The 112,584-nt window shown below is 67.1% G+C and carries 105 protein-coding genes and 1 tRNA gene (1 of these 106 cut by a window edge); 58 read left to right on the top strand and 48 right to left on the bottom strand.

The window, feature by feature from the left end:
- The 10 genes from hisC to POR01S_RS12230 form a co-directional block, all read right to left on the bottom strand.
- Positions 1-497: the 5' portion of a histidinol-phosphate transaminase gene (gene hisC, locus POR01S_RS12185; RefSeq protein WP_042136075.1), read on the bottom strand. Its footprint begins 559 nt before the window's first position; only the first 497 of its 1,056 coding nucleotides appear in the window; the start codon lies at positions 495-497; the stop codon falls past the left edge of the window.
- Positions 494-1,813, bottom strand: coding sequence for a histidinol dehydrogenase (gene hisD / locus POR01S_RS12190; protein ID WP_042136077.1), 1,320 nt, complete (start codon positions 1,811-1,813; stop codon positions 494-496). The genes hisC and hisD overlap by 4 nt, the downstream gene beginning before the upstream one ends.
- A 304-nt stretch (positions 1,814-2,117) precedes the next feature.
- The gene (gene hisG / locus POR01S_RS12195) at positions 2,118-2,750 is read right to left on the bottom strand and encodes an ATP phosphoribosyltransferase (RefSeq protein WP_007159506.1); all 633 of its coding nucleotides are present in this window, start codon (positions 2,748-2,750) and stop codon (positions 2,118-2,120) included.
- Positions 2,751-2,759: 9 nt separating this feature from the next.
- Complete coding sequence (gene murA, locus POR01S_RS12200; RefSeq protein WP_007159507.1) at positions 2,760-4,025, bottom strand: UDP-N-acetylglucosamine 1-carboxyvinyltransferase; 1,266 nt, start codon at positions 4,023-4,025, stop codon at positions 2,760-2,762.
- Between the two features lie 22 nt (positions 4,026-4,047).
- Positions 4,048-4,287 carry a BolA family protein gene (locus POR01S_RS12205; protein WP_007159508.1) on the bottom strand — a complete coding sequence of 80 codons (240 nt, stop codon included), beginning with the start codon at positions 4,285-4,287 and terminating at the stop codon, positions 4,048-4,050.
- Positions 4,288-4,360: 73 nt separating this feature from the next.
- Positions 4,361-4,675: an STAS domain-containing protein gene (locus tag POR01S_RS12210; protein ID WP_042136079.1), complete on the bottom strand. Its 315-nt coding sequence runs from the start codon at positions 4,673-4,675 to the stop codon at positions 4,361-4,363.
- A complete protein-coding gene (locus tag POR01S_RS12215; RefSeq protein ID WP_007159510.1) occupies positions 4,672-5,322 on the bottom strand; it encodes an MlaC/ttg2D family ABC transporter substrate-binding protein in 651 nt (216 codons plus the stop codon). The genes POR01S_RS12210 and POR01S_RS12215 overlap by 4 nt, the downstream gene beginning before the upstream one ends.
- Positions 5,323-5,336: 14 nt before the next feature.
- The gene (mlaD, locus tag POR01S_RS12220; RefSeq protein ID WP_007159511.1) at positions 5,337-5,813 is read right to left on the bottom strand and encodes an outer membrane lipid asymmetry maintenance protein MlaD; all 477 of its coding nucleotides are present in this window, start codon (positions 5,811-5,813) and stop codon (positions 5,337-5,339) included.
- The gene (gene mlaE, locus POR01S_RS12225; RefSeq protein ID WP_007159512.1) at positions 5,813-6,607 is read right to left on the bottom strand and encodes a lipid asymmetry maintenance ABC transporter permease subunit MlaE; all 795 of its coding nucleotides are present in this window, start codon (positions 6,605-6,607) and stop codon (positions 5,813-5,815) included. The genes mlaD and mlaE overlap by 1 nt, the downstream gene beginning before the upstream one ends.
- Positions 6,607-7,416: an ATP-binding cassette domain-containing protein gene (locus POR01S_RS12230; protein WP_027597091.1), complete on the bottom strand. Its 810-nt coding sequence runs from the start codon at positions 7,414-7,416 to the stop codon at positions 6,607-6,609. Before POR01S_RS12230 ends, mlaE begins: the two co-directional genes overlap by 1 nt.
- Before the next feature lie 204 nt (positions 7,417-7,620).
- Here POR01S_RS12230 and POR01S_RS12235 point away from each other — a divergent pair, with 204 nt between their 5' ends.
- The 9 genes from POR01S_RS12235 (at position 7,621) to POR01S_RS12275 (ending at position 14,149) form a co-directional block, all read left to right on the top strand.
- A complete protein-coding gene (locus POR01S_RS12235) occupies positions 7,621-8,595 on the top strand; it encodes a KpsF/GutQ family sugar-phosphate isomerase (protein ID WP_007159514.1) in 975 nt (324 codons plus the stop codon).
- Positions 8,596-8,679: 84 nt separating this feature from the next.
- On the top strand, positions 8,680-9,252 hold the full coding sequence (lptC, locus tag POR01S_RS12240; RefSeq protein WP_007159515.1) for an LPS export ABC transporter periplasmic protein LptC: 573 nt from the start codon (positions 8,680-8,682) through the stop codon (positions 9,250-9,252).
- On the top strand, positions 9,239-9,781 hold the full coding sequence (lptA, locus tag POR01S_RS12245) for a lipopolysaccharide transport periplasmic protein LptA (protein WP_007159516.1): 543 nt from the start codon (positions 9,239-9,241) through the stop codon (positions 9,779-9,781). The genes lptC and lptA overlap by 14 nt, the downstream gene beginning before the upstream one ends.
- Entirely contained in the window at positions 9,778-10,506 is a 729-nt protein-coding gene (gene lptB, locus POR01S_RS12250) for an LPS export ABC transporter ATP-binding protein (protein ID WP_027597094.1), read from the top strand. Before lptA ends, lptB begins: the two co-directional genes overlap by 4 nt.
- A gap of 102 nt (positions 10,507-10,608) precedes the next feature.
- Positions 10,609-12,108 (top strand): RNA polymerase factor sigma-54, encoded by a 1,500-nt coding sequence (locus POR01S_RS12255; RefSeq protein WP_007159518.1) that lies wholly within the window; start codon positions 10,609-10,611, stop codon positions 12,106-12,108.
- Positions 12,109-12,197: 89 nt separating this feature from the next.
- On the top strand, positions 12,198-12,506 hold the full coding sequence (gene hpf / locus POR01S_RS12260) for a ribosome hibernation-promoting factor, HPF/YfiA family (RefSeq protein WP_007159519.1): 309 nt from the start codon (positions 12,198-12,200) through the stop codon (positions 12,504-12,506).
- Between the two features lie 18 nt (positions 12,507-12,524).
- Positions 12,525-12,989: a PTS IIA-like nitrogen regulatory protein PtsN gene (gene ptsN / locus POR01S_RS12265; protein ID WP_007159520.1), complete on the top strand. Its 465-nt coding sequence runs from the start codon at positions 12,525-12,527 to the stop codon at positions 12,987-12,989.
- A gap of 1 nt (position 12,990) precedes the next feature.
- Positions 12,991-13,845 carry an RNase adapter RapZ gene (gene rapZ / locus POR01S_RS12270; RefSeq protein ID WP_007159521.1) on the top strand — a complete coding sequence of 285 codons (855 nt, stop codon included), beginning with the start codon at positions 12,991-12,993 and terminating at the stop codon, positions 13,843-13,845.
- Positions 13,846-13,876: 31 nt separating this feature from the next.
- Entirely contained in the window at positions 13,877-14,149 is a 273-nt protein-coding gene (locus tag POR01S_RS12275) for an HPr family phosphocarrier protein (protein WP_007159522.1), read from the top strand.
- A 72-nt stretch (positions 14,150-14,221) separates the two neighbouring features.
- Here POR01S_RS12275 and POR01S_RS12280 read toward each other — a convergent pair whose 3' ends face one another.
- The gene (locus tag POR01S_RS12280) at positions 14,222-14,836 is read right to left on the bottom strand and encodes a superoxide dismutase (protein WP_007159523.1); all 615 of its coding nucleotides are present in this window, start codon (positions 14,834-14,836) and stop codon (positions 14,222-14,224) included.
- Positions 14,837-15,059: 223 nt separating this feature from the next.
- Entirely contained in the window at positions 15,060-16,409 is a 1,350-nt protein-coding gene (gene pmbA / locus POR01S_RS12285) for a metalloprotease PmbA (protein ID WP_027602564.1), read from the bottom strand.
- A 92-nt stretch (positions 16,410-16,501) separates the two neighbouring features.
- Between pmbA and yjgA the strand changes: the two genes are divergently transcribed.
- Positions 16,502-17,026, top strand: coding sequence for a ribosome biogenesis factor YjgA (gene yjgA / locus POR01S_RS12290; protein ID WP_007159525.1), 525 nt, complete (start codon positions 16,502-16,504; stop codon positions 17,024-17,026).
- A gap of 35 nt (positions 17,027-17,061) precedes the next feature.
- Here the strand turns inward: yjgA and tldD are convergent, their stop codons facing one another.
- From tldD to mreB, 8 genes are all read right to left on the bottom strand, one after another.
- Positions 17,062-18,507 (bottom strand): metalloprotease TldD, encoded by a 1,446-nt coding sequence (tldD, locus tag POR01S_RS12295; RefSeq protein ID WP_007159526.1) that lies wholly within the window; start codon positions 18,505-18,507, stop codon positions 17,062-17,064.
- Between the two features lie 111 nt (positions 18,508-18,618).
- The gene (locus tag POR01S_RS12300) at positions 18,619-19,458 is read right to left on the bottom strand and encodes a carbon-nitrogen hydrolase family protein (RefSeq protein ID WP_042136083.1); all 840 of its coding nucleotides are present in this window, start codon (positions 19,456-19,458) and stop codon (positions 18,619-18,621) included.
- 58 nt (positions 19,459-19,516) lie between these two features.
- Positions 19,517-23,353 (bottom strand): YhdP family protein, encoded by a 3,837-nt coding sequence (locus POR01S_RS12305; protein ID WP_042136193.1) that lies wholly within the window; start codon positions 23,351-23,353, stop codon positions 19,517-19,519.
- Between the two features lie 12 nt (positions 23,354-23,365).
- Positions 23,366-24,820, bottom strand: coding sequence for a ribonuclease G (gene rng, locus POR01S_RS12310; protein WP_007159529.1), 1,455 nt, complete (start codon positions 24,818-24,820; stop codon positions 23,366-23,368).
- A gap of 55 nt (positions 24,821-24,875) precedes the next feature.
- Positions 24,876-25,484, bottom strand: coding sequence for a Maf family protein (locus POR01S_RS12315; protein WP_042136086.1), 609 nt, complete (start codon positions 25,482-25,484; stop codon positions 24,876-24,878).
- Between the two features lie 62 nt (positions 25,485-25,546).
- Positions 25,547-26,035, bottom strand: a complete 489-nt coding sequence (gene mreD, locus POR01S_RS12320) for a rod shape-determining protein MreD (RefSeq protein ID WP_007159531.1) — start codon at positions 26,033-26,035, stop codon at positions 25,547-25,549.
- Positions 26,035-27,243 (bottom strand): rod shape-determining protein MreC, encoded by a 1,209-nt coding sequence (mreC, locus tag POR01S_RS12325; protein ID WP_156045023.1) that lies wholly within the window; start codon positions 27,241-27,243, stop codon positions 26,035-26,037. The genes mreD and mreC overlap by 1 nt, the downstream gene beginning before the upstream one ends.
- Before the next feature lie 87 nt (positions 27,244-27,330).
- The gene (mreB, locus tag POR01S_RS12330; RefSeq protein WP_007159533.1) at positions 27,331-28,368 is read right to left on the bottom strand and encodes a rod shape-determining protein MreB; all 1,038 of its coding nucleotides are present in this window, start codon (positions 28,366-28,368) and stop codon (positions 27,331-27,333) included.
- 232 nt (positions 28,369-28,600) lie between these two features.
- Here mreB and gatC point away from each other — a divergent pair, with 232 nt between their 5' ends.
- The 4 genes from gatC to POR01S_RS12350 all read left to right on the top strand — a co-directional run bounded on the left by gatC (position 28,601) and on the right by POR01S_RS12350 (position 32,299).
- A complete protein-coding gene (gatC, locus tag POR01S_RS12335; RefSeq protein WP_027597101.1) occupies positions 28,601-28,888 on the top strand; it encodes an Asp-tRNA(Asn)/Glu-tRNA(Gln) amidotransferase subunit GatC in 288 nt (95 codons plus the stop codon).
- 8 nt (positions 28,889-28,896) lie between these two features.
- Positions 28,897-30,348, top strand: coding sequence for an Asp-tRNA(Asn)/Glu-tRNA(Gln) amidotransferase subunit GatA (gatA, locus tag POR01S_RS12340; protein ID WP_042136090.1), 1,452 nt, complete (start codon positions 28,897-28,899; stop codon positions 30,346-30,348).
- A gap of 14 nt (positions 30,349-30,362) precedes the next feature.
- The gene (gene gatB, locus POR01S_RS12345; protein ID WP_042136092.1) at positions 30,363-31,811 is read left to right on the top strand and encodes an Asp-tRNA(Asn)/Glu-tRNA(Gln) amidotransferase subunit GatB; all 1,449 of its coding nucleotides are present in this window, start codon (positions 30,363-30,365) and stop codon (positions 31,809-31,811) included.
- 89 nt (positions 31,812-31,900) lie between these two features.
- On the top strand, positions 31,901-32,299 hold the full coding sequence (locus POR01S_RS12350; protein ID WP_007159537.1) for a septal ring lytic transglycosylase RlpA family protein: 399 nt from the start codon (positions 31,901-31,903) through the stop codon (positions 32,297-32,299).
- A gap of 8 nt (positions 32,300-32,307) precedes the next feature.
- Here the strand turns inward: POR01S_RS12350 and POR01S_RS12355 are convergent, their stop codons facing one another.
- From POR01S_RS12355 to POR01S_RS12380, 6 genes are all read right to left on the bottom strand, one after another.
- The gene (locus tag POR01S_RS12355) at positions 32,308-33,327 is read right to left on the bottom strand and encodes an alginate lyase family protein (protein ID WP_042136094.1); all 1,020 of its coding nucleotides are present in this window, start codon (positions 33,325-33,327) and stop codon (positions 32,308-32,310) included.
- A gap of 224 nt (positions 33,328-33,551) precedes the next feature.
- A complete protein-coding gene (gene kdgD / locus POR01S_RS12360; protein WP_007159539.1) occupies positions 33,552-34,463 on the bottom strand; it encodes a 5-dehydro-4-deoxyglucarate dehydratase in 912 nt (303 codons plus the stop codon).
- A 133-nt stretch (positions 34,464-34,596) separates the two neighbouring features.
- A complete protein-coding gene (locus tag POR01S_RS12365) occupies positions 34,597-35,349 on the bottom strand; it encodes a FadR/GntR family transcriptional regulator (protein WP_027597104.1) in 753 nt (250 codons plus the stop codon).
- An 83-nt stretch (positions 35,350-35,432) separates the two neighbouring features.
- Positions 35,433-37,166, bottom strand: coding sequence for an ABC transporter ATP-binding protein/permease (locus POR01S_RS12370; protein WP_007159541.1), 1,734 nt, complete (start codon positions 37,164-37,166; stop codon positions 35,433-35,435).
- Positions 37,167-37,289: 123 nt separating this feature from the next.
- Entirely contained in the window at positions 37,290-37,850 is a 561-nt protein-coding gene (locus POR01S_RS12375) for a response regulator transcription factor (protein WP_007159542.1), read from the bottom strand.
- A 16-nt stretch (positions 37,851-37,866) separates the two neighbouring features.
- Complete coding sequence (locus tag POR01S_RS12380; protein ID WP_007159543.1) at positions 37,867-39,126, bottom strand: ATP-binding protein; 1,260 nt, start codon at positions 39,124-39,126, stop codon at positions 37,867-37,869.
- Between the two features lie 176 nt (positions 39,127-39,302).
- On the opposite strand from POR01S_RS12380, the gene POR01S_RS12385 reads away from it, so the two are divergent.
- The 10 genes from POR01S_RS12385 to POR01S_RS12430 all read left to right on the top strand — a co-directional run bounded on the left by POR01S_RS12385 (position 39,303) and on the right by POR01S_RS12430 (position 50,846).
- The gene (locus POR01S_RS12385; RefSeq protein WP_042136097.1) at positions 39,303-40,010 is read left to right on the top strand and encodes an SIMPL domain-containing protein; all 708 of its coding nucleotides are present in this window, start codon (positions 39,303-39,305) and stop codon (positions 40,008-40,010) included.
- Between the two features lie 246 nt (positions 40,011-40,256).
- Entirely contained in the window at positions 40,257-41,852 is a 1,596-nt protein-coding gene (locus tag POR01S_RS12390; protein ID WP_042136099.1) for an ABC transporter substrate-binding protein, read from the top strand.
- Positions 41,853-41,894: 42 nt separating this feature from the next.
- The gene (locus POR01S_RS12395) at positions 41,895-43,487 is read left to right on the top strand and encodes an ABC transporter substrate-binding protein (RefSeq protein WP_027597107.1); all 1,593 of its coding nucleotides are present in this window, start codon (positions 41,895-41,897) and stop codon (positions 43,485-43,487) included.
- 144 nt (positions 43,488-43,631) lie between these two features.
- Positions 43,632-45,050: an OprD family outer membrane porin gene (locus POR01S_RS12400; protein ID WP_027602554.1), complete on the top strand. Its 1,419-nt coding sequence runs from the start codon at positions 43,632-43,634 to the stop codon at positions 45,048-45,050.
- 360 nt (positions 45,051-45,410) lie between these two features.
- Positions 45,411-46,421, top strand: coding sequence for an ABC transporter permease subunit (locus POR01S_RS12405; protein ID WP_007159549.1), 1,011 nt, complete (start codon positions 45,411-45,413; stop codon positions 46,419-46,421).
- Between the two features lie 22 nt (positions 46,422-46,443).
- Positions 46,444-47,355 carry an ABC transporter permease subunit gene (locus POR01S_RS12410; RefSeq protein WP_027602553.1) on the top strand — a complete coding sequence of 304 codons (912 nt, stop codon included), beginning with the start codon at positions 46,444-46,446 and terminating at the stop codon, positions 47,353-47,355.
- The gene (locus POR01S_RS12415) at positions 47,352-48,383 is read left to right on the top strand and encodes an ABC transporter ATP-binding protein (RefSeq protein ID WP_007159551.1); all 1,032 of its coding nucleotides are present in this window, start codon (positions 47,352-47,354) and stop codon (positions 48,381-48,383) included. Before POR01S_RS12410 ends, POR01S_RS12415 begins: the two co-directional genes overlap by 4 nt.
- Positions 48,370-49,395 carry a peptide ABC transporter ATP-binding protein gene (locus POR01S_RS12420; protein WP_037007201.1) on the top strand — a complete coding sequence of 342 codons (1,026 nt, stop codon included), beginning with the start codon at positions 48,370-48,372 and terminating at the stop codon, positions 49,393-49,395. Before POR01S_RS12415 ends, POR01S_RS12420 begins: the two co-directional genes overlap by 14 nt.
- A 214-nt stretch (positions 49,396-49,609) precedes the next feature.
- The gene (locus tag POR01S_RS12425) at positions 49,610-50,029 is read left to right on the top strand and encodes a GNAT family acetyltransferase (protein ID WP_042136101.1); all 420 of its coding nucleotides are present in this window, start codon (positions 49,610-49,612) and stop codon (positions 50,027-50,029) included.
- A 346-nt stretch (positions 50,030-50,375) separates the two neighbouring features.
- Positions 50,376-50,846, top strand: coding sequence for a helix-turn-helix domain-containing protein (locus POR01S_RS12430; RefSeq protein ID WP_027597112.1), 471 nt, complete (start codon positions 50,376-50,378; stop codon positions 50,844-50,846).
- A gap of 232 nt (positions 50,847-51,078) precedes the next feature.
- Here POR01S_RS12430 and POR01S_RS12435 read toward each other — a convergent pair whose 3' ends face one another.
- Positions 51,079-52,197, bottom strand: coding sequence for a hypothetical protein (locus tag POR01S_RS12435; protein ID WP_042136104.1), 1,119 nt, complete (start codon positions 52,195-52,197; stop codon positions 51,079-51,081).
- Between the two features lie 142 nt (positions 52,198-52,339).
- On the opposite strand from POR01S_RS12435, the gene POR01S_RS12440 reads away from it, so the two are divergent.
- From POR01S_RS12440 to POR01S_RS12460, 5 genes are all read left to right on the top strand, one after another.
- Positions 52,340-52,645, top strand: a complete 306-nt coding sequence (locus POR01S_RS12440; protein WP_007159555.1) for a nucleotide pyrophosphohydrolase — start codon at positions 52,340-52,342, stop codon at positions 52,643-52,645.
- Complete coding sequence (locus POR01S_RS12445; protein ID WP_042136105.1) at positions 52,642-53,397, top strand: methyltransferase domain-containing protein; 756 nt, start codon at positions 52,642-52,644, stop codon at positions 53,395-53,397. Before POR01S_RS12440 ends, POR01S_RS12445 begins: the two co-directional genes overlap by 4 nt.
- 47 nt (positions 53,398-53,444) lie before the next feature.
- Complete coding sequence (locus POR01S_RS12450; RefSeq protein ID WP_042136107.1) at positions 53,445-54,056, top strand: DUF4136 domain-containing protein; 612 nt, start codon at positions 53,445-53,447, stop codon at positions 54,054-54,056.
- A 61-nt stretch (positions 54,057-54,117) separates the two neighbouring features.
- Positions 54,118-54,702 carry a DUF4136 domain-containing protein gene (locus tag POR01S_RS12455; protein ID WP_027597115.1) on the top strand — a complete coding sequence of 195 codons (585 nt, stop codon included), beginning with the start codon at positions 54,118-54,120 and terminating at the stop codon, positions 54,700-54,702.
- A 160-nt stretch (positions 54,703-54,862) separates the two neighbouring features.
- A complete protein-coding gene (locus POR01S_RS12460; protein WP_042136109.1) occupies positions 54,863-57,403 on the top strand; it encodes a bifunctional diguanylate cyclase/phosphodiesterase in 2,541 nt (846 codons plus the stop codon).
- Between the two features lie 4 nt (positions 57,404-57,407).
- Here the strand turns inward: POR01S_RS12460 and POR01S_RS12465 are convergent, their stop codons facing one another.
- The 3 genes from POR01S_RS12465 to nirB form a co-directional block, all read right to left on the bottom strand.
- Positions 57,408-57,617 carry a hypothetical protein gene (locus POR01S_RS12465; RefSeq protein WP_007159560.1) on the bottom strand — a complete coding sequence of 70 codons (210 nt, stop codon included), beginning with the start codon at positions 57,615-57,617 and terminating at the stop codon, positions 57,408-57,410.
- Positions 57,618-58,117: 500 nt separating this feature from the next.
- A complete protein-coding gene (nirD, locus tag POR01S_RS12470) occupies positions 58,118-58,474 on the bottom strand; it encodes a nitrite reductase small subunit NirD (protein ID WP_027602546.1) in 357 nt (118 codons plus the stop codon).
- A gap of 2 nt (positions 58,475-58,476) precedes the next feature.
- Complete coding sequence (gene nirB, locus POR01S_RS12475; protein WP_027602545.1) at positions 58,477-61,026, bottom strand: nitrite reductase large subunit NirB; 2,550 nt, start codon at positions 61,024-61,026, stop codon at positions 58,477-58,479.
- A gap of 581 nt (positions 61,027-61,607) precedes the next feature.
- Between nirB and POR01S_RS12480 the strand changes: the two genes are divergently transcribed.
- Complete coding sequence (locus POR01S_RS12480) at positions 61,608-65,639, top strand: bifunctional nitrate reductase/sulfite reductase flavoprotein subunit alpha (protein ID WP_042136113.1); 4,032 nt, start codon at positions 61,608-61,610, stop codon at positions 65,637-65,639.
- 9 nt (positions 65,640-65,648) lie between these two features.
- Here POR01S_RS12480 and POR01S_RS12485 read toward each other — a convergent pair whose 3' ends face one another.
- Positions 65,649-66,257: a TetR/AcrR family transcriptional regulator gene (locus POR01S_RS12485; protein ID WP_231501053.1), complete on the bottom strand. Its 609-nt coding sequence runs from the start codon at positions 66,255-66,257 to the stop codon at positions 65,649-65,651.
- 145 nt (positions 66,258-66,402) lie between these two features.
- Here POR01S_RS12485 and POR01S_RS12490 point away from each other — a divergent pair, with 145 nt between their 5' ends.
- Entirely contained in the window at positions 66,403-67,413 is a 1,011-nt protein-coding gene (locus tag POR01S_RS12490; RefSeq protein WP_027602543.1) for a hypothetical protein, read from the top strand.
- Positions 67,414-67,423: 10 nt separating this feature from the next.
- On the opposite strand, the gene POR01S_RS12495 is transcribed toward POR01S_RS12490, so the two are convergent.
- The 3 genes from POR01S_RS12495 to POR01S_RS12505 all read right to left on the bottom strand — a co-directional run bounded on the left by POR01S_RS12495 (position 67,424) and on the right by POR01S_RS12505 (position 70,419).
- Positions 67,424-67,519, bottom strand: a tRNA-Sec gene (locus POR01S_RS12495).
- Between the two features lie 9 nt (positions 67,520-67,528).
- A complete protein-coding gene (gene selB, locus POR01S_RS12500) occupies positions 67,529-69,442 on the bottom strand; it encodes a selenocysteine-specific translation elongation factor (RefSeq protein ID WP_042136115.1) in 1,914 nt (637 codons plus the stop codon).
- Between the two features lie 89 nt (positions 69,443-69,531).
- The gene (locus POR01S_RS12505; RefSeq protein ID WP_042136117.1) at positions 69,532-70,419 is read right to left on the bottom strand and encodes a LysR family transcriptional regulator; all 888 of its coding nucleotides are present in this window, start codon (positions 70,417-70,419) and stop codon (positions 69,532-69,534) included.
- Between the two features lie 110 nt (positions 70,420-70,529).
- On the opposite strand from POR01S_RS12505, the gene POR01S_RS12510 reads away from it, so the two are divergent.
- On the top strand, positions 70,530-71,516 hold the full coding sequence (locus tag POR01S_RS12510; RefSeq protein WP_042136119.1) for an aldo/keto reductase: 987 nt from the start codon (positions 70,530-70,532) through the stop codon (positions 71,514-71,516).
- A gap of 45 nt (positions 71,517-71,561) precedes the next feature.
- On the opposite strand, the gene POR01S_RS12515 is transcribed toward POR01S_RS12510, so the two are convergent.
- Complete coding sequence (locus POR01S_RS12515) at positions 71,562-71,870, bottom strand: DUF2288 domain-containing protein (RefSeq protein ID WP_042136121.1); 309 nt, start codon at positions 71,868-71,870, stop codon at positions 71,562-71,564.
- Between the two features lie 214 nt (positions 71,871-72,084).
- Here POR01S_RS12515 and POR01S_RS12520 point away from each other — a divergent pair, with 214 nt between their 5' ends.
- From POR01S_RS12520 to POR01S_RS12540, 5 genes are all read left to right on the top strand, one after another.
- Positions 72,085-73,206 (top strand): branched-chain amino acid ABC transporter substrate-binding protein, encoded by a 1,122-nt coding sequence (locus POR01S_RS12520; protein WP_007159570.1) that lies wholly within the window; start codon positions 72,085-72,087, stop codon positions 73,204-73,206.
- Positions 73,207-73,321: 115 nt separating this feature from the next.
- Positions 73,322-74,245 (top strand): high-affinity branched-chain amino acid ABC transporter permease LivH, encoded by a 924-nt coding sequence (livH, locus tag POR01S_RS12525; protein WP_007159571.1) that lies wholly within the window; start codon positions 73,322-73,324, stop codon positions 74,243-74,245.
- Positions 74,242-75,498 (top strand): high-affinity branched-chain amino acid ABC transporter permease LivM, encoded by a 1,257-nt coding sequence (locus tag POR01S_RS12530; RefSeq protein WP_007159572.1) that lies wholly within the window; start codon positions 74,242-74,244, stop codon positions 75,496-75,498. The genes livH and POR01S_RS12530 overlap by 4 nt, the downstream gene beginning before the upstream one ends.
- On the top strand, positions 75,495-76,262 hold the full coding sequence (gene livG, locus POR01S_RS12535; RefSeq protein ID WP_042136123.1) for a high-affinity branched-chain amino acid ABC transporter ATP-binding protein LivG: 768 nt from the start codon (positions 75,495-75,497) through the stop codon (positions 76,260-76,262). Before POR01S_RS12530 ends, livG begins: the two co-directional genes overlap by 4 nt.
- A gap of 11 nt (positions 76,263-76,273) precedes the next feature.
- A complete protein-coding gene (locus POR01S_RS12540) occupies positions 76,274-76,975 on the top strand; it encodes an ABC transporter ATP-binding protein (RefSeq protein WP_007159574.1) in 702 nt (233 codons plus the stop codon).
- Positions 76,976-77,298: 323 nt separating this feature from the next.
- Here POR01S_RS12540 and POR01S_RS12545 read toward each other — a convergent pair whose 3' ends face one another.
- The gene (locus POR01S_RS12545; RefSeq protein WP_042136126.1) at positions 77,299-78,210 is read right to left on the bottom strand and encodes a LysR family transcriptional regulator; all 912 of its coding nucleotides are present in this window, start codon (positions 78,208-78,210) and stop codon (positions 77,299-77,301) included.
- A gap of 98 nt (positions 78,211-78,308) precedes the next feature.
- Between POR01S_RS12545 and POR01S_RS12550 the strand changes: the two genes are divergently transcribed.
- The 3 genes from POR01S_RS12550 to POR01S_RS12560 all read left to right on the top strand — a co-directional run bounded on the left by POR01S_RS12550 (position 78,309) and on the right by POR01S_RS12560 (position 82,389).
- Positions 78,309-78,908 (top strand): short chain dehydrogenase, encoded by a 600-nt coding sequence (locus POR01S_RS12550; RefSeq protein ID WP_042136128.1) that lies wholly within the window; start codon positions 78,309-78,311, stop codon positions 78,906-78,908.
- A gap of 59 nt (positions 78,909-78,967) precedes the next feature.
- Complete coding sequence (locus POR01S_RS12555; RefSeq protein WP_027602537.1) at positions 78,968-79,648, top strand: membrane protein; 681 nt, start codon at positions 78,968-78,970, stop codon at positions 79,646-79,648.
- 260 nt (positions 79,649-79,908) lie between these two features.
- Positions 79,909-82,389 carry a bifunctional diguanylate cyclase/phosphodiesterase gene (locus POR01S_RS12560; protein ID WP_081875207.1) on the top strand — a complete coding sequence of 827 codons (2,481 nt, stop codon included), beginning with the start codon at positions 79,909-79,911 and terminating at the stop codon, positions 82,387-82,389.
- A gap of 17 nt (positions 82,390-82,406) precedes the next feature.
- On the opposite strand, the gene POR01S_RS12565 is transcribed toward POR01S_RS12560, so the two are convergent.
- Both POR01S_RS12565 and acs read right to left on the bottom strand, forming a co-directional pair.
- Positions 82,407-83,369 carry a GlxA family transcriptional regulator gene (locus tag POR01S_RS12565; RefSeq protein ID WP_007159579.1) on the bottom strand — a complete coding sequence of 321 codons (963 nt, stop codon included), beginning with the start codon at positions 83,367-83,369 and terminating at the stop codon, positions 82,407-82,409.
- A gap of 283 nt (positions 83,370-83,652) precedes the next feature.
- On the bottom strand, positions 83,653-85,611 hold the full coding sequence (acs, locus tag POR01S_RS12570; RefSeq protein WP_042136132.1) for an acetate--CoA ligase: 1,959 nt from the start codon (positions 85,609-85,611) through the stop codon (positions 83,653-83,655).
- A gap of 162 nt (positions 85,612-85,773) precedes the next feature.
- On the opposite strand from acs, the gene POR01S_RS12575 reads away from it, so the two are divergent.
- Positions 85,774-86,124 (top strand): 4a-hydroxytetrahydrobiopterin dehydratase, encoded by a 351-nt coding sequence (locus POR01S_RS12575; protein ID WP_042136134.1) that lies wholly within the window; start codon positions 85,774-85,776, stop codon positions 86,122-86,124.
- Positions 86,125-86,186: 62 nt separating this feature from the next.
- On the opposite strand, the gene POR01S_RS12580 is transcribed toward POR01S_RS12575, so the two are convergent.
- A complete protein-coding gene (locus tag POR01S_RS12580) occupies positions 86,187-86,600 on the bottom strand; it encodes a VOC family protein (protein WP_027597131.1) in 414 nt (137 codons plus the stop codon).
- A gap of 125 nt (positions 86,601-86,725) precedes the next feature.
- On the opposite strand from POR01S_RS12580, the gene POR01S_RS12585 reads away from it, so the two are divergent.
- Positions 86,726-86,950, top strand: a complete 225-nt coding sequence (locus POR01S_RS12585; protein ID WP_007159583.1) for a hypothetical protein — start codon at positions 86,726-86,728, stop codon at positions 86,948-86,950.
- 2 nt (positions 86,951-86,952) lie between these two features.
- Positions 86,953-87,405, top strand: a complete 453-nt coding sequence (locus tag POR01S_RS12590) for a GNAT family N-acetyltransferase (RefSeq protein WP_027602534.1) — start codon at positions 86,953-86,955, stop codon at positions 87,403-87,405.
- Here POR01S_RS12590 and POR01S_RS12595 read toward each other — a convergent pair.
- Positions 87,402-87,614 (bottom strand): DUF3820 family protein, encoded by a 213-nt coding sequence (locus tag POR01S_RS12595; RefSeq protein ID WP_042136137.1) that lies wholly within the window; start codon positions 87,612-87,614, stop codon positions 87,402-87,404. The genes POR01S_RS12590 and POR01S_RS12595 overlap by 4 nt on opposite strands.
- 122 nt (positions 87,615-87,736) lie before the next feature.
- Here POR01S_RS12595 and POR01S_RS12600 point away from each other — a divergent pair, with 122 nt between their 5' ends.
- Positions 87,737-88,546: an SDR family NAD(P)-dependent oxidoreductase gene (locus POR01S_RS12600; protein ID WP_007159586.1), complete on the top strand. Its 810-nt coding sequence runs from the start codon at positions 87,737-87,739 to the stop codon at positions 88,544-88,546.
- 56 nt (positions 88,547-88,602) lie between these two features.
- Here the strand turns inward: POR01S_RS12600 and POR01S_RS12605 are convergent, their stop codons facing one another.
- Positions 88,603-88,794, bottom strand: coding sequence for a hypothetical protein (locus POR01S_RS12605; RefSeq protein ID WP_007159587.1), 192 nt, complete (start codon positions 88,792-88,794; stop codon positions 88,603-88,605).
- A gap of 252 nt (positions 88,795-89,046) precedes the next feature.
- Between POR01S_RS12605 and POR01S_RS12610 the strand changes: the two genes are divergently transcribed.
- From POR01S_RS12610 to POR01S_RS12620, 3 genes are all read left to right on the top strand, one after another.
- Positions 89,047-89,322 (top strand): BrnT family toxin, encoded by a 276-nt coding sequence (locus POR01S_RS12610; protein WP_042136139.1) that lies wholly within the window; start codon positions 89,047-89,049, stop codon positions 89,320-89,322.
- Entirely contained in the window at positions 89,300-89,572 is a 273-nt protein-coding gene (locus POR01S_RS12615; protein WP_027597134.1) for a BrnA antitoxin family protein, read from the top strand. The genes POR01S_RS12610 and POR01S_RS12615 overlap by 23 nt, the downstream gene beginning before the upstream one ends.
- A gap of 233 nt (positions 89,573-89,805) precedes the next feature.
- Positions 89,806-90,510, top strand: coding sequence for an aspartate/glutamate racemase family protein (locus POR01S_RS12620; protein WP_042136142.1), 705 nt, complete (start codon positions 89,806-89,808; stop codon positions 90,508-90,510).
- Here the strand turns inward: POR01S_RS12620 and POR01S_RS12625 are convergent.
- Together POR01S_RS12625 and POR01S_RS12630 are read right to left on the bottom strand one after the other, a co-directional pair.
- On the bottom strand, positions 90,507-91,811 hold the full coding sequence (locus POR01S_RS12625; RefSeq protein WP_042136145.1) for a leucine-rich repeat-containing protein kinase family protein: 1,305 nt from the start codon (positions 91,809-91,811) through the stop codon (positions 90,507-90,509). The genes POR01S_RS12620 and POR01S_RS12625 overlap by 4 nt on opposite strands.
- A 74-nt stretch (positions 91,812-91,885) precedes the next feature.
- Positions 91,886-92,563, bottom strand: a complete 678-nt coding sequence (locus POR01S_RS12630; RefSeq protein WP_042136147.1) for a haloacid dehalogenase type II — start codon at positions 92,561-92,563, stop codon at positions 91,886-91,888.
- 234 nt (positions 92,564-92,797) lie between these two features.
- Here POR01S_RS12630 and POR01S_RS12635 point away from each other — a divergent pair, with 234 nt between their 5' ends.
- From POR01S_RS12635 to POR01S_RS12650, 4 genes are all read left to right on the top strand, one after another.
- The gene (locus tag POR01S_RS12635) at positions 92,798-94,555 is read left to right on the top strand and encodes a putative bifunctional diguanylate cyclase/phosphodiesterase (RefSeq protein WP_042136149.1); all 1,758 of its coding nucleotides are present in this window, start codon (positions 92,798-92,800) and stop codon (positions 94,553-94,555) included.
- 83 nt (positions 94,556-94,638) lie between these two features.
- Positions 94,639-95,892, top strand: coding sequence for a sensor domain-containing phosphodiesterase (locus tag POR01S_RS12640; RefSeq protein ID WP_042136151.1), 1,254 nt, complete (start codon positions 94,639-94,641; stop codon positions 95,890-95,892).
- Positions 95,893-96,013: 121 nt separating this feature from the next.
- Complete coding sequence (locus tag POR01S_RS12645) at positions 96,014-97,261, top strand: GGDEF domain-containing response regulator (protein WP_027597140.1); 1,248 nt, start codon at positions 96,014-96,016, stop codon at positions 97,259-97,261.
- 117 nt (positions 97,262-97,378) lie between these two features.
- On the top strand, positions 97,379-98,458 hold the full coding sequence (locus POR01S_RS12650) for an SMP-30/gluconolactonase/LRE family protein (RefSeq protein ID WP_042136152.1): 1,080 nt from the start codon (positions 97,379-97,381) through the stop codon (positions 98,456-98,458).
- Positions 98,459-98,461: 3 nt separating this feature from the next.
- Here the strand turns inward: POR01S_RS12650 and POR01S_RS12655 are convergent, their stop codons facing one another.
- Together POR01S_RS12655 and POR01S_RS12660 are read right to left on the bottom strand one after the other, a co-directional pair.
- Positions 98,462-98,815 carry a hypothetical protein gene (locus POR01S_RS12655; protein WP_007159597.1) on the bottom strand — a complete coding sequence of 118 codons (354 nt, stop codon included), beginning with the start codon at positions 98,813-98,815 and terminating at the stop codon, positions 98,462-98,464.
- A gap of 140 nt (positions 98,816-98,955) precedes the next feature.
- Positions 98,956-100,059: a DUF1615 domain-containing protein gene (locus tag POR01S_RS12660; protein ID WP_420893619.1), complete on the bottom strand. Its 1,104-nt coding sequence runs from the start codon at positions 100,057-100,059 to the stop codon at positions 98,956-98,958.
- A gap of 221 nt (positions 100,060-100,280) precedes the next feature.
- On the opposite strand from POR01S_RS12660, the gene POR01S_RS12665 reads away from it, so the two are divergent.
- Positions 100,281-101,492, top strand: coding sequence for a YeeE/YedE family protein (locus tag POR01S_RS12665; RefSeq protein WP_156045024.1), 1,212 nt, complete (start codon positions 100,281-100,283; stop codon positions 101,490-101,492).
- On the opposite strand, the gene POR01S_RS12670 is transcribed toward POR01S_RS12665, so the two are convergent.
- Together POR01S_RS12670 and POR01S_RS12675 are read right to left on the bottom strand one after the other, a co-directional pair.
- Positions 101,489-102,760, bottom strand: a complete 1,272-nt coding sequence (locus POR01S_RS12670) for a hypothetical protein (RefSeq protein WP_042136156.1) — start codon at positions 102,758-102,760, stop codon at positions 101,489-101,491. The genes POR01S_RS12665 and POR01S_RS12670 overlap by 4 nt on opposite strands.
- 37 nt (positions 102,761-102,797) lie before the next feature.
- On the bottom strand, positions 102,798-104,375 hold the full coding sequence (locus POR01S_RS12675; protein ID WP_042136158.1) for a hypothetical protein: 1,578 nt from the start codon (positions 104,373-104,375) through the stop codon (positions 102,798-102,800).
- A 579-nt stretch (positions 104,376-104,954) separates the two neighbouring features.
- Between POR01S_RS12675 and POR01S_RS12680 the strand changes: the two genes are divergently transcribed.
- The 5 genes from POR01S_RS12680 (at position 104,955) to POR01S_RS12700 (ending at position 110,145) form a co-directional block, all read left to right on the top strand.
- Positions 104,955-107,099 carry a polysaccharide biosynthesis tyrosine autokinase gene (locus tag POR01S_RS12680; RefSeq protein ID WP_042136160.1) on the top strand — a complete coding sequence of 715 codons (2,145 nt, stop codon included), beginning with the start codon at positions 104,955-104,957 and terminating at the stop codon, positions 107,097-107,099.
- Positions 107,100-107,210: 111 nt separating this feature from the next.
- On the top strand, positions 107,211-108,437 hold the full coding sequence (locus POR01S_RS12685) for a SpoIIE family protein phosphatase (RefSeq protein ID WP_042136162.1): 1,227 nt from the start codon (positions 107,211-107,213) through the stop codon (positions 108,435-108,437).
- A gap of 5 nt (positions 108,438-108,442) precedes the next feature.
- Positions 108,443-109,006, top strand: coding sequence for a SiaB family protein kinase (locus POR01S_RS12690; protein ID WP_007159604.1), 564 nt, complete (start codon positions 108,443-108,445; stop codon positions 109,004-109,006).
- Between the two features lie 18 nt (positions 109,007-109,024).
- Positions 109,025-109,414: a DUF1987 domain-containing protein gene (locus POR01S_RS12695; RefSeq protein WP_007159605.1), complete on the top strand. Its 390-nt coding sequence runs from the start codon at positions 109,025-109,027 to the stop codon at positions 109,412-109,414.
- The gene (locus tag POR01S_RS12700) at positions 109,411-110,145 is read left to right on the top strand and encodes a GGDEF domain-containing protein (protein ID WP_027602519.1); all 735 of its coding nucleotides are present in this window, start codon (positions 109,411-109,413) and stop codon (positions 110,143-110,145) included. Before POR01S_RS12695 ends, POR01S_RS12700 begins: the two co-directional genes overlap by 4 nt.
- Before the next feature lie 87 nt (positions 110,146-110,232).
- Here the strand turns inward: POR01S_RS12700 and POR01S_RS12705 are convergent, their stop codons facing one another.
- On the bottom strand, positions 110,233-111,867 hold the full coding sequence (locus tag POR01S_RS12705) for a glucan biosynthesis protein D (protein ID WP_027602518.1): 1,635 nt from the start codon (positions 111,865-111,867) through the stop codon (positions 110,233-110,235).
- Positions 111,868-112,098: 231 nt separating this feature from the next.
- Between POR01S_RS12705 and POR01S_RS12710 the strand changes: the two genes are divergently transcribed.
- The gene (locus POR01S_RS12710) at positions 112,099-112,482 is read left to right on the top strand and encodes a glyoxalase superfamily protein (RefSeq protein ID WP_027597151.1); all 384 of its coding nucleotides are present in this window, start codon (positions 112,099-112,101) and stop codon (positions 112,480-112,482) included.
- The last annotated feature ends 102 nt before the right edge of the window (positions 112,483-112,584 follow it).

The raw sequence follows: 112,584 nt of genomic DNA on the forward strand, positions 1-112,584 counted from the left end.
ATGGCGTCCAGCGCCAGGGCGCTGCCGGTCGGCGCATTGGGGTTGGGGAAGATGATCCCGCCATTGGGGCGCAGATAGTCCTCGGGGACGATCTGGAAATCCTCGTCCAGCTCCGGCGTCTCGAAGGCGATGTCGTAGAGGCCGCAATAGACCGGATAGAAGCTGTAGCTGATGTCCGGAAACAGGATCGGGCGGCCATGGCCGAACAGGCCCAGGAAGATGTGCGCCAGCACCTCGTCCGAGCCGTTGCCGACAAACACCTGGTCGCTCTGGAGGCCGTAGTAGCGGGCGACGGCGTCCTTCAGCGCCTGACCGTTGGGGTCGGGATAGAGGCGCAGGTCGTCGGTGGCCGCGGCGCGAATGGCTTCCAGCGCCCGCGGTGACGGACCGTAGGGATTCTCGTTGGTATTGAGCTTGACCAGGTTGGTCAGCTTGGGCTGCTCACCCGGCACATAGGGCACCAGGTTCTTGACGAAGGGACTCCAGAGCTCGCTCATGCCTGCTCCTCCTGAATACGGTATTCGGCGCTGCGGGCGTGGGCGGTCAGGGACTCGCCACGCGCCAGCACCGAGGCGACCCGGCCCAGCGCGGAAGCGCCCGTAGCCGAGCAGTGGATGATCGAGGAACGCTTCTGGAAGTCGTACACGCCCAGCGGCGAGGAGAAGCGCGCGGTGCCCGAGGTCGGCAGCACATGGTTGGGACCGGCGCAGTAGTCGCCCAGGGCCTCGGCGGTGTAGCGACCCATGAAGATGGCGCCGGCGTGGCGGATGCTGGGCAGCCACTGCTCGGGTTCGGCGACCGACAATTCCAGGTGTTCGGGGGCGATGCGGTTGGCCACCTCGATGGCCTGGGCCATGTCGGTGACCTGGATCAGGGCGCCGCGGCCTTCCAGGGAGGCGCGGATGATCTCGGCGCGCTCCATCTCCGGCAGCAGACGGGCGATGCTTTCCGCCACGGCGTCGAGGAAGGCGGCGTCGGGACTGACCAGGATGGCCTGGGCGTCTTCGTCGTGCTCGGCCTGGGAGAACAGGTCCATGGCGATCCAGTCGGGATCGGTCTGGCCGTCGCAGACCACCAGGATCTCCGACGGGCCGGCGATCATGTCGATGCCGACCTTGCCGAATACGTGGCGCTTGGCGGTGGCGACATAGATGTTGCCGGGGCCGACGATCTTGTCCACCGGCGGTACGCTTTCGGTGCCATAGGCCAGGGCGGCAACGGCCTGGGCGCCGCCGATGGTGAAGACGCGATCGACACCGGCCAAGGCTGCGGCGGCCAGCACCAGTTCGTTGACCTCGCCGCGGGGCGTGGGCACCACCATGACCACTTCTTTTACGCCGGCGACCTTGGCGGGGATGGCGTTCATCAGCACCGAGGAGGGATAGGAGGCCTTGCCCCCCGGCACATAGAGCCCGGCACGATCCAGCGGGGTGACCTGCTGGCCGAGCACGGTGCCGTCGGCCTCCTGGTACTGCCAGGAATCCTGGCGCTGCTTTTCGTGATAACGACGGACGCGCTCGGCAGCGGCTTCCAGCGCGGTGCGCTGCTCCGGCGTGATGCGGGTCAGGGCTTCTTCCAGACGCGCCCGCGGCAGGATGAGATCGCTCATGGCGGTCGCTTCGACGGCATCGAAGCGCCGGGTGTATTCCAGCAGCGCGGCGTCGCCCTGGTGGCGCACGTCGGCGATGATCGCCAGGACCCGCTGGTTGATGTCGGCATCCGACACCCCTTCCCAGCTCAGCAGATGATCCAGATGCTCGGCGAAATCCGGAGCGGCGGCGGCGAGTCGGCGGATGGCGAGCGGAGCGGTCATGGCGGATCCTCTTCAGGAGAGCGAAAGGGGCGCCCGAGAGTAACAGCCGGTTCCGTGTGGGCGCCCGACAATTTGGCTATGGCACGGATAGGCGAAGCTGGAGGGATGCAAGCAGTCTGAGCCGGCATTCGGCATGCCGACCAGGACGTAGAGCCTGTTCAAAGTCTCGCGAGCTAGAGACAAACAAGGCCTAGGCGGCCCCGCAAAAATAGCTGAGGAAGCGGAGTTTACGAGTGGTAAATGAGCATTCCGAAGCCATTTTTAACGCAGTTTGGCCGACGCGTAGCAGGCTTTGAACAGGTTCTCAGGCGCCGCGCGCCTCGACGGCGTGTCTCAGGGTCTCGATGAGGGCCTGAATGCGGCCATGCTGCATCTTCATCGAGGCCTTGTTGACGATCAAGCGCGAGCTGATATGGGCGATCAGCTCCTGGGGTTCGAGTCCGTTGGCCTTGAGGGTATTGCCGGTGTCGACCACGTCGATGATCTTGTCGGCCAGGCCTACGAGCGGTGCCAGCTCCATGGAGCCGTACAGCTTGATGATGTCGACCTGCCGACCCTGCTCGGCATAGTAGCGCTTGGCGACATTGACGAACTTGGTCGCCACCCGCAGCCGGCCACGCGGCGCCGGAGCGCCCACGGCGCCCGCGGTCATCAGCTTGCAGCGGGCGATGCGCAGGTCCAGCGGCTCATAGAGACCGTCGCCGCCGTATTCCATCAGCACGTCCTTGCCGGCCACGCCCAGGTCCGCGGCGCCATGTTCCACATAGGTGGGCACATCGGTAGCGCGGACGATGAGCAGCCGTACATCGTCCTGGGTAGTCGGGATGATGAGCTTGCGGCTCTTGTCCGGATTCTCGGTCGGGGCGATCCCCGCCGCCGCCAGCAGCGGCAGGGTGTCGTCGAGGATACGGCCCTTGGACAGGGCGATGGTCAGCATCGGAGGTCCTTACTTGGGCGTGCGACGGATCTTGGCGCCGAGCAGCTGGAATTTCTCCTCGATGCATTCGTAGCCGCGGTCGATGTGGTAGATGCGATCGATCAGGGTATCGCCTTCGGCCACCAGGGCGGCGATGACCAGGCTCGCCGAGGCGCGCAGGTCGGTCGCCATGACCGGGGCGGCCTTGAGGCTGGGCACGCCGGTGACGATGGCGGCATTGCCTTCGATGGCGATGTTGGCGCCCATGCGCACCATCTCGTGAACGTGCATGAAGCGGTTCTCGAAGATGGTCTCGACCACGGTACCGGTGCCTTCGGCGACGGCGTTCATGGAGATGAACTGGGCCTGCATGTCGGTGGGGAACGCCGGGTAGGGCGCCGTGCGGATGTTGACCGCGCGGGGGCGATTGCCCTTCATGTCCAGCTCGATCCAGTTGCTACCGGTGGCGATGTGGGCACCGGCCTCTTCCAGCTTGGCCAGCACGGCCTCGAGGATGGTCGGATCGGTGTCCTTGAGCTTGACGCGGCCGCGGGTGGCGGCGGCAGCGACCAGGTAGCTGCCGGTCTCGATGCGGTCCGGCAGCACCGAATAGGTGGCGCCACCCAGGCGCTCGACGCCTTCCACGGTGATGGTGTCGGTACCGGCGCCCTGGATGTTGGCACCCATGGCGATCAGGCAGTTGGCCAGGTCGACGACCTCGGGCTCGCGGGCGGCGTTCTGGATGACGCTGCGACCCTTGGCCAGGGTGGCGGCCATCAGCACGTTCTCGGTACCGGTCACGCTGACGGTATCGAAATAGTAGTGGGCGCCGCGCAGGCCGCCGGCCGGCGCCTTGGCTTTGATGTAGCCGCCTTCGACGGTGATTTTGGCGCCCATGGCTTCCAGGCCGCGCAGGTGCAGATCGACCGGCCGCGAACCGATGGCGCAACCGCCGGGCAGGGCGACTTCCGCTTCGCCGAAGCGGGCGACCATCGGGCCCAGCACCAGGATCGAGGCGCGCATGGTCTTGACCAGCTCATAGGGCGCGACCAGAGTCTTGATGCTGGAGGCATCGACCTCGACATTGAGCTTTTCACCGATCACCGGCTGGACGCCCATGCGGCCGAACAGCTCGATCATGGTAGTGATGTCGTGCAGGTGCGGCAGGTTGGCGATGGTCACCGGGGTGTCGGCGAGCAGGGTCGCGGCCAGGATCGGCAGGGCGGAGTTCTTGGCCCCGGAAATGCGAATTTCACCGTTCAGGCTGTTGCCGCCGGTAATGATCAGTTTGTCCATAGCGAGTTCTCGGCGCTGCGAATCAGGCGCGTTCGGCCCAGGCAGCACGGGTGAAGAATTTCATGGTGACAGCGTGAATGCTGCCATCGGCGATCTGCGGCTGGAGATGGGAGTAGACCTGCTGCTGACGCTTGACCGGGCTGAGTGCCTGGAGCTCGTCGCTGATCAGGTAGAGCTGGAAGTTGCAGCCCTCGCCTTCCACTTCGACCTGGGTATCGGCCAGTTTTGCCTCCAGGAGGCTTTTGACTTCTTGGGCCTGCATGGCGGCACCTCGGCAATCTAGTACAGCCGGCGATCATACAAAAAAACCGGCTGTACGGCGACTGCGATGACCGTTACCCGTGCGCGTCTTCCGCCAGGGGCAGCAGGGCAAGGGCATCCGAGACGTCGGCGATCTGCCGCAACTCGGAAGGCAGGCTGGCGATGGTCAGCGGTCGCCCCGCGGCCTGGGCATCGCGCAGCCAGGCCAGCAACAGCGCGAGGCCGGCGCTGTTGGAGCGTTCGACACCGGCGCAATCGAGCACCAGCGGACCACTGCCCTGGCCGATCAGCGCCCTGCCCTGCTCGCGCAGGGTGGGCACATTGGCGTGATCGAGCACGCCCGACAGTTGAAGTCGGGCGCCTTCGCCGATGATGGCGGCGCGACTCACGAACCGACCTTGGCCTTCTGGGCCTCGGGAGAATCCTTGGCCTTGGCCACGGTGCCCGCCCAGTTGTTGATGGTCTTGTCCAGGTCGTTGCCGTTTTCCTGCATCGCCTGGGCGAACTGGTCACGGAACAGCTTGCCGAGGTTCAGGCCATTGATGATGACGTTACGCACCTTCCACTCATTGCCCTGCTTGACCATGCTGTACTGCACCGGGTACACGGCGCCGTTGTTGCCCTTGACCTCCATGCCCACACTGGTGCGGTCGGGACCGTCGGACGGCCCTTCGGGCAGCACCCGGATGCCCTGGTTGTTGTACTCCAGCAGCGCATTGCCATAGAACTGCATCAGGCTGCGCTTGAAGTTTTCCTGGAAGCGCGCCATCTGCTCGGGCGAGGCGCTGCGGCTGTAGCGCACGGTCATGATGCTGCGCGAGATGCCTTCGGCATCCACCACCGGGCCGAGGATGTTGTTGAGCGACTCGTAGAAGGCTTCCGGGCTGCTGCGATACTTGTCGCGGTTGGCCTCAAGGTCGCTGAGCAGGGTGGTGGTGGTCTGCTGGATCACGTCGTGGGCCGAGGGCGCCGCCTGGGACACCAGGGGCAGCAGGGCCAGGATCGCGATCACTCCGTGACGAAGTAGCTTGAGCATGGAAAAGCCTCTCATCATTTATTGGCGGAAGAGTCTTTATTGACCGAATTGAGCAGGAATTTGCCGATCAGGTCTTCGAGAACCAGCGAGGATTGTGTATCTCGAATGGTCGAGCCTTCCTTGAGCACCTGCTCGTCACCGCCCACGCTGATGCCGATGTACTTCTCGCCGAGCAAGCCGGCGGTCAGGATCGAGGCGATGGAGTCGGTCGGCAGGTTGTCCACCTGCTTGTCGATCTGCATGGTGACCCGACCACGGTAGCTGTTGCGGTCGAGATCGATGGCGGTGACCTTGCCGATGGTCACGCCCGACATGGTCACTCGCGATCTCACGGTGAGACCGGCGATGTTGTCGAAATAGGCGTAGACCTTGTAGGTATCGTGATGGTCGCTCATCGTCAGACCGCTTACCCGCAGCGCCAGCAGCAGCAGTGCGAGCACGCCGGCCAGCAGGAAGAGTCCGACACCGATTTCCTGGGTGCGGGTTTGCATCAGAGATCTCCAAACATCAGGGCGGTAAGAATGAAGTCGAGGCCGAGCACGGCAAGCGACGCATAGACGACGGTACGGGTAGTGGCGCGGCCGATGCCTTCGGAGGTGGGCTCGCAGTCATACCCCTGGAAGACGGCGACCCAGGTCACCACGAAGGCGAACACCAGGCTCTTGATCACGCCGTTGAGCACGTCGCTGAGCATCACGCTGTTCTGCATGGTGGCCCAGAAGGAACCGTCATAGACGCCGAGCCAGTCGATGGCGACCATGGCCGCGCCCCAGATGCCCACCACGTTGAACATGGCGGCCAGCAGCGGCATGGAAATGAAGCCGGCCCAGAAACGCGGCGCGACGATGTACTTGAGCGGGTCCACGCCGATCATTTCCAGACTGGACAGCTGCTCGGTGGACTTCATGTTGCCGATCTCGGCGGTCAGGGCGGAGCCTGCCCGGCCGGCGAACAGCAGGGCCGTCACCACCGGGCCGAGTTCACGCAGCAAGGTGAGGGCGACCATCTGCCCCACCGCCTGCTCGGAGCCGTACTTGACCAGGATGTTGTAGCCCTGCAGGGCGATCACCATGCCGATGAAGAAGCCCGACACCACGATGATCGGCAGCGACATCACCCCTACCGAATAGAGTTGCTTGCCCAGCAGCTGCAGACCGCTGCCTACGCCACCGCGACCGAACACCGCCAGCAGCAGGACGATGACCGAGCGGCCGATGGCCGCCACGACATCCAGCCCGGCGCGGCCCAGTCGACGAATCCGCTCCACGGCGGAGACCTTACGCATCAGTGTTTCCCCAGCAAGGCATCGCGCAGATCCGGCGCGGCGAAGTGGAAGGGTACCGGGCCATCGGGGATGCCCTGCATGAACTGGCGAACCCGCGGATCCGGCGATTCGCGCAATTCCTTCGGCGTGCCCTGCCCCAGCACCTTGGTATCGCCCACCACATAGAGGTAGTCGGCGATGCTGGCGGTCTCGGCCAGGTCGTGGGAAACCACGATGCTGGTCAGTCCCAGCGCCTGGTTGAGCAGACGGATGAGGCGCACCAGCACGCCCATGGCGATGGGGTCCTGGCCGACGAAGGGCTCGTCGTACATGAGGATCTGCGGATCCAGGGCGATGGCCCGCGCCAGGGCGACCCGGCGCTTCATCCCACCCGACAGTTCATCCGGCATCAGTTCGATGGCGCCGCGCAGTCCCACTGCCTGCAGCTTGAGCAGGACGATGTCACGGATCATCTCCTCGGGCAGCTTGGTGTGCACACGCAAGGGAAAGGCCACGTTCTCGAAGACATCGAGATCGGTGAACAGCGCGCCGCTCTGGAACAGCACGCCCATCTGCCGGCGCATCTCGAACAGCTCGCCGCGGGACAGCTGCGGCAGGTTGGCGCCATTGACCCAGATCTCGCCACTGCTCGGTCGCAACTGGGCGGCGATGAGGCGCAACAGGGTGGTCTTGCCACTGCCGGACGGTCCCATGATCCCGGTGACCTTGCCCCGCGGGATGCGGATATCGACCCGGTCGTAGATCAGACGCGTGCCGCGCTTGAAGGAAACGCCCTTCAGCTCCACGGCGTACGGGCTATCGACGGTCATCAGGACTCCTAAGGTTCAACTCTGTGCAGGGAGACGCCGCTCCGCCGCTTCAGGGCACGCGACACTCGCGTTCGGCGGCCCCGGCAAAAGGGCGGCACTATAGCATTCGTTGCCGATGAGACTCCTGAGCCACGGGCGGCGTTGCTGAGTGTCGCGGCTTTGCGCATATAATTTCCGATTGTCCCGTCACCTGCCTTCTGACCCATGTCCGACTCAATAGATTTCATCGCCTCCGCCAAGCGCACCATAGATGTAGAGCGAGCGGCAGTGGCCGCCCTGGGCGAACGCATCGACGACAGCTTCGCCGCTGCCTGTCGCCGGCTGCTGGCCTGCCGCGGGCGCATCGTGGTCCTGGGCATGGGCAAATCCGGGCATGTCGGCAACAAGATCGCCGCGACCCTGGCCAGCACCGGCAGCCCGGCCTTCTTCGTGCACCCGGCGGAAGCCAGCCATGGCGACATGGGCATGATCACCCGCGATGACGTCATCATCGCCATCTCCCAATCGGGCACCTCCAGCGAGATCCTGACCCTGCTGCCGCTGATCAAGCGCCTGGGCGTCCCGCTGATCAGCTTTGCCGGCAATCCCGCCTCGCCCCTGGCCAAGGCCGCGGACGTCAATCTGGACACCAGCGTCGCCACCGAGGCCTGCCCGCTCAATCTGGCACCCACCTCCTCCACCACCGTCGCCCTGGTACTGGGCGATGCCCTGGCCATCGCGCTGCTCGAGGCGCGCGGCTTCACCGCCGAGGATTTCGCCTTTTCCCACCCGGGTGGCGCCCTCGGCCGGCGCCTGCTGCTCAAGGTGGAGAACGTCATGCATGCCGGCGCCGACCTGCCGCAGGTCGGCGAGGACACCCTGGTCTCCGACGCCCTGCTGGAGATGTCGCGCAAGGGCCTGGGCATGACCAGCGTGCTGGCCGCCGATGGCCGTCTCGCCGGCATCTTCACCGACGGCGACCTGCGTCGCGCCCTGGATCGTGGCATCGACGTGCGCACCACGGCGATCGCAACCGTGATGACCCGCGGCGGTCGAACCGCCAGGGCGCAGATGCTCGCCGCCGAGGCGCTGAAGATCATGGAGGAGCACAAGATCAACGCCCTGGTGGTGATCGATGACGAGCGCCGCCCGATCGGCGCCCTCAACATGGGTGACCTGCTACGCGCCGGGGTGCTGTAGGCCGGGTTATACTGCTCGACTAAATGCGCCGACATCTCGTGTTCAACCCGCCGCCCCCTGGTGCGGCCCACCACAGGTACCCTCATGTTTCGCAGCTTGCGCCGCCCCGTGCTGTTGGTCCTGATCGCCGCCGCGCTCATCGCGATCGGCTACTGGAACATCCTGCCGCAGCGCTTCGTCGATGCCCCGGCCTCGTCGACCCCGCAAGACAGCGCCATCGACGGCTATGCCCTCAATACCCGGACGATTCAGTATCGCCTGGACGGCAAGATCCAGTACGAACTCAAGGCCGAGCGCAGCGAACACGTCAAGGCGACCGACGTCACCCTGGTGACCCGCCCCGACATGCTGGCCTTTCGCGGTACCGACTATCCCTGGCACATTCGCAGTGCCCGCGCCGAGGTCGCCCCCGGTGGCAGTCAGGCGGAGCTGATCGATGACGTGCGCGTCGAGCGTACCGATGAGAAAGGCCGCCCGGTGGTGTTGACCACCACCCGCATGACCGTCTTTCCTGACAAACAATATGCGCAAACCGAGCAAGCCGTTAGAATCGAGGCCGCCAATGGGGTGACCACGGCCAATGGCATGAAAGCGTATCTAGAAGACGGCAGAATGCTCCTGCTGTCCAACGTAAGAGGCCAGCATGAGGTTCGTTAAAACCCTCCCCTTCCTGTTCACCCTCGGCGCCACCTTTGGCAGTGCCGCGGCTTGGGCCCTGCCGACCGATCGCACCCAGCCGATCCGCGTGCAGGCCGATAGCGCCGAGCTCGATGACAAGCAGGGCGTGGCCGTGTACCGCGGAGACGTGGTCATCACCCAGGGCAGCATGAAGATCACCGGCAACACGGTGACCCTGACCCAGGACAACCAGGGCAACATCAAGGTCGCCACCGCAGTGGGCAAACCGGCCTACTACGAGCAGAAGCCCTCGGCGGACAAGGACATCGTCAAGGCCTATGGTCTGACGATCCAGTATTTCGCCCAGGAAAATCGCATCATCCTGATCGATCAGGCCAAGGTGGTCCAACAGGGCAACACCTTCGAAGGCGAGAAGATCGTCTACGACACCCAGCGCCAGATCGTCAACGCCGGGCGTGCCAACGGCAGCAAGGTCACCACGCCGCGGCCGCGGATCGACATGGTCATCCAGCCCAAGGATCAGCAGCAGTCGGGGCAGGGACAATGACGGTTACGCTCAAAGCCCAGCATCTGGCCAAGAGCTACAAGGGTCGTCAGGTCGTTCGCGACGTCAGCGTCAGCATCGACAGCGGGCAGATCGTCGGCCTGCTCGGTCCGAACGGCGCCGGCAAGACCACCTGCTTCTACATGATCGTCGGCCTGGTCAAGGCCGATCAGGGTCGCGTGCTGATCGACGACCAGGACGTCACCGCCCTGCCCATGCATGGCCGTGCCCGTGCCGGGATCGGCTACCTGCCCCAGGAAGCCTCGATCTTTCGCAAGCTGACCGTGGCCGACAACATCCTCGGCATCCTGGAAACCCGCAAGGACCTAGACAAGGCCGGCCGCCTACGCGAACTGGAGAGCCTGCTGCAGGAATTCCACATCACCCACATCCGCGACAACCGCGGCATGAGCCTGTCGGGTGGCGAGCGGCGCCGTGTCGAGATCGCCCGCGCCCTGGCCACCGCGCCCAAGTTCATCCTGCTGGACGAACCCTTCGCCGGCGTGGACCCCATCTCGGTGGGCGACATCAAGCAGATCATTCGTCACCTCAAGGCCAAGGGCATCGGTGTCCTCATCACCGACCACAATGTCCGGGAAACCCTGACCATCTGCGAGACGGCCTATATCGTCAACGATGGCCAGCTCATCGCCGAGGGTACCGCCGAGGAAGTCCTCGCCAACGAGCTGGTGAAGGAAGTCTATCTGGGCCACGAATTCCGCCTCTAGGCAAACCCGGGGAAACAAGGCATATAATTTGCTAACGCTCGCAGGGTTCGCGAGGTTCGGTGGCGCTGTTCGCGTCGGTAGACAAGGTGTATTTCCGCAGCCATGAAACCATCGCTAGTCCTCAAGATGGGCCAGCAGCTGACGATGACGCCGCAGCTGCAACAAGCCATACGTCTGCTCCAGCTCTCGACGCTCGACCTGCAGCAGGAGATCCAGGAAGCCCTGGAATCCAATCCGATGCTGGAACGCCAGGAAGAAGGTGAAGACTTCGACCAGAGCGACGCCTCGGGCGAAGGCGACGAGCTGGCGAATCCCGGCGGTACCGAAATCAACTTCAAGGAAACCTCGGTCGCCACCAACGAGATGGCCGACGAGTCCGAGTGGAGCGAACGCATCCCCAGCGACAGTGAGCTGCCGGTGGATACCGCCTGGGAAGACATCTACCAGACCAGCGCCAGCAGCCTGCCCAGCAACGACGACGACGAGTGGGACTTCACCACCCGCACCTCGGCCGGCGAAAGCCTGCAGACCCACCTGCTCTGGCAGCTCAACCTGGCGCCCATGTCGGATCTCGACCGCCTGATCGCCCTGGCGATCATCGACGGCATCGACACCGATGGCTATCTGCAGGAAAGCCTGGAAGACATCCATGCCTCTCTCGATCCCGAGCTGGAAGTCGATCTCGACGAAGTCGAGGTGGTGCTCCGACGCGTCCAGCAATTCGAGCCGGCCGGCGTCGCCGCGCGCAATCTGCGCGAGTGCCTGCTGATCCAGCTGGCCCAGCTGCCGGCTAACCTCCCCCTGCTCGGCGAGGCCAAGCGCCTGGTGGGCGACTACCTGGATCTGCTCGGCAGTCGCGACTATGCGCAGCTGATGCGCCGCATGAAGATCAAGGAAGACGAACTCAAGCCCGTCATCGAACTGATCCAGACCCTGCACCCGCGCCCCGGCTCGCAGATCGAGTCCGGCGAGGCCGAATACGTGGTACCGGACGTCATCGTGCGCAAGCACAACGAGCGCTGGCTGGTGGAGCTCAACCAGGAAGCCGTGCCGCGCCTGCGGGTCAATCCCCAGTACGCCGGCTTCGTCAAGCGCGCCGACAGCAGCGCCGACAACACCTACATGCGCAACCAGCTGCAGGAAGCGCGCTGGTTCATCAAGAGCTTGCAAAGCCGCAACGAGACCCTGATGAAGGTGGCGACCCAGATCGTCGAGCACCAGCGGGGCTTTCTCGAATACGGTGAAGAGGCCATGAAGCCGCTGGTCCTGCACGACATCGCCGAGGCGGTGGGCATGCACGAGTCGACCATCTCCCGGGTGACCACCCAGAAGTTCATGCACACCCCGCGTGGCATCTACGAACTCAAGTACTTCTTCTCCAGCCACGTCAGCACCGCCGAGGGGGGCGAATGTTCCTCCACCGCGATCCGCGCGATCATCAAGAAATTGGTGGCGGCGGAAAACGCGAAAAAGCCGTTGAGTGACAGCAAGATCGCTGGTTTACTGGAATCGCAAGGTATACAAGTCGCTCGTCGCACGGTGGCTAAGTATCGGGAATCCCTGGGTATCGCTCCGTCCAGCGAACGCAAGCGTCTCATCTGACGCGTCCTGATGTGACCGTGCCTCGATCGACCCTTGTCATGTCGGCGAGCAGCTTCGCCGATCGTAGCCCGGCAATAAGGAGAAGCGGTATGCAAGTCAACATCAGTGGCCATCAGCTTGAAGTGACAGAAGCCCTGCGTGACTACATCGGCGAGAAACTCGCCCGCCTCGAACGGCACTTCGACCGTATTACCAACGTCCAGGTGATCCTGGAAGTGGACAAGCTCAAGCAGAAAGCCGAAGCCACCCTGCACGTCGCCGGCGCCGCAGTGGTCGCCAATGCCGAGCACGACGACATGTATGCCGCCATTGATCTCCTGGCCGACAAGCTCGACCGCCAACTGATTAAACACAAGGAAAAATCGATCGAACGCCAGCAGGGCGTCGGCGTCCGCTGAGGTTTCGATCGCCGCTTTATGATCAGACTCGAAAACATCCTGACCCCCGGCCGCACCCAGACGGGTGCGCCGGGCGGCAGCAAAGCCGCTGTACTGGAACGCATCGCCGAGCTGGCCGCGCAGGAACTGCCCGGCCACGACGCCGCGCACATCCACGAATGCCTGATGGCGCGCGAGCGTTTGGGCTCCACTGGTTTCGGCAATGGCATCGCCATTCCCCACTGCCGCCTGGCGGGTCTGCAGCAACCGCTGTGTGTGCTCTTCCACCTGCAGCAACCAGTGGACTTCGATTCCCTCGACGGCGCGCCGGTAGACCTGGTGTTCGTCCTGCTGGTCCCGGAAGCCGCCACCGAACAGCACCTCACCCTGCTGCGCCAGATCGCCGGCATCCTGGATCGCGCCGACATCCGCGAGCGGCTGCGCAAGGCCAAGGATAGCCAGGCGCTCTATCAGATCGTCGTCGAGGCCCAGAGCGGACACTGACATGCACCTCATCATCGTGAGCGGACGTTCCGGGTCGGGCAAGAGTACGGCGCTCAACGTGCTTGAGGACAATGGCTTCTATTGCATCGACAACCTGCCGGCCAGTCTGCTGCCCGATCTGGCCCAGCATGCCCTGACCGACATGGAGCGGCCCCAGCCCAAGGTCGCCCTGTCCATCGATGCACGCAATCTGCCCAGCCAGTTGCAACGCTTTCCCGAATTGCTCGAACAGGTGCGCAGCCGCAACATCCGCTGCGACATCCTCTACCTGGACGCCGATGACCAGACGCTGCTCAAGCGCTTTTCCGAGACGCGTCGCCGGCATCCGCTGTCCAACCAGGAAAGATCCCTGGCCGAGGCCATTCACGACGAGCAGGTGCTGCTGTCGCCCATCGCCGACCTCTCCGACCTGAAGATCGACACCACCCACCTGAATCTCTATCAGCTGCGCGACATCCTCAAGTTGCGCCTGCTGAACGCCCCCGAACCCGGCACCGCCTATCTGGTGGAGTCCTTCGGCTTCAAGCGGGGCCTGCCGGTGGACGCGGACATGGTGTTCGACGTGCGCTTTCTGCCCAATCCCTACTGGAAACCGGACCTGCGCGACTTTTCCGGACTGGATGCCCCGGTGCGGGACTATCTCGAGCAACAGCCCGAGGTAGAGACCCTGTACAATGACATCCGCGATTACCTGGTGAAGTGGTTGCCGCGTTTTGCCGCCAACAACAGGTCCTATGTGACCGTGGCCATTGGTTGTACCGGTGGTCATCACCGCTCGGTCTATCTGGCCGATCGCCTGGGTCGCGAACTCAAGAACCTGCTCAAGAACGTCCAGATCCGTCACCGCGATCTCTGACGCCCGTTTTGTTTCGACAAGGACAGACTCAATGCCTGCCCAACAGATCACCATCATCAACAAGCTGGGCCTGCACGCCCGTGCGGCGGCCAAATTCGTCGGCGTGGCCGGCCGCTATCCCGCCAGCGTCCGCGTCGGCCGCAGTGGCGAATCGCCGGTCGATGGCAAGAGCATCATGGCGGTCATGATGCTGGCCGCCGGCAAGGGCACGGTCCTGCAGCTGGAAACCGAGGGTGAGCAGAGCGACGAGGCCATGCGCGCCCTGGTCGAGCTGATCAACAACTACTTCGACGAGGGCGAGTGACAGGCCCCCTGCGCCAGTCGCAGCTCCGATAAAAAAAGCCGCCCGAGGGCGGCTTTTTCATTGGGCGTCGACTCAGGCGTTCAGCGCCGCTTCGTAGCGACGGGACACTTCCGGCCAGTTGATGACGTTGAAGAAGGCACCGATGTACTCGGGACGACGGTTCTGGTAGCGCAGGTAGTAGGCGTGCTCCCAGACGTCCAGGCCGAGGATCGGGGTGTTGCCGGTCATCAGCGGGCTGTCCTGGTTGCCGGTGCTCTCGACCACCAGCTTCTTCTCGGGGGTGACGCTCAGCCAGGCCCAGCCGCTGCCGAAGCGGGTCAGGGCAGCCTTGGTGAAGGCTTCCTTGAAGGCGTCGAAGCCGCCCAGCTGGGACTCGATGGCTTCGGCCAGGGCGCCTTCGGGCTTGCCGCCGGCATTGGGGGCCATCACGGTCCAGAACAGGCTGTGGTTGGCATGGCCGCCACCGTTGTTCTGCACGGCGCCGCGCTTGTCTTGGGGCAGCTTGTCCAGCTGGCGAACCACGTCTTCGGCGGACAGGTTGGCGAACTCGGTGCCTTCCAGCGCCGCGTTCAGGTTGTTGATGTAGGTCTGGTGGTGCTTGGTATGGTGGATTTCCATGGTCTGGGCATCGACGTGCGGTTCCAGCGCGTCGTAGGCGTAGGGCAGCTGAGGCAGAGTATGCGGCATGCGGATTGTCTCCATGGTGGCTTTGGTATGGACCCACCGCCCTTGGGCGATGGGGTGTACGGCTGGTGCGCCACGGCGCACCGTCTGAAGCCTTGGCCGTCCGGTCAGCGGATTCGACCGCACGGCTATGTCCTAGTGCATTGCTAGGATACTAACGAGTAACGGGGTGGGCTGTCTCCCGTTCGACAGGATTTTCCTCATCGCAACGGCTTCCACCGCCCTTCTAGCTGCCCGCCAGGGTCATGCCATCGATCAGGACCGAACCGGTGCGCAGACTGCCGCGGCGTTCCACGTCGCTGCCCACCGCCAGGATCTGGCGGAACATGTCGCCCAGCCGCCCGGCGATGGTGACCTCCTGGACCGGAAACTGGATCTCGCCATTCTCGATCCAGAAGCCGCCGGCGCCCCGGGAATAGTCACCGGTGACCAGGTTGGTGCCCTGCCCCATCATTTCCGTGACCAAAAAGCCCGTGCCCATCTGCCGGATCAGCTCGGCCTGGTCGGCCGTGCCATGGCTGACGTGCAGGTTGTGCACGCCGCCGGCATTGGCGGTGCTTTGCAGGCCCAGCTTGCGCGCGGAATAGCTGCCGAGCACATAGGACACCAGTTGGCCGTTCTCGACGAAGGGCTTGGCGTAGGTGGCCAGGCCTTCGCCGTCGAAGGCGGCGCTGCCCAAGGCGCGTGGCAGGTGCGGCCGCTCGTCCAGGGTCAGCCAGTCGGGAAACACCTGCTGGCCCAGGGCGCCTTCGAGGAAGGACGACTTGCGATAGAGGTTGCCGCCGGAAATGGCGGCGAGAAAGGTACCGAACAGGCCGGCGGCCATTTCCGGCGAAAACAGCACCGGGACCTTGGCGGTGGGCACCGGCCTGGCCCCCAGGCGACTCACGGCGCGCTCGGCGGCGCGGCGACCGATCTCCTCGGGGCTCATCAGCTCGTGGCCGATCCGATTGACGTCGTAGTAGTAGTCGCGCTGCATGGCCTCGCCGCTGCCGGCGATCATCACGCAGCTCAGGCTGTGCCGGGTGCTGGCATAGCCGCCGACGAAGCCGTGGCTGTTGCCGTACACCCGGCAGCTCTGGTGGGTGTTGAGGGTAGTGCCGTCGGCATTGCCGATGCGGCTGTCGGCGGCGTAGGCCGCGGCTTCGCAGGCCAGTGCCTGCTCGATGGCCTGCTCGGGGGTGATGTCCCAGGGATGATAGAGGTCGAGATCGGGCAGTTCGCCGTGCGCCATCAGTTCGGCGTCGGCCAGACCCGCGCAGGGATCCTCGGAGGTGTGCTTGGCGATGGCCAGGGCCGCGGCCACGGTTTCGCGGATCGCCTCGGGACCGGTGGCGGAGGTGCTGGCCGAGCCCTTGCGCTGACCGGCATAGAGGGTGATGCCGAAGCCCTGGTCGCGATTGAATTCGACGGTTTCCACCTCGCCCTTGCGGACCGAGGTGGACAGACCCTGGTCGACCGAGACGGCCACTTCACCGGCACTGGCGCCCTGGCGCCGGGCCTCGGCCAGGATGGCCTCGACCTGTTCGCGCAATTCGGGGAGCGCAGCGGGACCCACGGCGGCGTTGCGATTCATGACGTTCTCCTTACGGACGGCGCCGGCCAGGCCGGACAACCGTGCGGCAACTCGTTATGATGGCGCCCATTCTTAGCTGGACCCCATAGTTCATGGTTGATTCTTACGACGACGACGCGCCGCTGGGCGAAAAGAGCAAGACACAGGTCAAGCGCGAGCTGCATGCGCTGCAGGATCTGGGCGAACGCCTGGCCGGGCTGCCGGCCGAGCAGCTGGACCGCCTGCCGCTGACCGATCCACTGCGCAAGGCCCTGGCCGAGGCGCCCAAGCACAAGACGCACATCGCGCGCAAAAGGCATGTCCAGTACCTGGGCAAGCTGATGCGCGACCAGGACCTGGAAGCCATCCTGGTGCTGGTCGACCAGATGGACACCTCGACACGGCAGTACAACGAGCGCTTCCACGCCCTGGAGCGCTGGCGCGACCGGCTGATCGCCGAAGGCGACCAGGCGTTGGAGGCCTTCGTGGCGCTTTACCCGGAGACCGACCGCCAGCACCTGCGCGGCCTGGTGCGGCATGCCCAGCACGAAGCGGCGCACAACAAGCCGCCGGCGGCGGCGCGCAAGGTCTTCAAGTACATCCGCACCCTCGACGAAACCCAGCGCGGTCTGCGCTAGGTTTCCGTCCGCGATGGCCACGGCCGGTGCCCGCATCAGGCGCCAGTGCCGCCCACGGTGATGGCATCGATCTTCAGCGTCGGCTGCCCCACACCCACCGGCAGTGACTGGCCGTCCTTGCCACAGGTCCCTACCCCCGCATCCAGCGCCAGGTCGTTGCCGACCATGGACACCCGGTTCATGACCTCGGGGCCGTTGCCGATCAGGGTGGCGCCCTTCACCGGGCGACCGAGCTTGCCGTTCTCGATGAGGTAGGCCTCGTTGGTGGTGAAGACGAACTTCCCGCTGGTGATGTCCACCTGACCGCCGCCCAGGCTGGCGCAATAGATGCCCTTCTCCACCGAGGCGATGATCTCGGCCGGATCGCTCTGGCCGGCCAGCATGTAGGTGTTGGTCATGCGCGGCATCGGCAGATGGGCATAGGATTCACGGCGGCCATTGCCGGTGGGCGCCACGCCCATCAGCCGGGCATTGAGCTTGTCCTGCATGTAGCCCTTGAGGATGCCGTTCTCAATCAGCACGTTGTAGCCGCTGGGCGTGCCCTCGTCGTCGATGGATAGCGAGCCGCGGCGATCCGGCAGGGTGCCGTCGTCGACGATGGTGCACAGCGAGGACGCCACCTGGCGACCGAGCTGGCCGCTGTAGTTGGAGCTGCCCTTGCGGTTGAAATCGCCTTCCAGGCCATGGCCGACCGCCTCGTGCAGCAGCACGCCGGACCAGCCGGCGCCCAGCACCACCGGCAGGGTGCCCGCCGGGGCCGCGGTGGCTTCGAGGTTGACCAGCGCCTGGCGCACCGCCTCGCGGGCGTAGCCCAGGGCACGGTCATCACGCTGGAAATAACGGTAGTCGCAGCGACCGCCGCCGCCGCTGTTGCCGCGCTCGCGGCGGCCGTTCTGCTCGACGATGACGCTGACGCCCAGGCGCACCAGTGGGCGCACATCAGCTGCCAGGGTGCCGTCGACCGCGGCCACCAGGGTGCGCTCCCAGACCCCGGCCAGGCTGATGGTGACCTGCTGGATACGCGGATCCAGGGCACGGGTCGCCTCGTCCAGCTGCTTCAGGAAGGCGACCTTAGTGGCGCGATCCAGCACGTCCAGCGGATTGTCCTGGCCATAGAGACGCTGCGCCGGCTCCACCGCGCGAAACGCCTGGACCTGACCCTCGGCGCCGCTGCGGGAAATGGACCGCGCGGCCTGGGCGGCCAGATCCAGGGCCTCGCCGGTGATGGCGTTGCTGTAGGCGAAGCCGGTCTTCTCGCCGGACAGTGCGCGCACGCCAACGCCCTGGTCGAGGTGGAAGCCGCCTTCCTTGACGATGCCGTCTTCCAGCAGCCAGGACTCGGAGACGATGCTCTGGAAATACAGGTCGGCGGCGTCGATGCCGGGACCGGCCAGCCGCTGCAGCACGGGTTGCAGATCGTCCACCGCAAGTCCGCCGGGACCCAGCAGGGCCGAGCCGACGCTATTCAGGTAATCACTCATGGAAACTCCAGACGACGCCACAATGGACGTCGGAACGATGAAAGGGTCGCGACCTGGCCTCTAGCCTACTCGCGGAAGTCTCGGTGCCCTGATGCAAAAGACCAATGGCGGTCATTGCCGTTCGGCCAGGCGCGCCGGCAGGAAGCGGCGGTGCCGGGTCACCGGCATCCGCTGACGCAACGCCGCCTGGCGCTCGGCATCGCGCTCGATGAGCAGCACCGCCTCGCCGCTGGCCTGGACGGCGAGCACCTCGCCCCAGGGATCCACCGCCATGGCGTGCCCCCAGGTGCTGCGGCCATTGGCATGGACCCCGCCCTGGGCGGCGCCCAGCAGATAACTCTGGGTCTCCACCGCCCGGGCGCGCAGCAGCAGCTCCCAGTGGGCCTGGCCGGTGGGCACGGTAAAGGCCGAGGGCGCGCTGATCAGCTCCGCCCCGGCAGCGCGCAGGGCGCCGTAGAGTTCGGGAAAGCGCAGGTCGTAGCAGACGCTCAGGCCCAGGCGGCCGACCGGGGTGTCCACCACCGTGAGGGTCTCGCCGGCGGCATAGTGGTCGGATTCGCGATAGCTGCCCTGGCTGTCGCTGACGTCGGCATCGAAGAGGTGCAGCTTGTCGTAGCGGGCGACGCGGCGGCCCTGGTCGTCATACAGCAGCGAACAGGCGCAGGGCTTGCCCTCGGTGGCGCCGTCGGGCAGCAGCGGCAGGGTCCCGGCGAGCAGCCAGAGCCCCAGCTCGCGCGCCCGGCTGGACAGCCAGGGCAGGATCTCGCCCTGACCGAGCGCCTCGGCCCGCGCCAGCTCGGCGGGCGCCGGATGGCCGATGGCGACGAAGTTTTCCGGCAGCACCGCCAGGCGCGCGCCCGCCCCGGCAGCGCGTTCGAGCAGGCGCTCGGCGGCGCGCAGATTGGCCGTCACCACGGGGCCGCTGACCATCTGCAGGATGGCTATGGACATGCAGGCACTCCAGAAGGGAGCGTCCATCCTAAGCAGCGGGGCGGTCGCAGGGCAATGCTCAATCGCGCTTGCCCGTGGTCATGGTCGGATTCTGCCAGGGGCCTTCGATGTGATAGTTGATGCTGGCCATGCGGGTGATGCGATCACCGATCAGCCGATCGACGATAAACAGCGCGCCCCCGATGGCCGGGGCCCCGGCGATCAGCGCGGCCAGCGGCAGGGAGTTGCTGACCGGCAGTCCGACCTTGAGGTTGGCATCGACCCGGTTGCTGGCCATGTCCAGCAGGCCCTGCAGACTCATCTCGGCACCCGGCCCGCTGAGGCTGATGGGCTTGCGGGTGCGGAAGGCGCCCTGCTGGGCATCGAGCACGCCGGTGATGCTGTCGTAGCTCAGGCCCTTGCCGAACAGATCGGAGAAATCCAGTCGCAGGCGGCGGCGGATGGATTCGAAGTTGAGCAGGCCGAAGATGCGCAGCGCCGAGGCCGTGCCCTCCACCTGGCGCAGCTGGCCGTCGTTGAAGCGGGCATCGAGGCTGCCATTGAGGCGGGCCAGGGCGACATAGGCCGGCGAGCCGGGCCAGTCGACCCGGGCATCCAGGCGGAAATCGCGACTGGTGACGCTGGAGGCGAAATTCCAGCCCAGCAGGATATCGGCGATGTTGCCGCCCGCGAGACGCCCCTGGTAGTAGCTGTGGGTCGCCCCCGGCGCCCCTTCCCAGCGCAGGGCGCCCTGCACCTTGAGGCCGCGCAGGTCGAGATCCAGGGCGTTGAAATTGGCGCCTGACGGCGAGGGCCTGAGCTGCAGGCGCTGGGCGCCGACCAGCCGGCCGCCCAGCTCCAGACGGTCGATGGCCAGATTCAGCGCCGGCAGGGCGCGCGGATCGACGTCGGCCAGGGGATCGGGACGCGGCGCAGCGCTTTCCACCGAGGGATCCGCCGGCGTCTGGGGAATGCGCAGGTGCTGCAGGTTGATGTCGATCGGCTGGCCGGTCTGGCGCGGAATGCGTACCTGGCCGGCGATGGTCTGACTGGCCAGGCCGAGTTGCCAGGCATTGCCCTGGGGTTCATAGGTGAGGCGCAGGTTGTCGATCTGCTGACCGAACGCCAGGAAGCGCCCGAAGCCGAGATCGCCCCGCCCGAGGCTGGAGATGTCCAGGGTGTTGCCACCGCCCTGCCCTGCGCCAGCACTGCCACCGCCACTGGCCTTGCCATAGCGCTGATAGACGTCCTGCCAGGCCGCCAGGTCGAATTCCGCCAGTTGGCCGCGCAGGTCGTAGCCGGCGGCCGTGGGCAGATTGGCGGTGCCGCCGCCCAGCACGATCTCGCCGCGGCCCTTGGCGATGGCCTTGGGGTCGAGCATCAGCACGGCATCCGCGAGGCCCTTGTAGGTCGCCTCCACCCGCCGCTCGCCGTCGTTGAGCGCCAGGCTGAAGAAGCCTTCGCGTGGCTCGTCGGCCTTCTTGCCGAAGGGGGCCGGCAGGTCGACGATCACTCCGCGCAGATCCGAGGTGACCGCCAGCTCACTGTGCTCGGCCAGGATCAGACCGAGGCGATAGCCGAGCAGGCCGCGCGCCGGGATGGGTCGGCCTTCGCTGCCCAGCCAGCGTGCCAGCTGGTCGACGTCGACGCGGCCATCCACCACCAGCCGGGTGCGGGGATCGTCGGGCTTGCCTTCGGCCAGGGCCTGACCGCGGATCGGCTGGTCGAAGACCCGCGCCTGGATGTCGGGGGCGCTGAGGCCGCTGCGGGTGTCGTAGCGAAAGCTGCCGCGCAGGTCGGTGAGGGTCAGCTGGGGATCGGCCAATTCCAGACGCGCCTTGTCCGGTGTCAGCTCGACCACCACCACCGGTGGCTGCCCCTTGGCCAGGGGAATGTCCAGATTCAGGCTGCTGTTGGCGAGCGCACCCTCGCCCTTCCAGCCGGCGAACACCTTGGCGGTCGGCAACGGCGTGTCCTGGAGGATCTTCAAGCCATCGCGCACGCTGCTGTCGAGTCGCGCGCCGAGCCGCAGGTGCGGCGCGCTGCCATCGTGCAGCAGCGGGATGCGCGCCTCGACGTCCCGGACCCGGGTGTCGAGGATGCGTCCCTCGGGGACCTGCACCTTGACCCCGTCGCTTTCGATGAAGACATCGCCGCGGGCCTCGCGCAGGGCGGGCCAGCCGGGCTGATAGGCCAGTTGGGCGTCGTGCACCCGGAAGAACAGACTCATGGTGCGCGAATGCGCCGGCGAGCCGTGGCGCAGCGAGCCCTGGTACTGGTAGATCCCCTCGTCGATGCGACCGCCGACGATGGCGGTGGTCAGCCACTGGGCCAGCTCCGGACTGAAATCCGTGGCCGGCAGCTTGGTCGGCAGGTACTTGCGGGTGTAGCTGGCGTCGCCATCCTTGAGGCCGACGCGCAGGTCCATGTAGCTGTCCACCTCCGGATGCAGGCCAAGCTGGATATGCATGTCGCCACTGGCGGCGCCTTCCGGCCCGGTGACCTGCATCAGGGCACTGCCCAGGGTGAAGCGCTGGTCGTCGAGACTCCAGGTCAGCCGTGCCCTGGCGGTGCGATAGCGCCAGGGTTCGGGAAAGAGATCGCTCAGGTGCAGCATGAAATCGGTAGTGTCCAGGCGCAGCTCGCCGCCGCCCAGGCTGCCGCTCAGGCTGCCGGTAACGCCCTCGGCGGCCGGCGCGCCGTGGTAGGCGGTGAAGCCCACCCGCTCCAGGTTGGCCGCATAGGAAAGGCGCTCGCGCAACGGCTTCTGCGGATAGAAGTCGGCGTTGAGATTGCGCAACTGGCCATGGGGCGCCAGGGCCTGGAGCGCCTGGGCGACCGGCGCCGGCAGGGGCGCCAGATCCCGCGCCAGCCGGGCAGCCTGCCTGAGATCCAGCTGGTCGCCGCGCACCTGCAGGTGCTGGGCGGCGCTGTCATAGCCCAGGCCATAGCGGGCCTCCAGCGGCTTGCCATCGAGCTGGGCCTTGAGCGCCAGGGACCCCTGGTACTGGCTGGCGTCGCCGGCCTGCTGGTCGGCGTCCAGGGTCAGGGCCTGCAGGCGCACCTGAGGATGATCGGCATAGGCGAGCGTCAGGTCATCCGCCTTCAGCCGCAGGTGGGAACGCTGCAGCCGCCCTTCGCCCCAGGCGAACCACAGCTCGCCTTCCGCCTGGGCACGCCGCAGTTGCCACTGCCGGGTCAGAGCCGCCGGCACCCAGCGGGACCAGTCGCTGGCGGGCAGGCTGAGATAGCCTTCGAGGGTGCTGGCGCGCCAGTCCTCGGGACGGGGCGTGGCGGTGAAGTGCGCCGCGACCGTGCCGCCATCGGGCAGCCGGAATCGGGTCGCCAGTTCCAGGGCGCCACCGAGCTGCCGGGACAGGCTGGCCTCGGCGTACCTCAGGGTCACCGGCGAACCCTGCTGGGGAATCAGGCTGAGCTGGCTGTCCAGCAGACTGGCATGGCCCAGACGCGCCAGGCCATCGAGCAGCGGACCCGGATCGAAGGGCTTGGCCTCCGGTGGCCGGGGCGGCAGGCCGCGCAGTTGCCAGTGCCCCTGAGGGTCTTCCTGCAACACCAGATGGACGCCATCGACCTGCACGGACTTGAGTCGCAGCTGGCGGTGCCAGAGGCTGCCGAAGACATCCGGCACCACCTGGAGATGATCCAGCTGCACCGTGCCTTCGCCGCGACCCAGGGACAGGTCGCGCAGGATCAGCACCGGATTCCAGCGGGCCCAGCGCCCTTCGAGCCGGCCCAGGCGCACCGGTTCGCCGAGCGCCGCCGCGGCGCGCGCCTCGACCTCGTTGCGGTATTCGCCGACCCAGGGCATGAGCAGCCGACCCAGGCCCAGGTAGAGCGTCACCAGAACGAGCGCCAGCAGCGCCAGACCCAGCGCGCCGCGTTTGAGCAAGGCCATCAAGACGCGGACCTAGAGCAGCACGACATCGTACTGCTCCTGGGAATACATGGTCTCCACCTGGAATTTGACGGTGCGGCCGATGAAGGCTTCGAGGTCGGCGACGTTGCCCGACTCCTCGTCCAGCAGTCGATCCACCACTTTCTGGTTGGCCAGCACCAGATAGGAATTGGCCTGGTAGGCCCGCGCCTCGCGCAGGATCTCGCGGAAGATCTCGTAGCAGATGGTTTCCGCGGTGCGCAGGATGCCGCGGCCCTGGCAGTTGGCGCAGGGCTCGCAGAGGACCTGGGACAGGCTCTCGCGGGTGCGCTTGCGGGTCATCTGCAGCAGGCCCAGTTCGGTGATGCCGATGATGTTGGTCTTGGCATGGTCGCGTTCGAGCTGCTTTTCCAGGGTGCGGATCACCTGGCGCTGGTGCTCTTCGTCTTCCATGTCGATGAAGTCGATGATGATGATGCCGCCGAGATTGCGCAGCCGCAGCTGGCGGGCGATGGCGGTGGCCGCCTCCAGATTGGTCTTGAAGATGGTCTCTTCCAGATTGCGATGGCCGACGAAGGCGCCGGTGTTGACGTCGATGGTGGTCATCGCCTCAGTGGGATCGATCACCAGATAGCCCCCGGACTTGAGCAGCACCTTGCGCTCCAGGGCCTTCTGGATCTCGTCTTCCACGCCATAGAGGTCGAAGATCGGCCGCTCCCCTGGATAGTGCTCCAGCCGCGCCGCCACCTCGGGCATCAGCTCTTCGACGAACTGGCCGATGCGCTGGAAATTCTCGCGACTGTCGACGCGGATCTTTTCCGTGCGCGGCCCGACCAGATCGCGCAGGGCGCGCAGGGCCAGGGTCAGGTCTTCGTAGATGGGCACCGGCGTCGGCCCTTGGAGATTGCCGGAGATCTGCTGCCAGAGGCGCCGCAGGTAGCGGATGTCGGCGAGGATGTCTTCTTCGCGCGCCGCCTCGGCAGCGGTGCGCAGGATGAAGCCGCCCTCGTGCTCGATGCCCTCGCTCTCCACGCAGCGCGCCATGATCGCCTTGAGCCGCTCGCGCTCGGCTTCGTCCTCGATCTTCAGCGAGATGCCGACGTGGGAGGTGCGCGGCATATAGACCAGGTAGCGCGAGGGGATCGACAGATGGGTGGTGAGGCGGGCGCCCTTGGTGCCTATGGGGTCCTTGGTGACCTGGACCACCAGCGTCTGGCCTTCGCGCACCAGGGCGTTGATGCTTTCCACCGCCGCGCCTTCGCGCTGAGAGATCTCGGCGGCATGGATGAAGGCCGCGCGGGCCAGGCCGATGTCGACGAAGGCCGCCTGCATGCCCGGCAGCACCCGCACCACCCGCCCGCGATAGATGTTGCCGACGATGCCGCGCCTGAGGGTGCGCTCGACGTGCACCTCCTGCAGCACACCGTTTTCCACGACGGCGACACGGGACTCCATGGGAGTGATGTTGATGAGGATCTCTTCGCTCATGGAGGACTCTTGGACGACGTGAAAGGGCGGAAGGGAGGCCGAGGCGCCGGGCGCCTCAGGACTGGGCGGTCGGCCGTCCGACAGACCGCCAACAAGGGATGGCGAAAGCGCTCAGCAGTTCCGCGGTCTCGCACAGCGGCAGCCCTACGACGGCGCTGTAGCTGCCGTGCAGGCTGCGCACGAAGACTGCGCCGGCGCCCTGGATGGCGTAGCTGCCGGCCTTGTCGGCCGGCTCGCCGGTGTCCCAGTAGCGCTCGGCCTCACCGGGCGCCAGGGGGCGGAATTCCACCTCGGCGGACACCACGCGACTCAGGCAGCGCTCGCCATCGGCAACGGCGACGCCGGTCACCACCCGATGCCGGCGCCCGCTGAGCGCCGCGAGCATGGCCAGGGCGTCGGCGCGATCCCGGGGCTTGCCGAGCAGCCGGTCATCGAGCACCACGCAGGTGTCGGCGCCCAGCACGCAGCCACTGGAGGCACCGGCCAGCACCTGCCAGCCCATGGCCGCCTTGGCCCGCGCCAGGCGCTCGACATAGGCGTCTGCGGCTTCCCCCGGGTGCGGGGTTTCGTCCACGGTTGCGGCGACCTTGTGGAAGCCCACGCCGATCTGTTCGAGCAGTTCGGCGCGGCGGGGCGAAGCGGAGGCAAGGTAGAGCTGGGGCATCGACAACAACCAGACGACAGGGGATGACGGGAGAATGCCAGCCTGTCGCAGGTGAAACCAGCTTAGTTGACGCCGAATCTGAGGCGCAGCCCGCGGAGCAGCAGATAGATCCACGGCCAGAGCAGCGCACTGACCAGCGAGGGCGTGAGAAACACCAGGGTCGGCGGCCGGCTGCCGGCCAGGGCGTTGAGCCACAGCGCCAGCAGCTGGGCGATGCCATAGACCACCAGCAGCACGAAGCTCTGCTGCCAGATCGGAAAGGCCCGCAGCCGCTGCGCCAGGGAACGCACGAGAAAGACCACCAGGCTCAGCACCAGGGCGGTCTGGCCGAGCAGACTGCCGTAGAGCACGTCTTCGGCGATGCCCATCACCCAGGCGGTGAGCAGGCCGACGCGGTGCGGCAGGGTCAGGGTCCAGAAGGTCAGCAGCATGGCCAGCCACAGCGGCCGGCCGATCTCCATGAACTCGGGCATGGGCACCACGGACAGCAGCAACCCGACCAACAGGGTGAGCCAGATCACCCACCCGTTGTGGCCGATGCGCAGCGCCATCAACGATCACCCTCGTCGGGCAATTCCGGCGCGGGTTGCTGGAGCCGGCGCTGCGACTGGCTAGCGCCTGGTGCCGGCTGAGCGGGCGTGGCAGTCGCGCCCTGGGCCGCCGGCCTGGCCGGCGTCGCCGGATGCGCCGCACTGCCGTTGGCGGGCGGCTTGGTCGGCGTGGCGGGATGAGCCGAACCACCGCCCTGCCCCGCCGGTGGCTTGGTCGGGGTCGCGCTGCGACTGCCGCTGCTGGCCGCAGGCGCCGGGGTGGCGTTGGCGGCCGCCGGTTGAGCGGCCGAGGCGCCGGCCGGCGGCGGATTCGCCGGGGCAGCAGGGCGCTGGGCCGCGTGGCGATCGGCGGCTTCCTGGGCCTCGGCGGCGTCATTGGCGCGCTGTTCGGGCGTGCGGGTGTCGCTGAACACCAACAGCATGTAGCGACTGCGATTGAGCTTGGCGGTGGGAATGGCGCGCACCACGGCGAAGGGTTGCCCCGAGTCGTGGATCACCTTGGACACGGTCGCCACCGGGTAGCCGGCCGGGAAGCGCTGCCCCAGGCCGGAACTCACCAGCAGGTCGCCTTCCTTGATGTCGGCAGTGTCGGCCACATAGCGCAATTCTAGGCGCTCGGGATTGCCGGTGCCCACGGCGATGGCGCGCAGGCCGTTGCGATTGACCTGCACCGGAATGCTGTGGGTCACGTCGGTGAGCAGCAGTACGCGCGCCGAATAGGGCATCACCTCCACCACCTGCCCCATGAGGCCGCTGGCGTCGAGCACCGGCTGGCCGACGAAGACGCCGTCCTTCGCGCCCTTGTCGATGATGATGCGATGGGTATAGGGATTGGGGTCGACGCCGATCAGCTCGCCGACCAGCACCTTGTCGTCCACCAGGGCGGCGGAATTGAGCAGCTCGCGCAGGCGCACGTTCTGTTCGGTGAGGGCGGCGAGTTTCTGCAGACGGCGCTGCAGCAGCAGCTGCTCGGCCTTGAGTCGCTCGTTTTCCGCCATCAGCTCGGTGCGGCTGGAAAACTGATCGCTGACGCCTTCCCAGGCGCGCAGGGGAAAGCCCGCCACCTCATAGAGGGGCGAGAGAACCAGCGCCAGTTCGCTGCGTACCGGTTTCAGGTAGTCGAAGCGCGCGTCGGTGACCATGACACCCACCGAAAGGGCGGCCAGGATCAGCAGACGAATGCCCAGCGCCGGGCTTTTGCTGAAAATCGGCTTGATGGTGAGTTCCTCGCAGAACGCGCCCGGCGCTCCGGCCGCCAGGGGCAGCCGGAGCGGGGCCTGTAGCCTGGAACTGCCTTATTCGGTGGACAGCAGGTCCATGGCGTGGCGATCCATCATGTCCAGCGCCTTGCCGCCGCCACGGGCCACGCAGGTCAGCGGGTCTTCGGCGACGATCACCGGCAGCCCGGTTTCCAGCGACAGCAGCTTGTCCAGATCGCGCAGCAGGGCGCCACCACCGGTCAGCACCAGGCCGCGCTCGGCGATGTCGGAAGCCAGCTCCGGCGGCGACTGCTCCAGGCAGCTCTTGACCGCCTGGACGATGGTCGCCAGGGATTCCTGCATGGCTTCGAGCACCTCGTTGGAATTGAGGGTGAAGCTGCGCGGTACGCCTTCGGCCAGGTTGCGGCCACGGACGTCGATCTCGCGGACCTCGCCGCCCGGGTAGGCGGTGCCGATTTCCTGCTTGATGCGCTCGGCGGTGGATTCGCCGATCAGGCTGCCGTAGTTGCGGCGCACATAGGTGACGATGGCTTCGTCGAAGCGATCGCCGCCGACGCGGACGGATTCGGCATAGACCACGCCATTCAGCGAGATCAGGGCGATCTCGGTGGTGCCGCCACCGATGTCGACGACCATGGAGCCATGGGCTTCCTCGACCGGCAGACCGGCGCCGATGGCCGCGGCCATGGGCTCCTCGATCAGGAACACTTCACGGGCACCCGCGCCCAGCGCGGATTCGCGAATGGCGCGACGCTCGACCTGGGTCGACTTGCAGGGCACGCAGATCAGCACCCGCGGACTGGGCTGCAGGAAGCTGTTCTCGTGCACCTTGTTGATGAAGTATTGCAACATCTTTTCGCAGACGCTGAAGTCGGCGATGACGCCGTCCTTCATCGGGCGAATGGCGGAGATGTTGCCCGGCGTCCGGCCGAGCATGCGCTTGGCGTCGGTACCGACGGCGACGACGCTCTTCTGGTTGCCGTGGGTACGGATGGCGACGACCGACGGCTCGTTGAGCACGATGCCACGCTCGCGGACATAAATAAGGGTGTTGGCGGTTCCCAGGTCGATCGACAGATCGCTGGAGAACATGCCACGCAATTTCTTGAACATGAGGTGACCCTAGGCGGTGACAAGCAGGCACGCGACAGGACAAACGTGCGGGTAAAAAAGTGCGGCAGACTCTATCAATCGCAGGGATTTAGGGCAAGGCGCCGATATGCTAGATTGAGAGCTTTTCCGGGCCGTTAAGCCCCTGTTCAACGCGGCGCCCGACCCGCCCAGCCCGTCTCCAGCATACGCGGCCACCGACCGGGTCACGCCGCCTTCCTGCTTGGAGAAGCCGATGGCGCTCGAACGCACCGACGTCGAAAAGATCGCTCACCTGGCCCGTCTGGGTCTCGATGAAGCGGATCTCGCCGCTACCACCGCCACCCTCAACGACATCCTCGGCCTCGTCGACCAGATGCAGGCCGTGGACACCACGGGTATCGATCCCCTCGCCCACCCGCTGGAAGCCACCCAGCGTCTGCGCCCCGACCAGGCCACCGAAGGCGACCGGCGCGAGGCCTACCAGGCCATCGCCCCGGCCGTGGAAGCCGGCCTGTATCTGGTCCCCAAGGTGATCGAGTGAGACACGACATGCATCAGCTGACCCTGACCGAAATCGCCGCCGCCCTGGCCGCCAAGGATTTTTCCGCCGAGGAATTGACCCGCGGCCTGCTGCAGCGGATCGAGCAGCTCGACCCCCAGCTCAACAGCTTCATCACCGTGACCGCCGACGCGGCCCTGGCCCAGGCGCGGGCCGCCGACGCCCGACGCGCCGCTGGCGAGAATGGCGCCCTGCTCGGTGCGCCCCTCGCCCACAAGGATCTGTTCTGCACCCAGGGGGTGCTCACCAGCTGCGGTTCGAAAATCCTCACCGGCTTCAAGGCGCCCTATGACGCCACCGTGGTGGAGCGGCTGGCAGCAGCCGGTACCGTCTCCCTGGGCAAGCTGAACATGGACGAATTCGCCATGGGTTCGGCCAACGAGTCCAGCCACTACGGCCCGGTGAAGAATCCCTGGGACCTCACCCGGGTCCCGGGCGGCTCCTCCGGTGGTTCCGCCGCGGCCGTGGCCGCGCGCCTGCTGCCGGCCGCCACCGGCACCGACACCGGCGGCTCGATTCGCCAGCCGGCGGCCCTGACCAACCTCACCGGCGTCAAGCCCACCTACGGCCGCGTCTCGCGCTGGGGCATGATCGCCTACGCTTCCAGCCTCGACCAGGGCGGTCCCCTGGCGCGCACCGCCGAAGACTGCGCCCTGCTGCTGCAGGCCATGGCCGGTTTCGACCCCAAGGACTCCACCAGCGTCGACCAGCCGGTGGACGACTACCAGGCTGCCCTGCAGCAGCCGCTGAGCGGCCTGCGCATCGGCCTGCCGCGGGAATACTTCGGTGCCGGCCTGGACACCCGCATCGGTGACAAGGTACTGGCCGTGGTCGAGGAGCTGAAGAAGCTCGGCGCCACCGTCAAGGACATCTCGCTGCCCACCCTGCAGCACGCGATTCCGGCCTATTACGTCATCGCCCCGGCCGAGGCCAGCTCCAACCTGTCGCGCTTCGACGGCGTGCGCTTCGGCTATCGCTGCGAGAATCCGGTCAACCTGGAAGATCTCTACAAGAGATCCCGTGGCGAAGGCTTCGGTGCGGAAGTGAAGCGCCGCATCATGGTCGGCACCTATGCCCTGTCGGCTGGCTACTACGACGCCTACTACCTCAAGGCCCAGCGCATCCGCCGGCTGATCAAGAACGACTTCGTCGCGGCCTTCGCCGAGGTCGACGTCATTCTCGGCCCGACCACGCCGAACCTGGCCTGGAAACTCGGCGAGAAGAGCAACGATCCGGTCTCCGCCTATCTCGAAGACCTCTACACCATCGCCGCCAACCTCGCCGGCATCCCCGGCCTGTCGATGCCAGCCAGCTTCGTCGACGGCCTGCCGGTGGGCGTGCAGCTGCTCGGCAACTATTTCCAGGAAGGCCGGCTACTCAACGTCGCCCACCAGTACCAGCAGGTCAGCGACTGGCATCGCCAGGCGCCGAGCGGCTTCTGAGGAAGGATAGAGACATGCAATGGGAAACCGTGATCGGGCTTGAGATCCACGCTCAGCTCAGCACCCAATCGAAGATTTTCTCCGGCAGCGCCACCAGTTTCGGCGCCGAGCCCAATGCCCACGCCAGCCTGGTCGACCTGGGCATGCCCGGCACCCTGCCGGTGCTCAACGCCGAGGCGGTGCGCATGGCCTGCAAGTTCGGCCTGGCCATCGACGCCGAGATCGCCGAACGCAACGTCTTCGCGCGCAAGAACTACTTCTACCCAGACCTGCCCAAGGGCTACCAGACCAGCCAGATGGATCATCCCATCGTCGGCAAGGGCCACCTGGACATCACCCTCGAAGACGGCACCGTCAAGCGCATCGGCATCACCCGCGCGCACCTGGAAGAAGACGCCGGCAAGAGCCTGCACGAAGACTTCCACGGCATGAGCGGCATCGACCTGAACCGCGCCGGCACGCCGCTGCTGGAGATCGTCTCCGAGCCGGACATCCGCAGCGCCAAGGAAGCCGTGGCCTATGTGAAGGCCATCCATGCCCTGGTGCGCTACCTGGGCATCTGCGACGGCAACATGGCCGAGGGTTCGCTGCGTTGCGACTGCAACGTCTCGGTACGCCCCAAGGGCCAGGAAGCCTTCGGCACCCGCGCCGAGATCAAGAACGTCAACTCCTTCCGCTTCATCGAGAAGGCCATCAACCACGAGGTCCAGCGCCAGATCGAATTGATCGAGGACGGCGGCACCGTGGTGCAGGAAACCCGCCTGTACGATCCCAACAAGGACGAGACCCGCTCCATGCGGAGCAAGGAAGAAGCCAACGACTACCGTTACTTCCCCTGCCCCGACCTCTTGCCGGTGGTGATCGAGCCGGCCTTCCTGGCCGAGGTGCGCAGCCAGCTGCCCGAGCTGCCGACCGAGAAGCGCGATCGCTTCCAGAGCGAGTACGGGCTGTCGGTCTATGACGCCAGCGTGCTGTCCGCCAGCCGCGAACTGGCCGACTACTTCGAGGAAGTCCAGCGGGTGAGCGGCGACGCCAAGCTGGCCGCCAACTGGGTGATGGGCGAATTGTCGAGCCTGCTCAACAAGCAGGACCTGGACATCGCCCAGGCGCCGGTGAGCGCGGCCCAGCTGGGCGGCCTGATTCTGCGCATCAAGGACGACACCATCTCCGGCAAGATCGCCAAGATGGTGTTCGAGGCGCTGGCCGCCGGCGAAGGCGCGAGCGCCGACGCCATCATCGAAGCCAAGGGCCTCAAGCAGGTTACCGACAGCGGCGCCATCGAGGCCATGCTGGACGAGGTCCTGGCGGCCAACGCCGCCCAGGTCGAGCAATACCGCGCCAGCGACGAAGCCAAGCGCGGCAAGATGTTCGGCTTCTTCGTCGGCCAGGCCATGAAGGCCTCCAAGGGCAAGGCCAACCCCGGCCAGGTCAACCAGCTGCTCAAGCAGAAACTGGAAGGCTGACGGCGGTCGCACGGGGTAACGGAGCGGGGCTGACAGTCCCGCTCCGACCCCTTAAGCTGCTGCCGGTCGTTTTGCCAGGAGGCATCGAGATGCATCGGATCCACCGTGCCGGACTGCTGTCGCTGGTCCTGCTGTTCGCCGGTTGCGCCAGTCAGGAAAGCTTCCCGCCCACGCTGTCCTCCAGTGCTGCCCATGACTATCAGGACACCGGCATGGCGTCCTTCTACTCCAAGTGGCACGCCGGGCGCCGCACCGCCAGCGGCGAGAAATACGATCCCGGGGCCCTGACCGCGGCCCATCGCACCCTGCCCTTCGGCACCCGGGTCCAGGTCACCAACCTGGCCAATGGTCGCAGCGTGGTGGTGCGCATCAACGATCGAGGGCCGACGGTCCGCCGCCGGCTGATCGACCTGTCGCGCAGTGCGGCCGATCGTCTCGACATGGTGGCCGACGGGACCTCCCGGGTCAGCATCCGCAGCCTCGACTGATAGGGGCGCTAGCCCTGACAGGCCGGGGCAAAGGCCCACAGCAGCCGTGGCGGCGCCGCGGCGAGCTGTCGGGCGATGGAGGCATAGCGCGGATCGAGCAGACTGGCCGACCAGTACAGGTTTCTGGCGTTCTGCGGATCCCAGCGCCCCGCATAGCCGGGCAGACCGGCCTCGGCGCGTTGCACATCGAAATGTACTGTCGTCTTGCGGAATTCCTCATGACTGCGCTGGCCTTGCGCATAGGGCAGCAGCCAGTCGAGCGCCCTGGCCAGGGTCTGACCGTCTCGACCCGGCAAGTGCAACCAGTCCTCGCCGCGCCCCTGGGCCACCGCCGCCGCCAGCACCAGGGGTTCGAGGTCGTAGACGACATAGTGCAAGGCATCGCGCTCGCCGAAGTCCAGCACCTCGCCATCGGGCTTGAGATTGACCGACAGCTGCGCCACGAAGGCCGCCCGCGCCCGGGCGAACAGCGCCGGGTCATCCAGGGCACCCGCCGCCAGGGTCGCCAGCTTGATCCTGTGACTCTGCCAGTTGTTGCTCCAGACGCCACGGGCATCCCCACGATGCGCTTCCATCTGCTGCAGATAGCCCTCGGCCAGGGTCTCGATGAACGCGCGGGTGCGCTGGGCCGTGGCCAGGGGCAGGTCCGCCGCGGTCAGCCGATAGGCGAGGATGAGACCGCCCAGGTTGGTTTCGTCGATGGGCTGGAAGCTGGGCCGATACCCTGGCAGCCAGGCATCGAGATAGTGGGCCAGACGTGCCAGGGCCGCGGCATCGCGACTGTCCCGCCAGGCCAGCGCCAGATCGAGCATGTAGCCGAAGTCGCGCACCGCCGCGGCGGATTGATCGTGGATGCCGGTGTGCGGCAGGGTCCCCGCGGTATGGATCACCGGCAGCGCCTGGGGCTCCGGCGCCGGAGGCCGGCTGACCGCCAGTGCCAGCGCCGCGGCCGAGGGTGGCGTCGCGGCCAGGCAGGTCGAATGCCCGGGTGCTGCGGCCAGGGCGAGATACAGCAAGGCAGTGCTCATGGCGGGAATCCCCTGGCTAGCGGTGGCACGACTGGGCTGGTATCCCCCCAACCTGGCATCCGCGCCTTAGCAACGCCTTAAGTCAGCCGCCCAGGGTAGCCCTCTGACGCTGGCGTCCTGCCAACCGCCAGGAAAACCAGCCAAAAAAAGCCCGCGACCAAGCGACTGGCCGCGGGTTGTGCAACGGGGGGAGAGGCGCCGGAGCCCCTCTCGAAAAGCGGATCTTACTGGGGACCGAGCTTGTCCATCAGGGCGGCGAGCTTTTCGTACTCGTCCTGCTTGAGATCCGTCAGCGGGGTGCGCACGGGGCCGGCGTCGTAGCCGGCGATGCGGGCGCCCGCCTTGACGATGCTGACGGCGTAGCCGGCGCAACGGTTGCGGATTTCCAGGTACGGCAGGAAGAAGTCGTCGATCAGCTTGCCGACCGCCTGGTGATCGTCACGGGCGATGGCTTCGTAGAACTGCACGGCGGTCTTGGGGATGAAGTTGAACACGGCCGAGGAATAGACCGGCACGCCCAGCGCCTTGTAGGCGGCGGCATAGACTTCCGCGGTGGGCAGGCCACCCAGATAGCTGAAGCGATCGCCCAGGCGGCGGCGAATGGCGACCATAAGTTCGATGTCACCCAGGCCGTCCTTGTAGCCGATCAGGTTCGGGCAGCGCTCGGCCAGTTGCTCCAGGTGATGGGGCTGCAGGCGGCAGACGTTGCGGTTGTAGACCACCACGCCGATCTTGACCGACTTGCAGACGGCTTCGACATGGGCGGCCACGCCGTCCTGGCTGGCTTCGGTCAGGTAGTGCGGCAGCAGCAGCAGACCCTTGGCGCCCAGCCGTTCGGCCTCCTGGGCATAGGCGATGGCCTGGCGGGTGGAGCCACCGACACCGGCGAGGATCGGCACACTGCCCTGGCAGGTGTCCACCGCGGTCTTGATGATGCCGCTGTATTCGCTGGCTTCCAGCGAGAAGAATTCACCGGTGCCACCAGCGGCGAACAGTGCGGTCGCACCGTAGGGGGCCAGCCACTCCAGGCGCTTGGCATAGGTGTCGGGGCGGAAGTCGCCGTTGGCATCGAAGTCGGTCAGCGGAAAGGACAGCAGACCGGAAGAGAGGACGTGTTTGAGTTCTTGTGGAGTCATCTTGAGTGCCTCGGCATAGGTTGGACTGGGGTGCGGCAGGTCCGCTACCCGTTGTAAGTCATCGTACAACCTCCTTTGTGGAAGGGGCAAGCCCCAACCAGAAAAATGCCTATCGCGACGTCAAAGCCCTGCTTCAGACCTCTTCCGCCTGGCGTTCCATCTCTTCATGGGCGCGTCTGAGCCGCTCGCGACTGTTGCTCAGGTGCAGGCGCATGGCCGAACGAGCCGCCTCGAGGTTGCCGTCTTCGATGGCCTGGACAATGGCTTCGTGCTCGGCATCCAGCCGCTTCTGATAGAGCTGCTGGTCGTCGTGGGCGAGATAGGCGGAATTGAGCCGGGTGCGCGGAATCAGCACCGTGCCCAGGTAGCTCATGATGTCGCTGAAATAGCGATTGCCGGTGGAACTGGCGATCAGCAGGTGCAATTCCAGATCCGCGCTCACCGCGCGATCGGGCTGCTCGACGCCGGTGCGCATGGCTTCCAGCAGCGCCCACATGGCCTGCAGTTGCTCGGCCGAGCGGCGCTGGGCGGCCAGGCCGGCGGCCTCGACTTCCAGGCTGATGCGCAATTCGAGCATCGCCAGGACGTCCTTGAGGGTGGTGATGGTGGCCGGATCGATCGGCAATGGCGACTCGGGGCGCCGCTCCAGCACGAAGGTGCCGATGCCGTGGCGCGTTTCCACGTAACCCCCGGCCTGCAGCCGGGAAATGGCCTCGCGCACCACGGTGCGACTCACGCCCTGGGCCTGCATGATGGCCGACTCGGTGGGGAGCTTGTCGCCAGGCTGGAATTGGCCGTCGCCGATCTGCTGAATAAGCACTCCGACGACCTCTTCTGCCAGGCTGCGGGGTCTTTTTCGGGGGCGGGATACGGTAGCTGCTGACATGGATTCTCGTACCGATTGAAGGGACTCTGGAATCATAGCACTCCCCTTCCCGAAAACGCCCGATTTAGACCGCTTAGTCCATCTCAGCGACCCTCGCCAACCGCTCTAGGACGCAGTTCTTGGCCCTCCAGCAGCAGGTGGCGGCGATGGTAGGCGCGCAGGCTCGGACGATGGCCGACACTGACCAGGGTGAGACCCGGATTTTCCGCCAGCAGACGCTCATAGAGCGCACGCTCGTCCGCTTCGCTGAGCGCCGAGCTGGCTTCGTCGAGAAACAGCCAGTCGGGGGCGTAGAGCAGCGCCCGCGCCAGGGCTACCCGCTGCTGCTCGCCGGGCGACAGGGTGCGTTCCCAGTGGCGGGCTTCATCCAGGTGCTCGCGCAGGTGATCGAGACGGCACTGCTGCAGCACCTCGGCCAGCCGCTCGTTGGAATAGGCATCCGCCGGCTGCGGATAGGCCAGGGCTTCGCGCAGGGTGCCGATGGGCAGATAGGGTTGTTGCGGCAGGAACAGCTGACGCCCCGGCGGGACGCCGATCCCGCCCTGCCCTTGCCGCCAGAGTCCGGCCAGGGCCCGCAGCAGGGTGCTCTTGCCACTGCCCGAGGCGCCTTCGATCAGCAGGTGTTCGCCACGGGCGATACGCAGATCGGTGGGATGCAGCAGCAACCGGCCGGCGGCACCCAGGGAAAGACCTTCCAGGACCAGGTCGCTGCTACTGGCATGGGGCACCAGGATGTCGGTCTCCTGGCTGAATTCGGCCATGGTCTCGCGAAAGGTCAGCAGACGATCGGAAACGGCGCGCCAGCCGGCCAGGCTGACGTAGGCGTCGACGAACCAGCTGAGACTTTCCTGGACATTGCCGAAGGCCGAGTTGATCTGCATCAGATCGCCCAGCTGGATCTTGCCGGAGAAATAGCGCGGCGCCGCCAGGACGAAGCCGGCGATGATGGCGATCTGGCTGTAGCCAGCGGTAAAGAAGGTCAGCCGCTTGGTGTAGTTCATCACCAGGTGGTAGTTGCCCCAGACGTAGCCGAAGCGATCCAGCAGACGGCGGTGCTCGTTGGCCTCACCGCGGAACAGCGCCACGCTCTCGGCCTTCTCGCGGACGCGGATAAGGCCGAAGCGCAGGTCGGCTTCATAGCGTTGCTGCTGGTTGTAGAGACCGATCAGCCGACGGCCGATCAGATGGGTCAGCCAGGTGCCGACGGTGGCGTAGATCAGGGCCGCCCAGAACATGTAGGCCGGGATGGTGATGCCGAACAGGGTGATGTCGCCGGAGATGCCGAACAGGATGACGCTGAAGGACACCAGGCTGACCACGGTGCGGATGAAGCCCAGCCCGAGGCTCAGGGTGGTTTCGGCGAAGTCGCGGATGTCTTCGGTGAGGCGCTGGTCGGGGTTGTCGGCGCCGCCTTCGCGTTCCAGCTGGTAGTAGTTGCGGTCGGACAGCCAGAGGCCGAAGTGCTTTTCGGTCAGCCAGCGCCGCCAGTTGATGGTCAGCGCCTGAGTGAGGTAAAGCCGGTACACGGCCAGCAGGATGGCGGTGGCGGCCAGCCCGCAGAAATACAGCATCAGCCGGATGAAGGCGGCCAGATCGCGATTCTGCAGGGCGTCGTAGAAGTAGCGATACCAGGTGTTCAGGGCCACCGACAGGCCGACCCCGGCCAGCGACAGGGCGATGACCACGGACAGCAGGAGCCAGGCCTTGCCTTTCTCTTCACTGCGCCAGTAGGGGGTGATCAAAGCCCAGACGCGGGCCAGGAAATGCCCACGGGAAGCCCCGTAGACGGAGGGCACGGGTACGGCGGATTCGGACATGCTCGGACTCTCAAGGACTGCTCAACGAGACGCCTGCACAGCCTATGCCGGAAAGCCTGAACGAATTCTGACTGAAACAATGTAACAGTTTGTCGCCCACGGAGATCGTGGGCGATGCCAGCTTCAGCGACGCACCGGACGCTTCTGCAGCTTGCGCTGCAGGGTACGGCGGTGCATGCCCAGCGCCCGCGCGGTCGCCGAGATGTTGCCTTCGTGTTCGGACAGTACCCGCTGGATGTGCTCCCACTGCAGGCGATCCACCGACATGGGATTGTCCGGCACCAGGGTGTCGAGATCGGCGTGCTGGGCGAGCAGACCGGCCAGGACGTCGTCGGCATCCGCCGGCTTGCACAGGTAGTTGGTGGCGCCGCGCTTGATGGCCTCCACGGCGGTGGCGATGCTGGAATAGCCGGTGAGGATCACCACGCGCATCTCCGGGTGCAGCTCCAGCAGCTGGGGCAGCAGTACCAGCCCCGAGTCCCCTTCCATCTTGAGGTCGAGCACGGCGTAGTCCGGCAGGTCTTCCTTGGCCAGTTGCAGGCCTTCCTCGGCGCTGTCGGCGATGGACACGCGCAGGCCGCGGCGGTCCATGGCGCGGGCCATCACCCGGGTAAAGGTGGGATCGTCGTCGACCAGCAGGATGTGGGGCTGGTCGTCGAAACCGCTGTTGAGGTCGTCAGTCATAGAATTCTCCAGGCATTCACGCCAGGGCGTAGTGCCGCGGCAGGCGCAATTCGGTCAGGGTGCCGCCTTCTTCGTGATTGTAGAGCTTCACCGTGCCGCCGGCGCGGGTGACGCTGGCCTGGCTGAGAAACAGGCCCAGTCCGAAGCCCTTGCCCTTGGTGGTGAAGAAGGGCTTGCCGAGCTGTTCGGCGATGGCCAGGGGTACGCCGGCACCGTGATCGCGGATCGACAGGCACAGCTCGCGCGCATCCCAGTGCAGACGGATGGCCAGGTTTTCCGGGCAGGCATCGGCGGCATTGTTGAGTAGATTCAGCAGTGCCTGGGTAAGTTCGACCGGCGGCGTCAGGCGCGGTGGCGTGCCCAGACTGACCACCTCGAAGCTGTAGGTGGCTTCCGGTCGCATCAGGTGCCAGCGATCCATGGTCGCCTCCAGCCACTCCACGGCGGTCTGCTCCTGCACCGTCTGGCGGCGGTCCGCCTCGGCCGCGCGCACCAGTTGCTGCAGGGTCTGCTTGCACTGGCCGACCTGGGCCTGCAACAGCGCCAGGTCCTCGCTCAGGGTCGGCTGACCGGCGTACTCCTGCTGCAGCTCCTTGAGCAACACGCTCATGGTGGACAGCGGCGTGCTCAGCTCGTGGGCCGCGCCGGCGGCCTGGGTGGCCACGGCCAGCAGCTGCTGATCGCGCATGGCCTGTTCGCGGCGCTGGGCCTGCAGGCTCTCCTGCTCGCGCAGGGCGGTGGCCATGCGCGCGACGAACAGGGTGATGACCGCGGCGGACAGGGCGAAGCTCAGCCACATGCCGTAGCTGAGCACCGCGCCGTCGTTGGCCACCAGCAGGTGCAGCGGCTCGTAGGACAGCAGCATCAGCGAGAAGACCGCCAGGGTCAGGGCCGCCAGGACCAGGGTATAGAGCCAGGGCAGCGTGGCCGCGGCGATGGTCAGGGGCACCAGGTAATAGGAGGCGAAGGGGTTGGTCGGACCGCCGGCGAAATACAGCAGGGCACTGTGGATGGCCAGGTCGCAGCCCAGATGGGCGGCGTATTCCTGCTCGGTGACCGGCCAGGGGCGGGTCAGCCGCAGGGCGGCGAACAGGCAGAGTACGGCCGAGACGCCCAGGGTGATGGCCAGGGCCGTCCAGGGCAGCTGGACGATGCCCGACAGCCGGGCGATGCCCACCGAGCCGGCCTGCGCGGCCAGCACCAGCACGCGGATGATGACCAGGCGCCCGAGATTCTGGCGATTGGCGGACAACCATTGAACAGGCAAGGAGAACATGCGAGGTTCCAGGCGCAAGAAACGATCGAGACGACAGCCCCGCGGGGCTGCCGGTCAGAGCAGACTTGGCATTATAGCGATGGGTATCCGCCCGCAGCCGCCGACGCGGCAAAGCGACGCACCATCCGCCAGGTCCGCGGTCACACCGCTTTCGGACTGCCAATCAGGAGAACACCATGACCTTTCCCCTACGCCCGCTCGTGCTGGGCGCCGCGCTGTTCAGCACCCTGCTCGCCACCGGCGTCCAGGCCGATGAGCCGCGCTACAACCAGATCAGCCTGAGGGCCGAGGTCAGCCGCGAGGTCCCGCGCGACCGCATGCAGGTCATGCTCTACACCGAAAGCCAGGGCCAGGATCCGGCGGCCCTGGCCAGCGACACCACCAAGACCCTAAACGCCGCCCTGGAGCAGGCGCGCAAGGTCAAGGGGGTGGACGTTTCCCTGGGCAATCGCAACACCTATCCGGTCTATGAAGACCAGGGCCGCGCCATCAACGCCTGGCGCGAGCGCGGTGAACTGCGCCTGGAAAGCGCCGACTTCGCCGCCCTGTCCAAGCTGACCGGCGAACTGCTGGGCAGCCTGAAGATGGGCAACCTGCAATTCACCATCGCCGATGGCACCCGCAAGCAGCAGGAGGATGCCCTGTTCAAGAACGCCGTGGCCGCCTTCAAGGCGCGCGCCCAGCTGGCCACCGAAGCCCTGGGTGGCTCGGGCTATCGCATCGTCAGCCTGGACCTGGGTACCAGCGGCGTACCCCAGCCGCTGCCGATGCTGCGCATGTCGGCGATGAAGGCCGCCAGCGATGCCGTGACCCCGGATGTCGCCCCCGGCACCACCACCGTCGAAGTGACCGCGGGCGGTACCATCGAAGTACAGATGCCCTGATCTAGTGCAGAAAAGTAACAACGCTGTTCCGGTGCGCACTTTTGGTGCGCACCGGGTTCCTGCCGCGACACCTTGTCTTACATCTTTGCGACATCTGTTTTGTGTTTGGGTCGCCTGGGGTCAATAGCTCGCCTGAGCTATGGACATGGGCACAGGCTGTGCATGTGGGCTCATCTGTCCACAAGACATCGGCATTCTGTTTCGCAACGCCACATCGTGTTGCGCCGTCCCCGACATGAGGTCTCCATGCACAAGAACGTACTCGCTGCCCTCTTCGCTTCCGGTCTGCTGGCCGGCGCACCCCTGGCCCAGGCGACCAACCTGGTGTTCTGCTCCGAAGGCAGCCCGGCCGGCTTCGATCCGGCGCAATACACCACCGGCACCGACTTCGATGCGTCGGCGGAAACCATCTTCAACAAGCTGACCCAGTTCGAGCGCGGCGGTACCCAGGTCAAGCCGGGACTGGCAGAAAGCTGGGACATCAGCGAAGACGGCAAGGTCTACACCTTCCACCTGCGCAAGGGCGTGAAATTCCACACCACGGACTACTTCAAGCCGACCCGCGAATTCAATGCCGATGACGTCCTGTTCACCTTCCAGCGCATGCTGGACAAGAACAATCCGTTCCGGAAGGCCTACCCCACCGAATTCCCCTACTTCACCGACATGGGCCTCGACCAGAACATCGCCAAGGTGGAAAAGGTCGACGACTACACGGTGCGCATGACCCTCAACGAAGTGGACGCCGCCTTCCTGCAGAATCTGGCGATGCCCTTCCCGTCGATCCAGTCGGCCGAATACGCCGACAAGCTGCTCAAGGCCGGCAAGGCGGCCGAGATCAACCAGAAGCCGATCGGCACCGGTCCCTTCGTCTTCAGCCGCTACCAGAAGGATGCGGTGATCCGCTACAAGGCCAACCCGGACTACTGGAAGCCCGAGGACGTCAAGCTCGACAACCTGATCTTCGCCATCACCCCCGATGCCGCCACCCGCCTGCAGAAGCTCAAGGCCAACGAATGCCAGGTGAGCGGCTATGCGCGTCCGGCGGACCTGGTGGAGATGAAGCAGGATCCGCAGCTCAAGGTGCTGCAGCAGCCGGGCTTCAACGTCGGCTTCCTCGCCTACAACGTCCAGCATCCACCGCTGGACAAGCCCGAGGTGCGGCGTGCCCTGGACATGGCCATCAACAAGCAGGCCATCGTCGACACCGTGTTCCAGGGCGCCGGCCAGGTCGCGCAGAACGTGATCCCGCCGAACCAATGGTCCTACGACAAGAACATCAAGGGCGCGCCCTACGACCCGGAAAAGGCCAAGGCCCTGCTCAAGCAGGCGGGGATCAAGGACGGCACCGAGATCGCGCTCTGGGCCATGACGGTGCAGCGCGCCTCCAACCCCAACGCCCGCCAGTCGGCGCAGATGATCCAGCAGGATTGGGCCAAGGTCGGCATCAAGGCCAAGATCGTCAGCTACGAATGGGGTGAGTACATCAAGAGAGCCAAGGCTGGCGAACACGATGTGCTGACCTATGGCTGGACCGGCGACAACGGCGATCCCGACAACTGGCTGGGCGTGCTCTATGGCTGCAGCGCCATCGGCGGCAGCAACTATGCGCGCTGGTGCGACAAGAGCTACGACGCCCTCATCCAGAAGGCCAAGACCAGCAACGATCGCGCCGAACGCACCCGTCTCTACGAGCAGGCGCAACAGATCATTCGCCAGCAGCTGCCGGTGAGCCCCATGGCCCACTCGGTGGTGTCCCAGCCCATGCGCAAAGAAGTGCAGGGCTTCAAGATCAACCCCTTCGGCGTCACCGGTTTCTATGGCGTAAGCCTCGACCGCTGACCCTGTCCGGCCCGCCTCGCGGGCCTTCACGAGGAGCCTTCCGTGTCCAAACCGCTATTCTCGCTGTCTCTCGCCGCCCTCCTCTGCCTGACGGCCAATGCCGCCCTGGCACGCCCCCTGGTGGTCTGCACCGAGGCCAATCCGGAAGGCTTCGATCCGGGTCGCTACACTTCCGGCTATACCTTCAACGCCTCGGCCACCCCGCTGTACAACCGCCTGGTGGAATTCAAGCAGGGCACCGCCGAGCTGGAGCCGGGCCTGGCGGAAAGCTGGGAGGTCTCCCCGGATGGCCTGCAGTACACCTTCACCCTGCGCCAGGGGGTAAAATTCCACACCACCGACTACTTCAAGCCCACGCGCGATTTCAACGCCGACGACGTGGTGTTCAGCTTCGAGCGCATGCTCGACAAGAACAATCCCTGGTACAACCTCTCCCCGAGCGGCTATCCCTATGCCGCCGCCATGGAGATGGGCACCCTGATCAAGTCCATCGACAAGGTGGACGACAGCCACGTGCGCTTCACCCTCAACCAGCCCGAGGCGCCCTTCCTCGCCGACCTGGCCATGGCCTTCGGCTCGATCCTGTCCAAGGAATACGCCGACAGCCTGCTGGCCAGCAAGAAGACCGACGACATCAACCAGAAGCCCATCGGCACCGGTCCCTTCGTCTTCCAGCGCTATGCCAAGGATTCCAACACCCGCTACAAGGTCAATCCGGACTACTTCGGCAAGAAGCCGCAGATGGACGGCCTGGTGCTGGCGGTGACCCTGGATCCCAATGTGCGCATCCAGCGGGTGCGCAACAACGAGTGCCAGATCGGCCTGACGGTCAAGCCGCAGGACGTGCCGATGCTCAAGCAGGACAAGAGCCTCAAGCTGGCCCAGGTGGAAAGCCAGACCACCTCCTACCTGGCGCTGAACACCAAGCACAAGGCGCTGAGCGACGTGCGGGTGCGCCAGGCCATCGCCATGGCCTTCGATCAGCAGAACTACCTGAAGACGGTGTTCGGCGAAGGCGGCGCCAAGGCGGCGATCAATCCCTATCCCTCTTCGCTGCTGGGCTACGCCAAGGACATCAAGCCCTGGCCCCATGACGTGGAGAAGGCCAAGGCGCTGCTCAAGGAAGCCGGCTATCCCGATGGCTTCACCCTCAAGTACTACATCAGCACCGGCACCGGCCCGGGCGGCAGTCCGGCGCTGGTGGCCCAGCTGATCCAGGGCGACCTCGCCAAGATCGGCATCAAGGCCGAGATCACCCAGTTCGAGTGGGGCGAATTCGTCAAGCGCACCAAGGCCGGCGAGCACGACCTGATGATGATGAGCTGGACCGGCGACAACGGGGACCCGGACAACTTCCTCACCAACAACCTGAGCTGCGCCGCGGTGCAGGGCGGCGAGAACCGCGCCTTCTGGTGCGACAAGGCCTTCAACGACGCCATCGAAAAGGCCAAGCGCATCAACGACCCGGCCCAGCGTACCGCCCTCTACGAACAGGCCCAGCAGATCTTCCACCAGCAGATGCCCTGGATTCCGCTGGCGCATCCGCTGTTCACCGACGTCCTGCAACCCAAGGTGCAGGGCTATGTGCAGAGTCCGCTGGGGGTCTACGACTTCTCCACGGTGACCCTCGACTGATCGGCACCTGATGCCGTAAGCGACCGGGCCCGGGCGGCCCGCCCCTCGACCTTTCCCGCCTCGCGCCGTGTTTCGGCGCGACGGGTTCGGTCGTGCCGGAAACGCCCAAAAAAACAGAAAAACGACCGCTTTGGAGCACAACCGATGACCAACGTCCACCGTGGAGGCCTCGCCCTCTCGCTACTCACCTTGGCCCTGACCGCCCACGCCCAGTCCCCGGCGCCGGAAGATCCCAGCTACGCCAACGAGGTCCAGACCCTGCCCAACGTGCAGAAGCCGGTGAAGGGCCAGGAAGGCGCCAAGGGCTTCTTCGCCGACGACAGCCTGACCCTGGCCACGCGCAACTTCTTCGCCCGCGAGACCAGCTCCGATCCGATCTTCAGCTACACCAAGAACGGTACCCGGGTGCGCACCCACTCGCGCAATACCTGGGTCCAGGCCACGGCGCTCAAGTACAGCTCCGGCTACACCCAGGGCCCGGTGGGTTTTGGCATCGACGTGGCGGGCTATCAGGCCACCAACCTGGAGCGGGGCAAGGGTCAGATCGGTGGCGGCGGCAACCGCACCCTGGCCAACGCCGAGGGCGAGGGCCATGCCGAGTGGTCCAAGCTGGGCATCGCCGACGCGCGCTTCCGCGTCTCCAACACCGAGCTCAAGATCGGTCGTTTCATGCTCGACACCCCGGTGATCAGCTACAACGACAACCGGCCCTTCCCCTCCGGTTTCGACGGCTTCGCCCTGACCAGCGACGAATGGGACAACCTCTCGCTGCAGGGTGGCAGCTTCACCCGCGTCAGCCCGCGGACCGGTGCCGGCGACGAGAAGTGGACCACCGAGTACGGCACCCGCGAGGTCACCGCCGACCGCCTGAGCTTTCTCGGTGGCAACTACAAGCTGCCCCAGGGCTGGGAAGTCAGCGTCTACGGCGCCAACTTCGAAGACGTCTGGAACCAGTACTTCCTGAGCGTGACCCAGGCCGGCGGCTCGCTCGACACCTTTGCCTGGAAGGCGGTGGCCAACGCCTATCGCACCGTCGACGCCGGCAGCGCCAAGGCCGGCGACATCGACAACACCGCCTGGAGCCTGGCGTTCACCGGCAGCCACCAGGCCCACAGCCTGACCCTGGCCTACCAGCAGATCGACGGCAACGAGTACTTCGACTACGCCCACGAGACCGCGGCCATCTACCTGGCCAACTCCCTGGTCTCGGACTACAACGGCCCCAACGAGAAGTCGCTGCAGATCCGCTACGAAACCGATTGGAGCTACTTCGGCGTGCCCGGCCTGAGCACCGGCGTCTGGTACGCCAAGGGTTGGGACATCGACGGCACCCACTACGACGCCGGCGCCGGCAAGTACGCCAACTATGCCGAGGTCCTGCAGCAGGATGGCGAGAAGCACCACGAGATCGGCCTGGTCACCACCTACAAGGTGCAGCAGGGCACGCTCAAGGACAGTCGCTTCCGCCTGCTGCTGACCGATCACCGCGCCAGCCAGAACCAGGTCGACGGCAACGTCAAGGAGCTGCGCCTGGTCTCCACCCTGCCGTTCAACCTGCTGTGATGACGAAACCCGGCGGATTTCGTGCAGCGCCCGGCATCTCGCCGGGATCGCGTCGCGAACACCGGCGAAGCCCTGGCCATGTCGAGGATATCGACGGCCGTGGCAACGTGGTAGTCTGCCGGGTTTGGAGCGCTGGCCCAGAGCGCTCTTCGAACCTATTCGTAGGACCGAACGAGGCTGCCGCTGGCAGGCCGCGTTCGTCGCGGACCAGGACGGTCCGCGCAGGGATGAATCCGGACCCACAAGGTCTGAGAGTCAGATCAAAAGCCTGCGGGCTTTTGAGCGGGCTTTCACTTAAAAACGCGGCCGGGCACGTACTCGCGCCGTCTTGATCAGCCTCAAGAGGAGATACCCCCTCCGATGCTCGCCTTCATCGCCCGTCGCTTCGGGCTGCTGATACCGACGTTCTTTGGCGTCACCCTGCTGACCTTCGCCCTGATCCGCCTCATCCCCGGCGATCCGGTGGAAGTCATGATGGGCGAACGCCGCGTCGATCCGCAGATGCACGCCGAAGCCATGCACCGCCTGGGCCTCGACAAGCCCCTGTACCAGCAGTATTTCGACTACATCGGCAATCTCGCCCAGGGCAACCTCGGCGAATCCCTGCGCAGCCGCGTCGGGGTCTGGGACGAATTCCTGACCCTGTTCCCGGCCACCCTGGAACTCTCGGTGGCGGCCATGCTGTTCGCCACGGTGTTCGGCGTGCTGGCCGGCATCATCGCCGCCCTCAGGCGCGGCTCCACGGTGGACCACGGGGTGATGGGCGTGGCCCTGACCGGCTACTCCATGCCGATCTTCTGGTGGGGCCTGCTGCTGATCATGCTGTTCTCGGTGCAGCTCGGCTGGACCCCGGTCTCCGGTCGTCTGGACCTGCTCTACGACATCCCGCCGCGCACCGGCTTCATGCTCATCGACACCCTGCTCTCCGACGAGCCCGGCGCCTTCGTCGATGCCCTCAAGCACCTGATCCTGCCGGCCATCGTGGTGGGCACCATTCCCCTGGCGGTGATCGCGCGCATGACCCGCTCGGCCATGCTCGAAGTGCTGCGCGAGGACTATGTGCGCACCGCTCGCGCCAAGGGCCTGTCGCCCAAGCGGGTGGTCTTCGTCCACGCCCTGCGCAACGCCCTGATCCCGGTGCTGACCGTGCTCGGCCTGCAGGTCGGTAGCCTGCTCTCCGGCGCGGTGCTCACCGAAACCATCTTTTCCTGGCCCGGCATCGGCAAGTGGCTGATCGAGGCCATCGGCGCCCGGGACTACCCGGTGGTGCAGAACGGCATCCTGCTGATCGCCACCCTGGTCATCCTGGTCAATTTCGTCGTGGACATCCTCTACGGCCTGGTCAATCCGCGCATCCGCCACCAGCGTTGATGCGCCCAAACGGACAGAGCCTATGACAACGGTAAACACCCCGGCCGCTCAAGACCCGAGCGCCCTCTACCCCTCCCCCTTCAAGGAGTTCTGGCACGCCTTCGCCCGCAACAAGGGCGCCCTTGGCGGGCTGATCTTCATGGTCATCGTGGTGTTCTGCGCGCTCTTCGCGCCCTGGGTCGCCCCCCATGCGCCCAGCGAGCAATTCCGCGACTTCATGCTCACCCCGCCACTATGGCTGGATGGCGGCAACAGCCAGTTCCCGCTGGGCACCGACGAGCTGGGGCGTGACCTGCTCAGCCGACTGATCCACGGCGCCCGGCTGTCGCTGCTGATCGGCCTGGCCTCGGTGGTCTTCTCGCTGATCCCCGGCATCCTGCTCGGCCTGGTCGCCGGCTTCTCGCCCAATCGCGCCGGTCCGGTGATCATGCGCCTGATGGACATCATGCTGGCGCTGCCCTCGCTGCTGCTGGCCGTGGCCATCGTCGCCATCCTCGGCCCAGGCCTGATCAACACCGTGGTGGCCATCGCCATCGTCTCGCTGCCGTCCTATGTGCGCCTGACCCGCGCCGCGGTGATGGGCGAACTGCACCGCGACTACGTCACCGCCTCGCGGCTGGCCGGCGCCGGCACCCTGCGGCTGATGTTCGTCAGCGTGCTGCCCAACTGCATGGCGCCGCTGATCGTCCAGGCCACCCTGAGCTTTTCCTCGGCGATCCTCGATGCCGCCGCCCTGGGCTTCCTCGGCCTCGGCGTGCAGCCGCCCACTCCCGAGTGGGGCACCATGCTGGCCTCGGCCCGTGACTACATCGAGCGCGCCTGGTGGGTGGTGACCCTGCCGGGTCTCGCCATCCTCTTCACCGTGCTGGCCATCAACCTGATGGGCGACGGCCTGCGCGATGCCCTCGATCCGCGTCTGAAGGTGCAGTCATGAGCCTCCTCGAAATCCAGAACCTCTCGGTGCGCTTCGGCGGCGCCGACGCCCCGCCGGTGGTGGAAGGCCTCGATCTCACGGTGGATCAGGGCGAAATCGTCGCCATCGTCGGCGAATCCGGCTCCGGCAAGTCGGTGACCATGATGGCCGTGATGGGCCTGATCGATCACCCCGGCCGCATCACCGCCGACCGCCTGGCCTTCGACGGCCAGGACCTGCTCAGCCTCAAGGGTCGCCGCCGGCGCCACCTGATCGGCAAGGAGCTGTCGATGGTCTTCCAGGACCCGATGACGGCGCTCAACCCCAGCTACACCGTGGGCTTCCAGCTGGAAGAGGTGATCCGCCAGCATCTGGGCCTCAAGGGTCGCGCCGCTCGCCAGCGCGCCCTGGAATTGCTGGAAAAGGTCGAGATCCCGGCCGCGGCCAGCCGTCTCGGCGCCTATCCGCACCAGCTGTCCGGGGGCATGAGCCAGCGCGTCGCCATCGCCATGGCCATCGCCGCCGAGCCGCGTCTGCTGATCGCCGACGAACCCACCACCGCCCTGGACGTGACCATCCAGGCGCAGATCATGGAGCTCTTGGTCAATCTGCAGCGCGACGAGGGCATGGGCCTGATCCTCATCACCCACGACCTCGCCGTGGTGGCCGAGACCGCCCAGCGCGTGGTGGTGATGTACGCCGGCCAGGCGGTGGAGAAAGGCGTGGTGCCGACGCTGTTCGACGCCCCCGCCCACCCCTATACCGAAGCCCTGCTGGCGGCCATTCCCGAGCACAGCCAGACGGACCGCCTGCACACCCTGCCCGGTATCGTCCCCGGTCGCTATGACCGGCCGGCCGGCTGCCTGCTCAGTCCGCGCTGCCCCTATGTGCAGCCACGCTGCCAGGAGCGTCCGGCGCTGGAGCCCTATGACCGCGGCGCGGTGCGCTGCTTCTTCCCGCGCAACGTCGCCCCGGGCGAAGCCCCCGAGGTGCTGCCCGAACATCAACGTCCCAGCCAGTTGCCGGAGGATCGCCATGGCGCCGTCTGAAGCCACCGTCCTCGCCCGCTCCACCACCCCGGAGCAGGCGCCCGAGCACCTCGTGCTCGAAGCCAAGGGCCTGACCCAGCACTATCAAATCTCCCGCGGGCTGTTCAAGGACAGCGCCACGGTCAAGGCGCTCAACGGCGTCTCCTTCGACCTCCAGGCCGGGCGCACCCTGGCCGTGGTGGGCGAGTCGGGCTGTGGCAAGTCCACCCTGGCCCGTGCCCTGACCCTGATCGAGCAGCCCACCGCCGGCAGCCTGGTCATCGGCGGCCAAGACGTGGCCCAGGCCGACGCCGCCCGCCGCAAGGAGCTGCGCCGCGAGGTGCAGATGGTGTTCCAGAATCCCTACGCCTCGCTCAATCCGCGGCGCAAGATCGGCGACCAGCTGGCCGAGCCGCTGCAGATCAACACCAGCCTGTCGCGCACCGAAAGGCGCGAGAAGGTGCAGGCGATGATGCAGCAGGTGGGCTTGCGGCCCGAGCACTACCAGCGCTATCCGCACATGTTCTCCGGCGGCCAGCGCCAGCGCATCGCCGTGGCCCGCGCCATGATGCTGCAGCCCAAGGTGCTGGTGGCGGACGAGCCGACCTCGGCGCTGGACGTGTCCATCCAGGCGCAGGTGCTCAACCTGTTCATGGATCTGCAACAGCAGTACCGCACGGCCTATGTGTTCATCTCCCACAACCTCTCGGTGGTGCGCCACATCGCCGACGAGGTGATGGTGATGTACCTGGGCTGCATCGTCGAAAAGACCAGTCGCGACCTGCTGTTCGAGCGGCCCCTGCATCCCTATACCCAGATGCTGCTGTCGGCCACCCCGAGTCTGCACCCGGATCCGAGCAAGCCGCGCATCCGCATCCAGGGCGAACTGCCTAATCCGCTGGATCCGCCACCTGGTTGCGTCTTCCACCGCCGCTGCCCCTATGCGACGGAAAAGTGCAAGACCGAGGTCCCGGCGCTGCGCAACGTGGAAGCCCGCCAGGTGGCCTGCCACTATGCGGAGAACTTTCTGTAGGCCAACGGCGCCGTTGGGCTTCGCTGGCGCTCAATCCAACCTACTCACTGACGCTGGTACGTAGCAGCAACTCTCTTATCGCGGCCATGGGCCGCTCCTACATGGTGATCAGAACCCGTAGGAGCGGCCCATGGCCGCGATAGAGCCGTTAAAGCCAGCAGCATCCTCGAACGCACCTGTAATCTTTGGGCTTCATCCCGCTGCCGGACTTCCCATGCATATCCGCCCCTTCCAGCCCGCCGACACCGAGGCCGTGATCAGCCTCTGGCAGGCTTGCGGTCTGACCCGTCCCTGGAACGATCCCTACCGTGACATCCAGCGCAAGCTCGCCGAGCAGCCCGAGTTGTTTTTGGTGGGCGAAGCGGACGGCGTGCTCATGGCCAGCGCCATGGTCGGCACCGATGGCCATCGCGGCTGGCTCTACTACCTGGCGGTGGCCCCCGCCCACCAGCGCCGCGGCCATGCCCGGCGACTGGTGGCGAGCGCCGAACAGCTGCTCACCGAGCGCGGCTGCCCCAAGCTGCAGCTGATGGTGCGCCGGGACAATGCGGCGATCCTCGGCTTCTATGCGGCCTTGGGTTATGTGGAGGCCGAGGTCGTCACCCTGGGCAAACGGCTGATCGCCGACGACTAGAGTGGAAGGCGGCGAAGCCCTGTCCGCTGCCGATACTCAATGCCCAGTGGAAAACGCTTCGCGGTTTTCCACGCTACGGACTGACAGCTGACTGCAGGGTGGGTAACGGCGCAGCCTTACCCACGCGCAGCCGAACCTGTTGTGGAAACCCTGGACGGTTTCCACCAGGTATAGCCGGTGTAGAGTGGACGGATCCTCTGAGGAGACGGGCTTCCGAATCCCCCTGCCGGCGAGGCCGTCAGGTCCCTGTCGCCTCCCTGTCAGGCTGCTGTCGGGTTGCCGTCGTGTCGGACAGAGGGGTCTGCGGCTAGGCTTTCCCTCGTCCCTCATCGCTGGAGAAACCGAGATGCAACTGCCCAACAGGATCAAGGAACACCGCCTGGCGCGAGCCTGGTCGCAAGAGCAGCTGGCCGAACTCGCGGGCATCAGCACCCGTACGGTGCAACGCCTCGAAAATGGCGAGCAGGCCAGTCTGGAGACGCTGAGCGCCCTGGCCGCCGTCCTGGAGATCAGGGTGAGCGATCTGACCGAGCAAACCTCCCAGGAAGCAGGATCCGCCGCAGACGAGCGGATCGCCAATGCTCGTGAACAGGTGGCCGCCGAGATCGGCTTCTATTGGCAGGTGCTGCGAGGCCTGGTCATCTGCATCTTTCTCTATGTGCTCAATCGGGAGACCTCGCCCGACAGCCACTGGTCCTGGTGGGTCGCCGCCATCTGGGGAGTTCTGCTGCTGGGCCGCGGCATCCAGACCTTCTTCCTGCGCGACCGAATCGCCCTCTGGCAGCACGCCCGGCTGCAAAAGCTGCTACGCAAGTAGCAAAGGCCGGCGATCGGCACCCACCTCCCGGCGGCCTCGGGCCATAGCGCGGCCATCCGGCCATCGGACTGCCGAGCCAGGTGGCGATCCTGGACTTCAACAGGCTCAGCGCCAACCCACGAGCGTGCGACCCGCTGCCGTAGGTTGGGCTGAGACGGCTTCATCGTCGAAGCCCAACATCCCAGACCTTTTCCTTGCTGTCGGGCTTCGCTGGGCTAAACCCAACCTGCGTTTAGCGTGGCAGCAGCCCCACCAACGGCCCCGGATGCTTGCGGACCTCGGCGTAGGGCACCAGGGTGCCGCCGGGTTCGTCGCAGTTGCGGGCGGCGCGGAAGAAGGTCGGACCGAGGTAGAGACCCTTGGGCGTCAGGTACCAGGGCGCGAATTGCCAGACGTCGGCGCTGCGATAATCGCAGCCGTCGCCATCGGCCGGCGCCTGCATCAGCTCTGGATACAGGCGGGTGAACAGCCCGATCACCCAGGGCGCCAGGGTCTGTTCCCGATAGTCCGCCAGGGCCTGGGAATAACGATCCTCCGGCTGCGGGCGGATCGGCTGGCCGTGACCCAGCCAAAGAACGTCTTCCAGCGCCAGCTCCTGGCCGGTCTGGAGATCCAGGGTCAGGGGCGCGCTGCCGAAATCCGGGTGGGCCGCGCCGCTGCAGCTGTACTGGCTGAACAGATTGACGCTGAGCACCCGCTCGGTGAGCAACTGCGGGGTCACCTGCAGGCTGTGCTCGCCGTCAGGACCGATGCAGCTCAGATGAGCGTCCACCTCCGCCCAGAGGCGGTCGCGCAGCACGGCATTGGCCGCCTCGCTGGCGCCCTCCACGGTAAACAGCTGCATGCCCGAGACCGGCTCGCGCCATCCGCGCAGCTCACGCCCCATGAAGGTCTGGCGCTCGCCCGGTTCCAGCTGGAGTCCCTGCAGACGGCGATATTCGTAGGGGTCGTCCCGGCGCAGTTGCTGCCGATAGCGATCGTCCGCGGCGGGCTGCGCCAGGTGCAGCGGGGCCAGGGCGAGGGGCAGGGTCTTGCCGGCCCCGCTCCAGCTGCCGGTCCAGCGACCGTCGGTGCCGCGCGTCAGCGACCAGCTGGCCTTGGCGCCCTCCTGCCAGGGCGCGCCCTCCTCCAGCTCCAGCCGGTCGCCCGGCTGGGCCGGACCGCTCAGGCGCAGGTCGCGGCGATAGCGGTCGTAGAAATAGCGCCCATAGGCTTCGTCATTGGCGGTGGGATCGAGCTCCACCACCACCCGGGCCTGGCCCAGGGTGCCTTCCAGCAGCAGCTTTTCGGCATGGGCGACGCCGGTGGTCAGCAGCAGGGCCAACCCCAGTCCGGACAGACAAGCTTTCATCAGGGCTCCCGCAGCCAGCGAATCGGTGTTGCGCCCAGGGTAGAGCAGCGGCGCGAGGCTGTCTCGCGGGTCGGCGGACGAGCCACTGCCGCCTGCGCGTTCAGCCATGGGAGAATGGCGTTTTTTCGACCCCCGGACGCCCATGGACCTCCCCGCCCTGCTCACCCGCCTGCACGCGATCCGCGATGCCAACGCCTGGCGGCGCTATCACAACCCCAAGAATCTGGCGATGGCCGCCAGCGTCGAGATGGCCGAACTGGTGGAGATCTTCCAGTGGAAGAGCGATGTCGAAGCCCGCGCCCTGAGCGCCGCCGAGCGCGAACACGCCGGCCAGGAAATCGCCGATGTGCTGCTCTATCTGCTGCAACTGGGCAGCGAACTGGAGCTGGACGTGGAACAGGCGGTGCTGGCCAAGCTGGCCGATAACGAGAGGCGCTTCCTGCCGTGAGCGATACCTTCTTCGACGACCGCGCCACCCGTTTCGCCGCCAACATCTATGGCGGCACCAAGGGCGCCATCCGCCTGGCCGTATTGCAGGCGGATCTGACCGAGGTGCTGCCGCAACGCCCGCTGCGGGTGCTGGACATCGGCGCCGGGCTCGGCCACATGAGTCTCTGGCTGGCGCAACAGGGCCATGCGGTGACCCTGGCCGAACCCTCGGCGCCCATGCTGGCGGGGGCCCAGGAGGCCTTCGCCGCCGCCGGCCTCGACGCCGCCTGGCTGGCGCGGCCCTGGCAGGAGCTGCCCTTCTTCGCCGAACCCTTCGATCTGGTGCTCTGCCACGCGGTGCTGGAATGGCTGGAGACGCCCACGGCGATCCTGCCGACCCTGCAACGCTGCCTGGCGCCGGACGGCTGGCTGTCGCTGGCCTTCTACAACCGCGATGCCCTGATCTATCGCAACCTGCTCAAGGGGCACTTTCGCAAACTCAGGCAGGGTGAATACGCCGGCGCGGGCCAACGCGGCCTCACCCCGCAACAACCGCTGGACCCGCGCGAGGTCGAGGCCTGGCTGGCACCGGACTGGCGGATCCGGGCGCGCAGTGGCGTACGGGTCTTCCATGACTACATGCCGCCGGAATTCCAGGCGCGCGCCGCGGGCGAGGAGCTGGTGGCCATGGAACTGGCCCATCGACGGCATCCGGCCTTCGCCGGTCTCGGCCGCTATCTGCATTGGCTCTGCCAAGCTAAGGCAGGATGACCCCGGGCGCGGTATGCTCTGGCCAGCATTCCTTCGAGGAACCGGTCATGCGTCGCCCCCTGTTCTGCCTGTCGCTCGCGCTGCTCGCCCTGGCCGGTTGCCAGACGCCCAATCCCTATGTTGCCAGCAGCCTGCCCGAAGCCTCGGTGCCAGTGCTGCCGCAGCAGGATCCAGCGGCCTATCCGCCGGCACCGCGTGACTGGAGTCGCTATCGCACCTGGAGCTGGGCCCCCGGCGCCGCCGTGGTCAGCGGCGGCCTGGATGGCCAGACCGTGCAGCAGGCGGTGGCCGACGGTCTAGACCAGCGTGGGCTGCGACCGGCCCTTGGCGGTGCCCGCGCCGATCTGCAGGTGCGGGCCCGCCTTACTCAGCAGCAGCGCAGCGAGCAGTACACCGACTACTACGACACCGGCTATGGCTACGGCGGCTACGGGCCCTATGGCTTCGGCCCGGGCTATGGCGCCAGCGTCGGCCAGGCGCGGACCCGCACCCGGACCTTTCTGGTCGACGTGCTGGAGGTGGAATTGCTCGATCCCGCCACCGGCCGCGTGCTCTGGCATTCGGCCGCCGAACAGGCCAGCGGCGGCAACAGCGGCGAACGCGCGCGTACCCTGAGGGATACCACCCGCCGCCTGCTGGCCAACTATCCGCCCAGCTGACGCGATAAGTCGCCCTTAAGCCAGTCCAAGCAGACTAGTCCCCTGACCCAGAGGATCGCCCATGAAACGTTGCCTCCTGCTGCTTGCGGTCCTCTTGCTGGCGGCCTGCGCCGAGCGCGGCCCACGCAACCTGGACTATGACGCCAGCCGCGACTTCGCCGCCTATCGCAGCTGGGGCTGGGCGGATCCCGCCATCGAGTACCGCCCCAACGATCCGCGCGTGCGCAGCGATCTCACCGAACAGCGCCTGCGCGATTCGGTCAGCAGCGGGCTCGACCAGCGCGGGCTGCGTCCCGCACCGGCCGGCGCGCGCCCGGATCTGAAGATCAAGCTCTATGTGATCCTCGATCAGCGCCAGCAGAGCTTCAGCTATGCAGATCCCTACTGGGGCCCGGGCTGGGGTGGCCCCTGGGGCTCCGCCTGGGGTCCCGGTCCCTGGGGGCCGAGCTATGTGCGCACCCAGACCGTCACCTACCCGGTGATGACGGTGCAACTCGACATGCTCGATGGCCGTGACGGCAAGCTGGTCTGGCGCGCCAGCGAAGAGCGCCTGCTGGACGACCAGAACGCCACCCCGGCCCAGCGCAGCGCCGCCTTCAGCCGGCTGATCGGCGACCTGCTCGTCAGCTATCCGCCGCGGCCTTGAGCGGTCGACCGTCCGGGCGGCTCTTGGCTGCCCCCGGTCCGACGCTGAGCAGACGGCCGCTGGGCGGTAACGGATAATGGCCTCTGGCCAGGTACCCCGCGCGTCGTCTGTAGCCCGCTTGCGGGGAACCTGACTGTCTCCAGCGCCGCCCAGGTTGATCATGACGTCCACGCCCATCGCCACCCGCCGCAGCCACAATCTGCTGCTGCGCCTCTTTCCGGTCATCTGCGCCCTGCCGATCCTGCTCGGCCTCGGCTGCTACCTGCTGATCAGGACCGCCACCAGCCAGGACGCCGACGTCCAGCAACGCGCCCGCACCTATATCGAGCGCACCCTGGTGCAGGTGGAAAACGAAATCGGCCACAACATCATCAACTACGCCAAGTGGGGCGAGGCCTACAAGCACCTGCACCTGACGGTCGATCTGTTCTGGGCCAACGACGAGCGCAACGTCGGCGACATCCCCTATGAGCTCTACGGCTACAACGGGGTCTTCGTACTGGATCCGCAGGACCGGACCGTCTACGCGGTGATCGATGGCCGGCCGACCGAGCGCGCGGCGGCGCAATGGCTCGAAGGCGATCTGGCCGGTCTGCTGGCAGAGACCCGACAGCGCCCCGGCGAGACCGAAAGCCTGGTCCGAGTGCTGAGCGTGGGCGGCGTCCCGGCGCTGGTCGCCGCGGCCACCATCACGCCGGGCGCGAGCTACAGCGTGGCCCCTGGCCCCGGCGCGCCCTCGGTGATGCTGTTCGTCAACGTGCTCGATCCGGACACCCTGGCCCATCTCAGCGACACCTATGGCCTGCCGCGACTCGAGGCGTCGCGGGCGCCCCTCGCCGATCACCAATACCTGCAGTTTCTGGATTCGCCGCTGCTGCTCAACTGGCAACCGCCGCAACCCGGTGCCCAGCTCCTGCGCCGCACCCTGCCGATCTTTCTGGCCGGGGTGCTGCTGCTCGGGCTGGTGCTGGCCCTGCTGATCCGTCATGCGCTGAATTCGGCCCGCCAGCTCGACCGGCAATTCGATGCCCTGGTCGCCAGCCAGGCCGAACTGAGCCGCAGCGAAAGCCGCTTTCGCGAACTCGCCGAGGCCGCCTCCGACTGGCTCTGGGAAAGCGACGCCGCAGGCCGTATCACCTATCTCTCCGAACGCTTCGCCCGCATCACCGGCCATGCGCCCGGCAGCTGGCTCGGCCGGCCGCTCACGGAGCTGTTCAGCAGCGAGACCACCCGCCTGGCCAACTGGCTCCAGAACAACGTTCACCAGCGCGACGAGCGTCAGGTGCTGCGCTGCCACTACCGCGACCGCCAGGGTCACGCCCGGGTCTGCGAGATCACCGCCCGGCCGCTGCCCGAGGGCGCCGGCTTTCGCGGTACCGCCAGCGACATCACCGCCGCGGTCAATGCCCAGGCGGAAATCGAACACCTGTCGCAACACGACAGCCTGACCGGCCTGGCCAATCGGCTGCAATTGCAGCACTACCTGGCGCGCAAACTGGCGCAATCCAGAACGCCGCTGACGCTGCTCAGCCTGGACCTGGATCGCTTCAAGCCGGTCAACGACAGCCTCGGCCATGCCGCCGGCGATCGGGTGCTGCAGGAAATCGCCCGGCGCCTGCAGGCCAGTCTGAGGCCCGGCGGCCTGGTGGCGCGCCTGGGTGGCGACGAATTCATCGTGGTGTTGCTCGGTCACCTGGACGTGGCGACGGTCGACCAGATCTGTGCCCGCCTGGTAAACGCCATCGGTCGGCCGATTCTGCTGGAGGAGCAGTCGGTCAGCGTCGGCACCAGCATTGGCATCGCCCAGGCCCCGGACCAGGCCACCCAGGTCGAGGACCTGCTGCGCCTGGCGGATATCGCGCTCTACCAGGCCAAGGCCGCGGGTCGCAACGGCTGGTGCTTTCATGCGCCGGCGATGGACGCCCAGCTCAGCCAGCGGCGGGATCTGGAACAGGAATTGCGCCAGGCGCTGGCGCTCGACCAGTTGCGCCTGGGCTACCTGCCGCGCCGAAGCATCGCCACGGGTGACCTGAGTGGCGTCGAGGTCCAGCTGCACTGGGCCCATCCGCTGCGCGGTCTGCTGCCGCCCGCCGCCTTCCTGCCGCTGGCCGAGGAAACCGGACTCAGCGTTGCCCTGGGCCTGTGGCTGCTGGACGACGCCTGTCGCGCCGCCGCGGCCTGGCCCGTGCCGCTGCGGCTGGTCATCAGCCTATCGGCGCGCCAGTGCGCCGATGCCGAGGCCCTAGTGGAGGCGGTCGCCAGCGCCCTACAGACGAGTGGTCTGGCAGCTGGACGCCTGGAGCTGCAAGTGCCCGAGGCCTTGTTACAGGTGGAAGACGTGTCTCTCACTCAGCTGCAGGCGCTCAAGCCCCTGGGCGTGCGCCTGAGCCTGGCCGACTTCGGCAGCGGCTCAGGCGGCCTCGAGGCGCTGCGCCAGTCCGTGCTGGATGGCATCAGCCTGGATAGCCGTCTCGTCGCTCGCCTGGAAACTCAGCCTGCCGATGCCGCCATCGCCCAGGCCCTGATCGGCCTCGGACGGACCCTGGGCCTGCGGCTGGCGGCGACGGGCGTGGAGACGCCGGTCCAGCTGGACTGGCTGCGGGCGCACCTCTGCGACGAGGTCCAGGGCCCGCTGTTCGGCCCGGTCCTGGCGGGCAACGACCTGGCGTTGCTGCTGGCTACCGAACAGCGGCCGGGATGACGACCTAGAGGCGCTCCAGCCACCCCAGATCGCCCCCGCGGGCCGGTACCGGATAGCAGCCATAGGGCGCATAGCCATGGGTACAGACCGGATCGGCGCGCAGCGTGGGTTCGCCCACCGGTTGCGCGCGCCAGCCCTCCAGCAGGGCGATGGCGGCCAGGGCCAGAAGCAGGGCGATGAACAGCGCGGAGCGAATTGTTCTTGTCAGGCGCATGGTGACCTCCCGCGAGGCGATTGCCAGGATCGGCAGACAGCATCCCCGCTCCTTGAGTATCGACCCTTGGAAGTCATTTCGCCGCCCCGCGCAGCTCCCGATTGCGCAAAGCTGCACTGCGGTGGGTGCAACAGTGGGCTAGGGCGAAGGGTGGAGATCCCGGACAAGGCTGCGCCGTTGTCCAGGCTACGCGCCAAGCCCCGCCCCACGCCAGACCGCCCCCTCTCCCGCCGGGAGAGGGTTGGGGTGAGGGTCACCTGGCATCGCCTTGGCCTTTTCCGGACAAGGCCGCGCCGTTGTCCAGGCTACGCGTGAAGCCCCGCCCCACTCCGGACCGCCCCCTCTCCCGCCGGGAGAGGGTTGGAGTGAGGGTCACCTGGCATCGCCTTGACCATTTCCGGACAAGGCTGCGCCTTTGTCCAGGCTACGCACTAATCCCTGCCCCACTCCGGACCGCCCCTCTCCCGCCGGGAGAGGGTTGGGGTGAGGGTCGAGCCACGTCAGGCGATCTCCACCTGCTCGCCGTTCAGCCGCACCGCCCAGGTGGGCAGGGCCTGCTCGGGGTACTCCAGGCAGCCACCGTCCGCCAAGCGGAAGTGCTGCTTGTACAGCGGCGAGGCGATCACCAGATCCGGGCCCAGCTGGCCGACGATGCCGCGGCCGATGACGTTGGCGCCGGACTTGGGGTCGCGGTTGCCCACGGCGAAGACCTTCTGCTCGGTGTTGGGCAGGTAGAACAGCGCCACCTGCTCGCCCTCGTGCAGGGCCACCACGCCGGACTGGGGCACCAGGTCGGCCAGGCTGCACAGGGGTTGCCAGCGGGGTTCCAGGGCACGCGCGGTAGTGGTCTGGGTCATGGTCAGGCCTCCTCGGTCAGGTTGATCAGGTGCAGTTCGCCGTGGCGCGCCGGCCGACGCTGGCCACGCTCCTTGACGAAATGGATGTCCGGGTCGCTGCCGCGCTGGTTGACGAAGGTACGGAAGCGCTTGAGCTTGTCCGGGTCGTTCAGGGCGTTGGCCCATTCGCATTCGTAGCGATCCACCACCAGCTGCATCTGGGCTTCCAGCTCGGCGCCCAGGCCCAGGCTGTCGTCGATGATCACCTGCTTGAGGTAGTCCAGCCCGCCTTCCAGGGACTCGCGCCACACCGAGGTGCGCTGCAGGCGGTCGGCGGTGCGGATGTAGAACATCAGCAGCCGGTCGATGTAGCGGATCAGCGTCTCGTCGTCGAGGTCGGTGGCGAACAGCTCGGCGTGGCGCGGGCGCATGCCGCCGTTGCCGCAGACATAGAGATTCCAGCCGTTCTCGGTGGCGATCACGCCGATGTCCTTGCTCTGGGCCTCGGCGCACTCGCGGGTGCAGCCGCTGACCGCGAACTTGAGCTTGTGCGGGGCGCGCAGGCCCTTGTAGCGATGCTCGATGTCCAGCGCCATCTTGACGCTGTCCTGCACCCCGTAGCGGCACCAGGTACTGCCGACGCAGCTCTTCACCGTGCGGGTCGACTTGCCGTAGGCATGGCCGGTCTCGAAGCCGGCGGCGATCAGCTCCCCCCAGATGTCCGGCAGCTCGTGTAGCTGGGCGCCGAAGAGGTCGATGCGCTGGCCGCCGGTGATCTTGGTGTAGAGGTCGTATTTCTTCGCCACCTGGCCGATGGCGATCAGGCCTTCCGGACTGATCTCGCCACCCGGGATGCGCGGCACCACCGAGTAGGTGCCGTTCTTCTGCATGTTGGCCATGAAGGTATCGTTGGTGTCCTGCAGCGGCACCAGGTGCGGATCGGTGATGGAGCCATTCCAGCAGGACGCCAGGATGGAGCCTACCGCCGGCTTGCAGATGTCGCAGCCATGGTGCCCGCGCCCATGCCGCGCCAGGAGCTCTTCGAAGCTCTCGATACCCTCCACCCGCACCAGGTGATAGAGCTCCTGGCGGGTATGGGCGAAGTGTTCGCAGAGACTCTTGTCGACCTCGACGCCCCGGGCGATCAGCTCGTGCTCGAAGACCTGCTTGACCAGCGCCGCGCAGCCGCCGCAACCGGTGCCGGCCTTGGTGCAGCTCTTGATGCCGGCCAGGTCCGTGCAACCGGCGTCGATGGCGGCGCAGACCGCGGCCTTGGTGACGTTGTGGCAGGAGCAGAGGGTGGCGGTGGCCGGCAAGGCATCGGCGCCCAGGGTCGGGGCGCCCTCGCCCACCGGCATGATCAGGCTGGCCGGATCCTGGGGCAGCGGGATGCCATTCTGGGCGTATTGCAGCAGGGTGTCGTAGTAGCTGTTGTCGCCCACCAGCACGGCGCCGAGGACGTGCTTGCCATCGGCGGACACCACCAGGCGGCGGTAGCTGGCGCTGGCTTCGTCGATGTAGCGATAGCTGCGCGCGCCGGGCGTGGCGCCGTGGGCATCACCGATGGAGCCCACGTCCACGCCCAGCAGCTTGAGCTTGGTGGACATGTCGGCGCCGGTGAAGGGCGTGGCCTGACCGTGGCAGAGGGTGGCGGCCACCAGGCGCGCCATCTGGTAGCCCGGGGCGACCAGGCCGAAGATGCTGCCGTTCCAGGCGGCGCACTCGCCGATGGCATGGATGAAGGGGTCGCTGGTCAGGCAGCCGTTGTCCACGGCCACCCCGCCGCGGGCGCCGAGTTCCAAGCCGCAGCCGCGGGCCAGGGCGTCCTGAGGGCGGATGCCGGCGGAAAACAGGATCAGGTCGGTCTCGAGGAAATCCTCGCCGGCGAAGTTCATGCGGTAGCGATACTCGCTGCCGGCGGTGATGTTCTGGGTGGCCTTGGACAGGTGCACGCCCACGCCCAGGTCCTCGATGCGCTGGCGCAAGGCGGCGCCGCCGAGGTCGTCCAGCTGTACCGGCATCAGCCGCGGGGCGAATTCCACCACGTGGGCTTCCAGGCCGAGGGATTTCAGCGCATTGGCCGCCTCCAGGCCGAGCAGGCCACCGCCCACCACCACGCCGCGGCGCGCCCGGGCGGCGGCCAGGCGGATGGTGTCCAGGTCGTCCAGGGTGCGATAGACCAGGCGCGAATCCCCTTCGGCACCCTCGATGGGCGGCACGAAGGGATAGGAACCGGTGGCCAGCACCAGGCGGTCGTAGCCAAAGGCGCCCTCGGGTGTCAGCACCTCGCGCTGTTCGCGGTCGATGGCGGTCACCGCGCAGCCCAGGTGCAGCACCAGGCCGGGCACGGCATAGAGACCGGCTTCGCTCATGGCCAGGGATTCGGCATCGCGACCGGCGAAGTACTCGGAGAGATGGACCCGGTCATAGGCGCGCTGGCGCTCTTCGCCGAAGACGTGGATCTCGTAGTGGTCCAGGGCGCCGGCCGCCAGCAGCTGCTCGACGAGGTGATGGCCGACCATGCCGTTGCCGACGACGATCAGGCGTTCTTTGCGGGTCACGATGCTGTTCATGGAGGCTATCCCCCGGCCGAGGCCAATCAGGTTGATTCGCGGCAAATAAAAAGGCGCCTGAAACCTTGCGGTCTCAGGCGCCTTTGCCTGTTCTAGTAGGGAGGAGCCCTTGGCTCTGCTCCGTGCCCGTCGCCTGCAGTGGCTGTCGATCGCCGTTGATCGACCGGGCGACCCGAATGGGCGGGTCTGCCAGAGCTTTTGCATCGGTTGTGCCAGTTTCGTCGGCTCGCCCGCAGATCGGCCACTGGCGCGGGCTGCAGCCCGCCAAGCGGCTTGCCGGCGCCGGTCCGGACGGCTGCCGACTGGAACCACAACGGTGCAAGGCAGGATCGGCCTGCCCTGTCCCGGCGCATCTCGACCGCCAGGGCAGCGACCCCGCCAGGCGCCACCGGCACCCCGCCAGGCCAACAGTCATGCGCTCCCCGCGCGCACCGGACCAAGCTGGCGCGAGCCTTGCTAAATCCCTGGCATGGAGCGGTCAACGTCGATCGCCCCCTTCACGACAAAGGCGCCGTGTTCGCCTCCCTCCGGGGAGCGCGACCGGCGCCTTTTCGCTTTCTGGTTTTCGAAGGATCCTTGCCATGACCACTACCCACTTCAAGAGCGTCTGCCCCTACTGCGGCGTCGGCTGCGGGATCGTCATGCAGGTGGAAGACGGTCGGGTTACCAAGGTCAGCGGCGATCGCGACCACCCCGCCAACCGCGGCCGCCTCTGCACCAAGGGCAGCACCAGCCACCAGGCGCTGGTGGACAGCGGGCGCATGGAGCAGGCCTATGTCCGCCACGACCGCTCCCACGAACCGGTGCAGACCGGGCTGGAGCAGGCCGTCGCCGTCACCGCCGAGCGCCTGCGCGCCATCCTCGACCGCGACGGACCCGACGCCATCGCCTTCTATGTGTCCGGGCAGATGTCGCTGGAGGCCCAGTACCTGGCGAGCAAGCTGGCGCGGGGCTTCATCGGCACCAACCAGCTCGAATCCAATTCCCGCCTGTGCATGGCCAGTGCCGGCACCGGCTACAAGCTGTCCCTCGGCGCCGACGGTCCACCCGGTTCCTATGACGACCTCGACCGCGCCGACCTCTTCCTGGTCAGCGGCGCCAACATGGCCGACTGCCATCCCATCCTCTTCCTGCGGCTGCTGGACCGGATCAAGCGCGGCGCCCGGCTGATCGTCGTCGATCCCCGGCGCACCGCCACCGCCGAGAAGGCCGATCTCTTCCTGCAACTGCGTCCGGGCACCGATCTGCTGCTGCTCAATTGCCTCTTGCATCTGCTGCACGCCGAGGGCTATCTGGACGACGCCTTCATCGCCGCCCATACCGAGGGCTGGGCGGCCATGCCGGCCTTTCTCGCCGACTACAGCCCGGCGCGCGTGGCCGCCGGGACCGGGCTGGCCGAGGCGGACATCCGCACCGCGGCGCGCTGGATCGGCGAGGCCGGTGAATGGACCAGTCTCTGGACCATGGGCCTGAACCAGAGCACCCATGGCACCTGGAGCACCAACGCCCTGTGCAATTTGCACCTGGCCACCGGCAAGATCTGCCGCCCCGGCAGCGGCCCCTTCTCCCTGACCGGCCAGCCCAATGCCATGGGCGGACGCGAGATGGGCTACATGGGGCCCGGCCTGCCCGGCCAGCGCAGCCTGCTGTCCGCCGCCGACCGCGCCTTCGTCGAGCGTGCCTGGAAGATTCCGGAAGGCACCCTGCACACCCGCCTGGGCCAGGGCACCGTCGCCCTGTTCGAGGACCTGGCCGCCGGCACCGTGAAGGCCTGCTGGATCATCTGCACCAATCCGGTGGCCAGCGTGGCCAATCGCGACACGGTCATCCGCGGGCTGCAGGCCGCCGAACTGGTGATCACCCAGGACGCCTTTCTCGACACCGAGACCAACAGATACGCCGACATCCTCCTGCCCGGCGCGCTCTGGGCCGAGGCCGACGGAGTGATGATCAATTCCGAGCGCAACCTGACCCTGGCCCCCCAGGCCGTCAACCCGCCCGGCGCGGCCCGCGCCGACTGGCAAATCATCGCCGACGTGGCCTGCGCCCTGGGCTATGGCGAACACTTCACCTACGCCTCGGCCGCCGAGGTGTTCGACGAGATCAGGCAATTCCACAACCCCCAGACCGGCTACGACATCCGCGGCGCCAGCCATGCACGGCTGCGCGAGACGCCGCTGCAATGGCCCTGCCCCAGCGCAGAGAGCGATCCGCGCCAGCCGATCCGCTATCGCAACGACGGCCGCAGCCAGACCCTGCGCCTGGACGAGACCGGCGAACCCACCGCGCTCAACTTCGCCACCCCCAGCGGCAAGGCGCAATTCTTCGCTCGCCCGCACCTGGACCCGGCGGAACTGCCCGATGCCGATTACCCCTTCGTGCTCAACACCGGGCGTTTGCAGCACCAGTGGCACACCCTGACCAAGACCGGCAAGATCGCCGCGCTGAATCGCCTCAATCCGGCGCCCTTCGTCGAGGTACATCCCCAGGACGCCCAGGCGCTGGGGCTCAGCGCGGGCGATCGCCTGGAAATCACCTCGCGGCGCGGTCGCGCGGTGCTGCCGGTGACGATCAGCGACCGGGTCCAGCCCGGCAACTGCTTCGCCCCCTTCCACTGGGCCGACGTCCAGGGCAGCGACCTGGCGATCAATGCCGTCACCAGCGACGCCGTCGATCCGTTCTCGCTGCAACCGGAACTCAAGGTCTGCGCGGTGCGCCTGACCCGGGTCGCCACCATCCCCCACCGCCAGCTGCCGGCCGACGAGCCGATCACCGAGAGCGTCCAGCAACCCGCCCTGGCGCGGCTGGCCGATCTCACCGGGGTCGCCACCGCGGTACGGCCCCAGCTCAGCGCGGCCGAACGCACCTACCTGGCCGGCTTCATGGACGGCCTGCGCGACGGAGGCGCCCAGGGCGTGCCCTGCCTGCCGGCCCAGGCGCCGCTGGCCGCCGACACCCGCCTCTGGCTCGATGGCCTGCTCGCCGGGCTATTCAGCCGCCTGCCGCAAAGCCAGAGTGCCGGCCTGCCCCAGACCGCTACCGCGCCGGCCGATCTGGTGGTGCTCTGGGCCTCCCAGACCGGCAACGCCGAAGCCCTGGCCGAGCGCTGCGTCGCCCGCCTGTGCCAGGCCGGTCTCACCGTCGAATTGCACGACATGGCCGCCTATGCCGTGGAACGCCTGAGCGGTGCCCGCCGCGTCCTGCTGGTGAGCAGCACCTTTGGCGACGGCGAGGCCCCGGACAATGGCCAGGCCTTCTGGCAGGGCCTCGGTCGCCTCGATGCCTCCCTCGCCGAGCTGGACTACGCCGTGCTGGCCCTGGGCGATTCCACCTACGAGCAGTTCTGTGGCCACGGCCAGCGCCTCGACGCCCGCCTGGCCGAACTCGGCGCCCGCCGCCTCTGCCCGCGCCTTGACTGCGACGCCGATGGCCTCGACGCCGCCGACGCCTGGCTGACCGCCCTGCAAGGGCAGCTGGCGCCCCAGGCCGCCCAGGTGCCCGTCGCCCCTCCGACCACGAGCGGTCGCCCGACGGCGGTGCCCGCGCGGCTGGTCATCAACCAAAGACTCAACGGTGCCGGATCGAACAAGGAGGTGCGGCTGTTCGGTTTCGAATCCGCGCAGCCCCTGACCTACCAGGCCGGCGACGCCTTGAGCGTGAAGGCGCGCAACTGCCCGGAACTGGTCGAGGAGGTCCTCGCCCTCGCCGGCCTGGACGGCGAACAAGCAGTCGCGGTGGCCAAGGTCGGCGAGCTGTCGCTGCGCCAGGCGCTGAGCGAACACTATGAGATCGCCCGTCCCAACCCCGAGACCCTGGCGCTGATCGCCGAGCGCAGTGGCGCTGCCGAGTGCCACGCCCTGCTGGGCAACCGGGATGAACTCAAGACCTGGCTCTGGGGCCGGCAACTGGCCGATGTGCTGGCGCGCTATCCCGCCCGCCACGATGCCGGCGAATTGCTCGGCAGCCTCAAGCGCCTGCAACCGCGCCTCTACTCCATCGCCTCCAGCCCCCTGGCCCATGCCGGCCAGGTGCACCTCACGGTCTCGGCGGTGCGCTACGGTCAGCGCAAGGGCGTGGCCTCCACCTTTCTCGCCGACCGTCTGCAGGACGCCACCACCGAGGTGCATGTCCAGCCTTCACGTCACTTCCGCCTGCCGGACCAGGGCGACGTCCCGCTGATCATGATCGGCCCCGGCACCGGCATCGCGCCCTTCCGCGGCTTTCTCCATGAGCGCCGCGCCCGGGGCGACCAGGGCCGCAACTGGCTGTTCTTTGGCGAACAGCACGCCGCCCATGACTTCTACTACCGCGACGAACTGGAAGCCTTCCAGCGCGATGGCCTGCTGAGCGAACTGAGTCTGGCCTTTTCTCGCGACCAGGCCGAGAAGATCTATGTGCAGGATCGGCTGCGCGAACGCGGCGCCGAGGTCTGGCGCTGGTTGCAGGACGGCGCCCGCGTCTATGTCTGCGGCGATGCCAGCCGCATGGCCAGGGACGTGGACCAGGCCCTGCGCCAGGTGGTGGCGACCCATGGCCACCTCAGCGACGAGGCCGCCGCCGACTATGTGCGCGGCATGAGCGAGCAGAAGCGCTATCTGAAGGACGTCTACTAGCGTCAGTCGCTACAGCACCGCGCGCACCAGGCGGGTAAAGGCCTCGATGGCCTCGCGCTCGCCCAGCGCCCCGCGCACCACGGCCGCGGCCAGGGCCTCGCCGGCGCCGACCAGGCCGATGCAGGACACCTGCAACTCCGCGGCGGACCTCGTGCTGTGCGGCGTGAGCACCGCCGCCACCATCCGGGTGCCGTGCTCCAGCAACTCCTGATACACCGCGGTCTTTTCCTCGCTCCCTGCCAGGGCCGCCGCCAGCACGCCGACCTCGCCCTGCATGTCGGTCACGCAACGGATGTAGCCCTCGGCCAGCGCCGCGGTGGCCTCTTCGGCGCTCTGCTGCCGGGCCGTCATGGCCTGGCGAAAGGCATCCATCTGCGCCAGATCGAGCCAGCGATAGAGTTCGATGAGCAGTCCCGAGCGGGTACCGAAATGCTCGTAGACGACCGGCTTGGAGACGCCTGCCTGTACGGCCAGATAGCCCAGGGTCAGGCGATCCGCGCCCTCTTCCCGGACGATGAGCCGCGCTGTTTCCAGCAATTGCTGACGCCGCGCCGCCTTAGAAAGACGCCGCCCGGCACCATCGGAGATCGGTTTTTCAGGGGTGGATCGCTCTGCCATTGGTCACGTCTTCTTGCAAACCTACTAAAGGTAGGTTAATCCTGATTTAGAACCTACTCTTGGTAGGTTAACGCGGGGAGCAGCTGCTGGCCAGCTGGCGGTGCGGTCTCCGCGATCTCAGCACTGCAGCCACGAGGACAGCATCATGCCACTGCAACCCATACTCTTTGCCGGCGGTTCGGGCACAGTAGGCCGCCAGGCCGTCCACTGGTTCCGCCAGCGCCAGCCTGACTGGCCGCTGCTGGTGGGGGGCCGCAACCTCGCCACGGCCGAGGACGTCGCCCAGGCCGCCGGCCAGGCCCGGGCAGTGGGCCTGGATCTCGACCAGCCAGGGCTGGGACTGGATCCCGCCCTCACCCCGGCAGCCATCATCATGCTGGCACCGGATCAGGCCCTGCACGGCCTGAGCCTCGCCCAGCGCCTGGGCATCCCCTATCTCAATGCCAACACCGGCGTCACCGAACTGGGGCCGGAAGTCGCCCAGTTCATGCACCACCCCGGCGCCCATGCTCTGGTGCTGTCCAGTCACTGGGCTTCGGGCGCCGCCCTGGCGCTGGCGCTCGATCTCGCCCGCCGCTTCACCCGGGTCGCGGCCATCGGGGTGGAGGTCTTGCTGGACGAAGAAGATCCGGCCGGTCCCCTGGCATGGGAGGATATGGCGCGGGTGCACAGCGCGGCGCCCGCGGCCCTGGCGTTTCGGCATGGGCGCCGCCACTGGCTGAGCGGTGCCGACCTGCAGGGCAGCGTCACGGCGCTGGACGGTCGCACGCTGGCCGCCACGGCCTTTGGCTCCATCGATCTGCTCAGTCTCTGGGCCACCACCGCCGCGCCGGAGCTCCGCTTCGACATCGCCATGGGCGAGTCCTCCAGCCGGCGGCGGGGCGCGGAAACGGCGGCCGAGATCGCGGTCAGGGTGACCGGTGAGAGGGACGGCCAGACCACCACCGCACGGTCCGTGCTGGAATTCAGCCAGGGGCAGGCCTCGCTGACCGCTCTCGGGCTGGTGCTGTCGCTGGAGCGGGCGCTGGGCCTGGTGGGCGGTAGACCGCTGCCGGCAGGTCTCTATATGCCCGAACAGCTCTGGGCGGCCGACTGGTTCCTGCAGGAGTTGCAGCGGGAGGGCGCGGTGCTCCATCACCCGGTGAACGGGCACTGAACTCAGGAAATGGCGGAAGGCAGTGGGAGTCGAACCCACCCGGGAACGGCTGCCGTCCCCAACCGGGTTTGAAGCCCGGCCACGCCACCGGGCGTGATTGCCTTCCTCTGTTGCGCTAGCCCTCGGCGGCGCGGGCCCAGGCGCTGTCCGGGCGGACCCGGCGCTCGTCGCCGAAGCGACGGGTGAAACCGATGCGATCCAGGCATTCGAGGATCTGGATGCTGCGCTTGCGACCGATGCCGAGGGCATCGCGAAAGGCCGCGGCGCGAATGATCCCTGCTTCGCGCTCCAGGCGCAATGCCTCGCCGGCCGCGGCTTCCAGACTCGCCTGGGGATAGAAGAGATCCTTGACCACCTGGGTCAGTTCCCCCAGCCGGGCCAGTTTGCGCAGCAACAGGCGTACCTCGGCCTCGGGCTGACCCAGGCTCTTGGCGAGATCGCGGGTCCAGGGCGGATCGAAGCGCTGGGCCTCCAGCAGCGGCCAGAGCCGGGCCTTGAGCCCCTCCTCCGCTTCGGTGAGGCGTACCCGGTGATCGGGTAGGTGCAGCCAGGGACCGCTGCTCTGCAAGTGTCCCTCGGCCAGGGCCGTCTCCAGCAGCGCCAGATAGACGGGCCGCTCCAGTTCCGGCGCGGCGATGCGGCGCAGGCGATCGCGATCCGGTCCCAGTTCGTCGGGTTGCTCCTGGTGAAAGGTGGCCAGCGCCACGCCCAGGCGCTCGAGTGCCGCCTGCCACAGAGCCGCCGCGAACAGCCGCGGACCGACCCGCGTGTCCACCCTCAGGGTGTCGGCGGGCAACTGCCAGTCGCCTTCGGGGCGGTTGAATTGCCGGGCCAGCAGTCGCGGATCGAGACCGCCCGCGGCCTGGGCCAGGAGTTCGGGCAGGGCTTCCTCCAGGCCGCCCTGACGCAGCGCCTGGAGTTGCGCCAGGCGCTGCGGGGTGCGGCGATGGCGGGCCGGGGCGAAGGGATCGAGCAGCCGCGCACCGCCCAGGGTGCGCTGGGCGGACTGGTCGCGCAGCACCAGGCGATCACCGTGCACCCCGTGCAAAGGCGCATTGAGCACCAGCTGCGCCAGGGCCGTAGCACCCGGGGCGAGGCTGTCCCCTTCCAGCAGGGCGACGCGCCCGGTGAGATCCTGGGCGCCGAGGTGCACGTGCACCGGCGTCCAGTGCGCCAGGTTGCGCGCCTCGCCGGGCAGCAGGCGCAGCTCGACGTCGATGCGGGTGGTGGGCGCGTGCAGCGCCTCGGCCACCAGCCAGTCGCCGCGGGCGAGGCTGTCGGTGCTCAGGCGCTCGCCCGCCAGATTGAGCGATACGCGCTGACCGGCCTGGGCGGTTTCTGCCGCGCGATTCTGCGCATGCAGCCCCCGCACCCGCAGGCGCTGGCCGCGCGGGGTGAGGATGAGCTCGTCGCCAACGGCCACCTGGCCGGCGAAGGCGGTGCCGGTGACCACCACCCCGGCCCCGGCGACGCTGAACACCCGGTCCACCGCCAGGCGAAAGCCACCGCGGACGTTGCGCTGGCGCACCTGGTCCAGGGCCGCGAGCAAGGCGGCGCGCAACGCGGGGATACCGGCGCCGCTGGGGCTGGCCACCGGATACAGCGGCGCCCCGGCGAAGGGCCCGGCAGCCAGCAGCGCACTGACCTCCTGACCCACCTGCGCCAGCCGCTCGGCGTCCACCCGATCGGCCTTGGTCAGGGCCACCAGCAGCCGGGGAATGCCGAGCAATTCGAGGATCGCCAGGTGCTCGCGGGTCTGCGGCATGACGCCGTCGTCGGCCGCCACCACCAGCAGGGCCAGATCCAGGCCGCTGGCACCGGCCAGCATGTTGTGTACGAAGCGCTCGTGGCCGGGCACGTCGATGAAGCCGGTGAGGCCGCCGTCGCCCAGATCGGCATAGACATAGCCCAGGTCGATGGTGATGCCACGCGCCTGCTCTTCACGGCGGCGGTCACCGGCGACTCCGGTGAGGGCCTGGATCAGCGCGGTCTTGCCATGGTCGATGTGGCCGGCGGTGCCGATGATCATGGGGACGGTACCAGGCGGGAGAACAGGGGCGTCATAGGGGCTCCAGGCGGCGGACTGGCGCTCAGGGTAGCGGCGCCCCGCGCGCCCGCCTAGCCGTGATGCTCGCGCAGGAAGGCCACGAAGGCGCGCAGCGGGGCTGGCAGTTGGCGGCGATCCGCGTAGTAGAGCCGCGGACCGGGAAAGGACGGGGACCAGTCCGCCAGCACTTCCACCAGGCGGCCGTCGGACAGGGGCGCAGCCAGGTAGTCGGCGAAGGAATAGATGAGGCCGACGCCGTCGAGGGCGGCCTGCAGTTCCAGGTCGAGTGCCGAAGCCAGCAGGCGACTGCCCGGCGCGATGTTGATGACCTCGCTGCCGCGCTCGAAACTCCATTGCGCCACCAGGCCGCTGGCGAAGCGATGCCCGATGCAGGAATGCCGGACCAGGTCGGCGGGATGCGCCGGTACGCCATGCTGCTCCAGGTAGGCCGGGGTTCCGGCCACGGCGAATCTCTGGGTGACCGGGCCCAGCCGCACGCTGATCATGTCGGCTTCCAGGTGCTCGTCGTAGCGCACCCCGGCATCGAAACCAGCGGCGAGCACGTCGATCAGCCGGTCCTCGGCCACCACCTCCAGGCGAATGCCCGGATACCGGGCCAGGAAGGGGCCGATCAGCGGCGGCAGCAGCACCCGGGCGACGATGGTGGGCACATTGAGTCTCAGGCTGCCCACCGGACTTTCGCCCTCGGCATTGATGGCGTCCAGCGCGCCGCGCACCTCGCGCAGGGCCGGGGTCAGGCGTTCCAGCAGGCGCTGGCCGGCCGCGGTGGGGGTCACGCTGCGGGTGGTGCGGTGCAGCAGCCGCACATCCAGTTCCCGCTCCAGCCGCCGCACCGCATCGCTCAGCGAAGAGGCGGCCACGCCACGCACATAGGCGGCGCCGCGAAAGCTGCGGGCCTCGGCCACGGCGGCGAAGGCCGCCAGGTCATCCAGATTCAAGGCGCCTCCATTGTACGGCTAGGCGAACAGGTCGTTGTGTCAGGACCGGATTATCGCACGGCACCCTGGCGACTAGAGTGAAGCCTCATCCATCTGACGAGGAATCCCTCATGCAACAGCGTCGCTTGGGCCAGCAGGGCCCCCTGGTATCCACGCTCGGTCTGGGCTGCATGGGCATGTCCGATCTCTATGGCGCCGCCGACCGTGGCGAGGCAATCGCCACGGTCCAGGCCGCCCTCGAACGCGGCGTCACCCTGTTCGACACCGGTGACTTCTATGGAATGGGCCACAACGAACTGCTCCTGGGCGAGGCCTTGCGCGGCCGCCGCGATAGTGCCCTGATCAGCGTCAAGTTCGGCGCCCTGCGTGGTCCGGGTGGCGAGTGGCTGGGCTACGACGCCCGGCCGGTGGCGATCAAGAATTTCGTCGCCTACAGCCTCAAGCGCCTGGGCGTGGACCACATCGACATCTATCGCCCGGCGCGGCTGGATCGCCAGGTGCCCATCGAGGACACCATGGGCGCCCTCGCCGAGCTGGTGCAGGCCGGCTACATCCGCCACATCGGCCTTTCGGAAGTGGGCGCCCAGACCCTGCGGCGGGCGGCCGCGGTGCACCCGGTCTGCGACCTGCAGATCGAGTATTCGCTGGTCTCGCGCGGCATCGAGGCCGAGATCCTGCCGACCTGCCGCGACCTGGGCATCGGCATCACCGCCTATGGCGTGCTCTCCCGCGGTCTGCTCAGCGGTCACTGGCGCCAACCCTCGGGCAGCGGCGACTTCCGCGCCCTCAGTCCGCGCTTCCAGCCGGGCAACGTGGAGCGCAACCTGGCGCTGGTGGAAGGCCTGAAGCAATTCGCCGAACGCCGCGGCACCACCCCGGCCCGGCTGGCGGTAGCCTGGGTCGCCGCCCAGGGCGAGGACATCGTGCCTTTAATCGGAGCCCGCCGCCGCGCTCAGCTCGACGAATCCCTAGGTGCGCTGGAGGTGACGCTGAGCGATGCGGATCGCGCCGAACTGGAACGCCTGCTGCCGCCAGGCGCGGTGGCCGGCGATCGCTACGGCGAACATCAGCTGCGCGATCTCGACAGCGAACGCTGAACCACCCCCGGCAACAACGGCCCGCCTTGCGCGGGCCTTTGCGTTTCAGCGCTCGGCCGGACGCTCCTGCATCAGCACCCAGGGCGCCACCACCACCGCCCACAGCGCCACCTCGGGCGCCTCCAGCCGGCGCCGCGCGCGCTCTTCGTCGACCTTGGCCAGCTGACCCTGCTGCAGCCACAGACCCACCCGGGCGGCATCGTCCTGGGTCACGGCGATGGCCGCCTCGATCAGGTCCAGCTCGGGGGCCACTTCCAGCAGCACGCCCCGCGCAAAATGCGGTTGCAATTCTTCCCAGCCGATGGCGGCGGTCTGCCCGAGCAGGGTGGCGTAGCGCGTTGCGTGATCGGTCATGGTGCGGGCCTCGCGAAAAGGGCGGATTCTACCGTCGCCCTCCCCGCTTGCCGAGCGCCCGGACGCACGGTCGACAAGTCCGACAAGTTGTCGTCGCCAGCTTTCCAAGACGAACAGACGGTGATTAAACTGCGCGGCGCGTCATAAAGAACAAAATCGGCACATTTTCGCTTCCAACTGCCTCATTAATAAAAGCATTCCGAGTGGAGCACTCATGAAAAAGGCAACTCTGCGTTTCTCCCGCTTGGTCGCGGCCCTGGCCCTGGCCGGCATGGCCAGCCACACCCTGGCAGCCGACACCCTGAAGATCGGCCTGGCCGGCCCCAAGACCGGTCCGGTCGCCCAGTACGGTGACATGGAGTTCATTGGTGCCCAGATGGCCATCGAGCAGATCAACAAGGCCGGCGGCGTCAAGGGCAAGCAGCTCGAAGGCGTGATCTACGACGACGCCTGCGATCCCAAGCAGGCCGTGGCGGTTGCCAACAAGATCGTCAACGATGGCGTCAAGTTCGTCGTCGGCCACCTCTGCTCCAGCTCCACCCAGCCTGCCTCCGACATCTATGAGGACGAAGGCATCCTGATGGTGACCCCTGCGGCCACCAGCCCCGACATCACCAACCGTGGCTACAAGCTGATCTTCCGCACCATCGGCCTGGACAACATGCAGGGCCCGACCGCCGGCAAGTTCATCGTCGAGCACGTCAAGCCGAAGATCGTCGCGGTCATCCACGACAAGCAGCAGTACGGCGAAGGCATCGCCACCGCGGTCAAGCAGACCCTGGACAAGGCCGGCGTCAAGGTCGCCGTGTTCGAGGGCATCAACTCCGGCGACAAGGACTTCTCCTCGCTGATCGCCAAGCTCAAGCAGGCCAACGTCGACTTCGTCTACTACGGCGGCTACCACCCCGAGCTGGGCCTGATCCTGCGTCAGGCGGCCGAGAAGGGCCTGACCGCCAAGTTCATGGGTCCGGAAGGCGTGGGCAACAGCTCCATCTCCGCCATCGCCGGCAAGGCCTCCGAAGGCCTGCTGGTCACCCTGCCGCGCTCCTTCGACCAGGATCCCAAGAACCAGGCCCTGGTGCAGGCGTTCAAGGACAAGAAGCAGGATCCGAGCGGTCCCTTCGTGTTCCCCTCCTACGCCGCCGTGCAGGTCATCGCCGAAGGCATTGCCAAGGCGGGCGACGAGAAGCCCGAGGACGTGGCCAAGGCGCTGCGCAGCAATACCTTCAACACCCCCACCGGCGAGCTGGCGTTCGACGAAAAAGGCGACCTGAAGAACTTCGAGTTCGTGGTCTACGAATGGCATGCCGACGGCACCAAGACTGAAGCCAAGTAAGCCCTGCCTGTAACACCGGAGCCCACCGCCAACGGCGGTGGGCTTCGTTTATCCGCCTCCATCCGAGGCCTGGGACCTGCACCAGAAGTGCACTTTGGGTCCCCTGGAGACACCCATGCCCGAGTTCTACCACTACCTGCAACAGCTGGTGAACGGCCTCACGGTCGGCAGCACCTATGCCCTGATCGCCATCGGCTACACCATGGTCTACGGCATCATCGGCATGATCAACTTCGCCCATGGCGAGGTGTACATGATCGGCTCCTACGTGGCCTTCATCGCCATCGCCGGCCTCGCCATGCTGGGCATCCACAGCCTGCCCATCGTCATGCTCGCCGCCTTCGGCGCCAGCATCATCATCGCCAGTGCCTACGGCTACAGCATCGAACGCATCGCCTATCGCCCCCTGCGCGGCGGTAACCGGCTGATCCCGCTGATCTCGGCGATCGGCATGTCGATCTTCCTGCAGAACTGGGTGCTGCTGGCCCAGGACTCCAAGGACAAGTCGATCCCCAACCTGCTGCCGGGCAACTTCATCATCGGCACCGACGCCATGAACGGCGTGGTGATCTCCTATGTGCAGGTGCTGATCTTCATCGTCACCCTGCTCACCATGTTCGGCCTGACCTGGTTCATCTCCCGCTCCCGCCTGGGCCGCGCCTGCCGCGCCTGCGCCGAGGACATCAAGATGGCCAACCTGCTGGGCATCAACACCAACGGCATCATCGCCCTGACCTTTGTCATCGGCGCCACCCTGGCCGCCGTGGCCGCGGTGCTGCTGGGCATCCAGTACGGCGTGATCAACCCGAGCCTGGGCTTCCTGGCCGGCATCAAGGCCTTTACCGCCGCCGTGCTCGGCGGCATCGGCAGCATCCCCGGCGCCATGCTCGGCGGCCTGGTGCTGGGCGTGGCCGAGGCCTTTGGCGCCGACGTCTTCGGTGACCAGTACAAGGACGTGGTGGCCTTCAGCCTGCTGGTGCTGGTGCTGCTGTTCCGCCCCACCGGCATCCTCGGTCGCCCGGAGGTGGAAAAGGTATGAGTGCCCGTCTGCGAACCGCCTTCTTCAGCGCCCTGCTGGTGCTGGCCGTCGCCTATCCCATCCTCGGCCTCAAGCTGGAGACGGTGGGCGTCAACCTCGAAGTGCACGGCGCCACGCCGCGCACCCTCTGGATCGTGGCCCTGGCCGCGGTGCTGATGTTCGTCTGGCAACTGGTGCGTGACCAGGTCACCGCCGGCTGGCGCCGCAGCGGCGGCCTGCCGTTGCCGGCCACCGGCCTGGGCACCAAGCTGACCGAACCCAAGACCCAGCGCTGGGTGATCCTGGGCCTGGTGCTGGTCGCCCTGGTGTGGCCCTTCTATGGCTCGCGCGGCGCGGTGGACATCGCCACCCTGATCCTCATCTACGTGATGCTCGGCCTCGGCCTGAACATCGTGGTGGGCCTGGCCGGTCTGCTCGACCTGGGCTACGTCGGCTTCTATGCCGTCGGCGCCTACACCTACGCCATGCTCTCCCACTACTATGGCCTGGGCTTCTGGGTCTGCCTGCCACTGGCGGGACTGATGGCGGCGCTGTTCGGCTTCCTGCTCGGCTTCCCGGTGCTGCGCCTGCGCGGCGACTACCTGGCCATCGTCACCCTGGGCTTCGGCGAGATCATCCGCATCCTCTTGCGCAACCTCACCGAATGGACCGGCGGTCCCAACGGCATCAGCGGCATCGACAAGCCAACCCTGTTCGGCCTGACCTTCGAACGCCGGGCACCCGAGGGCATGACGCCCTTCCACGAGTACTTCGGCATCCCCTACAACTCCGAATACAAGGTGATCTTCCTCTACCTGATCGCCCTGCTGCTGGTGCTGCTGACCCTGTTCGTGATCAATCGCCTCCTGCGCATGCCCATCGGTCGCGCCTGGGAAGCCCTGCGCGAAGACGAGATCGCCTGCCGCGCCCTGGGTCTGAATCCCACGCTGATCAAGCTCTCGGCCTTTACCCTGGGCGCCTGCTTCGCCGGGTTCGCCGGCAGCTTCTTCGCCGCCCGCCAGGGCCTGGTGTCGCCGGAATCCTTCACCTTCATCGAATCGGCCATCATCCTGGCCATCGTGGTGCTGGGCGGCATGGGGTCCCAGCTTGGCGTGATCCTCGCGGCCATCGTGATGATCCTCTTGCCGGAGCTGATGCGCGAATTCAGCGAATACCGCATGTTGATGTTCGGCCTGCTGATGGTCGTGATGATGATCTGGCGTCCGCAAGGCCTGCTCCCGATGCAACGCCCGCACCTGGAGTTGCGCAAATGAGCCAAGCCCTTCTCGATGTCTCCGGCCTGTCCATGAGGTTCGGCGGCCTGCTGGCCGTCAACGGCGTCAACATCCGCGTGGAACAGGGCCAGGTGGTCTCGCTGATCGGTCCCAACGGCGCCGGCAAGACCACGGTGTTCAACTGCCTGACCGGCTTCTACCGGCCCAGCGGCGGCGAGATCCTCCTGCGCGGCGAGGCCATCCAGGGTCTGCCCGGGCACAAGATCGCCCGCAAGGGCGTGGTGCGCACCTTCCAGAACGTCCGCCTGTTCAAGGAAATGACCGCGGTGGAAAACCTGCTGGTGGCCCAGCATCGCCACCTCAACACCGGCTTCCTGGCCGGGCTATTCAAGACCCCGGCCTTTCGCAAGAGCGAAGCCGAGGCCATGGACTACGCGCGCTTCTGGCTGGAGCAGGTCAACCTCACCGAGTTCGCCAACCGTAACGCCGGCAACCTCGCCTACGGTCAGCAGCGCCGCCTGGAAATCGCCCGCTGCATGATGACCCGCCCGCAGATCCTCATGCTCGACGAGCCGGCCGCCGGCCTCAACCCGCGCGAGACCGAGGACCTCAAGGCGCTCATCACCCTGCTGCGCGCCGAGCACGGCGTCACCGTGCTCTTGATCGAGCACGACATGCACCTGGTAATGAGCATTTCCGACCACATCGTGGTGATCAACCAGGGTACCCCCCTGGCCGACGGGACGCCGGAGCAGATCCGCAACAACCCCGACGTGATCAAGGCCTACCTGGGCGAATCCTGATGGAGACCTCCATGCTGCAGTTCGACAACGTCTCCACCTTCTACGGCAAGATCCAGGCGCTGCATGGCGTCAGCGTGCAGGTGAACCGGGGCGAGATCGTCACCCTGATCGGCGCCAACGGCGCCGGCAAGTCCACCCTGCTGATGACCCTCTGCGGTACCCCGCGCGCCCATGGCGGCAGCATCCGCTACGAAGGCGAGGAACTGGTCGGCCAGGAAACCGCGCAGATCATGCGCAAGGGCATCGCCGTGGTGCCGGAAGGCCGCCGGGTGTTCGCCCGCCTGACCGTGGAAGAGAACCTGGCCATGGGCGGCTTCTTTACCGACAAGCACGCCTATGACCGCCAGCTGGAGAAGGTCCTCGGCCTCTTCCCGCGCCTCAAGGAGCGCTATGCCCAGCGCGCCGGCACCATGTCCGGCGGCGAGCAGCAGATGCTCGCCATCGGCCGGGCGATGATGAGCGAGCCGCGCCTGCTGCTGCTCGACGAGCCCTCCCTGGGCCTGGCGCCCATCATCATCCAGCAGATCTTCGAGATCATCGAGCAACTGCGCCAGGATGGGGTGACGGTGTTCCTGGTCGAGCAGAACGCCAACCAGGCGCTCAAGCTGGCCGACCGCGGCTATGTGCTGGAGAACGGCCGCATCGTCATGCAGGACAGCGGCGCCGAATTGCTGGCCAACCCGGACGTGCGCAAGGCCTATCTGGGCGGTTGAGCATGCCGTCGCTGCCCGACACGCTTCAACCTCGGCGCAGCGAAGCCCAACAGCACCGTAGCGTGGAAAACGGCGCAGCCTTTTCCACTGAGGGTTTCGCAGCGAAGCGCGCCCTCACCCCAACCCTCTCCCGCAGGGAGAGGGGGCTTTCAATGCGTAGGTTGGGTTGAGACGGGTCCATCGTCGAAGCCCAATAGCACCGTAGCGTGGAAAACGGCGCAGCCTTTTCCACTGGGGCTTCACAGCGAAGCGCGCCCTCACCCCAGCCCCCTCCCGCAGGGAGAGGGGGCTTTCCGCGCAGGCGTTGAGCTCCATCAACCTCGCTACCCCAACGCCTCCAACCGCTGCCGACTGCGCTCGAACCAGTCGCTCAGGGCTTCCGCCACCACTCTGGTGCGCTTCGGCAACCCGCCCTGGTAGGGATGCACCAGAAACAGCGGCTGGCTGGGGGTGCGCCATTCCCGGAGCAGCCAGACCAGGGCGCCGCTGGCCAACTCTTCGTGCACCATGAATGACGGCAGCCGGGCGATGCCCTGCCCGGCCAGGGCGGCCTGCTTGAGCAGGCTGTAGTGGTTGCAGGAAAGACTGGGCTCCACCTGGACACGGCTGAGCTGATGCTCGCGGTGATAGAGCCAGACGTCGCCCTCGGCATAGTGACTGTTCACCAGGCAGCGATGGCCGAGCAGGTCCTCGGGCACCCGGGGAACCTCGACCCCGGCCAGATAGGCGGGTGCCGCGCAGGTCACCTCCTGCATGGCGAACAGCGGGCGGGCGACCAGGCGTTCGTCCGGCTCCAGCCGGGCGCGGATCGCCAGGTCGAAGCCCTCGGCCACCAGGTCGCGGTAGCCGTTGTCCAGCACCAGGTCCAGCTGGATGGCGGGATGGGCGGCGCGACAGGCCAGCAGCACCTCGAAAAAGGTGTAGCCCAGGGACACCGGCACGGTCAGGCGCACCGGGCCGACGGCTTGCTCCTGCAGCCGGGCCACGCTCTGCAGGGCCCGCTCGCGCTGGCGCACCAGGGCCTGGGCCTCCGGCAGCAGGGCACGACCGGCGGGGGTGGGATCGAGGCGTCGGGTGGTGCGGTGCAGCAGCTGGGTCTCCAGCCGTGTCTCCAGCGCCCGGATGCGCTTGGACAGCTGGCCCTTGCTGCAGCCCAGGCGCTCGGCCGCGCGGGTGAAGCTGCCGCTGTCACAGAGGATGGCGAAGGCAGCGAGATCGGCGAAGTCGTCCTGCATCGTTTCCCCCTGGAAACACTGGATTGCCATTCAGGCGATTTATCCGGGCAATGGGCCATTCTAGGCTGAGGACTCCTTTCCCTTCACGGAGCCACCCCATGAAAATCATCCTCGTCGGTGCCAGCGGGACCCTGGGCAGCGCCATCGCCCAACGCCTGGGCAGCCGCCATGACCTGATCCGCGTCGGCCGCCGATCCGGCGACCTGCAGGTCGACATCACCCAACCCGAGTCCATCCGTGCCCTCTTCGCCCAGGTGGGTCGTTTCGACGCCCTGGTCAGCGCGGTGGGTTCGGTGACCTTCGCCCCCTTCACCGAGATGACGCCCGAGGCGTACCAGAAAGGCCTGCAGGACAAGCTCATGGGCCAGGTCAATCTGGTGCTGCTCGGCCAGCAGCAGGCCGCCGAGGGCGCCTCCTTTACCCTGACCACCGGCATCCTCAGCGAACAGCCCATCGCCCAGGGCAGCTCGGCGGCCATGGTCAACGCGGCGCTGGAAGGCTTCGTGCGCGGTGCGGCCATCGAGTTGCCCCACGGTCAGCGCCTCAACGCGGTCAGCCCGACGGTGCTGCAGGAGTCCCTGGGCCACTACGGTGATTTCTTCCGCGGTTTCAAGGCGGTCAGCGGCGCCGAGGCCGCGCTGGCCTACGAACGCAGTGTGGAAGGACGAGAAACCGGCAAGACGTATCGCGTCTGGTAAGTCCTTGAGCTCGCGGCGCTGTCTGAGTAACGTGTGCCCACCTCAGTCGGAGTCCTGCGATGCCAGCGCCGCGTGCCATCTTTCCCCTAGCCCTGCTCGGCCTCCTCGGCGGCTGCAGCCTGTTCCAGAGCGACGACACCCCGCGTGCACCGGGCGGCGAGCGCCTGCAGGGCGATCTGCGCTGGAGCGGTGACCAGCTGCTGTTCCGCCCCTGCCAGGAACAGCGTTTCTTCGACGTCACCGACGCCAACAACACCGCCATCCTGCGCGATGCCCACGAACTGGCCGCCGACAGCGGCGCCGCTTCGCTGTTCGCCGACCTGCGCGGCAAGCTCAAGTCCGGCGGCCGCGATGGTGCCCAGGGCGTGTTCGCCGTCACCGATGTCTACCGCGTGCAATACAGCGGACCGGGTTGCAGCGATCCCAACTTCAAGCGCACCGCCATGAACGCCGGTGGCCATGGACCGGACTGGAGCGTCCAGGTCAGCAACCAGGGCATGCTGGTCAGCACCGCCGGCCAGCAGCGCCGCGCCCTGCCCTTCGTGCAGGAAGAATTGCCGGGCGGCATGCGTGCCCTGTCCAGCGAAGCCAATGGCGAGAAGGTCGAGCTGTGGATCAATCCGCGGCGCTGCGTGGACGGTCGCACCGGCACCGTGCAGTCGCTCCAGGCCGAACTGCGCATCAATGGCCAGACCTGGCAGGGCTGCGCCTTCTATGGCGGAGCCGGCAATCCCACCTAACTCGGGCGTTCGCGCGATGCTTAGCGCGATCCCCTTGGCATCTCCCGCTTTACGTTTAGCGTCGCGCGCCCCAAGGGGCTAGTCTAGCGACGGCAAGGTTTCATCCGCTTCGCTTGGTCACTTCCGGGTTCCACCAGGCGAAGGCACAGGAACGCTCATCCAGCCAGGGTCCAGGCATGCCAACATTCCCAGCGTCTCGTAGCGCGCCTCCGCGCCGACGGGGCCATACCGTTCTCCTGCGGCTGTTCCCCGCGCTCTGCGTGCTGCTCCTGGGTCTCATCGGCCTGGGTTGCTATCTGCTGGTCGACAATGCCGTGCGCCAGGATGCCACCGTCGCCCAGCATACCGAGCGCGCCGTTGGCCGCACCTTCACGCGCCTCGACGAAGAGGTCGCCCGCAACCTGATCGACTACAGCAAATGGGACGAAGCCTATCGCCGCCTGCACCAGACACTGGACAGCGACTGGGCCTTCGAACAGGGCAATCTGGGCGAGTCCCTGTTCCAGGTCTATGGCTACGAGGGAGTGCTGGTGTTCGACGGTCAGGATCGGCCCCGCTATCGCCTGCTCGACGGCCAGCTCGCCGATCCCGCTGCCCCTTGGCTGCAGGGCGACATCGCCGGCCTGCTGGCCGCGGCGCGCAGCGCCGACGCCCGCGCCGGCAGCGTGTCCGGCGTGCTGACCGTGGCCGGGATGCCGGCGCTGGTGGCCGCCGCCGCCATCACCCCGGGCGACCAGGCCGGCGTTCGCCCCCAGGACGCGCCGGCCTCGGTACTGGTCTTCGTCAATGTGCTCAGTCCGGCGCGGCTGGCGGCCCTGAGCGAAGCCAACAACCTGCCGCCGCTGAGCATCAGCGCCAACGGCGCCGGCAGCCGCGCCAGCTGGCAACTGCCGGGTTCCAGCTATCAGCTGATCTGGCGCCCACCGCGTCCGGGGCTATGGCTGATGCAACAGACCCTGCCGCTGTTCGGCGGTGGGGTGCTGATCCTGCTGCTGGGGCTGATCTGGCTGTTTCGCCAGGCGCTGATCTCGATGCGCCAGCTGGATGCCCAGTACGATGACCTGCTGGCCAGCCGCAGCGAACTGGCCATCGGCGAGCGGCGCTTCCGCGACATCGCCGAGGCCACTTCGGACTGGCTGTGGGAGGTCGACGCCACGCTGCGCCTGGTCTATGTCTCGGATCGCTTCGCCGAGGTCACCGGGGAAGCCACCGAGCGCTGGCTCGGCCGGCCGCTCGCCGAATTGCTCACCCCCCATGCCGACACCCTGGCGCACTGGCTCGCCGGCCAGGCCCACGACCGCAAGCCACGACAGCCGCTGGTCTGCCACTACCTGGACGGCAACGGGCGCGAACGCACCTGCCGGGTGGCCGCCCGGGCCATTCCCGAAGGCGGCTATCGCGGCACCGTCACCGATCTCACCGACGAGATCGAGGCCCTGGCCCAGGTCCAGCACCTGTCCTGGCACGATCCCCTGACCGGCCTGCCCAATCGCCATCGCCTGCACCAGTTTCTCGCCACCCATCTGGAAGGCCCGGAGCCCCGCCCCCTGGCGCTGATCAGCCTGGACCTGGATAGATTCAAGACGGTCAACGACGCCCTCGGCCATGCCGCCGGCGATCAGGTCCTGCAGGAAGCGGCGCAGCGCCTGCGGCAGAACGTGACCGCCACCGACCTGGTGGCGCGCCTGGGCGGCGACGAATTCTGCGTGGTGCTCAGCGGCGATCGCGACCCCGCTGCCATCGCCGACCTCTGTCGGCGCCTGGTGGAGCAGTTGCGCCAACCCTTCCGCCTCGGCGAGCAGCGGGTCTTCATCGGCAGCAGCCTGGGCGTGGCCCTGGCGCCGCGGGATACCGGCATCCCGGCGGAATTGCTGCGCCTGGCCGACATCGCCCTGTACCAGGCCAAGGCCGCTGGCCGCGGCACCTGGCGCTTCCACGAACCGGCCATGAACGAGCAGGTGCTCCTGCGCCGGCAGCTGGAACAGGATCTGCGCCAGGCCCTGCGCGATGATCGGCTCAGTCTCTACTACCAGCCACGCCGTTGCCTGGCCGATGGCAGCCTGTGCGGCTTCGAGGCGCTGGTGCGCTGGGAGCACCCGACCCAGGGCCTGCTGGAGCCGCTGGATTTCCTGGCCCTGGCCGAAGACGCCGGCCTCGGGCAGCGCCTGGGGCGCTGGGTGCTGGAGACCGCCTGCCACGACGCCCAGGGCTGGCCGGAACGCCTCTCGGTGTCGGTCAATCTGTCGCCGCAGCAATTCCACGCCAACGAAGATCCGGTGCAGACCGTGGCCGAGGCGCTCTACCAGAGCGGCCTGGCGGCCTCGCGCCTGGAGCTGGAACTCACCGAGCGAACCCTGCTGGATCCCGCGGCCGATGTGGCCAACACCCTGGGCGCGCTCAAGGGCCTGGGCGTGCGCCTGTGCCTGGACGACTTCGGTTCCGGCCTGTGCTCCCTGGCCTACCTGCGCCGCTATCCGCTGGACGGCATCCGCCTCGACCGCAGCCTGATCGCGCGGCACCGGCAAGCGCCGGAAGACAGCGCCCTGGTGCGGGCCATGATCGATCTCGGCCGCTCGCTGGGGCTGAGGGTGACCCTCAAGGGCGTGGAAGACGCCGAGCACCTGCGCCAGCTGCAGCACCTGCCGGCGGACGAGATCCAGGGCTTCCACTGCGGCGCGCCGCTACCGGCCGATCGGCTGGGCGCCTGGCTGGACGAAGGGGTGGCGGAGCCGTTGAGCTGAAGGGGTGCGCCGGGCGCCTAGCGCTCGGCCACCATGCTGCCCTCGCCCGCCGCACCGCGTCGCTGGTTGCGGTCGTCGCGAGGAGTGACGCCAAAGAAGTTGCGATAGGCGCTGGAGAAGTGCGGCCCCGACGAGAAGCCGCAGGACAGGCCGATCTGGATGATCGATTTGCTGGTCTGGGTGAGCATCTTGCGTGCCCGATTCAGCCGTAGCTCCAGGTAGTACTGGCTGGGCACCCGCGCCAGGTACTGCTTGAAGATCCGCTCCAGTTGCCGGCGGGAGACGCAGACGTGCTGGGCGATCTCGTCGGTGGTGAGGGGCTCTTCGATATTGGCCTCCATCAGCATCACCGCCTGGGTCAGCTTGGGATGACTCGACCCCAGGCGATTCTTCAGCGGAATGCGCTGCCGCTCGCTGCCTTCGCGCAGCCGCTCGACGATCAGCTCCTCGGCGATGGTGCCCGCCTGTTCGGCGTCGCGGTCACGGCCGATCATGGCCAGCAGCAGATCGAGGATGGCCAGGCCGCCGCAGGCGGTCAGGCGATCGCGGTCCCACTCGTAGAGGTGGTGGGTGGCGATGACCTTGGGAAACTGCTCGCTGAATTCCTCCAGCCAGCGCCAGTGCACGGCGGCGCGATGCCCGTCGAGCAGACCGAGCTGGGCGAGGATGTGCACCCCGGCGGAAAAGCCTCCCATCACCACCCCGGCCCGGGCGGTCTGGCGCAGGGCCGCGGCCAGGGGCGGCGGCAGCGCGGGCGAGGGTTCGTCGGCCAGCACGAAGAGGCGATCCAGGCGTTCCAGCTGCCCTTCCCAGTGGCCACCCGGCAGGCGCGGCTGCAACTCGCTGCCGGCCTGCAGAAAGCGCACCTCGTAGGGTGTATCGCTCGAATGGCGAGCGGCGAGTTCCAGCGCTTCCTCGACCAGGCCCACGGTCAGCGGACGAACGTCGGGCCACAGCAGAAAGGCGATGCGGATGGTCATCTAACGTCTGGCTTCCTGTCGAGAGCGGCGGGGGCGACCGATCCGGGGCCCGCGCGCCATGAAACCCTTGTGGGGTGGCACGCATGGTACGCCGGAGCGCTGCCCCTGTCCCGGCCTTTGCCCGGGGTAGCGGACCGGTGTGCCCTCCGGTCCGCCGGTTGGCGCGATTCTAGCGCCAGCGCAACGGCCAGGGCTTTTACCCTGGCGACAACTCCTTACAGGACCGCCAAAAACAAACCGCCCGCTACCGGGACGATAGCGGGCGGTTGGCGAAGCCGTCGAATCAGGCGACGGCCTGGCTCATCTGCTGGTGGGTGCCGACCAGATGCTGCACCACGCCCGGATCGGCCAGGGTGGAGATGTCGCCAAGGGCGTCGTATTCACCCACGGCGATCTTGCGCAGGATACGCCGCATGATCTTGCCGGAGCGGGTCTTGGGCAGCCCCGGCGCCCACTGGATGACATCGGGCGTGGCGATCGGGCCGATCTCCTTGCGCACCCACTGCTTGAGCTCCTGGCGGAGAGCTTCGTTGCCCTCCTCGCCCTGATTGAGGGTCACGTAGACATAGATGCCCTGGCCCTTGAGGTCGTGGGGCATGCCCACCACCGCGGCCTCGGCCACCTTGGGATGGGCCACCAGGGCGCTCTCGATCTCGGCGGTGCCCATGCGGTGGCCGGAGACGTTGAGCACGTCGTCGACGCGCCCGGTGATCCAGTAGTAGCCGTCTTCGTCGCGGCGGGCGCCGTCACCGGTGAAGTACATGCCCTTGAAGGTCTTGAAATAGGTGTCGACGAAGCGGTCGTGGTCGCCATAGATGGAGCGCGACTGGCCCGGCCAGGAATCGAGGATCTCCAGGTTGCCTTCCACGGCGCCGTCGAGCAGGTTGCCTTCGTTGTCCACCAGCGCCGGCTGGATGCCAAAGAACGGACGGGTCGCCGAACCGGGTTTCTGGCCGATGGCGCCGGGCAGCGGGCTGATGAGGATGCCGCCGGTCTCGGTCTGCCACCAGGTGTCGACGATGGGGCAGCGCTCCTGGCCCACGGTCTTGTAGTACCAGTGCCAGGCCTCGGGGTTGATCGGCTCGCCCACCGAACCGAGCAGGCGCAGGCTGCTGCCATCGACGCCGCGCATGGCCGCGTCGCCCTGGGCCATCATGGCGCGGATGGCGGTGGGCGCGGTGTAGAGGACGTTGACCTGGTGCTTGTCCACCACCTGGCCCATGCGGGTGACGTCCGGGTAGTTGGGCACGCCCTCGAACAGCAGGGTGGTGGCGCCATTGGCCAGGGGGCCATAGACGATGTAGCTGTGACCGGTGATCCAGCCGACGTCGGCGGTGCACCAGTAGACCTCGCCGGGACGATAGTCGAAGACCCGCTCGTGGGTCAGGGCGGCATAGGTCAGGTAGCCGCCGGTGGTGTGCAGGATGCCCTTAGGCTTGCCGGTGGAACCGGAGGTATAGAGGATGAACAGCGGCGCCTCGGCGGACATCTCCTTGGGCTCGCAGTGTTCCGGGGCCACCGAGGTGATGTCCTCGTACCAGACGTCGCGGTGACGATGCCAGGCGATGTCGGCGCCGGTGCGCTTGCAGACGATCACCTTGCGCACCGAATAGGTGGCCGGATTGGTCAGGGCCTCGTCGACGTTGGCCTTGAGCGGGATCTTGCGGCCGCCGCGCACGCCTTCGTCGGCGGTGATCACCAGCTTGGACTGGCAGTCGCTGATGCGGCCGGCCAGGGATTCGGGAGAGAAGCCGCCGAACACCACCGAGTGCACCGCGCCGATGCGGGCGCAGGCCAGCATGGCCACCACGGCCTCGGGGATCATCGGCATGTAGATGGTCACCACGTCGCCGCGGTGGATGTCCTGGCCGCGCAGGGCGTTGGCCAGCTGGCAGACCTCGCGATGCAGCTCGCGGTAGGTGATGTGGCGGCTGTCGGCCGGATCGTCGCCTTCCCAGATGATGGCGGTCTGGTCGCCGCGGGTTTCCAGGTGGCGATCCAGGCAGTTGTAGGAGGCGTTCAGGGTGCCATCGGCGAACCACTGGATGTCGACGCGATGATCGTCGAAGGAGGTCTGCTTGACCCGGCTGAAGGGCTTGATCCAGTCCAGGCGCTGGGCCTGCTCGCGCCAGAAGCCATCGGGGTTGAGGATGGACTGCTGGTACAGCCGGCGATAGGTGACTTCATCGGTCAGGGTCTGGGAAGCGACTTCCGCGCGGACCGGGTAGAAAGCGGCACTCATGGGACGATCTCCTCGGCGGGAAACTGTTGTTCTTGTTGTGTTCCGTTGTACGGCGCGCACTGGTTTCGGACCATTCGACCATGGTCGGACGGGACGCCGGGAGCTGACCGGCGGGTCTGTTACCCTGCCCTTTCGTGACTTTCTTTCCCCAAGGAGCGCCCCATGGCCGATCTCGCCCACTCCCATTGCGTCCCCTGCCGCTCCAGCGAGCCTGCCCTGAGCGAGGCCGCCAGCAACGAATTGCTCAAGGCCGTCCCGGGGTGGACGCTGGCCGAGCGCGAAGGAATTCCACGGCTGGAACGCCGCTATGCCTTCGGCAACTTTCTGGAAGCGCTGGACTTCACCAACCGCGTCGGCCGCGAGGCGCAGGACGAGGATCACCACCCGGCCCTGCTCACCGAATGGGGCGCGGTGACGGTGAGCTGGTGGACCCACAACATCGGCGGCCTACACCGCAACGACTTCATCATGGCCGCCCGTACCGATGCGGTCGCCCTGGCGGCCAACGTCTGAGCGCCGGAATACCGGAGCGCCGGGCCGCCGGATCGCCGGCCGCCGGATTGCCGGGCCACACGCTAGTCGCAGGCGGCGGCGAGTCCCTCGGCATGCACGAAGCACAGCTTGTTGCCTTCCGGATCCCGGCAGTAGGCGGCGTAGAAGTCCGCGCCATAGTCCGGCCGGATGCCGGGAGCGCCCTCGTCATTGCCGCCCAGTTGCAGGGCGCGGTGCCAGGCCGCCTCGACGGCCGCCGGCGAAGGCGCGGCGAAGCTCACCTGGACGCCATTGCCCCAGGAGGCCGGCAGGCCATTGAAGGGCAGCTGTACATAGAATTGCGGCCACGCTCGCCCTGGCCGCTGCCAGCCACACCCGGGCGGGCCACCATCGTCTTCGGCCGGCATCCGCACCAGACCGAGCTCGTGCAACACGCCGTCGTAAAAATCGATCAGGCGCTCCAGATCACGCGCGCCTACCTGTACATGGCTGAACATGGGCTCTCTCCCGCTTGCCAGGGGCCATCAGGCCACGTTAGACCAGTCCGCTGCGGCTGCCTATCGGCTCGACAAGCCCGGTCCGGGCGGTTAGCGTGGCGGCCTTTGCCTGTGACGACATAGCCATGAATCTGCGCACCCTCCCCCGCCTGACCAAGATCGGCCTGGTCTTCTTCATCCTCGGCCTGCTGGGCGTGGCCTTCGCCCTCTATGGCCTCTACCAGGGTCCGCGTCCCTCCGAACCCGGCGCCATGCGCAGCCTGCTGTTCGCGGCAGGCTTGCAGCTGACCGGCTACGTGCTGCTCAACCGCAATCGCTTCCGCATGCTGTCCGGCCGGCGCAAGGACTGACCATGACCCTCCAGTGGAGCTGCCGCGCCGCACCGGCGCTGACCACCGCCGAGCTTTATGCCGCCCTGGTGCTGCGCGCCCGGGTCTTCGTGGTGGAGCAGCAGTGCATCTATCCCGACGCCGATGGCCTGGACCTGGCGGAAGACGTCTGGCACCTGTTCGGCTGGCGCGACGACCAGTTGCACGCCTACCTGCGCCTGCTCGGCGCGGTACGCGAGGAAGTGGTGATCGGCCGGGTGATCGTCGCCCCCGAGGGCCGCGGCAGCGGCCTGGGGCATCTGCTGCTGGCGGAAGCCCTGCGCGTCTGCGCCGAGCGCTGGCCCGGGCGCCCGCTGTTCCTCTCCGCCCAGGCCCATTTGCAGGCCTACTATGGCCGCTATGGCTTCACGCCCTGCTCAGCGGTCTATGACGAAGACGGCATTGCCCATATCGACATGCGTCGCCTGGCGGACTAACGGCGGCGCAGCGGATCGAGCAGCGGCTTGAGGCCGTTGTGGTCGATCTCCTGCATCAGCGCCAGCAAGCGGCCCAGCTCGCCAGGCGGAAAGCCGCTGCGGGCGAACCAGTTGAGGTAGTGGCCCGGCAGGTCGGCCAGCAGGCGGCCGGCGTACTTGCCATAGGGCATGGTCCAGGTCACCAGGGCTTCCAGATCCGCGGGTTGCATCTCTTGTCTCCTCTACACGGCCTGGCGATTATGCCATGCCCTCAGGGGCCAACCGTCGGCCGCGGGGAGCGCCAGCCGTCCGCGACGATCCCAGCTACACCAGGTCTGCAGAGGATTTCAGCATGAGCAACGTTTCCCGGCCGCTGGCCGCCGTCACCGGTGCCTCCAGCGGCATCGGCTTCGAACTGGCCAAGCAGCTGGCCCGCCACGGCCATGATCTGCTGCTGGTCTCCCGCGGCGACGGGCTGGACGCCGCCGAGCGCGAATTGCGTGCCCTGGGGGTCAAGGTCTGGAGCCATGCGGCCGACCTGCGCACCGCCGTGGGTGTGGAAGAGACCTTTCGCTTCCTGCGTCGCCAGGGCCGCCCGCTGGACGTCGTGGTGCTCAACGCCGGCGTCGGCCTGGGCGGCGCCTTCGTCGGCCAGACGCGCCTGGAAGACGAGATGGCATTGATCCAGCTCAATGTGATGGCCACCGTGCACCTGGCCAAGCTGGTGTTGCCGGAGATGGTCGCCGCCGGCCGCGGCCGGGTGCTCTTCACCTCCTCCATCTCGGCCACCGCGCCGATTCCCTTCGAGGCCGTCTATGGCGCATCCAAGGCCTTCATCAACTCCTTCGCCTTCGCCCTGCGCAACGAGCTGAAGGACAGCGGCGTGACCCTGACGGTGCTCATGCCCGGCCAGACCGACACCAATTTCTTCCACCGCGCCGGCGAAGACGACACCAGCGTCGGCGCCGGGCCCAAGCACGATCCGGTGCAGGTGGCCGCCCAGGGTTATGCCGCCCTGATGCAGGGCCTCGACCATGTCTATGGCGGCGGTCCCGAGGTCCAGCACGAGGGCGAGGTGCTCAATCGGGTGGAAAGCGAGGCTCAGAAGGCCGAACGGCACCGCGCCTGGTCGGAGCCGGGATCGGCGGAAAAAAAGGACTAGCTGCGCTTACGCCAGGCGAGGTGTCAGGCCCCTGCCTGACGTCCGCCCGACAGCCTCTAGTTGACCGGCGTGGCCCCGGGCGTGCCGCACTTGGCGAACTTGCCCTTGGCATCCTTGCATTGCACCGCCTTGGTCTTGGTCGTGTCGCATTTGACGAACTTGCCGTGGGCATCCCGGCAAGGCGCCGCCTGGACGCTGGCGGATGCGAAAAGGGTCAGGGCTAGCGCGGCGAACAGTGCTTTGAGCATGACGATCACCTCCAGGGCCGGGAGTGGCCTCTCGAAGCGTAGCTTGCATGCCAGGGCGCTGCCACCGGCGCTAGCTAGCGACACAAAAGCTCGTATCGAGGCACTGGAGGGAAGACCGTCAGGCTTGCTCGATGTGTGTCGAGGCCGCTCCCCAACGCTCGTTGACGTCATCCGCAGGCTGCCTCATCTTCCGCAGGCTCGTATGGACGAGAAAGTCTTGCCGCCCCCAATTAATGTACATACGATAAATCCATGGACATCACCTTCGACCCGGCCAAGAACGCCCTCAACATCGCTGCTCGCGGATTGAGCTTCGAAGGGGTTGCCAACTTCGATTTCGAAACGGCGCTGGTCTGGGTCGACGACCGCAGGATCTATCCGGAAGTACGGTATTCGGCCCTGGGCATGGTTGCGGGCCGAGTGCATGCCGTGGTGTTCACCGAAACCGCTACCGGCATTCGGGTCATCAGCTTCCGCAAGGCAAACAATCGCGAGGTAAAACGCTATGAGCAAGCCACTCAACCCTGAATTGATCGACGCGGAAAACCCTGAGTGGACCGACGAGAAGGTCGAGCAATCGGTGCGTATCGGTGCGTTGCCGGTGACCTTGCAAGCCAAGCTGCGTCGCGGCCGACCCCAAGCGAGCGTCACCAAGGAGCGCATCACCATTCGGCTTTCCCCGGACGTTGTCGACGCCTTCCGCGCGACGGGTTCAGGCTGGCAAACCCGCATGGATGCCGCGCTCAAGGACTGGCTGAAAACGCATTCGCCGTCCTGATCGTGCTCCGCCTTGCCCTGACACTGGGCGTCTATCTCCAAGCTGGATAAATCAGGAGTCGCGCTCTCCAGACCTGCCGCTAGAGGCCTAGGGCAGCATCCGCCGATTCCCCTCGACGTTCTTGCGGCCGACCAGGCTGCTCACTGTACCGCCCGATCTCTGCCTCACTGATCCTCGCGCACAGCGGGAACAGGCGCCAAGATGCCCATTCGCCAATCACCATGGGAACGACCATGCGCACCCTGGGCCTGCTGGGCGGCATGAGCTGGGAGAGTTCGGCTCACTACTATCGCATCCTCAACGAAGAGGTCCGGCGGCGACTGGGTGGCAGTCATTCGGCGGCCTGCCTGCTGCTGTCGGTGGACTTCGCCGAGATCGCTGCCCTGCAGCATGCCGGCGACTGGGCGACGCTGGGTCTACGTCTGCAGGCGCATGCGCGACAACTGGCGGCAGGCGGTGCCGAGGCATTGGTGCTCTGTACCAACACCATGCATTGCCTGGCGGACGAGATCGAGGCAGCCACGGCCCTGCAGTTGTTGCACATCGCCGATCCCACCGGGGCGGCGATCCAGGCGAAGGGCCTGCGGACCGTCGGCCTGCTGGGCACCGCCTTCACCATGGAGCAGGCCTTCTATCGCGAGCGGCTGACGGCGCGCTTCGGCCTGGAGGTGCTGGTGCCTGAGGCGACCGCGCGCCAGACCGTGCACCGCATCATCTATGAAGAGCTGGTGCGCGGCGAGGTGCGCGCCGAATCGCGGGCCGCCTATCGCGCCATCATCGCCGAACTGGTCGCCCGAGGCGCCGAGGGCATCGTGCTCGGCTGCACCGAGATCATGCTGCTGGTGGACCAGAGCGACAGTGCGGTGCCGCTGTTCGACACCACGCGACTGCACGCCCTGGCCGCCGTGGACTGGGCCCTGGACGAGCCCCGGGACTAGCCCTGCAGTCGCTGCGCCACCTCGGCCAGCAGCGGACGGGCATCGAGCGCGGGCTGCTGGCACTCCGCGGCCAGGGCCGCCAGTGCCGGATCGACCGGCTCGCTGCACCGCGACAGCCACTCCTCCAGCAGGATGCCGAAGGCGCGACTCTCGAAGCGTTGCAGGCGCGCCGCCTGAACCTCGTCCTCGGGCAGCAGCGAGGCACCGCCGAAATCCCCCAGCAGGCAGCGGGCGCCGCCATCCCAGAGGATGTTGTGGGCATAGAAATCACCGTGGACCAGGCCGTGCCGGTGCAGGTGCGCCAGGGCACTGGCCATGCCGCCAGCCATGCTGCGCACGGCGCTGGCGGTGAAGCGGGTGTCCTCGGGATAGACGTCGCGGCTGCAGGTGGTGAAGCTGGGCGGACCGGCCAGGTTGCCGAAGGCCGGCTCCACCAGCTCCAGCACCAGGCCGCTGCGCTGCTCGGGATGCTCGGCCAGGTCACCGAGAGCACCGATCAGCCAGGGATGGGTGCCGGCGCTGAGGCTGGCGGCGCTTTCGCTTTCCGGGGTGCCATCGCTGGTCATGCTGCCCTTGAACAGCTTGACGGCAACCTCGCGCGACCCGGTGGGCGATTGCCAGCGCGCCTGATGGATGATGCCGGAGGCGCCCTCCCCCAGCTGCTCGCCAAGCTGCAGATCACCCCAGGCGATGCGCTGCTGGCGGGCGGCCTGAGCTCGCACCGCGCGCTCGCGCTCGGCGCCCAGGGGATTGTCGCCATAGGCTAGCCAGGTCAGCCGTGGCAACTCCAGGATGGCCGGCGGCAGCGCGGCGAAGCGATTCGCCGACAGCCGCAGCAGTTCCAGCTGGTGCAGGTCGGCCATGGACGCCGGCAGATGCTGCAAGCGGTTACCGGCCAGCATCAGCTTTTGCAGGGCGGGTCGCTCGCCCAGGGCGGCGGGCACCTCGGCGATGCGGTTGTCGGTAAGGATCAGCCAGCGCAGGCGTGGCGGCAGGGCCGCGGCGCCTACCCGCTCCAGCTGGCAGGCCTTGAAGCCGATCATCTCCAGCCTGGGCAGCGTGCCCAGCACCTCGGGCAGCTCGGTGAAGGGATTGCCCGAGCAGAAGAGAATGCGCAGCTGGTGCAGCCGACCCAGGTCGGCCGGCAAGCGGGTCAGCCGATTGCCCGACAGGTCGAGGATTTCCAGGCTGTCGGCCAGGCTAAAGATCTCTTCGGGAAATTCGGTCAGGTCGGCGCGCAGGGTCAGGCGCGTGGCCCCGGCCAGTTCGCCGGCACGCAGCCGGGCAAGGGTATCCGTCATGGGAAAGCGACTCTCACTGTCTGGAAAAACCGGCACCCGCCGGTGATAGCGCGGACGTTAGCACGCCGGGGCAACTAGCCGCGGCCCTCGTGGGCCAGAATGCGCGCCACTGCCTCTTGCAGCGTGCCGGCGGTCACCTGGGGCGGCGCCAGGGGATTGGCCACCTGGTCGGGACGCCGCTGCAGCAGGGCACCCTTGAACCCGGCGGCCTGGGCGCCGGCGATGTCCCAGGCATGGACGGCGATCAGCCACAGGTCTTCGGCGGGTTGACCCAGGCTGCTGGCGGCCTGGCGATAGGTGGCCGTAACCGGCTTGCTGGCGCCGGCGTCCTCGGCCGAGAGGATATCGGCGAAGGCGTCGCTCAGGCCGGCGTATTCCAGCTGCGCCCGGGTCGCGGCGCGTGCATTGTTGGAAAAGGCGATGCAGCTCACGCCCTGTGCCCGGGCGAAATCGAGGCCCGCGCGGACATCGGCATGGGCGGGCAGCCGCTTGAGGGCGTCCGCGACGCGCTGCTTGTCGGCGGCGGTGAGCGTTCGCCCGAACCGTGCGCCGATCATCTCCAGCGCCGCCTGACCCTGGGTCTCGAAGGGGGCGTGCCGGCCACAGAGCTCGGCGCTCATGGCGTTCTGCAAGGTCTGGGCGAACCAGAGCGTGCGGCTCTGGGGGTCACCGAACAGGTCGGTGAACAGGCTATCCAGCGCGGACAGGTCCAGCACGGTCTCGTTGATGTCGAACAGGCAGGTCAGGGTCATGGTCGCTACTCGGCAGGGGATATCCCTTCGACCAGGGCTCGCGATTGACGTGCAGCCGCGCTAAGGTTCCAGACTGGCAGGCGAGACGAAACGGCTAAAGTCTTATGATTTCTCGCCGATACTTCCGCAGACCTGCCTCTCGTTTGCTGCACTCGCCTGGCTCGGGTCGCGGCAGTTCTTCCAGGATGGGCTTGTTGCTCGAGCAAGGCTCATCGATATTCCCGAGATAGCCTGATGGCCGATTCACTGAAGTACGAAGATGACCGCCTCAACGCCCTGCACGCCCTGGAGTTGCTGGATTCGGCGCCGGCGGAGGAATTTGATCGCCTCTGCGAACTGGTCGCCAGCAGCTTCAATGTGCCGACCGCGCTGATCAGCCTGGTGGATCGCGATCGCCAGTGGTTCAAGGCCCGCGTCGGCTTCGACCTGGCGCAGATGCCCATCGAGGACGCCTTCTGCGCCCACACCATCCAGGCCGAGGATGGCCGGATGGAGATCAACGATGCCTGCTGCGATACCCGCTTCAGCCATAACCCCCTGGTGGTACGCGCCCCCCATGTGCGTTTCTATGCCGGCTCGACCCTGGTCACCGAGGGCGGCTATGCCATCGGCAGTCTGTGCATCCTCGACAGCCAGCCGCGCGAACTGACGGCCGCGGAACGCAAGCGCCTGGACGATTTCGCCGCCCAGGTGATGAGCCTCATAGGCCTGCGCCAGCACCTGCGCCGCCGTGATCCGGTCAGCGGCCTGCCCAATCGCCAGCAGTTCCACGCCGATGTCGCCCAACTGGCCGAACTCCAGCCCGACGAGGGGCGCCTGCTGGTGCTGGTGGATCCCCTGGAGACCCACTGGAAGGAGCAACTGATTCTGGCCCAGGGCATGTGGCCCTTCGAGACCTTTCTGCGCAGCCTGGCCTTGCGCCTGTGCGACGCCCTGAGCGAGCGGGCCAAGGTCTATCACGTGGACACCAAGAGATTCGCCTTCCTGCTGCCGGAGGACTGCGATTATCCGCCGCTGCTCGACGCGCTCATCGCCCAGTTGCGGATGCCGGTCCAGGCCGACCGCATTCCCATCGATCCGCCGGTCAAGGCCGGTGTGGTGCCCTTCCTGCTCGACGCGGGCGAAGTCCGCGACCTGCTGCGCAAGGCCATGGTGGCGGTCGATCAGGCGGCGCTGAGCAGTCGTCACTGGGTCGTCTACGAACGCCCCCGGGACGAGGCCTTCCAGCGGATCTTCCAGCTGGTCCGGCAGATTCCCGAAGCCCTGGAGCGCGGCGACTTCAGCCTGGCCTTCCAGCCACGCCTGGCTCTGCCCGGACGTCGACTGTGCAGCGCCGAAGCCCTGTTGCGCTGGACCCATCCGCAACTCGGTCCCATCGCGCCCGGCGACTTCATTCCGGCGATCGAGAAGACCGCGCTGATCCACAGCGTCACCCGCTGGGTGATCCGTACCGCCATCGGCCAGCTGGCGCACTGGGACACTCGCTACCAGGGGCGACTGTCGCTCAACCTGTCGCCACGGGATTTCGACGAAGGCGATCTGGTCGACCTGCTGCGCGAGACCTGCCAGCGCCAGGGTGTCGATCCGCGGCGGCTGGAAGTGGAGATCACCGAAGGCGAATGGCTGAAACGCAATCCCGAGGCCATCGCCCAGCTGCATGCCCTGCGCGAGCTGGGCCTGGAGATCGCCATCGACGATTTCGGCAGCGGCTACAGCAACTTCGCCTATCTCTACGAATTGCCGGTCACCAGCGTCAAGCTCGACCGCTCGCTGATCCATGACCTGCCCGAGGATCCACGCAAGCAGGAGGTGGTCAGGGCGCTGCTGGCGTTGATCGGCAAGCTCGGCTATCGCAGCGTCGCCGAGGGCATAGAGACGCCCGAGGTGCTGGCCTTCCTGCAGGAAGCCGGCTGCGACGAGGTCCAGGGCTATCTGCTGGCCCGGCCCATGGCCCTGCCCGCTTTCGAGGCCTGGTACGCCGAACGGGGTTAAGCCGAATGGATGAGGTCATTTGACTGACAAATTCATTCCAGGCTCTACACTGGTTCAGGTCGTAGTTTCCCGGGAGTGAGGACATGAGGGAATCAGGTACCGAGTTGTTGGAGGTGGTTGGCCTGGATACCGGCAACCTGAGCAGCCAGGGCTGCATCGACAAGGTGCTGCACGCGCTGCGCATCCACCTGGACATGGACGTGGCCTTTCTTGCCGAATTTCGCCAGCAGGATCGAGTCTTTCGCAACGTCGATGCGGCGCCCGATGCGCCGCTCAAGGCCGGCGATGCCCTGCCGCTCAGCCAGGGCTATTGTCAGCAGGTGGTGACCGGCCACCTGCCCGAACTCATCCCCGACACCCGCGCCGTCGGCGCTACCCGGCTGATCCCGGAAACCCGCAGCGTGCCCATCGGCGCTCACGTCAGCGTGCCGGTGCGGCTCAGCGATGGCGAACTCTATGGCACCTTCTGCTGCTTCAAGTACCAGCCCGATCCGACCCTGAGTCCCCGTGACCTGGAGTTGGTGCGGACCTTTGCCGAACTGGTGGCCGATCGCCTCAGCCTGGACGTCTCCAGTCGCCGCGGCCAGGTGGAGATGCGCGAGCGCATCCAGGGCGCGGTGGCCGCCCACCAGCCGAGCATCGTCTACCAGCCGATCTATCACCTGGCGGATCTGCGCATCGCTGGCTGGGAGTCGCTGTCGCGCTTCCACTGCCCGCCGCAGCGCAGCCCGGACCTGTGGTTTTCCGAAGCCAGCGCCATCGGTCTGGGGGACGAGCTCGAAGAATGCGCCATGCGCTTCGCCCTGCAGGGGCTGCAGAGTCTGCCCGACGACAGCTACCTGACCATGAACTGTTCGCCGCAGACCATCCTGGGCGGGCGCCTGCCAGCGCTGCTGGCCGGCAATCCTCCCGGACGCCTGGTGCTGGAAATCACCGAACATGCCGAGGTCGACGACTACGACGCCCTGCATGCCCAGCTGCAACCGCTGCGGGCCCAGGGCGTGCGCCTGGCCATCGACGATGCCGGCGCCGGCTATTCGAGTCTGAGGCACATCCTTCGACTGCGGCCGGACATGATCAAGCTGGACATGAGCCTGGTGCGCGACATCGATCGCGACGCCGAACGCCGGGCGCTGGCCTCGGCGATCATCGCCTTCGCCCGCGAGACCCACAAGGAGGTGATCGCCGAGGGGGTGGAAACCCTCGCCGAGCTGGAAGCGCTCAAGGCGCTGCAGGTGGACAAGGTGCAGGGCAACCTGCTGAGTCGCCCGCTGCCGCGCGACGACGCCCTGCGCCTGCCCCGGCAGCGCCAGCTGGAAGGCCAGGCGGACCGCTGAACCGGGAAGGATCGGCGGCCATTCAAGTCGTCGATCCTTTGGCCGATACGCAGAGGCGAATGATCCCTTCCTCTGACGCCAGAACTATTCTCGGCCGATCTTTGCCCTGCAGGAGTTACCGGTGCGCTCCATCCTGGTCATCGAAGACAGCCCCATGGTCCTCAAGATTCTGGCGCACCTCTTTCGTCAGCAGCGTGACTTCGAGCCGGTATTCTGCGCCACCCTGGCCGAAGCCGAGCTGATGCTGGAAACCTCGGCCAATCTGTTCTTCGCCGCCCTGGTGGACCTCAACCTGCCCGATGCGCCCAATGGCGAAAGCGTCGATCTGGTGCTGCGCTATCGTCTGCCCTGCATCGTCCTCAGCGGTTCCTACGACGAGCGCCGGCGCGACGACCTGCTCACCAAGGGCGTGGTCGACTATGTGCTCAAGGAAAGCCAGTACTCCTACGAATTCGCCTTCCGGCTGCTGCGGCGGCTGGACAGCAATACCGCGGTCAAGATCCTCATCGCCGAGGACTCCGACGCCACCCGCAACTACATCCGCCATGTGCTGACGCCCCACCGCTACCAGCTGCTGGACGCCTGCGACGGCAACGAGGCCCTGCGCCTGCTGCAAGAGCAGCCGGACATCGACCTGCTGGTGGTGGACCACAGCATGCCCGGCCTCAGCGGCTTCGAACTGGTGCAGATGTTGCGGCAGAAGCTGCGCCGCCACGACCTCAGCATCATCGGCCTGTCGGCCGACGAAAAGGGTTCGCTCAGCGCCAAGTTCATCAAGCAGGGGGCCGACGACTTCTTGCGCAAGCCCTTCTGCCCCGAGGAGCTCAACTGTCGCGTGGTCTCGACCCTGGAACGGCGGGATCTCATGCGCGCCCTCACCCACGCCGCCCAGTACGATTCCCTCACCGGGCTGCGCAACAGGCGCGCCTTCCAGGATCAGGCCCAGGAGCTGTTCCGCCAGGCCGAACGCGAGGGCCATTCGCTGAGCGTGGCCATGCTCGACCTGGATCACTTCAAGCGTATCAACGACGAACACGGCCATGCCAGCGGCGACAGTGCCCTGGTGGTCTTCGCCCAGGCCTTGGCCCGGACCCTGCCTCAGGATCTCACCGGTCGCCTGGGCGGCGAGGAATTCGCCCTGGTCAGCCGGATGCCACCGGAGCAGCTGCTGCAAGCGCTGGACCTGCTGCGCCGCTACTGCCACGCCCAGAGCTATGCCCCCGGCGCCCCGCCGCTGTCGTTCAGCGCCGGCGTCTTCAGCGGCCTCGCCGACGACCTCGAAGGCTTTCTCCACGAAGCCGACCGGCGCCTCTATCAGGCCAAACGCCAGGGCCGCGGTCGGACCTGCCTGGTGCTCGAGGCCGACTAGGCCCGTGCCCCGGTTGGCGCCATCCATCACAAGACATATGATGTCATACGATTAACCTGCCGATGCAGGTTGATCCGCATTGCCTCGTCTGAACAATAACAATCAAGGACCTGCACCATGCATGACTCCCTCCCGGGCCTCGCCCGGCCATTGTCACGTCGCCAGTTGCTCCAGAGCGGCCTGGTCTGCGGCGCCGCCCTCGCCCTGCCCGGTCTCGCCCGCGCCGGGGAACCCCTGAGCCAACGCTATCCCGATCCGCTGATCGAGATCCTCGACGACCGCTTCCTCGAGTTGCGGCTGTTCAACGCCAGTGTCGAACGCCTGGCCACCGGCCTGCGCTGGGCCGAAGGCCCGGTGTGGATCGGCGATGGCAACTACCTGCTGATGAGCGACATCCCCAACAACCGCATCGTGCGCTGGGATGAGGTCAGCGGCCGGCTGGACACCTACCGCGCCCAGTCGAATTTCGCCAACGGCCTGACCCGTGATCGCCAGGGTCGGCTGATCGCCTGTGAAGGCTCCACCACTCACGGCCTCGGGCGGCGGGTCACCCGCACCGAGCACGATGGGCGTATCACGGTGCTGGCCGATAGCTTCGACGGCAAGCCGTTCAATTCGCCCAATGACGTGGTGGTCAAGCGTGACGGCTCCATCTGGTTCAGCGACCCGCCGTTCCAGGCCAACAGCGACTACGAGGGTCATAGGGTCAAGACCGAGCAACCCGATGGGGTCTATCGCATCGACGGCGAGAGCCTGGCGGTGACCCGGGTGATCGGTGATCTCAACGGCCCCAACGGCCTGGCCTTCTCGCCGGACGAAAAGCTGCTCTACGTGGTCGAGGGCCGCGCCAAGCCCAATCGCCTGGTGTGGGCCTATACGGTAAGGGACGACGGCAGCCTGGGCGAGCGCCACAAGCACATCGAGGCGCTGGAATACGGCGCCCTGGACGGCATCAAGTGCGACGTGGCGGGCAATCTCTGGTGCGGCTGGGGCAGCAGTGGCGCGCCGGCGGCCAAGCCCGAGGCGCTCGATGGCGTGCGGGTCTTCGATCCCAGCGGCAAGGCGCTGGGGCACATCCACCTGCCGGAACGCTGCCCCAACCTCTGCTTTGGCGGCCCGGAAGGCAACCGCCTGTTCATGGCCGGTTCCCACTCGCTGTACAGCCTCTACGTCAACATCCGCGGTGCCGGCCTCTAGCGGCTAGCGGGACTCGGGCGGCGACTGCTCGGCCAGGACGGTCAGGGAGTCGAGCACGCTGTCCAGGGCATAGGCCGCTTCGAAGCGCGCCAGATTCTGGGTGAGGTCGGCCAGGCTGGTGGTGATCCCCAGCCAGTTGCCCAGCCCGATCTGGCGCGCCGCTTCCGGCAGCGAACAACCGCCATCGCGGCGTTCCAGCCAGGCCAGCACCAGTTCCGGCGGGGTATCGGCTTCGAGGCCCAGAGTGCGCAGCAGTCGCAGGGCCTTGGCCTGTTCGCGGGGTGGCAGCCGATGGCGGGCCGTGGGAGTGGGCTGGTCGACGATCAGCGTCAACCGGGAGCCGGGGGTATCGGTCATCTGGACCTCTAGGGACTACACCAGAACCGTACGGCGCGAGGCCGCTTCATCGCCCCATGTTAGGCGAATAGTCTGGCCAATTGCCATCCCCGGGCCCGACCCTCGTCACCTGGAAAACGCCGTTCGGCCCCCTGCTCCCCTCAGCGCGCGGCGCGGCCCCGGCAGCGCTGCCAGCGTTCCTCAACCCGCTGGGCGAACCAGGCGGTGGTGAGGGTGCGGGTGATCTTGGGACTTTCCAGGGTGATGCCCGGCAGGATGGCGCGCGGCAGGCTGCGACCGGCCTTGCGCTCGGCCAGGGCATAGACCTTGGCATAGAGATCGGTCTTGGCGAAGTCCTCGGACTCCCCCGCCTCCAGGTCGTGGCGGATGGCGATGTCGCTCATGCCCAGGGCCGGCGCCAGGCGATTGACCGCCCGCTCGGTCTCGCCCTGGGTCCGCGAACCGGGCACCACCAGATCGCCGTCCAGCGCCAGCTTCATCCCCGTGGCCCGGCTTACCGCGCTCTGGAAGGCGGCATTGCGACTGGCGTACCAGCCGGCGTTGAAATCGGCGAAGCGATACAGCGGCGTGGCATAGTCCGCCGGATAGCCCAGCAGGTGCGCGGTGCCGAAATAGAGACCGCCCCGTCGGCTGAACACCTCGTGGCGGATGGAACCCTCGCGCTCATAGGGATAGCCGCGGGCATGAGCCTCGGCGAAGTCGATGCTGACCTGCATGGGGCCGCCGGTGCGCACCGGATTGAAGCGCCCGAACAGCTGGCCTCCCAGGGGCACCATGGCGATGAAGTCCTCGAAGATCAGACTCAGCTCGCGCTCGGTTCGGGCACTGTCCAGGCGCTGGGCGTAGGTCTTGCCGGTGGGCGACCTGAGGTTGAGCGCGGTGCGCACCAGCAGTTGAGGCACATAGGCCCGCGCCGCACGTCTGTCGATCTCTTCCCGGGCGATCCGCCCCAGCCCCGGCACCGGCGGATCGACCTGGTAGGTGGATTCCTGCTCCGCCACCGCCAGCACGGCGCAGAGGTTGTCCGTCGAGGGCTCGAGGCCCTGGGCGCTGAAGGCGGTCTGGATATCGCTGGCCCAGCCCTGCCGATCCGCCACGCTGGTCGGCAGCAGCCGCAAGAGCTCGGCGCGCACCTCGGCCGGCGAACGGGTCGGCCCCTGGGAGCTGGGCGTCAGGCTGCAACCGGCCAGCACCAGGGCAGCGGCCAGGGCGGTCCAGCCGCGCAGTCGCGACAGGGTGGGCAAGGCGGGAACAGACGGCACGGCAGCAGCGGACACGGCGACTCCAGGGAATTCCTTTGGCCGCTTTGACCACGCCCTCGGCCAAACGGCTGCCCTGAATGCTAGATAACTTCTGGCTATATCGATGTAACCCTTTCATTGAACCAGAGCTGCCGGGTGGCTGGGATTCCCAGGCAAGTCCTACTAAAATGGTCGGACTTTAGTTCGAAGCTACCGGAACCATGATGCAGCAGACCTCTACGCTTTCCTCTCCTCGCCTGCCCTGGGCGGCCCTGTGGGCGACCTGCCTGCTCGCCCTGGGCATGCTCTTTCTCGGCCAGGCCGTGGGCGGCCGTCAGGCGCTCCTGCTGCTGCTCGGCAGCGCCCTGGGCCTGACCCTCTACCACGCCGCCTTCGGCTTCACCTCGGCCTGGCGGGTGTTCATCCTCGACCGCCGCGGCGCCGGCCTGCGCGCCCAGATGGTGATGCTGGCCCTGGCGGTGCTGCTGTTCTTTCCCGCCCTGGGCGCCGGCAGCCTGTTCGGCGAGGCGGTGCGCGGCAACGTCTCGCCGCTGTCCACCTCGGTGGTGGTCGGCGCCTTCCTGTTCGGCATCGGCATGCAACTGGGCGGTGGCTGCGCCTCCGGCACCCTATTCACCGCCGGCGGCGGCAATGCGCGGATGCTGGTGACCCTGCTGTTCTTCGTCATCGGTTCGCTGATCGCCACCCAGCACCTGGGCTGGTGGTTCGCCCTGCCCAGTCTGCCGCCCACCTCCCTGGTGACCAGCCTGGGCGTGCTGCCCGGTATCCTGGTCAGCCTGGCGGCCTTCGCCCTGATCGCCGGGGTCTCGGTGGTACTGGAGCGCCGTCGCCACGGCTCGCTGGAAGTCACGGTGCCCGGTGAACACCAGGGCGCGGCGCGCCTGCTGCGCGGCAGCTGGCCGCTGGTCTGGGGCGCCATCGCCCTGGCCATACTGAACTTCGTCACCCTGGCCCTGGCCGGTCGCCCCTGGGGCGTCACCTCGGCCTTCGCCCTCTGGGGCGCCAAGGGTGCCGGTCTGCTCGGGCTGGACGTCTCCGGCTGGGCCTTCTGGCAGCAACCGGCCAATGCCCGGGCGCTGGCCGAGCCCTTCTGGTTCGACGTCACCAGCGTGATGAATCTCGGCATCATGCTGGGCGCCCTGGCCGCCGCGGGCCTTGCCGGGCGCTTCGCCCCCAGCCTGCGCATTCCCGCGCGGTCGCTGGTGGCGGCGGTGCTTGGCGGCCTGCTGCTGGGCTACGGCGCGCGGCTGGCCTATGGCTGCAACATCGGCGCCTACTTCAGCGGCATCGCCTCGGGCAGCCTGCACGGCTGGCTGTGGCTGGTGGCCGCCTTCTTCGGCAACAGCCTGGGCGTGCGCCTGCGCCCCTTCTTCTTTCCCGGCGAACGCCGCGTCGAACGCCTGACCGGCTGCTAGACCGGCAGGACCTGGCGACCGGGCGGCAGCGCTCCCGGTCGCTCCGGCAGGCTGATCACCCCGTACTGGGGCGCGGCGTGGTAGGTCTTCAGCGCCTGCATGACGAAGAGCAGGGCCGCGGTGCCCTGGTATTCGAACAGTCCCTGCAGCGGCCAGATGGTCATGAAGGCGAGGAATACCGCCAGGGTGAATTCCAGGTCGCGGCTCAGCTTGCGCGCCACCAGGTAGTGGACCGCCAGGCCGATGGGAATCACCAGGATCGACAGGAAACCGAAGCGGAACACGGTGCCGAAGATGCCGACGTCGGAAAGGAAGAAGTAGTCGCCGAAGATCGGCTTGAAGCCGTCGTTCCACATCAGGCTGAGGCTGCCGCTGGGCAGGCCGTTGTACAGCTGCAGGTGGTTGATGATCTGGGAAATGGTGTTTTCCCGGACGTTGTCGGTGGGGCCTTCCTGCACCGAGCGCGCATAGAAATCCAGGTTGAAGCCGAGGGTTTCCAGGAGGTGCGGATAGAGGATCAGCGGTGCGATGATGATGGCGCCGAACAGCGCCGGGCCGACCAGGCGCGCGCGCAGGGCGAGGATGGTGAACACCAGGCAGACCACGATCAGCTGGCGGGTCTGCAACACCACCACGATGGTCGCCAGAAAGAACAGCGCCAGCAGGCCGTGCCTCAGCTTGGGCCGCAACTGGCCGTCGATGAAGGAACGCCCGCGACCGGCGAAGTAGATGCAGATGAAGTAGCCGAAGAAGATGGCGCCCGCCCCCGTGGAGGCCCGTCCGGGACGGCTGAGGTCCTTCACCTCCTCGCGCAGGTCCGGCAGCATCTTGAAATAGGACAGCCAGCACAGCAGCGCCGAGAGCAGCCCGACCAGGATGATCAGATTCTCGAACTGCACGGCATTCAGCCGCTTGGCCAGGTAGAGCACCAGGAAGGCGCTGAAGCAGTAGAGCACCCGCCGCTCCTCGATGAGGCCGTAGACCAGCGGCTGGCCCCAGAACAGCTGGGCGAACACCGCCGGCAGGCCGACGAACACCGCCGTGGAAAACAGGCAGAAGCCCATCAGCAGCCGATAGTCGCGCTGCGGCCGATGCCAGGTGCTCAGGGTGAAGAGCGCGAAGAAACCCAGGCAGATCGCCAGGTACAGCTCGCCCACGTAGCGGATGCCCACCGGATTGGTCGGGCTCTGTTCGAAGACGCCGAACTGCAGGACCATCAGGCCACCCAGGGCCAGAAAACTCAGTCGATTGATCAGCGTACCCGGCATACCCGGTTTCCTCGCAGCACGTTCATGGATGGGGCGTTCATTGCAGGCGCCAGTCACCCTCGACCTTGGCGTAGGTCAGTTGGCGACCGTCCGCCAGACTCAGGCGGGCGCGGGTGTATTCGGGCAGGTCGACGCGGAAATCCCGGCCTTCCAGATAGAGTCCGCCACAGGCCCCCGGCTCGCCGTGGTAGTCCAGCGGCTGGCGCTGCAATTCGTGGATGCTGCGGTGGAACAGCAGGTTGGCGTAGCCGCGCACCGTCATGTCGGTGGAGATGAGGGTGCAGTCCAGTGCGACCTGGCCTTTCACCAGCCCGACCAGGGCCTGGTTCTGCCGGTCGATGGCGCCCCAGCCGGCATAGCCGGCGAGGTCCTGGCGATAGGTCTGGCCGTTCTGCAGGGCCGCGGCCACCAGCACCACGGCGAGCACGGCGCGCCCCGGGGTCTTCAGGGCCAGAAAGGCCAGGCCGAGCAGCAGCGCGGCGGGAAAGATGAACTTGAGGCGATCGAAGGAAAACTGGGTGGCATGCTGCAGCAGCAGCAGATTTTCCAGCAGCGGCACGCTGGCGGCGACCAGCAGCAGCGCGGTGCTGCGAGGCCAGTTCAGGCTCTTGCGCTTCCAGACCAGTACCCCCAGGGCGATGGCCACCGCGGCCAGGAACAGGCCGAAGGACAGCCCGTAGCCGGCGAAGAAGTCGGTCAGGTGGGCATTGTTCGGACTGCGGGCGAGAAAGCGCCGGGCAAAGGCCTTGAGCGTCGGCAACAGGCCCGCCGCCAGGCTGTAGTGCAGCAGCACCAGCAATCCGGCCAGCGCCGTGGCGAAGGCCAGGCGCCAGGCCATCCGCTGGCCTTCCGGCAATTGCCGGCGCTGCAGCCAGAACAGCGCGACCAGCCCGCCGCCGAAGACGTAGCCGGTCCATTCGGTTAGAGCGCCGAAGCAGACCAAGCCGGCCAGCAGCCAACCCAGCCGCTGGCGCTGGCCGGTGGGCGCCCGCAGGTAGTGGAAGAGCGTCAGCAGACTGGCCAGCAGCAGCACCTGGTAGAAACTCTGCACCCAGTAGAGCAGGCCCTGGGACAGCAGCGCCTCGCGGCTGAACACCGCGATCAGGCAGCCCAGCACCGCGCTCGTGGCGGCCAGGCCGCGGCTGGCGCCGTGACTGCGCAGCACCAGGTAGAGCAGGCGGAACAGCAGCAGCGCCGTGAGGGCGCCGAGGGCGGCGTTGAACAGCGCGAGGCTGTGCAGCGAAGGCGTCAGCCCCGCGGCCTTGAGGCCGAGATAGGGCGCGAGGAAGCCGTAGCTGCTGAAGCTGGTGTAGACGTAGTCGCCACTGTGGGTGGGGATAGTCGCGCCCCAGGACACCTGCTTGTCGTGACTGCCGCCCAGGGTCACCGTGGGCAGCCACCAGTGGCGGGTCACGCCGGATTCGTCCAGGGCATTGAGACTGAGCAGGACGTGATAGCTGGCTTCGAGATTCTGCGCCCCGGTGCCGTCGCGAAAATCCGGCAGGCGCCAGAGCAGCGCCAGCAGCAACAGCAGACCGACCACCAGACCGCCCAGCCAGAACGGCCACCGTCCCACCCGGACCCCGGGATGGGTAACGTCAGATACCACACTCATTGTCCTGTCTCCTGACAGCCATGCAGTCGAGAACGCCGTCCAGGGCAGTGAAGAACCAGGCGCCATCTTCCGCAGGCCTGGTACAACCGGTGCAAGACCGCCCACGCAGGCCAAGAGGCGCGTGGGTGGGTAACCGGGCTTCAACCGCTGACTACATTCAAGAAGCCGTCAGGAACACGCCGTTGCCGGGAGGCAGCGGCGTTTGCATCTGATACCCGGGTGCATCCGCCAGCTTCGGCAGGGCACCAGCGGCTCCGGAAAACCCGGCGCGAGCCAGGGCTTGTCGTCCGGAGACACGACAGGTCGCGAAGAAGACTGCCTTAGCACCTTGACGCTGCCAAGCGGGCATCCGTCGCGTTCTGCACGGAGTGTCACATTTTTGGCTTTTGCTTTCGCTTAGAGTCGACGCAGCACTCCAGCCGACAAGGCGCGGATCCCCGATCCAGCGCCTGGCGTTCCCAGCTGTGCCCTGCCTGGTGTGACGATTTCGACCCCCGGTTCGCCGCGCGCTGCCCTCTCGCCAGCGTGCGGCTGCGACGGCTGTCCTTTCTCGTACCTGCCCCAAAGGCCCGCTCCTGCATGGACAAGTCGCATCAGACGCTCCCCGCCGCCACCCAGGCCGCGGACATAGGTTTCGCCCGTTACTGCGCCGCGCTCTGGCGCCATCGCCGCAGCCTGCTCGTCTGCATCGTCCTCTGCACCCTGCTGGGCGTGGCCTATGCGCAACTGGCCGCGCCGCGCTATCAGGCGGTGGCGACGGTGCAGATCGAATACCAGCGCGGCATCGTGCGGCTGGACGAAGCCGACAACGGCCGACCGCTGCCGCCGCCGGAAGCCATCACCGAGATGCAGCTGCTCACCTCGCGGCGGGTGGTCGGCGAGGTGGTGGACGCCGAGGGCCTGGACCTGAGCGTCACCCCACGGCGCCTGCCGCTGCTGGGCGACTGGCTGGCGCGCCGCCACGAACGCGCGGGCACCGGGGTGGCCCCGCCGCTGTTCGGCCTCGCGCGCTTCGCCTGGGGCGGCGAACAGCTGACCATCGCCAGGCTGAGCGTGCCCGACGCCCTCTATGGCCAGCCGCTGACCCTCACCGCCGAGGCCCCGGATCGCTTCCTGCTGAGCGATGCCCAGGGCAAGCGCCTGCTGGAAGGTCGGCTGGGCCAGCCGGCCAGCGCCGGCGAGCTGCAGCTGGACATCGCCCAGCTGCACGCCTATCCGGGCACCGAATTCATCCTCGTCAAGCAACGCCGCGGTGTGGCCATCCAGGCGCTGCAGGAGCGGCTGATGGTCAGCGAGCGCGGCAAGCGCTCGGGCATCCTCTCGATCCAGCTGCAGGACACCGATCCGCAGCGGGCGCAACGCATCCTGCGCGACATCACGGAGGCCTATGTGCGCCAGGACGTGACCCGCAACGCCGACGAATCCACCCAGCAACTGGCCTTCCTGCGCCAGGAGTTGCCGCGGGTGAATCAGCGCCTGGCCGACGGCCGCCAGGCGCTGGACCGCTATCAGCGCCGCCAGGGCTCCATCGCCATCGGCGAAGAGGGACGCAGCCTGCTGCGCCAGGCGGTGGACCTCGATGGCCAGCTGTCGGCCCTGGAGATGGAGCGTCTCGGACTGGCCCTGCGCTTCACCACCACCCACCCGCTGTACCAGACCCTGCTGGCGCGCCGCCAGGTGCTCAACGGCGAGCGCCAGGCCGTGCAGCAGCGCCTGGCCAAGCTGCCCCAGACCCAGCAGGAGGTCCTGCGCCTGCAGCGCGACGTCGAGGCGGCGGACAAGCTCTATGCGCTGATGAGCAAGCGCATCCAGGAATTGTCGGTGGTGCGCGCCGGCACGGTGAGCGATGTGCGCATCATCGACAGCGCCTATACCCAGATCGCCCCGGTCTATCCCAAGAAGCCCCTGCTGATCCTCAGCGCCCTGCTCTTCGGCTGCCTGGCCGGGATGGCCTGGGTCTATCTGCGCGCCAGCCTGGAGCGCGGCATCGAAGACGCCGAGGGCCTGGAAAATCTGGGCCTGCCGGTGCTGGCGCAATTGCCACTGGCGCCGAGCCGCCAACTCGGCGGCCCGCTGCAGACCTCACTCGACAGCGGCTACCAAGAGGCCCTGCGGATCCTGCGCACCAGCCTGGCCTTCGCCCGCACCGAGGCGCGCAATGACCTGCTGCTGATCACCAGCGCCAGCCCCGGCGCCGGCAAGTCCTCGGTGGCCATGCAACTGGCGCGGGTGCTGGCCGAAGGCGGGACGCGGGTGCTGCTGGTGGATGCCGACCTGCGGCGCGGACGCCTGCACCGGCGCCTGCAACTGGCCCGCCGCCCGGGTCTGGCCGAGGTGCTGGCGGGGCTGGCGACGCCCGAGCAGGCGATCCAGCCCTCGGCGATCCCCGGCCTGGATTGCCTGGTGGGCGGCGTCCGCCCGCCCAATCCGGCCGAATTGCTGATGAGCGCGCGCTGTACCGAGTTGCTGCGCGGCCTGCAGCAGGACTACGAACTGATCATCCTCGACACCCCGCCGGTGCTGGCGGTGACCGATGCCGTGCTGCTGGCCGCCCAGGCCGGCACCTGTCTGCTGGTGTCGCGCCATGGATGCAACACCGCCAAGGAAATCGAGGCCACCCAGCGCCAGTTCGCCCACAGCGGTCTGGTGCTCCAGGGTGCGGTGCTCAACGCCGTGCCGCCCCCGCCGTTCACCCGCGCCGCCCTGGGGGTCCTGACCGGCTGACGCCCACCTGGCCAGGCCCGGCACTATGCTGGCGCCTGGCCAGCTCCTGTCATCAAAGCTCAACACGGAGCCCCTAGGCTGCATCGACCTCCCGAGAACGGATTCGTATCGATGTCGTCCGCTCCCCTGCCCTCCGCGCGTGCCGCCTCCCGCCCCAGCCAACGCTGCGCCCTCGACCTCTGCACCCAGTGGCCCGCCGTCGAGGCCGAGCACACCAACGCCATGGTCATGGACCTGTTCAACGAACGCCGCGAGATCACCAGTCTCGCGGTAGTCGAGCACGACCGCCCGATCGGCCTGATCAACCGCGACATCTTTCTCTCGCAGATGAGCAAGCCGTATCACCGTGAAGTCTACGATCGCAAGAGCTGCATCGCTTTCATGGACAAGGAGCCGCTGGTGGTGGATGCCGGTCTGTCCATCGAGGAGCTGACCCGGCGCACCGTCGAGGTGGGCGAAAAGGCCCTGGCCGATGGCTTCATCGTCACCCGCGAAGGGCGCTTCGCCGGGCTCGGCCTGGGCGTGCAGCTGATGCGCATCGTCTCAGACCTGCAGGCCGAGAAGAATCGCCAGATCATGCACAGCATCGAATACGCCAGCGTTATCCAGCGCGCCATGCTGCGCAGCTCGCGCGAGGCCCTGGCGGTGATGGAACAGGACGCCACCCTGGTCTGGCAGCCGCGCGACGTGGTCGGTGGCGACTTCTACCACTTCGCCCAGCACGCAGACGGCTGGTTCGGTGCCATCGCCGACTGCACCGGCCACGGCGTACCCGGTGCCTTCATGACCCTGATCGCCTCGGCGTCCCTGACCCAGGCCCTGCAACAGCTGGGACCGCGCGATCCCTCGGCGTTGCTCTCGGCGATCAACGCCAGCGTCAAGGCCATGCTGGGGCAGTCCGGCGGCATCTCCGAATCCAACGACGGCCTGGACCTGGCCTGCTTCTGGGTGGACAGAGGCAGCCACAGCCTGACCTACGCCGGCGCCCGCATGCCGCTCCACCTGCTGGCGCCCGACGCCGCGGACGTCCTGACCCTGGCGCCGCTGCGCCTGGGGATCGGCTACGCCGACAGTCCGCTCGACCAGTGCTGGCCGACCACCACCCTGCCGTTGCCGCCGGGCAGCCTGCTATTCGCCACCACCGATGGCCTGATCGACCAGATCGGCGGCCCGCGGCGCACCTCCTTTGGCAAGCGCCGCGCCCTGACCCGGCTGAGCGAATCGCGTGCGCTGCCCACCGCGGCCTTCTGTGAACAACTCAGCGCGGACCTCGCCCACTGGCAAGGCGACGAACTGCGTCGCGACGACCTCACCTTCCTCTGCATCCGCGTGGCCTGACCGACATGACCGCCTCCTTTCCCGCGAACGGCGCCTTTCTCGACATCGCCCAGCAGCAGCACGTGATCTTCTATCACCGCGGTTATTTCTCCCATGGCATCGTCGCCGCCATGGCCGAGGTGGTGAAGCTGCAACTGGAATTCGAAGGCATCAGCGGCGCCACCCGGCGCAAGCTGTTTTCCTCCTTCATCGAATTGTCACAGAACGTGCTGCATTATTCCGCCGATGCGCTGCCGCCGGATGCCCTGGCGGACACCAAGCTGGGCCAGGGCTCGGTCTGTATCACCCGCCAGGACGGCAACTACCAGATGCTCTGCGCCAACCCCATCGCCAGCGACAAGGTCGACGCCCTGCGCGAGCGGCTCGAGCCGCTGTGCAGCATGTCGCTGGAACAGATCAAGCAGGCCTATCGCGAATCCCTGCGCGCCGAGACCCCGGCCGACAGCAAGGGCGCCGGCCTCGGCTTCCTGACCATGGCGCGCGATGCGAGTGCACCCCTGGAATTTGCCTTCCATCCCTCGACGCAGACGCCGGGCACCACCCTGTTCTGCCTGAAAGCCATCATCTGACAGGGACCCCTACCTCGTATGGACACCATGTTCATCGCTCCCACCGCCACCTCTCCGGAGGTGGATTTCCGTTTCGCCGAGGACGAACTCTGGCTCAAGGGCGAATCCTTTCCGGAAAACGCCGCGGCCTTCTATCTGCCGGTGATCGAGTCGCTGCGGGCCTACCTCGACCAGCGCCGGGACGCCCGCATCCGGGTGCACGTGGCCCTGGCCTACTTCAACAGCTCCAGCACCAAGATGCTGTTCACCCTGTTCGACGCCCTGGACCAGGCGGCCCAGGCCGGCAACCGGGTGGAGCTGCACTGGTACTACGATGCCGAGGACGAGACCATCCAGGAATTTGGCGAAGAACTGCGACTGGACTTCCAGGCGCTGACGTTCATCGAACATCCCGAGCTGCCGGCATGACCGCCAGCGTCAGGCGCTGCAGCCCGGCCGAGGCGGGCCCCGACCTGTTCGAGCAGGAAGCCGGGGTGCTGCAGGCGGCGCGCGCCCTCTATGGGGCCGACGACGCCGATGCCGAGCGCTACCGAGCCGCCCTGGGCGACCTGACGCTGCACTTCGAACGCCTGATGCGCGAGACCCGCCGGCTGATCGCCCGCAGCGATCGCGCCGAACGCGAGATGAATGCCCTCAACCAGCAATTGCAGACCCTCAGCCAGCAGCTGGAGTACCGCGCCACCCACGACGCCCTCACCGGGATGCTCAATCGCGGCGCGGTGATCGACCAGGCCGGCCAGGCCCTGCGGCAACGGGGTGGGGCCATGATCGTGCTGGACATCGACCACTTCAAACGCATCAACGACGAGTTCGGCCATCCCGCCGGCGATCGGGTGATCCAGGCCATCGCCCGCTGCCTGCAGGAGCTGGTCCAGGCGCCGGCCATCGTCGGTCGGGTGGGTGGCGAGGAATTCACCGTGCTGCTGCCGACCCTGGCGCGGGACGAGGCCCTGGCCATGACCGAACGCCTGCGTCTGCGCATCGCCCGGGAGGCGACCGGACCGGCGCCGGTGACGGCCAGCTTCGGCCTCAGCCTCAACCTGCCGGGCACCGACTTCGAGCTCGCCTACGGCCTGGCCGACGCGGCGCTCTACCGGGCCAAGCGCGCGGGGCGCAACCAGGTGGTGCTGGCCGACTGACCACCGCGATCAGTCAGCCCCACGCCCTTCTTCCGGGCACAAAAAAGCCGCTGCGCCGGGGAGGCACAGCGGCTTTTTGCTGACCGCTTAGGACTGTTTCCAGTCCGGATAGCGGCGCTTATCGGCGGCTGGCGGGAAGTACTGGTACAGCCAAGTTTCACTCAGGGCGCGATCCTGGGTGCGGATGAAGGCACGCATCTGCACCGGATCGGCCTTGTCGCTGGTGGGGTACCAGTCGAAGATCACCCGGTAGCCGCCGATCTCGTCGATCTTGAGCACGTGGAAATCCTGCACCTTGCCGTCGGTGACGGTGACCACCGGCTCGATGCCGGTACCCTCGGGTAGGAACGACAGGCCGCCGCCGTTGAAATCGATGGCGAAGCGCCGCGCCCAGACCTTGGGCCAGTGCTCACCGGGCGCCCAGCCCTCGGGGAAGCCGCCGATGCCGGAACGGGTGGCATAGACCCGCGCCAGCGGCGTGCTCACCGGCGGCAGCGCACTCCAGTGCAGCTTGTAGCCATAGTGCAGCGACTTGCCGGCGGTGATGGTCTCGGCCGGCGCCCAGAAGGCCACGATGTTGTCCAGGGTCTCGCCGGTGGTGGGGATCTCCAGCAACTGGATGGCACCCTCGCCCCAGGCGGAGGTGGGCTCGACCCACAGACTCGGCCGGCGGTCGTAGCGGACCATGACGTCCTGGTAGCTTTCGAATTCGTGATCGGTCTGCACCAGGCCGAAGCCCTTGGGACTGTCGTCCTTGAAGGCGTTGAACTGCAGCTTGGGCGGATTGTTCAGCGGACGGCAGATCCACTCGCCGTTGCCCTTCCACATGGCCAGGCGATCGGAGTCGTGGATCTGCGGGTGGTAGGTGTTGCAGGTCTGCCGCTCGTGGGTGCCGCAGCCGAACATGCTGGTCATGGGCGCGATGCCCAGTTGCTTGATGTCGCGGCGGGCGTTGACGTTGGCGTCCACGTCCATCACCACGCGGTCGTTCAGGCAGTCGATGTCGAAGCGATAGGCGCCGGTGGCGCTGGGCGAATCCAGCAGCGCATAGACCACGAAGCGGGTGCTGTTCTTGTTCGGGGTGACGAACCAGAACTTGGTGAAATCGGGGAATTCCTCGGGCCGATCGGCATAGGTGTCGATGGCCAGACCGCGGGCCGAGAGGCCGTACTGGCGGGTCTTGTCCACGGCGCGGAAGTAGCTGGCGCCAAGGAAGGAGACGATGTCGTACTGGGCCAGGTGAGGCGCCTTGAACAGCTTGAAGCCGGCGAAGCCCAGGTCGCCCTTGAGCTGGCTCTTGTCGACGCCGCTGTCGTTGTAGTTGAACAGCTCGGGGCGGAAGTGGACTTCCTTGGCCTCGTTGGTCTTGGGGTCCACCGAAAACATCCGCACCGGGGTCTTGAAGCCCATGCCGACGTGGAAGAACTGCACGTCCAGCTGGCCCTTGAGGTCGTGCCAGAGCGAATGCTTGGCATCGTAGCCGATGGCGTTGAACTGCTGCGGCGTCATGTTCGCCAGGGTGTCGGGCAGTTTCTGGGCGGTGGGCTGGTAGGCCTGGCCGGCCAGCTCCTTGGCGTGCTGCTTGAGCCAGTCGAAATCGAAGGCCTGGCCATCGCCGTTGGCCGGATTGGCAAAGGCCTGGAGGGCGAACAGCCCGGTGGAGGGAATGCCGGTGTAGGCCGCCAGGGCCAGGGACGCTTTGAGCAGGTGTCTACGCTGCATGGATCAACCTTGGTCACTAAGGATGAAAGATTCGGCCCAGCCGAACCGCCAGAAAGGAAAAAGAATGCACGATACCCGGATAGGTTCGCCATCGCACCGGTGAACTGCAGCCTAGCGCACGCTCTGGCCTGCCAGAGGGGTTACCAAAGCTTTCCGGATCACAGTTCCGGTTGCCGGGCCTCCCGGAAAGCGCATCATCGACCTTCCCTTGCCGCTTCCCTGGAGACCCTCATGGCCGCTGCCGCCATCGCCTTCGGGCCACCCAGCCCCATCCTGCGCATCTTCGATGACGAAAAGGCGCGTGAATTCTACTGCCACTTCCTGGGTTTCCGCCTGGTCTGGGAACACCGCTTCGAACCGGGGCTGCCGCTGTACGCGGAAGTCGAACGCGCCGGCCTGCGCCTGCATCTCTCCGGCCACCACGGCGATGCCTGCCCCGGCTCGACGGTCTTCGTCCGCCTGACCGGCATCCGCGCCTTCCAGGCCGAATTGCTGGCCAGGGACTACGGCTTCGCCCGCCCGGGTATCGAGGAATTGCCCTGGGGCCTGGTGATGGAGATCGCCGATCCCTTCGGTAACAGGCTGAGGTTTTGCGAGGAGACGCCGGAGGCCTAAGCAACGGCTGGACGGTGATCGCGGCCATGGGCCGCTCCTACAGGCTCGATGATGGAGATGACCGCCTGCGCGGATGGCTCCCTCTCCGCTCGGGAGAGGGTT

Source organism: Pseudomonas oryzihabitans NBRC 102199, assembly GCF_000730625.1.
In the GTDB taxonomy this organism is placed as follows: Bacteria; Pseudomonadota; Gammaproteobacteria; order Pseudomonadales; family Pseudomonadaceae; genus Chryseomonas; species Chryseomonas oryzihabitans.

Bases quoted from the DNA above. Each gene is read 5' to 3' on its own strand.
- POR01S_RS12655 (WP_007159597.1), bottom strand. From the start codon at position 98,815: ATGACCGATACCCCCGGCTCCCGGTTGACGCTGATCGTCGACCAGCCC.
- POR01S_RS12380 (WP_007159543.1), bottom strand. From the start codon at position 39,126: ATGTTCTCCTTGCCTGTTCAATGGTTGTCCGCCAATCGCCAGAATCTC.
- POR01S_RS12460 (WP_042136109.1), top strand. From the start codon at position 54,863: ATGACGTCCACGCCCATCGCCACCCGCCGCAGCCACAATCTGCTGCTG.
- lptA (WP_007159516.1), top strand. From the start codon at position 9,239: ATGAGGTTCGTTAAAACCCTCCCCTTCCTGTTCACCCTCGGCGCCACC.
- POR01S_RS12385 (WP_042136097.1), top strand. From the start codon at position 39,303: ATGACCTTTCCCCTACGCCCGCTCGTGCTGGGCGCCGCGCTGTTCAGC.
- yjgA (WP_007159525.1), top strand. From the start codon at position 16,502: ATGGTTGATTCTTACGACGACGACGCGCCGCTGGGCGAAAAGAGCAAG.
- POR01S_RS12650 (WP_042136152.1), top strand. From the start codon at position 97,379: ATGCATGACTCCCTCCCGGGCCTCGCCCGGCCATTGTCACGTCGCCAG.
- livH (WP_007159571.1), top strand. From the start codon at position 73,322: ATGCCCGAGTTCTACCACTACCTGCAACAGCTGGTGAACGGCCTCACG.
- POR01S_RS12255 (WP_007159518.1), top strand. From the start codon at position 10,609: ATGAAACCATCGCTAGTCCTCAAGATGGGCCAGCAGCTGACGATGACG.
- POR01S_RS12440 (WP_007159555.1), top strand. From the start codon at position 52,340: ATGGACCTCCCCGCCCTGCTCACCCGCCTGCACGCGATCCGCGATGCC.
- POR01S_RS12595 (WP_042136137.1), bottom strand. From the start codon at position 87,614: ATGCAACCCGCGGATCTGGAAGCCCTGGTGACCTGGACCATGCCCTAT.
- rng (WP_007159529.1), bottom strand. From the start codon at position 24,820: ATGAGCGAAGAGATCCTCATCAACATCACTCCCATGGAGTCCCGTGTC.
- POR01S_RS12510 (WP_042136119.1), top strand. From the start codon at position 70,530: ATGCAACAGCGTCGCTTGGGCCAGCAGGGCCCCCTGGTATCCACGCTC.
- hpf (WP_007159519.1), top strand. From the start codon at position 12,198: ATGCAAGTCAACATCAGTGGCCATCAGCTTGAAGTGACAGAAGCCCTG.
- POR01S_RS12455 (WP_027597115.1), top strand. From the start codon at position 54,118: ATGAAACGTTGCCTCCTGCTGCTTGCGGTCCTCTTGCTGGCGGCCTGC.
- POR01S_RS12400 (WP_027602554.1), top strand. From the start codon at position 43,632: ATGACCAACGTCCACCGTGGAGGCCTCGCCCTCTCGCTACTCACCTTG.
- POR01S_RS12355 (WP_042136094.1), bottom strand. From the start codon at position 33,327: ATGAGCACTGCCTTGCTGTATCTCGCCCTGGCCGCAGCACCCGGGCAT.
- POR01S_RS12710 (WP_027597151.1), top strand. From the start codon at position 112,099: ATGGCCGCTGCCGCCATCGCCTTCGGGCCACCCAGCCCCATCCTGCGC.
- POR01S_RS12430 (WP_027597112.1), top strand. From the start codon at position 50,376: ATGCAACTGCCCAACAGGATCAAGGAACACCGCCTGGCGCGAGCCTGG.
- POR01S_RS12630 (WP_042136147.1), bottom strand. From the start codon at position 92,563: ATGACCCTGACCTGCCTGTTCGACATCAACGAGACCGTGCTGGACCTG.
- nirB (WP_027602545.1), bottom strand. From the start codon at position 61,026: ATGAACAGCATCGTGACCCGCAAAGAACGCCTGATCGTCGTCGGCAAC.
- POR01S_RS12465 (WP_007159560.1), bottom strand. From the start codon at position 57,617: ATGCGCCTGACAAGAACAATTCGCTCCGCGCTGTTCATCGCCCTGCTT.
- pmbA (WP_027602564.1), bottom strand. From the start codon at position 16,409: ATGAATCGCAACGCCGCCGTGGGTCCCGCTGCGCTCCCCGAATTGCGC.
- gatB (WP_042136092.1), top strand. From the start codon at position 30,363: ATGCAATGGGAAACCGTGATCGGGCTTGAGATCCACGCTCAGCTCAGC.
- hisD (WP_042136077.1), bottom strand. From the start codon at position 1,813: ATGACCGCTCCGCTCGCCATCCGCCGACTCGCCGCCGCCGCTCCGGAT.
- POR01S_RS12670 (WP_042136156.1), bottom strand. From the start codon at position 102,760: ATGCCGGGTACGCTGATCAATCGACTGAGTTTTCTGGCCCTGGGTGGC.
- livG (WP_042136123.1), top strand. From the start codon at position 75,495: ATGAGCCAAGCCCTTCTCGATGTCTCCGGCCTGTCCATGAGGTTCGGC.
- POR01S_RS12640 (WP_042136151.1), top strand. From the start codon at position 94,639: ATGAGGGAATCAGGTACCGAGTTGTTGGAGGTGGTTGGCCTGGATACC.
- POR01S_RS12410 (WP_027602553.1), top strand. From the start codon at position 46,444: ATGACAACGGTAAACACCCCGGCCGCTCAAGACCCGAGCGCCCTCTAC.
- nirD (WP_027602546.1), bottom strand. From the start codon at position 58,474: ATGACCCAGACCACTACCGCGCGTGCCCTGGAACCCCGCTGGCAACCC.
- POR01S_RS12530 (WP_007159572.1), top strand. From the start codon at position 74,242: ATGAGTGCCCGTCTGCGAACCGCCTTCTTCAGCGCCCTGCTGGTGCTG.
- POR01S_RS12300 (WP_042136083.1), bottom strand. From the start codon at position 19,458: ATGTCCATAGCCATCCTGCAGATGGTCAGCGGCCCCGTGGTGACGGCC.
- POR01S_RS12540 (WP_007159574.1), top strand. From the start codon at position 76,274: ATGCTGCAGTTCGACAACGTCTCCACCTTCTACGGCAAGATCCAGGCG.
- POR01S_RS12575 (WP_042136134.1), top strand. From the start codon at position 85,774: ATGGCCGATCTCGCCCACTCCCATTGCGTCCCCTGCCGCTCCAGCGAG.
- POR01S_RS12625 (WP_042136145.1), bottom strand. From the start codon at position 91,811: ATGACGGATACCCTTGCCCGGCTGCGTGCCGGCGAACTGGCCGGGGCC.
- POR01S_RS12415 (WP_007159551.1), top strand. From the start codon at position 47,352: ATGAGCCTCCTCGAAATCCAGAACCTCTCGGTGCGCTTCGGCGGCGCC.
- lptC (WP_007159515.1), top strand. From the start codon at position 8,680: ATGTTTCGCAGCTTGCGCCGCCCCGTGCTGTTGGTCCTGATCGCCGCC.
- POR01S_RS12370 (WP_007159541.1), bottom strand. From the start codon at position 37,166: ATGTCCGAATCCGCCGTACCCGTGCCCTCCGTCTACGGGGCTTCCCGT.
- lptB (WP_027597094.1), top strand. From the start codon at position 9,778: ATGACGGTTACGCTCAAAGCCCAGCATCTGGCCAAGAGCTACAAGGGT.
- POR01S_RS12275 (WP_007159522.1), top strand. From the start codon at position 13,877: ATGCCTGCCCAACAGATCACCATCATCAACAAGCTGGGCCTGCACGCC.
- POR01S_RS12600 (WP_007159586.1), top strand. From the start codon at position 87,737: ATGAGCAACGTTTCCCGGCCGCTGGCCGCCGTCACCGGTGCCTCCAGC.
- POR01S_RS12215 (WP_007159510.1), bottom strand. From the start codon at position 5,322: ATGCTCAAGCTACTTCGTCACGGAGTGATCGCGATCCTGGCCCTGCTG.
- POR01S_RS12305 (WP_042136193.1), bottom strand. From the start codon at position 23,353: ATGGCCTTGCTCAAACGCGGCGCGCTGGGTCTGGCGCTGCTGGCGCTC.
- POR01S_RS12390 (WP_042136099.1), top strand. From the start codon at position 40,257: ATGCACAAGAACGTACTCGCTGCCCTCTTCGCTTCCGGTCTGCTGGCC.
- ptsN (WP_007159520.1), top strand. From the start codon at position 12,525: ATGATCAGACTCGAAAACATCCTGACCCCCGGCCGCACCCAGACGGGT.
- POR01S_RS12205 (WP_007159508.1), bottom strand. From the start codon at position 4,287: ATGCAGGCCCAAGAAGTCAAAAGCCTCCTGGAGGCAAAACTGGCCGAT.
- POR01S_RS12680 (WP_042136160.1), top strand. From the start codon at position 104,955: ATGGACAAGTCGCATCAGACGCTCCCCGCCGCCACCCAGGCCGCGGAC.
- hisG (WP_007159506.1), bottom strand. From the start codon at position 2,750: ATGCTGACCATCGCCCTGTCCAAGGGCCGTATCCTCGACGACACCCTG.
- mlaE (WP_007159512.1), bottom strand. From the start codon at position 6,607: ATGCGTAAGGTCTCCGCCGTGGAGCGGATTCGTCGACTGGGCCGCGCC.
- mreD (WP_007159531.1), bottom strand. From the start codon at position 26,035: ATGGCGCTGCGCATCGGCCACAACGGGTGGGTGATCTGGCTCACCCTG.
- POR01S_RS12690 (WP_007159604.1), top strand. From the start codon at position 108,443: ATGACCGCCTCCTTTCCCGCGAACGGCGCCTTTCTCGACATCGCCCAG.
- POR01S_RS12615 (WP_027597134.1), top strand. From the start codon at position 89,300: ATGAGCAAGCCACTCAACCCTGAATTGATCGACGCGGAAAACCCTGAG.
- acs (WP_042136132.1), bottom strand. From the start codon at position 85,611: ATGAGTGCCGCTTTCTACCCGGTCCGCGCGGAAGTCGCTTCCCAGACC.
- POR01S_RS12605 (WP_007159587.1), bottom strand. From the start codon at position 88,794: ATGCTCAAAGCACTGTTCGCCGCGCTAGCCCTGACCCTTTTCGCATCC.
- gatC (WP_027597101.1), top strand. From the start codon at position 28,601: ATGGCGCTCGAACGCACCGACGTCGAAAAGATCGCTCACCTGGCCCGT.
- POR01S_RS12545 (WP_042136126.1), bottom strand. From the start codon at position 78,210: ATGCAGGACGACTTCGCCGATCTCGCTGCCTTCGCCATCCTCTGTGAC.
- POR01S_RS12665 (WP_156045024.1), top strand. From the start codon at position 100,281: ATGCAGCAGACCTCTACGCTTTCCTCTCCTCGCCTGCCCTGGGCGGCC.
- mreB (WP_007159533.1), bottom strand. From the start codon at position 28,368: ATGTTCAAGAAATTGCGTGGCATGTTCTCCAGCGATCTGTCGATCGAC.
- tldD (WP_007159526.1), bottom strand. From the start codon at position 18,507: ATGAGTGATTACCTGAATAGCGTCGGCTCGGCCCTGCTGGGTCCCGGC.
- POR01S_RS12420 (WP_037007201.1), top strand. From the start codon at position 48,370: ATGGCGCCGTCTGAAGCCACCGTCCTCGCCCGCTCCACCACCCCGGAG.
- POR01S_RS12675 (WP_042136158.1), bottom strand. From the start codon at position 104,375: ATGAGTGTGGTATCTGACGTTACCCATCCCGGGGTCCGGGTGGGACGG.
- kdgD (WP_007159539.1), bottom strand. From the start codon at position 34,463: ATGACTCCACAAGAACTCAAACACGTCCTCTCTTCCGGTCTGCTGTCC.
- POR01S_RS12365 (WP_027597104.1), bottom strand. From the start codon at position 35,349: ATGTCAGCAGCTACCGTATCCCGCCCCCGAAAAAGACCCCGCAGCCTG.
- POR01S_RS12405 (WP_007159549.1), top strand. From the start codon at position 45,411: ATGCTCGCCTTCATCGCCCGTCGCTTCGGGCTGCTGATACCGACGTTC.
- POR01S_RS12695 (WP_007159605.1), top strand. From the start codon at position 109,025: ATGGACACCATGTTCATCGCTCCCACCGCCACCTCTCCGGAGGTGGAT.
- POR01S_RS12435 (WP_042136104.1), bottom strand. From the start codon at position 52,197: ATGAAAGCTTGTCTGTCCGGACTGGGGTTGGCCCTGCTGCTGACCACC.
- POR01S_RS12580 (WP_027597131.1), bottom strand. From the start codon at position 86,600: ATGTTCAGCCATGTACAGGTAGGCGCGCGTGATCTGGAGCGCCTGATC.
- POR01S_RS12590 (WP_027602534.1), top strand. From the start codon at position 86,953: ATGACCCTCCAGTGGAGCTGCCGCGCCGCACCGGCGCTGACCACCGCC.
- POR01S_RS12480 (WP_042136113.1), top strand. From the start codon at position 61,608: ATGACCACTACCCACTTCAAGAGCGTCTGCCCCTACTGCGGCGTCGGC.
- rapZ (WP_007159521.1), top strand. From the start codon at position 12,991: ATGCACCTCATCATCGTGAGCGGACGTTCCGGGTCGGGCAAGAGTACG.
- POR01S_RS12425 (WP_042136101.1), top strand. From the start codon at position 49,610: ATGCATATCCGCCCCTTCCAGCCCGCCGACACCGAGGCCGTGATCAGC.
- selB (WP_042136115.1), bottom strand. From the start codon at position 69,442: ATGATCATCGGCACCGCCGGCCACATCGACCATGGCAAGACCGCGCTG.
- POR01S_RS12620 (WP_042136142.1), top strand. From the start codon at position 89,806: ATGCGCACCCTGGGCCTGCTGGGCGGCATGAGCTGGGAGAGTTCGGCT.
- gatA (WP_042136090.1), top strand. From the start codon at position 28,897: ATGCATCAGCTGACCCTGACCGAAATCGCCGCCGCCCTGGCCGCCAAG.
- POR01S_RS12700 (WP_027602519.1), top strand. From the start codon at position 109,411: ATGACCGCCAGCGTCAGGCGCTGCAGCCCGGCCGAGGCGGGCCCCGAC.
- POR01S_RS12585 (WP_007159583.1), top strand. From the start codon at position 86,726: ATGAATCTGCGCACCCTCCCCCGCCTGACCAAGATCGGCCTGGTCTTC.
- POR01S_RS12635 (WP_042136149.1), top strand. From the start codon at position 92,798: ATGGCCGATTCACTGAAGTACGAAGATGACCGCCTCAACGCCCTGCAC.
- POR01S_RS12375 (WP_007159542.1), bottom strand. From the start codon at position 37,850: ATGACTGACGACCTCAACAGCGGTTTCGACGACCAGCCCCACATCCTG.
- murA (WP_007159507.1), bottom strand. From the start codon at position 4,025: ATGGACAAACTGATCATTACCGGCGGCAACAGCCTGAACGGTGAAATT.
- POR01S_RS12235 (WP_007159514.1), top strand. From the start codon at position 7,621: ATGTCCGACTCAATAGATTTCATCGCCTCCGCCAAGCGCACCATAGAT.
- POR01S_RS12490 (WP_027602543.1), top strand. From the start codon at position 66,403: ATGCCACTGCAACCCATACTCTTTGCCGGCGGTTCGGGCACAGTAGGC.
- POR01S_RS12350 (WP_007159537.1), top strand. From the start codon at position 31,901: ATGCATCGGATCCACCGTGCCGGACTGCTGTCGCTGGTCCTGCTGTTC.
- POR01S_RS12610 (WP_042136139.1), top strand. From the start codon at position 89,047: ATGGACATCACCTTCGACCCGGCCAAGAACGCCCTCAACATCGCTGCT.
- POR01S_RS12565 (WP_007159579.1), bottom strand. From the start codon at position 83,369: ATGACCATCCGCATCGCCTTTCTGCTGTGGCCCGACGTTCGTCCGCTG.
- mlaD (WP_007159511.1), bottom strand. From the start codon at position 5,813: ATGCAAACCCGCACCCAGGAAATCGGTGTCGGACTCTTCCTGCTGGCC.
- POR01S_RS12315 (WP_042136086.1), bottom strand. From the start codon at position 25,484: ATGCCCCAGCTCTACCTTGCCTCCGCTTCGCCCCGCCGCGCCGAACTG.
- POR01S_RS12485 (WP_231501053.1), bottom strand. From the start codon at position 66,257: ATGGCAGAGCGATCCACCCCTGAAAAACCGATCTCCGATGGTGCCGGG.
- POR01S_RS12450 (WP_042136107.1), top strand. From the start codon at position 53,445: ATGCGTCGCCCCCTGTTCTGCCTGTCGCTCGCGCTGCTCGCCCTGGCC.
- POR01S_RS12230 (WP_027597091.1), bottom strand. From the start codon at position 7,416: ATGACCGTCGATAGCCCGTACGCCGTGGAGCTGAAGGGCGTTTCCTTC.
- POR01S_RS12280 (WP_007159523.1), bottom strand. From the start codon at position 14,836: ATGCCGCATACTCTGCCTCAGCTGCCCTACGCCTACGACGCGCTGGAA.
- POR01S_RS12520 (WP_007159570.1), top strand. From the start codon at position 72,085: ATGAAAAAGGCAACTCTGCGTTTCTCCCGCTTGGTCGCGGCCCTGGCC.
- POR01S_RS12685 (WP_042136162.1), top strand. From the start codon at position 107,211: ATGTCGTCCGCTCCCCTGCCCTCCGCGCGTGCCGCCTCCCGCCCCAGC.
- POR01S_RS12555 (WP_027602537.1), top strand. From the start codon at position 78,968: ATGCCAGCGCCGCGTGCCATCTTTCCCCTAGCCCTGCTCGGCCTCCTC.
- POR01S_RS12515 (WP_042136121.1), bottom strand. From the start codon at position 71,870: ATGACCGATCACGCAACGCGCTACGCCACCCTGCTCGGGCAGACCGCC.
- POR01S_RS12705 (WP_027602518.1), bottom strand. From the start codon at position 111,867: ATGCAGCGTAGACACCTGCTCAAAGCGTCCCTGGCCCTGGCGGCCTAC.
- POR01S_RS12550 (WP_042136128.1), top strand. From the start codon at position 78,309: ATGAAAATCATCCTCGTCGGTGCCAGCGGGACCCTGGGCAGCGCCATC.